The organism is Aequorivita aurantiaca (assembly GCF_030410135.1).
Taxonomy (GTDB): domain Bacteria; phylum Bacteroidota; class Bacteroidia; order Flavobacteriales; family Flavobacteriaceae; genus Aequorivita; species Aequorivita aurantiaca.
Map to the genome: position 1 here is coordinate 57,672 of NZ_JAUGQQ010000003.1, position 115,343 is coordinate 173,014.

Annotated in this window: 104 protein-coding genes (1 of these 104 only partly in view); 35 read left to right on the top strand and 69 right to left on the bottom strand. The window is 39.2% G+C overall.

The window, feature by feature from the left end; genetic code table 11:
* From QRD02_RS06020 to QRD02_RS06080, 13 genes are all read right to left on the bottom strand, one after another.
* Positions 1-666, bottom strand: the 5' portion of a protein-coding gene (locus QRD02_RS06020) for an ATP cone domain-containing protein (RefSeq protein WP_290254026.1). 174 nt of this gene lie to the left of the window's left edge; 666 of the gene's 840 nt are visible here — the first part of the coding sequence; it begins with the start codon at positions 664-666; the stop codon falls past the left edge of the window.
* Between the two features lies 1 nt (position 667).
* On the bottom strand, positions 668-1,501 hold the full coding sequence (locus QRD02_RS06025) for a universal stress protein (protein WP_290254027.1): 834 nt from the start codon (positions 1,499-1,501) through the stop codon (positions 668-670).
* A gap of 222 nt (positions 1,502-1,723) precedes the next feature.
* The gene (locus QRD02_RS06030; protein WP_290254028.1) at positions 1,724-4,450 is read right to left on the bottom strand and encodes a heavy metal translocating P-type ATPase; all 2,727 of its coding nucleotides are present in this window, start codon (positions 4,448-4,450) and stop codon (positions 1,724-1,726) included.
* Positions 4,451-4,526: 76 nt separating this feature from the next.
* On the bottom strand, positions 4,527-5,084 hold the full coding sequence (locus QRD02_RS06035) for a helix-turn-helix domain-containing protein (RefSeq protein WP_290254029.1): 558 nt from the start codon (positions 5,082-5,084) through the stop codon (positions 4,527-4,529).
* Between the two features lie 5 nt (positions 5,085-5,089).
* Positions 5,090-6,316, bottom strand: a complete 1,227-nt coding sequence (locus QRD02_RS06040) for a permease (protein WP_290254031.1) — start codon at positions 6,314-6,316, stop codon at positions 5,090-5,092.
* A gap of 51 nt (positions 6,317-6,367) precedes the next feature.
* A complete protein-coding gene (locus QRD02_RS06045; RefSeq protein ID WP_290254032.1) occupies positions 6,368-6,823 on the bottom strand; it encodes a heme-binding domain-containing protein in 456 nt (151 codons plus the stop codon).
* 3 nt (positions 6,824-6,826) lie between these two features.
* On the bottom strand, positions 6,827-7,456 hold the full coding sequence (locus tag QRD02_RS06050; protein WP_290254033.1) for a DUF3347 domain-containing protein: 630 nt from the start codon (positions 7,454-7,456) through the stop codon (positions 6,827-6,829).
* Positions 7,457-7,509: 53 nt separating this feature from the next.
* Entirely contained in the window at positions 7,510-9,879 is a 2,370-nt protein-coding gene (locus tag QRD02_RS06055) for a multicopper oxidase domain-containing protein (protein ID WP_290254034.1), read from the bottom strand.
* A 163-nt stretch (positions 9,880-10,042) separates the two neighbouring features.
* A complete protein-coding gene (locus QRD02_RS06060; RefSeq protein ID WP_290254035.1) occupies positions 10,043-10,363 on the bottom strand; it encodes a four-helix bundle copper-binding protein in 321 nt (106 codons plus the stop codon).
* Between the two features lie 80 nt (positions 10,364-10,443).
* Positions 10,444-11,010: a helix-turn-helix domain-containing protein gene (locus QRD02_RS06065; RefSeq protein WP_290254036.1), complete on the bottom strand. Its 567-nt coding sequence runs from the start codon at positions 11,008-11,010 to the stop codon at positions 10,444-10,446.
* An 18-nt stretch (positions 11,011-11,028) separates the two neighbouring features.
* The gene (locus QRD02_RS06070) at positions 11,029-12,240 is read right to left on the bottom strand and encodes a TolC family protein (RefSeq protein WP_290254037.1); all 1,212 of its coding nucleotides are present in this window, start codon (positions 12,238-12,240) and stop codon (positions 11,029-11,031) included.
* On the bottom strand, positions 12,237-15,983 hold the full coding sequence (locus tag QRD02_RS06075; RefSeq protein WP_290254038.1) for an efflux RND transporter permease subunit: 3,747 nt from the start codon (positions 15,981-15,983) through the stop codon (positions 12,237-12,239). The genes QRD02_RS06070 and QRD02_RS06075 overlap by 4 nt, the downstream gene beginning before the upstream one ends.
* 134 nt (positions 15,984-16,117) lie before the next feature.
* Positions 16,118-16,537, bottom strand: a complete 420-nt coding sequence (locus QRD02_RS06080) for an HYC_CC_PP family protein (protein WP_290254039.1) — start codon at positions 16,535-16,537, stop codon at positions 16,118-16,120.
* Positions 16,538-16,831: 294 nt separating this feature from the next.
* Here QRD02_RS06080 and QRD02_RS06085 point away from each other — a divergent pair, with 294 nt between their 5' ends.
* Both QRD02_RS06085 and QRD02_RS06090 read left to right on the top strand, forming a co-directional pair.
* Positions 16,832-17,338: a hypothetical protein gene (locus QRD02_RS06085; RefSeq protein WP_290254040.1), complete on the top strand. Its 507-nt coding sequence runs from the start codon at positions 16,832-16,834 to the stop codon at positions 17,336-17,338.
* Positions 17,339-17,535: 197 nt separating this feature from the next.
* Positions 17,536-17,964, top strand: a complete 429-nt coding sequence (locus tag QRD02_RS06090; protein ID WP_290254041.1) for an FKBP-type peptidyl-prolyl cis-trans isomerase — start codon at positions 17,536-17,538, stop codon at positions 17,962-17,964.
* A gap of 153 nt (positions 17,965-18,117) precedes the next feature.
* On the opposite strand, the gene QRD02_RS06095 is transcribed toward QRD02_RS06090, so the two are convergent.
* Positions 18,118-18,576, bottom strand: coding sequence for a COG2426 family protein (locus tag QRD02_RS06095; RefSeq protein WP_290254042.1), 459 nt, complete (start codon positions 18,574-18,576; stop codon positions 18,118-18,120).
* A 134-nt stretch (positions 18,577-18,710) separates the two neighbouring features.
* Positions 18,711-20,276, bottom strand: a complete 1,566-nt coding sequence (locus tag QRD02_RS06100) for an NAD(P)/FAD-dependent oxidoreductase (RefSeq protein ID WP_290254043.1) — start codon at positions 20,274-20,276, stop codon at positions 18,711-18,713.
* Between the two features lie 164 nt (positions 20,277-20,440).
* Here QRD02_RS06100 and lplA point away from each other — a divergent pair, with 164 nt between their 5' ends.
* Positions 20,441-21,445, top strand: a complete 1,005-nt coding sequence (gene lplA / locus QRD02_RS06105) for a lipoate--protein ligase (RefSeq protein WP_290254044.1) — start codon at positions 20,441-20,443, stop codon at positions 21,443-21,445.
* 255 nt (positions 21,446-21,700) lie between these two features.
* Here the strand turns inward: lplA and azu are convergent, their stop codons facing one another.
* The 19 genes from azu to QRD02_RS06200 form a co-directional block, all read right to left on the bottom strand.
* The gene (gene azu / locus QRD02_RS06110; RefSeq protein WP_290254045.1) at positions 21,701-22,210 is read right to left on the bottom strand and encodes an azurin; all 510 of its coding nucleotides are present in this window, start codon (positions 22,208-22,210) and stop codon (positions 21,701-21,703) included.
* Positions 22,211-22,341: 131 nt separating this feature from the next.
* A complete protein-coding gene (locus QRD02_RS06115) occupies positions 22,342-23,784 on the bottom strand; it encodes a capsule assembly Wzi family protein (protein WP_290254046.1) in 1,443 nt (480 codons plus the stop codon).
* Positions 23,690-26,071 carry a GumC family protein gene (locus QRD02_RS06120; RefSeq protein ID WP_290254047.1) on the bottom strand — a complete coding sequence of 794 codons (2,382 nt, stop codon included), beginning with the start codon at positions 26,069-26,071 and terminating at the stop codon, positions 23,690-23,692. The genes QRD02_RS06115 and QRD02_RS06120 overlap by 95 nt, the downstream gene beginning before the upstream one ends.
* A gap of 83 nt (positions 26,072-26,154) precedes the next feature.
* A complete protein-coding gene (locus tag QRD02_RS06125; protein WP_290254048.1) occupies positions 26,155-26,940 on the bottom strand; it encodes a polysaccharide biosynthesis/export family protein in 786 nt (261 codons plus the stop codon).
* A 187-nt stretch (positions 26,941-27,127) separates the two neighbouring features.
* Positions 27,128-29,053, bottom strand: a complete 1,926-nt coding sequence (locus QRD02_RS06130; RefSeq protein WP_290254049.1) for a polysaccharide biosynthesis protein — start codon at positions 29,051-29,053, stop codon at positions 27,128-27,130.
* A gap of 67 nt (positions 29,054-29,120) precedes the next feature.
* Positions 29,121-30,260: a DegT/DnrJ/EryC1/StrS family aminotransferase gene (locus QRD02_RS06135; protein ID WP_290254050.1), complete on the bottom strand. Its 1,140-nt coding sequence runs from the start codon at positions 30,258-30,260 to the stop codon at positions 29,121-29,123.
* A 314-nt stretch (positions 30,261-30,574) separates the two neighbouring features.
* On the bottom strand, positions 30,575-34,912 hold the full coding sequence (locus QRD02_RS06140) for a carboxypeptidase regulatory-like domain-containing protein (protein ID WP_290254051.1): 4,338 nt from the start codon (positions 34,910-34,912) through the stop codon (positions 30,575-30,577).
* Positions 34,913-35,077: 165 nt separating this feature from the next.
* Entirely contained in the window at positions 35,078-36,259 is a 1,182-nt protein-coding gene (locus QRD02_RS06145) for a helix-turn-helix domain-containing protein (RefSeq protein ID WP_290254052.1), read from the bottom strand.
* A 237-nt stretch (positions 36,260-36,496) separates the two neighbouring features.
* Positions 36,497-37,045, bottom strand: a complete 549-nt coding sequence (locus QRD02_RS06150) for a sugar transferase (RefSeq protein WP_290254332.1) — start codon at positions 37,043-37,045, stop codon at positions 36,497-36,499.
* A gap of 6 nt (positions 37,046-37,051) precedes the next feature.
* Entirely contained in the window at positions 37,052-37,651 is a 600-nt protein-coding gene (locus tag QRD02_RS06155; RefSeq protein ID WP_290254053.1) for an acetyltransferase, read from the bottom strand.
* 59 nt (positions 37,652-37,710) lie between these two features.
* Positions 37,711-38,310: a sugar transferase gene (locus QRD02_RS06160; RefSeq protein WP_290254054.1), complete on the bottom strand. Its 600-nt coding sequence runs from the start codon at positions 38,308-38,310 to the stop codon at positions 37,711-37,713.
* A 50-nt stretch (positions 38,311-38,360) separates the two neighbouring features.
* The gene (locus QRD02_RS06165) at positions 38,361-39,527 is read right to left on the bottom strand and encodes a glycosyltransferase family 4 protein (RefSeq protein WP_290254055.1); all 1,167 of its coding nucleotides are present in this window, start codon (positions 39,525-39,527) and stop codon (positions 38,361-38,363) included.
* Positions 39,514-40,605 (bottom strand): glycosyltransferase, encoded by a 1,092-nt coding sequence (locus QRD02_RS06170; protein WP_290254056.1) that lies wholly within the window; start codon positions 40,603-40,605, stop codon positions 39,514-39,516. The genes QRD02_RS06165 and QRD02_RS06170 overlap by 14 nt, the downstream gene beginning before the upstream one ends.
* A complete protein-coding gene (locus QRD02_RS06175; protein ID WP_290254057.1) occupies positions 40,605-41,486 on the bottom strand; it encodes a glycosyltransferase family 2 protein in 882 nt (293 codons plus the stop codon). The genes QRD02_RS06170 and QRD02_RS06175 overlap by 1 nt, the downstream gene beginning before the upstream one ends.
* A complete protein-coding gene (locus tag QRD02_RS06180; RefSeq protein ID WP_290254058.1) occupies positions 41,486-42,577 on the bottom strand; it encodes an EpsG family protein in 1,092 nt (363 codons plus the stop codon). The genes QRD02_RS06175 and QRD02_RS06180 overlap by 1 nt, the downstream gene beginning before the upstream one ends.
* Before the next feature lie 6 nt (positions 42,578-42,583).
* The gene (locus QRD02_RS06185; RefSeq protein ID WP_290254059.1) at positions 42,584-43,678 is read right to left on the bottom strand and encodes a glycosyltransferase family 4 protein; all 1,095 of its coding nucleotides are present in this window, start codon (positions 43,676-43,678) and stop codon (positions 42,584-42,586) included.
* A gap of 12 nt (positions 43,679-43,690) precedes the next feature.
* Positions 43,691-44,902, bottom strand: coding sequence for a glycosyltransferase (locus QRD02_RS06190; RefSeq protein WP_290254060.1), 1,212 nt, complete (start codon positions 44,900-44,902; stop codon positions 43,691-43,693).
* A 20-nt stretch (positions 44,903-44,922) separates the two neighbouring features.
* Positions 44,923-45,915 carry a glycosyltransferase family 2 protein gene (locus QRD02_RS06195; RefSeq protein WP_290254061.1) on the bottom strand — a complete coding sequence of 331 codons (993 nt, stop codon included), beginning with the start codon at positions 45,913-45,915 and terminating at the stop codon, positions 44,923-44,925.
* On the bottom strand, positions 45,912-47,405 hold the full coding sequence (locus QRD02_RS06200) for a lipopolysaccharide biosynthesis protein (RefSeq protein WP_290254063.1): 1,494 nt from the start codon (positions 47,403-47,405) through the stop codon (positions 45,912-45,914). Before QRD02_RS06200 ends, QRD02_RS06195 begins: the two co-directional genes overlap by 4 nt.
* Positions 47,406-48,179: 774 nt before the next feature.
* On the opposite strand from QRD02_RS06200, the gene QRD02_RS06205 reads away from it, so the two are divergent.
* The gene (locus tag QRD02_RS06205) at positions 48,180-49,433 is read left to right on the top strand and encodes a T9SS type A sorting domain-containing protein (RefSeq protein ID WP_290254064.1); all 1,254 of its coding nucleotides are present in this window, start codon (positions 48,180-48,182) and stop codon (positions 49,431-49,433) included.
* A gap of 202 nt (positions 49,434-49,635) precedes the next feature.
* Here QRD02_RS06205 and QRD02_RS06210 read toward each other — a convergent pair whose 3' ends face one another.
* From QRD02_RS06210 to cysQ, 6 genes are all read right to left on the bottom strand, one after another.
* Positions 49,636-50,892 carry a sulfate adenylyltransferase subunit 1 gene (locus tag QRD02_RS06210; protein ID WP_290254065.1) on the bottom strand — a complete coding sequence of 419 codons (1,257 nt, stop codon included), beginning with the start codon at positions 50,890-50,892 and terminating at the stop codon, positions 49,636-49,638.
* A gap of 23 nt (positions 50,893-50,915) precedes the next feature.
* On the bottom strand, positions 50,916-51,308 hold the full coding sequence (locus tag QRD02_RS06215; RefSeq protein WP_290254066.1) for a GxxExxY protein: 393 nt from the start codon (positions 51,306-51,308) through the stop codon (positions 50,916-50,918).
* A 55-nt stretch (positions 51,309-51,363) separates the two neighbouring features.
* A complete protein-coding gene (gene cysD, locus QRD02_RS06220; RefSeq protein WP_290254067.1) occupies positions 51,364-52,269 on the bottom strand; it encodes a sulfate adenylyltransferase subunit CysD in 906 nt (301 codons plus the stop codon).
* Between the two features lie 195 nt (positions 52,270-52,464).
* Positions 52,465-53,052, bottom strand: a complete 588-nt coding sequence (gene cysC, locus QRD02_RS06225) for an adenylyl-sulfate kinase (RefSeq protein WP_290254068.1) — start codon at positions 53,050-53,052, stop codon at positions 52,465-52,467.
* A gap of 5 nt (positions 53,053-53,057) precedes the next feature.
* Positions 53,058-53,480, bottom strand: a complete 423-nt coding sequence (locus QRD02_RS06230) for a DUF2061 domain-containing protein (RefSeq protein WP_290254069.1) — start codon at positions 53,478-53,480, stop codon at positions 53,058-53,060.
* Entirely contained in the window at positions 53,477-54,268 is a 792-nt protein-coding gene (cysQ, locus tag QRD02_RS06235) for a 3'(2'),5'-bisphosphate nucleotidase CysQ (RefSeq protein WP_290254070.1), read from the bottom strand. The genes QRD02_RS06230 and cysQ overlap by 4 nt, the downstream gene beginning before the upstream one ends.
* Before the next feature lie 167 nt (positions 54,269-54,435).
* Between cysQ and QRD02_RS06240 the strand changes: the two genes are divergently transcribed.
* Positions 54,436-54,927, top strand: coding sequence for a Dps family protein (locus QRD02_RS06240; RefSeq protein WP_290254071.1), 492 nt, complete (start codon positions 54,436-54,438; stop codon positions 54,925-54,927).
* Positions 54,928-55,135: 208 nt separating this feature from the next.
* A complete protein-coding gene (locus tag QRD02_RS06245) occupies positions 55,136-56,251 on the top strand; it encodes a TlpA disulfide reductase family protein (protein ID WP_290254072.1) in 1,116 nt (371 codons plus the stop codon).
* Between the two features lie 352 nt (positions 56,252-56,603).
* Here QRD02_RS06245 and nqrF read toward each other — a convergent pair whose 3' ends face one another.
* From nqrF to QRD02_RS06285, 9 genes are all read right to left on the bottom strand, one after another.
* A complete protein-coding gene (gene nqrF, locus QRD02_RS06250; protein ID WP_290254073.1) occupies positions 56,604-57,914 on the bottom strand; it encodes an NADH:ubiquinone reductase (Na(+)-transporting) subunit F in 1,311 nt (436 codons plus the stop codon).
* 1 nt (position 57,915) lies between these two features.
* Positions 57,916-58,656, bottom strand: coding sequence for an NADH:ubiquinone reductase (Na(+)-transporting) subunit E (gene nqrE, locus QRD02_RS06255; RefSeq protein WP_290254074.1), 741 nt, complete (start codon positions 58,654-58,656; stop codon positions 57,916-57,918).
* Positions 58,644-58,871, bottom strand: a complete 228-nt coding sequence (locus tag QRD02_RS14400) for a hypothetical protein (protein ID WP_353959570.1) — start codon at positions 58,869-58,871, stop codon at positions 58,644-58,646. Before QRD02_RS14400 ends, nqrE begins: the two co-directional genes overlap by 13 nt.
* Before the next feature lie 65 nt (positions 58,872-58,936).
* Entirely contained in the window at positions 58,937-59,017 is an 81-nt protein-coding gene (locus QRD02_RS14405) for a four helix bundle protein (protein ID WP_353959571.1), read from the bottom strand.
* Between the two features lie 109 nt (positions 59,018-59,126).
* Positions 59,127-59,771 (bottom strand): NADH:ubiquinone reductase (Na(+)-transporting) subunit D, encoded by a 645-nt coding sequence (locus QRD02_RS06265; protein WP_290254075.1) that lies wholly within the window; start codon positions 59,769-59,771, stop codon positions 59,127-59,129.
* Positions 59,772-59,774: 3 nt separating this feature from the next.
* The gene (locus QRD02_RS06270; RefSeq protein WP_290254076.1) at positions 59,775-60,524 is read right to left on the bottom strand and encodes a Na(+)-translocating NADH-quinone reductase subunit C; all 750 of its coding nucleotides are present in this window, start codon (positions 60,522-60,524) and stop codon (positions 59,775-59,777) included.
* Between the two features lie 2 nt (positions 60,525-60,526).
* Positions 60,527-61,726 (bottom strand): NADH:ubiquinone reductase (Na(+)-transporting) subunit B, encoded by a 1,200-nt coding sequence (locus QRD02_RS06275; protein WP_290254077.1) that lies wholly within the window; start codon positions 61,724-61,726, stop codon positions 60,527-60,529.
* Positions 61,727-61,761: 35 nt separating this feature from the next.
* Entirely contained in the window at positions 61,762-63,114 is a 1,353-nt protein-coding gene (locus QRD02_RS06280) for a Na(+)-translocating NADH-quinone reductase subunit A (protein WP_290254078.1), read from the bottom strand.
* Positions 63,115-63,495: 381 nt separating this feature from the next.
* On the bottom strand, positions 63,496-63,846 hold the full coding sequence (locus QRD02_RS06285; protein WP_290254079.1) for a 4Fe-4S dicluster domain-containing protein: 351 nt from the start codon (positions 63,844-63,846) through the stop codon (positions 63,496-63,498).
* A 63-nt stretch (positions 63,847-63,909) separates the two neighbouring features.
* Here QRD02_RS06285 and QRD02_RS06290 point away from each other — a divergent pair, with 63 nt between their 5' ends.
* The 7 genes from QRD02_RS06290 (at position 63,910) to QRD02_RS06320 (ending at position 70,580) form a co-directional block, all read left to right on the top strand.
* Positions 63,910-64,941, top strand: coding sequence for an acyl-CoA reductase (locus QRD02_RS06290; RefSeq protein ID WP_290254333.1), 1,032 nt, complete (start codon positions 63,910-63,912; stop codon positions 64,939-64,941).
* Between the two features lie 130 nt (positions 64,942-65,071).
* Positions 65,072-66,139: a 3-phosphoserine/phosphohydroxythreonine transaminase gene (gene serC, locus QRD02_RS06295; RefSeq protein WP_290254080.1), complete on the top strand. Its 1,068-nt coding sequence runs from the start codon at positions 65,072-65,074 to the stop codon at positions 66,137-66,139.
* 66 nt (positions 66,140-66,205) lie between these two features.
* A complete protein-coding gene (locus QRD02_RS06300) occupies positions 66,206-67,159 on the top strand; it encodes a D-2-hydroxyacid dehydrogenase (protein WP_290254081.1) in 954 nt (317 codons plus the stop codon).
* A gap of 112 nt (positions 67,160-67,271) precedes the next feature.
* Positions 67,272-67,691: a DUF6146 family protein gene (locus tag QRD02_RS06305; protein ID WP_290254082.1), complete on the top strand. Its 420-nt coding sequence runs from the start codon at positions 67,272-67,274 to the stop codon at positions 67,689-67,691.
* On the top strand, positions 67,688-67,990 hold the full coding sequence (locus tag QRD02_RS06310; RefSeq protein ID WP_290254083.1) for a DUF6787 family protein: 303 nt from the start codon (positions 67,688-67,690) through the stop codon (positions 67,988-67,990). The genes QRD02_RS06305 and QRD02_RS06310 overlap by 4 nt, the downstream gene beginning before the upstream one ends.
* Positions 67,987-68,316: a hypothetical protein gene (locus QRD02_RS06315; protein WP_290254084.1), complete on the top strand. Its 330-nt coding sequence runs from the start codon at positions 67,987-67,989 to the stop codon at positions 68,314-68,316. The genes QRD02_RS06310 and QRD02_RS06315 overlap by 4 nt, the downstream gene beginning before the upstream one ends.
* A gap of 50 nt (positions 68,317-68,366) precedes the next feature.
* Complete coding sequence (locus QRD02_RS06320; protein ID WP_290254085.1) at positions 68,367-70,580, top strand: TonB-dependent receptor; 2,214 nt, start codon at positions 68,367-68,369, stop codon at positions 70,578-70,580.
* Positions 70,581-70,609: 29 nt separating this feature from the next.
* On the opposite strand, the gene QRD02_RS06325 is transcribed toward QRD02_RS06320, so the two are convergent.
* On the bottom strand, positions 70,610-70,912 hold the full coding sequence (locus QRD02_RS06325; protein WP_290254086.1) for a hypothetical protein: 303 nt from the start codon (positions 70,910-70,912) through the stop codon (positions 70,610-70,612).
* A gap of 52 nt (positions 70,913-70,964) precedes the next feature.
* Positions 70,965-71,564, bottom strand: coding sequence for a GTP cyclohydrolase I FolE (gene folE / locus QRD02_RS06330; RefSeq protein ID WP_290254087.1), 600 nt, complete (start codon positions 71,562-71,564; stop codon positions 70,965-70,967).
* A 121-nt stretch (positions 71,565-71,685) separates the two neighbouring features.
* Between folE and QRD02_RS06335 the strand changes: the two genes are divergently transcribed.
* From QRD02_RS06335 to QRD02_RS06375, 9 genes are all read left to right on the top strand, one after another.
* Positions 71,686-72,345 carry an ABC transporter ATP-binding protein gene (locus tag QRD02_RS06335; RefSeq protein WP_290254088.1) on the top strand — a complete coding sequence of 220 codons (660 nt, stop codon included), beginning with the start codon at positions 71,686-71,688 and terminating at the stop codon, positions 72,343-72,345.
* A 65-nt stretch (positions 72,346-72,410) separates the two neighbouring features.
* Entirely contained in the window at positions 72,411-73,175 is a 765-nt protein-coding gene (locus QRD02_RS06340; RefSeq protein WP_290254089.1) for a TIGR02757 family protein, read from the top strand.
* Positions 73,176-73,299: 124 nt separating this feature from the next.
* Entirely contained in the window at positions 73,300-74,502 is a 1,203-nt protein-coding gene (locus QRD02_RS06345; RefSeq protein ID WP_290254090.1) for a sensor histidine kinase, read from the top strand.
* Positions 74,503-74,586: 84 nt separating this feature from the next.
* A complete protein-coding gene (locus QRD02_RS06350) occupies positions 74,587-75,783 on the top strand; it encodes a sensor histidine kinase (RefSeq protein WP_290254091.1) in 1,197 nt (398 codons plus the stop codon).
* 46 nt (positions 75,784-75,829) lie between these two features.
* A complete protein-coding gene (locus tag QRD02_RS06355) occupies positions 75,830-77,752 on the top strand; it encodes a BatA domain-containing protein (RefSeq protein WP_290254092.1) in 1,923 nt (640 codons plus the stop codon).
* Positions 77,753-77,835: 83 nt separating this feature from the next.
* Positions 77,836-79,092 (top strand): dihydroorotase, encoded by a 1,257-nt coding sequence (locus tag QRD02_RS06360; RefSeq protein WP_290254093.1) that lies wholly within the window; start codon positions 77,836-77,838, stop codon positions 79,090-79,092.
* Complete coding sequence (locus tag QRD02_RS06365; protein ID WP_290254094.1) at positions 79,092-79,415, top strand: hypothetical protein; 324 nt, start codon at positions 79,092-79,094, stop codon at positions 79,413-79,415. Before QRD02_RS06360 ends, QRD02_RS06365 begins: the two co-directional genes overlap by 1 nt.
* Before the next feature lie 51 nt (positions 79,416-79,466).
* Positions 79,467-79,790, top strand: coding sequence for a DUF4870 domain-containing protein (locus tag QRD02_RS06370; RefSeq protein ID WP_290254095.1), 324 nt, complete (start codon positions 79,467-79,469; stop codon positions 79,788-79,790).
* Between the two features lie 77 nt (positions 79,791-79,867).
* Positions 79,868-80,524 carry an alpha/beta hydrolase gene (locus tag QRD02_RS06375; RefSeq protein ID WP_290254096.1) on the top strand — a complete coding sequence of 219 codons (657 nt, stop codon included), beginning with the start codon at positions 79,868-79,870 and terminating at the stop codon, positions 80,522-80,524.
* Between the two features lie 79 nt (positions 80,525-80,603).
* Here the strand turns inward: QRD02_RS06375 and QRD02_RS06380 are convergent, their stop codons facing one another.
* Together QRD02_RS06380 and QRD02_RS06385 are read right to left on the bottom strand one after the other, a co-directional pair.
* Positions 80,604-81,098, bottom strand: a complete 495-nt coding sequence (locus QRD02_RS06380) for a hydrolase (RefSeq protein ID WP_290254097.1) — start codon at positions 81,096-81,098, stop codon at positions 80,604-80,606.
* Between the two features lie 2 nt (positions 81,099-81,100).
* Positions 81,101-81,877: an MBL fold metallo-hydrolase gene (locus tag QRD02_RS06385; RefSeq protein ID WP_290254098.1), complete on the bottom strand. Its 777-nt coding sequence runs from the start codon at positions 81,875-81,877 to the stop codon at positions 81,101-81,103.
* A gap of 78 nt (positions 81,878-81,955) precedes the next feature.
* On the opposite strand from QRD02_RS06385, the gene QRD02_RS06390 reads away from it, so the two are divergent.
* Positions 81,956-83,410 carry a TonB-dependent receptor gene (locus QRD02_RS06390; protein ID WP_290254099.1) on the top strand — a complete coding sequence of 485 codons (1,455 nt, stop codon included), beginning with the start codon at positions 81,956-81,958 and terminating at the stop codon, positions 83,408-83,410.
* Here QRD02_RS06390 and bcp read toward each other — a convergent pair.
* On the bottom strand, positions 83,407-83,859 hold the full coding sequence (gene bcp / locus QRD02_RS06395; RefSeq protein WP_290254100.1) for a thioredoxin-dependent thiol peroxidase: 453 nt from the start codon (positions 83,857-83,859) through the stop codon (positions 83,407-83,409). The genes QRD02_RS06390 and bcp overlap by 4 nt on opposite strands.
* A 30-nt stretch (positions 83,860-83,889) precedes the next feature.
* Between bcp and QRD02_RS06400 the strand changes: the two genes are divergently transcribed.
* Positions 83,890-84,528 carry an endonuclease III domain-containing protein gene (locus QRD02_RS06400; protein WP_290254101.1) on the top strand — a complete coding sequence of 213 codons (639 nt, stop codon included), beginning with the start codon at positions 83,890-83,892 and terminating at the stop codon, positions 84,526-84,528.
* A gap of 90 nt (positions 84,529-84,618) precedes the next feature.
* Here QRD02_RS06400 and QRD02_RS06405 read toward each other — a convergent pair whose 3' ends face one another.
* On the bottom strand, positions 84,619-84,771 hold the full coding sequence (locus QRD02_RS06405) for a hypothetical protein (RefSeq protein ID WP_290254102.1): 153 nt from the start codon (positions 84,769-84,771) through the stop codon (positions 84,619-84,621).
* A 57-nt stretch (positions 84,772-84,828) separates the two neighbouring features.
* Positions 84,829-85,413, bottom strand: coding sequence for an RNA polymerase sigma factor (locus QRD02_RS06410; RefSeq protein ID WP_290254103.1), 585 nt, complete (start codon positions 85,411-85,413; stop codon positions 84,829-84,831).
* A gap of 257 nt (positions 85,414-85,670) precedes the next feature.
* On the opposite strand from QRD02_RS06410, the gene uvrA reads away from it, so the two are divergent.
* Together uvrA and QRD02_RS06420 are read left to right on the top strand one after the other, a co-directional pair.
* A complete protein-coding gene (uvrA, locus tag QRD02_RS06415) occupies positions 85,671-88,448 on the top strand; it encodes an excinuclease ABC subunit UvrA (RefSeq protein ID WP_290254104.1) in 2,778 nt (925 codons plus the stop codon).
* A gap of 254 nt (positions 88,449-88,702) precedes the next feature.
* Positions 88,703-89,983, top strand: coding sequence for a hypothetical protein (locus QRD02_RS06420; RefSeq protein ID WP_290254105.1), 1,281 nt, complete (start codon positions 88,703-88,705; stop codon positions 89,981-89,983).
* 72 nt (positions 89,984-90,055) lie between these two features.
* On the opposite strand, the gene QRD02_RS06425 is transcribed toward QRD02_RS06420, so the two are convergent.
* The 3 genes from QRD02_RS06425 to QRD02_RS06435 all read right to left on the bottom strand — a co-directional run bounded on the left by QRD02_RS06425 (position 90,056) and on the right by QRD02_RS06435 (position 94,231).
* Positions 90,056-91,336 (bottom strand): glycosyltransferase family 4 protein, encoded by a 1,281-nt coding sequence (locus tag QRD02_RS06425; RefSeq protein WP_290254106.1) that lies wholly within the window; start codon positions 91,334-91,336, stop codon positions 90,056-90,058.
* 87 nt (positions 91,337-91,423) lie between these two features.
* On the bottom strand, positions 91,424-93,865 hold the full coding sequence (locus tag QRD02_RS06430) for a YfhO family protein (RefSeq protein ID WP_290254107.1): 2,442 nt from the start codon (positions 93,863-93,865) through the stop codon (positions 91,424-91,426).
* A gap of 102 nt (positions 93,866-93,967) precedes the next feature.
* The gene (locus QRD02_RS06435) at positions 93,968-94,231 is read right to left on the bottom strand and encodes a DUF4834 family protein (RefSeq protein ID WP_290254108.1); all 264 of its coding nucleotides are present in this window, start codon (positions 94,229-94,231) and stop codon (positions 93,968-93,970) included.
* A gap of 106 nt (positions 94,232-94,337) precedes the next feature.
* Here QRD02_RS06435 and QRD02_RS06440 point away from each other — a divergent pair, with 106 nt between their 5' ends.
* Both QRD02_RS06440 and QRD02_RS06445 read left to right on the top strand, forming a co-directional pair.
* On the top strand, positions 94,338-95,315 hold the full coding sequence (locus tag QRD02_RS06440) for a transporter (protein ID WP_290254109.1): 978 nt from the start codon (positions 94,338-94,340) through the stop codon (positions 95,313-95,315).
* A gap of 9 nt (positions 95,316-95,324) precedes the next feature.
* Entirely contained in the window at positions 95,325-96,443 is a 1,119-nt protein-coding gene (locus QRD02_RS06445; protein WP_290254110.1) for a GNAT family N-acetyltransferase, read from the top strand.
* 52 nt (positions 96,444-96,495) lie between these two features.
* Here the strand turns inward: QRD02_RS06445 and capB are convergent, their stop codons facing one another.
* From capB to QRD02_RS06460, 3 genes are all read right to left on the bottom strand, one after another.
* Positions 96,496-97,761: a cysteate-C-fatty acyltransferase gene (capB, locus tag QRD02_RS06450; RefSeq protein WP_290254111.1), complete on the bottom strand. Its 1,266-nt coding sequence runs from the start codon at positions 97,759-97,761 to the stop codon at positions 96,496-96,498.
* Positions 97,762-97,934: 173 nt separating this feature from the next.
* Complete coding sequence (capA, locus tag QRD02_RS06455) at positions 97,935-98,972, bottom strand: cysteate synthase (RefSeq protein WP_290254112.1); 1,038 nt, start codon at positions 98,970-98,972, stop codon at positions 97,935-97,937.
* Positions 98,973-99,050: 78 nt separating this feature from the next.
* Positions 99,051-101,186 carry a S9 family peptidase gene (locus QRD02_RS06460; RefSeq protein WP_435373024.1) on the bottom strand — a complete coding sequence of 712 codons (2,136 nt, stop codon included), beginning with the start codon at positions 101,184-101,186 and terminating at the stop codon, positions 99,051-99,053.
* A gap of 64 nt (positions 101,187-101,250) precedes the next feature.
* Between QRD02_RS06460 and QRD02_RS06465 the strand changes: the two genes are divergently transcribed.
* From QRD02_RS06465 to QRD02_RS06490, 6 genes are all read left to right on the top strand, one after another.
* The gene (locus QRD02_RS06465) at positions 101,251-101,574 is read left to right on the top strand and encodes a YbaB/EbfC family nucleoid-associated protein (RefSeq protein ID WP_290254114.1); all 324 of its coding nucleotides are present in this window, start codon (positions 101,251-101,253) and stop codon (positions 101,572-101,574) included.
* Positions 101,575-101,724: 150 nt separating this feature from the next.
* Positions 101,725-104,139, top strand: coding sequence for an alpha-ketoacid dehydrogenase subunit alpha/beta (locus QRD02_RS06470; RefSeq protein WP_290254115.1), 2,415 nt, complete (start codon positions 101,725-101,727; stop codon positions 104,137-104,139).
* 66 nt (positions 104,140-104,205) lie between these two features.
* Entirely contained in the window at positions 104,206-104,727 is a 522-nt protein-coding gene (locus QRD02_RS06475) for a hypothetical protein (RefSeq protein ID WP_290254116.1), read from the top strand.
* 390 nt (positions 104,728-105,117) lie between these two features.
* Complete coding sequence (gene asnB / locus QRD02_RS06480; protein WP_290254117.1) at positions 105,118-106,785, top strand: asparagine synthase B; 1,668 nt, start codon at positions 105,118-105,120, stop codon at positions 106,783-106,785.
* A 286-nt stretch (positions 106,786-107,071) separates the two neighbouring features.
* Complete coding sequence (locus QRD02_RS06485) at positions 107,072-107,212, top strand: hypothetical protein (RefSeq protein ID WP_290254118.1); 141 nt, start codon at positions 107,072-107,074, stop codon at positions 107,210-107,212.
* A 37-nt stretch (positions 107,213-107,249) separates the two neighbouring features.
* The gene (locus tag QRD02_RS06490) at positions 107,250-107,456 is read left to right on the top strand and encodes a hypothetical protein (RefSeq protein ID WP_290254119.1); all 207 of its coding nucleotides are present in this window, start codon (positions 107,250-107,252) and stop codon (positions 107,454-107,456) included.
* Positions 107,457-107,514: 58 nt separating this feature from the next.
* Here QRD02_RS06490 and QRD02_RS06495 read toward each other — a convergent pair whose 3' ends face one another.
* Positions 107,515-110,007, bottom strand: a complete 2,493-nt coding sequence (locus QRD02_RS06495; RefSeq protein ID WP_290254334.1) for an ABC transporter permease — start codon at positions 110,005-110,007, stop codon at positions 107,515-107,517.
* A gap of 47 nt (positions 110,008-110,054) precedes the next feature.
* Positions 110,055-110,744 carry an ABC transporter ATP-binding protein gene (locus QRD02_RS06500; protein WP_290254120.1) on the bottom strand — a complete coding sequence of 230 codons (690 nt, stop codon included), beginning with the start codon at positions 110,742-110,744 and terminating at the stop codon, positions 110,055-110,057.
* 26 nt (positions 110,745-110,770) lie between these two features.
* Here QRD02_RS06500 and QRD02_RS06505 point away from each other — a divergent pair, with 26 nt between their 5' ends.
* Positions 110,771-111,526, top strand: a complete 756-nt coding sequence (locus QRD02_RS06505) for an arylesterase (protein WP_290254121.1) — start codon at positions 110,771-110,773, stop codon at positions 111,524-111,526.
* Positions 111,527-111,561: 35 nt separating this feature from the next.
* Here QRD02_RS06505 and QRD02_RS06510 read toward each other — a convergent pair whose 3' ends face one another.
* The 5 genes from QRD02_RS06510 to QRD02_RS06530 form a co-directional block, all read right to left on the bottom strand.
* Positions 111,562-111,903: a DUF4870 domain-containing protein gene (locus QRD02_RS06510; RefSeq protein ID WP_290254122.1), complete on the bottom strand. Its 342-nt coding sequence runs from the start codon at positions 111,901-111,903 to the stop codon at positions 111,562-111,564.
* 48 nt (positions 111,904-111,951) lie between these two features.
* Positions 111,952-112,701: a hypothetical protein gene (locus QRD02_RS06515; RefSeq protein WP_290254123.1), complete on the bottom strand. Its 750-nt coding sequence runs from the start codon at positions 112,699-112,701 to the stop codon at positions 111,952-111,954.
* A gap of 58 nt (positions 112,702-112,759) precedes the next feature.
* Positions 112,760-113,389: a hypothetical protein gene (locus tag QRD02_RS06520; protein ID WP_290254124.1), complete on the bottom strand. Its 630-nt coding sequence runs from the start codon at positions 113,387-113,389 to the stop codon at positions 112,760-112,762.
* 11 nt (positions 113,390-113,400) lie between these two features.
* Positions 113,401-114,012 (bottom strand): hypothetical protein, encoded by a 612-nt coding sequence (locus tag QRD02_RS06525; RefSeq protein WP_290254125.1) that lies wholly within the window; start codon positions 114,010-114,012, stop codon positions 113,401-113,403.
* A gap of 361 nt (positions 114,013-114,373) precedes the next feature.
* A complete protein-coding gene (locus QRD02_RS06530) occupies positions 114,374-115,336 on the bottom strand; it encodes a DUF4412 domain-containing protein (RefSeq protein ID WP_290254126.1) in 963 nt (320 codons plus the stop codon).
* Positions 115,337-115,343: the final 7 nt, after the last annotated feature.

Sequence of the window (115,343 nt, forward strand, 5' to 3'; positions counted from 1 at the left end):
GTACAATCTTAGCAGGTTTATTTTGCTTTTAAGACTGTTTTGTTCCGGATAATCCCAACTTACCATTCCGAGCCCTGCACATTCGCCAAATTGTATGGCATCGGCTGAAAACCTGGTGTTGGTATATAACCAACCTTTGTGAAATTTTAGAGAATGGTGTTGGTTTTTTAACCATTGGGTTTCCAAATCCCTAAACCTTGATTGTACATAAAGTGGGGTTTTTACATTACAATTTCTGCCTTGGTGATTATGGAATTTACATTCTACTAAATAATGTTCTTCCGCTTTCAGGGCGGTAACATCTACTTCGTGGGTAACACAATGCCCTTGCATTACAACACCCACATTTGTTTTGAAACCTTCATATTCAAGAATTTTTCCCACAAACCTTTCAAAAGGATAGCCGGTTGGACCCAATTCCATTATGGCTTTTTTAAGTTTGTATCGAGCAGAACCTGATTTTGATTTGCGTTTCAGCATCCCATACGCCATTTCATAAATCCGTTTGGTAGTTATCCCTTCGGTTAACTGCGCCTGGATTTCTTCAGCAATTTCCGTTACAAGTTGCTCACTGGCTTTGGAATGCCTTAAAGAGCGTTTTAGCTTTTCTATATTGAATGCTTCAACCTCGCCAGAATACTTTATGATATTGATTGTTTTTTCCATTTTAAAGGTGGACTGTCATTACAGGCTTTTTTGAATGATTTGTCACGTTTTCAGCAATGCTTCTTGAAAATATGCTCGACAGCCCCTTTCTACTGTTGGTGTACATTGCTATTAAGTTCACCTCATTTGAGTCTTCAAACTTTTTGATACCGCCTAATACGGTAGATTCGTTATAAACGTGCATTGCATAATTCTCCAAATTTGGAAAATGCTTTAAAAATGCTCTAATTGGTTGCAGTCCATTTTCAACGCTATTAAAATCAGATGTAGTATTGATATTTAACAAATGGATTTTTGCATTGCACTTTTTTGCAATCTTCTCAACTTCCTTAAAGGCATTGGATATGTCTTCTTTAAAATCAGAGACAAACACGATATTTTTAAAGGGAAATGTTATTGCATCGTCCTTTACCACTAAAATGGGCACACGTGCTTTCCTTATAATCTTTTGGGCATTGCTTCCCAACAGTTTCTTTAAGAACCCACTTTGGATGCCTTGGCTTCCCGTAACAATAAAATCGTGGTTAAAATGGTGGGAATGTTTCACAATTGCATCTTCCTCTGAAACAAATTCCAAAAATGTCCTTGACTTTAAACCTTTACTTTCAGCTTCTTTGTCCAAAGCATTCAACTTCTCTTTTGCTGTGCCAATTTCCGCTAACGTTTCAGGATAATTTTTTTCTTGGTTTTTGGGAAGTTTAATCCAATTTACCACAGTACTTATTTGGTGCAAAAAATGGATTTCGGCATTAAAAAGTACTGCCATTTCTATGGCCAATTTTGTTGCTTTGTTGCAGTTGTCCGAAAAATCCGTGGGTACTAAAATATTTTTCATTTTTTGTTTATTTATTAATGTTAAATTATATGCTTATGCTATACAAACACCTATGAACCAAAATTTTAACCTTTCCCAGATCAGCTGTAAAATATTATCATCATAAACCCAAATAAGGCAATGCTCCAATAAGGCCTGTCAAAAATCCTAATTTTTTGATGTTAATTGTTTGCATAGTTTTTATTGTTTATCGTTGTTTTCTATTGTTGCGCGTTAACCTACTTAATTAATTGATTTTGTACGCAATCTTAGGGCATTGGCAATTACCGAAACCGAACTAAAGCTCATTGCCAAAGCTGCAATCATCGGAGACAGCAGTATCCCAAAAACCGGGTAAAGCAATCCCGCAGCAACCGGAATGCCCAGAGTGTTGTAAACAAGGGCAAAAAATAAGTTCTCCTTGATATTCCGCATCACTACATCACTTAAGTTTCGTGCCTTCACAATGCCGTGAAGGTCGCCTTTGACCAAGGTAATTGCAGCACTTTCAATAGCGACATCGGTTCCTGTGCCCATTGCAATTCCTACTTCACTCTTTGCCAATGCAGGCGCATCATTAATGCCATCGCCCGCCATAGCAACCACTTTTCCTTGCTTCTGTAATTTCTCTACTTCATCTAATTTGTTTTCAGGTAACATACTGGCTTGAAAATCTGCAAGATTAAGTTCACTTGCTACGGCCTGTGCCGTATTGTGATTGTCTCCCGTGAGCATTATGACCGCAATTCCCTTCTCCTGTAATTCCCTGATGGCCTTTGCACTCGTTTTCTTGATTTTATCGCCAATCACCACATATCCCACAACCTTCCCATCAATGGATAAATAAGAAACTGTCTTTCCCTGTTTTTGAAAAGATTGGGCCTCATTCACCATATTTTCAAGAACTATGGCATTGGCGTGCTCCATTAATTTGGCATTTCCCAAAGCCACTTTTTTTCCATTTACATTTCCTTCAACACCTTTTCCTGTAACCGCATTGAATCCCTCAGCCCTCAAAGTATTGATTTGACGCTCTTTGCCGTATTTCACAGTAGCCTCCGCCAAGGGATGCTCGCTTTGACTGTTTAAGGAAACAATGTATTGAAGCACTTCGCTGTCGGTTAAAATATTATCAAAAGAACCCACTTTTTCTACCGTCGGTTTTCCTTCGGTAATCGTTCCGGTTTTATCGACAATAAGGGTATCCACTTTGTGCATCTTTTCCAATGCCTCGGCATTTTTAATAAGTACACCGTTTTGCGCGCCTTTGCCCACTCCTACCATTACGGACATTGGCGTGGCAAGTCCTAAAGCACAGGGGCACGCAATAATCAATACTGCGATGGCATTGACCAGGGCATACACATAGGCAGGTTCCGGGCCCCAAATAGCCCAAACACCAAAAGTGAGTGCGGCAATGATCACCACAATTGGAACAAAATACCCGGAAACTGTATCTGCCAATTTTTGAATGGGCGCACGACTTCGGCTGGCATCATTTACCATTTGGATGATTTGGGAAAGCAAGGTATCCGAACCTACTTTTTCGGCTTTCATCAAAAATGATTGATTGCCATTAATTGTTCCGCTGCTTACTTTATCATCAACGGCTTTGCTCACGGGAATGGGTTCGCCCGTGATCATCGATTCATCTAAGGAACTTGAACCTTCGGTAATTACCCCATCCACCGGAATTTTATCGCCAGGTTTTACACGCAGAATATCTCCCAATTGGATATCGTCGATAGCCACTTCCTGCTCTTCGCCATTTACGACTTTTACTGCCTTATTGGGTGCTAATTTTAAAAGTTCCTTCACTGCCGAATTGGTTTTGCTGTGCGCACGCGCCTCGAGCACCTGCCCAAGCAGTACCAAAGTGAGAATCACTGTGGCTGCTTCAAAATAAACGTGAACGGTACCGGCTTCGGTCTTGAACTGATCAGGGAAAAAATCGGGAACAAGTAAACCGAACACGCTGAACAACCAGGCAACTCCTGCACCGATACCGATAAGAGTAAACATATTTAGATTCCAGGTTTTGATACTGCGGTAGGCACGTTCAAAAAACATCCAGGTGGCATAGAATACCACAGGAAGAGATAGCAAAAACTGAATCCAGTTCCAATATCTTAAGTCTAAAATGTCGTATAATTGACTGTTGGTCAGCATTTCGGACATTGCTATAATGAAGATGGGCAATGTAAAAGCAACCGCAATCCAAAACTTCTTCAGCAGTTTTTTATATGTTTTTTCCTCTGCGGAAAGATCTGGTTCCATAGGCACCAAATCCATTCCGCAGATGGGACAGCTTCCCGGTCCGTCTTTCACGATTTCGGGATGCATAGGGCAGGTGTATTGTGTTGCCAACCCGGAAGAAAGACTTTGTTCCTCTACCAAATCCATTCCGCATACCGGACAATCACCAGGTTTGTTGTAGGTTTTGTCGCCCTCGCAGTGCATTGGGCAATAGAAAGTTCCTGTACCTTTTCCTTTAGGCTTCTCAATCTTTTCCGTGGTACGTTCGGGACGCTGACCTGCCTTAAATATAGCATAACCGCCACCATCTTTCTTTAGGACATCCTGAAATTTCTCTATTGATATTTCAGATTTCATATCAATAACCGCTTCGGCCTTATCCAAATTGACAGTAACATTTGAAACACCATCTATTTGGGCAAGCGTTTTTTCTACGTGCGACCGACAACCGTTGCAAGTCATTCCATTAATCGGATAGGTGCGTGTTTTTATACCATCGGCTTTAACTGGGTGTATATGATATTTGCTTTTCTTTCTCTGTACAGCTTCTTCAAACTTGTCTATTGAGATATGGTTTTGCATTTCAATGGTCGCAGTTGATGCTTCTAAGTCTATATCAACGTCAATAACACCTGGAACATCGAACAAAGCTGATTTAACATTTCTCATACAACCCTTACAGGTCATTCCTTCAATTTGATATGTATGTTTCATCTTAAAAACTATTAATGTTAGGCTGCACAAGTTATGCAGCTTTCAAGGTGGAAGCTTTGATAATTCAGGTTAATTCTTATACAATTCCATCCAACGTCCTGCGATTCCATTTTTGTAATTTCCTGTATTGGGTCATAGACATACCCGTCATATTTTTAAATTGTTTTGCGAGATGGCTTCCACTATTGTAATCCAGGGAATATGCTATTTCAGAAAAAGTTTTATTACCCATTTGTAATAGCTCTTTTGTTTTTTCTACTTTCAGTTTTATTAGATATTTTTCAACTGTAATTCCTGTTGAAGCACTGAAAGTCTTGCTAATGACAGCGTAATCGACATTGAGTTCATTAGAAAGAAAAGTGGACATCTTCTCGTTTAAGCCTGTGAGGCTTTCAACTTTCTTTATCAAAGTCGTTTTAATGTTCTCTACTAAAACAGAAGTTTTACTATCAATAACTTCAAATCCATTGCGTTCAGCGATTTCTTTTAATACACTTCGACTAACTGACGCTTCATCCATAACAATCAATTCGCCCAATTCAAGGGATAAAATATCTATTCCTGCCTGTTTTAATTCTTGTTTTAGGACAATTTTGCAACGGTCGCAAACCATATTTTTCAGTTTAACCTTCATATTTATTAGATTAAAAATTTCACAATCAGTCCGCCGGCAAGCCACAAATAGCAGATAAAAGCGGCATATTTAAGAATGTTTTCCAGCAGTTCGCTTTTTGGGGCCATTTCACTCATTGAATGCTCTACGACCTTTTTCTTGAAAAATCCGAGATAGACTAAATAACCTGAAATGGCCAAGAATGCTATATTCAAAAAGAGGGTGTAGTCAACCTTAAAATATTCACTATCCTGAATCTTGACCTGTGAGGGATCGGGCAAAATGCTTAGCAAATCGAATGCATAATGCAGCGCCAAGGAGGTTCCAATCAATGCCGTAAATAACAGGAGCAAAATGAACAGCGACATTTTCCAACCATAGTACTTGGCATTGATACGCAGCACGGGAAAAACCACCAGATCACTAAATATAAAGGCCATCACGCCGGCAAAACTAACTCCTTTCCCAAATAGCAAGGCCGCAAGTGGAATATTGCCCATCGAACCTATGAAAGTCAGGAAAGCGGCCACGGGACCTACTACGATATGTTCCAGTATCTCGAAAAAGGTAAAGTCGGTATTTCCCTGCCCACTATTGACAAACAGCGTTTGAAAAAACGAATCGGGAACAAAGGCCGCCACAATACCCGCAATGGTGAACCCGACGGTTACGTCTTTCCAGACCATTTGCCATTCCATTTTGTATTTTTTGGCCACTTTTGCCCAGCTGGCTTCCTGTTTTATCTGCTTTTTCCAATCTTTGGAGTCATCTATTTCACTATCGTCATCTTCTTCTTTAAGGTTTTTACGAGCCTTTTCGATTAGTTTTTTTGGATTTATCAGGCGTATCAATATCCAGCAGATAGCGATGAGCAAGATTCCACCTACATATTCGCCCACCACAAATTGCCAACCGAGAAAAATTGAAATGATGATTCCCAGCTCAATGACAAGGTTTGTCGATGCCAACAAAAAAGCGATCGATGATACAAAGCTGGCACCTTTTTTAAAAATGGACTTGGTAGAAGCAAGTGCGGCAAAACTGCAAGAGCTGCTTATGAATCCGAAGAATGTTCCCAGAAGGACGCTCTTTTTTTCATTCTCGCCCATTGTTTTCTGCATCCTTTTTTCGGTCACGAAAACCTGGATCATACTACTGAAGATATAGCCCAATACAAATGCCCAAAGCGCCATCCAGAAAAATCCGGTGGTGGTATATGCGGCTTCACCCCATTGTTTTAGAAAATCGTCCATATAAATAATTTGTTATTGTGCAACAAAAGAAAAACCTTTTCTAATCAAGTTTTATTCTAAACTATCCCGCAACGCCGTTAAATAATGGATTATACTTATTTTTTCCGCTTCTGAAATCTTTGCTTCCCTATGTAATAAAGTATAGGAATACAATGGCATTTCATCATCTTCAATCTGACTGATAATCGACCTTAATTTACTGTTCTTCCTGCGATTGGAATACGCTTCCCATTCACTGAAATTTAATTCATCTTTTCCTTGTTTAATGTGATCCTCCAAGAACCAAGCGGCCGGTTGTATTTTATTGTACCAGGGATAATCGGTATTGTTGCTATGGCAATCGTAACAGGACACCTGTAATTTGTTTCGTATGGTGGCAGGCACTTTATTAACTTCCATAAAATCAGTTTTTGGTACAACTGTACTTTGATTTAGTTTTGTGGGCACAAACTGTAAGCCCACAAAACACACCAATAAAACCAACATTATGATTTTGACAATTCGCACCAATTAATTGATTTCTTTCTGCACTTTTCCACATTTCATCATTTTACTGCCGAAATAGGGATTTCTAATTTCCTTTTCCATACTTAACCATTGCCCTCCTTTGTTGTCATTGTACATTGGGCAAAATTGCTGATATAGCGTGTGGTTGGTTCCCGTGATAGTCACCATATCTGTAATATCCTTGGTCAACATTTCAAAATGCTCCCGTTGGTGAGCCATTTCGCTCCGGCTTATATGCTCTGCGTGCTCGATTGCAGATTCCTTTATATCAGTTAGTTCCTGTTTTTCTTTTGAAGTGTAACTGTCCACTTTAAAATTCTTTAATGAACTTTCCAGTTTTTTTCCCGCACTTGCAGCTGCTTTTTCATTTGTTTCCACTAAGGCGTTTTTAAGTGTCATATAATCTGCCAATATCTTTTCTGCTTCTGAATTTTGCGCATCGGAATCCATTTCGGTATTGGAGGAGGTCATAGTACCATCACCCATCTCAGTTCCATTGTTGTGCTCTGATGCAGACATTTCTGTATGCATAGTATCGTGCGCACCTTCTTTCTTGGTATCATTACAAGAAACGGCGGTAAAACCTAAAATTGCCATTGCCATAATTGCTGTTGTTGCTTTTACATTTTTCATTTTGATTCTAATTTTAATTTATATTAATATTTGTTTTAATTACTTACATTTTTTTAAAATCTTGCGGAAAGACCACCACCCGCACCGAAGCGGTTGTCGTAACTTGCCATCAAGGAAAAGTTTCGTGATAAATAATATTCTACTCCTGCATTCCAGATCACTTCTTTAGCGAAATTATCGCCTGCCGGAAGGTCGTCAACCCATCCAAAATTGGCTTGATATTCATACTCTCCAAATATTGCAGTTTTTGGAAATATGAGGATTTCCCGGCTTAAACTTATTTGGGGTCTTAATTTATTGTCAATACGCACATCTAAATTAAAGAGATAAGGTGTCAAATACCGAATCCCGGCAATTGCGGTGGTTGAAATTTCGTCTAAATTATCTTCCATTTCGTTTTCGACGTTCACCCCGCCAAAGACCCGCAAATAGTCGTGCAAATAACGTTCATAAGTGACTTCGGCTTCCAGATTCTTGTTCCACCCATATTCTGCGGAAATATTAAACTGATTGCGAATGTTGGAAGTGACAAAATTAAACTCCGTCATATGGGACGCCACATCGAGCAATGACCAGGTGTAGAATCGATCTGTTTCGTTGATTAATTTGTAAACTGGATATTCTTTCATCCTTGGGTCCCGTGGGGTGTCATAACTGAATATCCTGTCCATCCCGGCATTCATATGGTAGAGAATATGACAATGTAAAAACCAATCACCAAACTCATCTCCTTGATTCCCACTGAACTCTACGGTCACTTCCTGCATAGGCGCAACATTCACGGTATGCTTTAAGGGTGAATATTCCCCGTTTTTATTTATAACTCTAAAAAAATGACCGTGTAAGTGCATTGGGTGGTGCATCATCGTGAGGTTGTTGAATGTTATCCTGGTAATTTCCTTTCCACTTATTTTTATTTTATCTGTCTCACTCAGCGGAACACCATTCAAACTCCAGATATACCTGTTCATATTTCCCGTAAGGTTCAGAAGAACTTCCTTTACTGGTAAGTCTTTATCAAAGTCGGTTTTTTGGGGAGACTTTAGAAAGTCATAATTGTATTCCGAAAACATTTGCATTTTAGCCATATCGTCCTTTTGCATATTGGGAATTGCTTTTTCTCCCATAGCCATTTCGGAATTGCCCATATTTGAATGATCCATCTTTTCGTGCTTCATTGAATCTTTTGGCATATTCATCTTGTCACCGTCCATCCCTGCCCGACCCTGCGCGACAGAGTCATTCAGACGAGGGGCAGGCGGGTTCATTTTCGAATGGTCCATATCCATTTGCATTCCATATTCTTTCATTTCATACCGCTCGTCCTTTTTAGGTCGGAATTTTAGGGCGTGCGCCCACATTTTCATATCCATTTTTGCCATTTGCTGCATCATCTTGATTTTATCGGGTTTCGGGACAACTTCCGCTGGAAGTATTTTACCCTGGCCTATATAAGCCGTGGTGGTCCCCGACCCGTCCTGTGCCATTACACGTAACTCAATTTTTCCATTTTGTGGAACGGCAACAATAAAATCATAAGTTTCAGCAGTCGCTATAAAAGTCTTATTATGGGCAATGGGAACTACATTTTGCCCATCAGCTGAGACCAACATTGGCGTTTCGCCACCGAAGGTCATCCAAAACTGGGAGGAGGCGGAACCATTTATGATACGTAACCGAACCTTTTCTCCCGGTTTAAATTGTGGGTATTCAACCGATTCTTCGCCATTGATCAAAAATGCAGGATAATACACATCGGCGATATCTGCTCCTTCCATCCGTTGTCGCCAAAAATCGAGTTGTGCGCCAAATGCTCCCCGTCCAATAACTTGATTTAAAGGGGTGGAAGTACCTTTCTTCATTTGGTACCATTCATTACCGCGTTTAAGGTTACGCATCACACTTTTCGGTTTTTCATTGGTCCAATCAGATAGCATCAATATCAAATCTTTGTCATAATCCAGCGTTTTTTCTTTGGGATTGATTAAGAGAGATCCAAAAACGCCACTTTGTTCCTGAAACATCGTGTGCGAATGATACCAATATGTTCCTGATTGTCTAATAGGGAATTCATATTTAAAAGTGGTGCCGGGCTTTATGGGTGGGGTTGTTAAATAGGGTACACCATCCATAAAATTGGGCAATAGCATTCCGTGCCAATGGATGGAGGTTTCAACGCTCATTTCGTTTTTTACATAAATAACCGCGTATTCGCCTACGGTAAATTCTAATGTTGGCCCAGGTATACTGCCATTGATGGTCATACCTTCTACCTTTTTTCCCGCTTTATTGACCATTTCTTCCTTGATCACCAAGTTATACTCACGAATAGGAAGATTATCGGGGTTACCTGCCACTTCCTGCCCAGATACAGGGTAATTTCCTATAAAAAGGAGAATTATAACAAATTTTAGATGATTCATTTTAAGCTGTTTTCGTAATTCTCAGGCGATATTTCCAATTTTGCCATTAAGGAGTTTTGAGTAGTTAATATGTACCTTAAATAATTTGATGGGCATCCGCATTAAATCTTCAAAAAAAATATTAGAAGGATTGCCGGTTCAAAAAACCGACAATCCTAATTTCTTAGCCTAAATAAGCTTCACAGGCTTCTGCACATTTTCTGCAGGCCTCCGCGCATTCTTTACAATGGTCGTGGTCGTGTTTCTCACATTCCTCGGCACACTGGGTACAGATTTGCTGGCAGTATTCCACCATTGCCCGCACATTTTCAAAATTTGCTGCAAGTAAATTTGCTGTGGTATTGCAAACTTCTGCACAGGCTCTGTCAATCCTGATGCAGTCAACCATCATTTGAATGTTATCCTCATCCAGACAGGCATCCGCACAATAATTACAATGTGCTGCGCAGTTATTAAGCGCTTCAATCAGTTTTTCATTTTTCATAATATTCTAATTTTAAGATTAATAAAGAGTTAAAAGTAAGCAGGTATTTTATTTTTTTGTGGCACAATATTGGTTCTTATCTATACAATTTTATCCAACGGATTCCTGGAATTATGCTGCTGCTGTTTGTAAAGCGATAGACTCATACCGGTTTCATTCTTGAACTGGCGGCTCAAGTGATTTATATGGCTATAATTGAGCAAATAGGCCATTTCGGTAAAGTTTTGTTCTCCAATTTGGATGAGTTCCTTTACTTTTTCTATTTTCAGTTTGATAAAATATTTTTCGATGGTAAGTCCTTCCGTATAGGAAAAAACCTTACTTATTTTTGAGTACTCCGTGTTCAGGTTTTTTTCCAGATAGAGCGATAGCTTTTGTGGCACAACCAAGGGCAGATTTTTCAGAAGTAATATCAATTCTTTTTTTACTTGCTCTACTAACTGTCTTTCGACACTTTGTATCAATACAAAACCATTTTCAGAAATGATATCATTTAAAGTTTTTTCGTCTAAGGGATTTTTTATTTCCACTTTCAGTTTTCCCAATTCAATAGCAAGCACCTTGATTTCTTTTCCTTCAAGTTCGTTTTGCAATACTTTGATGCACCTGTCACAGACCATATTCTTTATGTGAAATTGTTTTTTCATAGCTTCTCGAATTTGCTTTTAATTCGTTAAATAATTGATAACAGCCGCTTGCACATAATACAGTTTTATGCTTTCGATTTGCGCCGTTTGGAATTTCAATTGCAATTCCTGAATATCCAGTACATCTTTAAAATCAATGGTTCCCGTTTCGTAATTTTTGATTAAAATTTCTTCGGCATCTTCAGCTTGTTTCAGGTTCTGCTTTTGAGTAGCGAATTGTATGCGCGCCTGATTCTGTTGCGATATTGCCTTGGACAATTCGGCTTTTAAAACATTTAAGCGTTCTTCTTTCTGAAATTGAATTTCCTGTTTCCGCAATTCGTTTTGCCGGGTTTGGGACCTATATCTATTGTTGAAGATGGGAATGGACAGGGAAACCATCGGCATCACCATATCTTTAAAAGGACTGGTTATCATCGGGCTGTTTTCCTGATTGATATATTCCACTCCAAACCCAAGCATTGGTGCACTTTCTTTCTGATTCAATACCTCTGCCTGTTCCACAGATTGATACAGTTTATCGTATTTGAGCAGCTCGGGATTTACATCCAAGCTTTTATAATTATAAAGGTTCTCCTCTTCAGAAATTTCCAAAGACGCAACCACAACCACCTCTTTATCATATGGGCGGTTCATCAAACTATTGACAGCAGCCTGAATGCCCTTGTTTACCTGAATCAATACTTTCTTTTGCTGTCTTAACTCATTCTGTCTAATCTGCAACCGCAAAACATCTACTGCCGATGCCTTGCCTACTTCCAAAGAATTCAGTGCCAAACGTTCATAAGTTTGCAAAAGGGCAATATTTTCATCAAGTACGTCCTGTTTGGCCCTGATTTCGTAAAGCTGATAATAGAGCTGGGAAATGGTAAGTGCGAGTTTTCGCTTTGCGATGACCACTTCCACATATTGGGCTTCGGCCATTGATTCGGCATAATTTTCCCTTGCGGATATAGTTCCAAACCAGGGCAACATCTGCATTACAGACGCCCTAAACCGTTCCATCGGCATTTCCATTTCGGGAGCTACTGCCATATACCCAAAATTGAAATCGGTATTCGGCAAAGAATTGGCTTCATTTACTTTTTCGGAAGCAATTTTATATTGCACATCAAACTTTTGAATTTCTGGACTATTGGTAAATGCTTCCTGAATAAGGTCTTGTAAATCCTGGGCATTCGCAAATGCGGAAATGAATAGGAAACCTATTAATAGGATTGTATTTTTCATTTTCGAGCTCTTTTAAGTTGAAATTCCTTTTTCATACTGAACAATACCGGCACTACGAACAGGGTAATGAGGGCAATGAGCATTCCGCCGAAGCTGGGTATGGCCATCGGTATCATAATATCGCTTCCCCTTCCGGTGGAAGTCAGTATCGGCAACAAGGCCAATATGGTTGTGGCCGTTGTCATTAAGCAGGGGCGAATACGTTTTTCACCAGCTTCCACAATGGAATCCCGAATTTCGTTCTTATTGTTGGGACTGTTCCGGTCAAAAGTCTGGGTTAGGTAGGTCGCCATTACCACCCCGTCATCGGTAGCAATACCGAACAAGGCGATAAAGCCCACCCATACGGCTACACTTAAATTTATGGGATGCATCTGGAACAAATCCCTTAGGTTTTCGCCAAAGACATTGAAGTTGAGAAACCAATCCTGGCCATAGAACCAAATCATTAGGAATCCGCCAGCAAAGGCTACGGCAATACCCGTAAATACCATTAAGGAGGTGGAGACCGAACGGAATTGGAAATAAAGAATGAGGAAGATGATGAGAAGGGCCAAAGGTACCACCACAGCCAATGTTTTTTCTGCGCGAAGCTGATTTTCATAGGTTCCCGTAAACGCATAACTGATACCTTTTGGCACCGTCAGCTCGCCGGCGTTAATTTTGTCCTGGATGAGTGCCTGCGCGTTTTCCACCACATCCACTTCGGCAAATCCGTCCAGCTTATCAAAGAGTACATAGCCCACCAAAAAGGTGTCTTCACTTTTAATGACCTGCGGTCCCTGCTCATACCTAATCTCCACGAGTTCGCCAAGGGGGACTGGTCTTCCTTTTTCCACAGGGACATAAATATTTTTAAGGTCGGCGGGGCTTTCGCGAAGTTCCCGGGGATATCGCACCCTTACCGAATAGCGTTCCCTGCCTTCTACGGTCTGGGTCAAAGGCATTCCGCCAACGGCCACCTGCAATATTTCCTGTACGTCCATAATGGACACCCCATAGCGGGCAAGCTGCTCCCTCTTTATGTCTATGAGCAGATAGGGTTTTCCCACAATTCGGTCCGCGAACACTGCCGATTCCTTTACACCTTCAGCCTTTTTTAAAATGGTTTCCAGTTCGAGTCCAAAAGCTTCAATTTGCCGTAAATCCTGCCCCTTTACTTTAATACCCATTGGCGCACGCATTCCCGTTTGGAGCATCACCAATCGGGTTTCAATGGGCTGCAGTTTGGGTGCCGAAGTAATGCCGGGCAATTTGGTGACCCGAACGATTTCATTCCAAATATCATCGGGATTATTGATTTCCGGTCGCCAATTTCGATAGTACTCGCCCTCTTCATCAGGAACGAGTTCCTCTCTTGTGGCGATGGTTTGCAATTGGGATGCCTCATAATTCACGTCATTCTTGACCTCATTGTTTGGATTTACCACAAAACGTCCATTCTTCAGTACGAAAAGCCCATCGGGATTGATTTTATAACGTTGTCGATTTCCATTAGCGTTGAGCATATATTCCGATTTGTACTGAATGATATTTTCATACATTGAAAGTGGGGCAGGGTCAAGGGCAGATTCTGTTCTGCCTGCTTTACCCACCACGGTTTCAATCTCCGGAATGGTGGCTACGGCCATATCCAATTGCTGCAATACCCGTTTATTTTCTTCTACCCCTGCGTGTGGCAATGAAGTGGGCATCAGGAGAAAAGACCCTTCATTGAGCGAGGGCATAAATTCCTTTCCTGTGTTTTGCATTATCAGCACTCCTAAAATTACAATAACGGTGGGCACGGACAAAAACAGGAACTTGTTGCGCAAGGCCCATCTCAGGATGCGGGTATAGTAATGGCGAAATACCCAGAAAGTTCCCAATAGGCCAAAGCAGATGATGCTCACAAAAATCAGGTTCATTATGATGCTTCTATCAAAACCAAGGGGGCGCCAATATTCGGCCAAGAGCAAGATGATGGCCACGGAGGAAATGATGATATTGATAAGATTGGCCCTCTTTTCGGAAAGTTTGCCCTGCAGGCTGGCAATACCGGATGTACCAAAGGCAATCAGTATCAAACCAAGCCAATAGCCGTAAATCAAAGCAAATATTCCCGCTATAATCAAAGAAATATTAAGTACATATCGCAATGAGCTTTTCAAGTTTTTCTTTCGGAAGAGAAATGCTGCGAACGGGGGAATAAGAAAGAGTGCTACTATAATGGATGCGGTGAGCGCCATTGTTTTTGTAAACGCCAATGGACGGAACAGCTTTCCTTCTGCGCCCACCATCGTAAACACCGGAAGGAAACTAATGATGGTCGTAAGAACGGCGGTAAGGATGGCACCAGATACTTCTGCGGTAGCGTTATAGACTACGGTATTGATGGGCAGTTTATTTCCGTCGGCATCGGAATTCTCCATATCTAGGTGCCTGATGATATTTTCTGAAAGAATAACCCCAACATCCACCATTGTTCCAATGGCAATCGCGATACCCGACAGGGCGACGATATTGGCATCTACATTGAATAGCTTCATCGAAATAAAGACCATCAAAACCGCGACGGGTAAAAGTCCCGAAATCAATAGGGACGCCCGAAGGTTGAACACCATAATGATAATGACCAGAATAGTTATTAAAATTTCCAGGGTCAGGGCTTCATTGAGCGTACCCAAGGTTTCCTGAATCAGCTCGGTACGGTCGTAAAACGGAACGATGGTAAGCTGTGACGTACGACCATCTGCCAATTCCTTTGATGGCAGGCCTGCCGAGAGTTCAGCAATCTGTTCTTTGACATTGTTGATAACTTCCAAAGGATTGGCACCGTAACGCGCAACCACCACACCGCCGACGACTTCGGCACCCTCCTTGTCCAAAATGCCCCTGCGGGGCGCCGGCCCTAAATGAACTTTCCCCACATCCTTAATCCGGATAGAAGTGAAATCTTCTGAAGTTACCACCGCATTCTCAATGTCCTCAATGGATTTTACGTAGCCCAGTCCGCGCACAAGATATTCCGCTTGATTCATTTCCAGGGTCTGGGCACCGATATCCTGATTGCTCTCTTTTACTGCTTTTACAATATCCGTCAGACCAATGTTGTATTGGCGCATCAATTCGGGATTTACATCCACCTGATATTCCTGTACATAACCGCCAATGGATGCCACTTCCGAAACACCGCTTGCTGAGGCCAGGGCATATTTTACATAGTAATCCTGTATGCTCCGCAGTTCGTGCAAATCCCATCCGCCCGTCACGTTACCGTCCTTGTCACGGCCTTCCAAAGTGTACCAGAAAATCTGCCCCAATCCTGTGGCATCGGGTCCCAAGGTTGGGTTTACACCCTCGGGCAGTAGACCTGCCGGTAAGGAATTTAGCTTTTCCAGGATTCTGCTGCGACTCCAGTAGAATTCAACATCCTCTTCAAAAATGACATAAATGCTCGAAAACCCGAACATCGACGAACTTCTAATGGTTTTGACCCCGGGTATCCCCAGTAGCGACGTGGTGAGTGGATAAGTAATCTGGTCCTCGATATTCTGTGGCGAACGCCCTTGCCAATTGGTAAAGACGATTTGTTGGTTTTCACCAATATCCGGAATGGCATCCACAGCCACGGGATCGTTGGGAAGAAAGGGGAAATCCCAATTGAACGGTGCGTTTACGATGCCCCATCCTACGAAAAGCGCAAGCAGTAAAACAGCAACTAACTTATTTTCTATTAAAAATTTTATGCTTTTATTCAGCATTGGTATTGATTGTTAAACAGTTATACATTGAATAAAATCCTGATAGTCAGAATATTAAATACAACAAGATGAGCCCAAAATGGCCGTAACCATTGGGCAAATCTTTCCGATTCATTGATCGGAACTGTTTAATATCAAATTAAATAAGTCTCGTGAAGTTTTTGGATATCCCGCTCAATAAACGGTGGCGAGTAGTGCTTGAAAGGAACTATGTTTTCATCAAGTCCCTCAAAAAGGTTTATATAGGTGTAGAAAAATGTGGCAACAAAAGTCTGTTGCTCTAAATTAAGTTGATGGAATGCGGTTTTAAGGTCGTCTGAGCCTTCTTTTACAATTTGTTGGTCGCTACAGCACGATTTATCCGTCATAGAAGGATTCTCACAACTTTCAACCGGTTGGTCTTTTTCCATTCCGCAACTTTCCGCTTTTGCGAACAAGCTGAAATCAACCATAGATTCCCCGCAATAATGCATATCCACGGTAAAGGACATCGTAGTGAACATCACCACAAACGCCATCAATACGGATACTATTTTATGGAATCCTTTTTTCATTAAATGCAAATGTAATCAAAAAATTTAATACTTCCTTTTTTCCTTAATCGGATATTTGTGAATCTTACGGCAGTTAATAACTCTCCCATCTTTCTTATCTTTAGCCCTTAATTAGCTATAAATCAACTTTTTTTGTTGCTAATTAGTTTCTACTCATCGGTAATTGCCTGAATATCAAGATTACTTCACATATTGCATCGGGAAATAATTCATTTTCTAAATTTATTCCTAAATTTTTGATGATTGTTGAAATACTTTTGTAATTTAATTTCCTAAAACCAAAAAAACAATAAAATGAAAAAACTATTTTTGATTCTTACCCTTTCAGCCCTCGCCTTTTCTAGTTGTGAGGACCGTAAAAAGGACCTTTCCCAACAGTATGATAAACTGATGGAGGAAAATGACAGTATTATGGCCATGCACAGTGAAGCACAAGCCATGCACGACCAAATGATGAGCCAAAACAAACAAATGTCAGAGCAATTAATGGCGGCCGAAATGAAAGATTCCTCACAACTCGAAATTCTCGCGGCCAACGAAGTGATTCTTCAAAAACATGAGGCAATGTTGAACAGCCACGAGGAACTGTTAACTAGTCATCAAACAATTAAGGATGGTTTTGATACTAAAACCGAAGCCGAAATTGAAGCTCAGATTAAAGAAATGAGAGATAATCTGGACAAAATTGAAACTGAAAACAATACAATTCAAGACGAGCACGATAAAATGATGCGTCAACAGGAAGATATGATGCAGCGCCGTACGGATACTGTGAACGATTCTGCAAAGACGAATACGTAATACGTAAAATCAATAATTAAATCTGCCTTTGGATCAATTCCAAAGGCATTTTTTTTTGGTATAACTTTCATAATTCGATCGTCACTACCAATACGTTAAGATTTCCTTAAATTCTCCGGATAGCTTTGAATATCTGTGGAATTGGAAAACCAAACCTATAGTTTTGCCCACTTATTCATAAATAAAAAACAAACATTATGAGTCAAGTAACAGGAAATGAAACCGTAAAAATTCATTACACGGGAAAATTGAACAACGGACAGGTATTCGACAGTTCAGTAAAACGCGAACCGTTGGAGGTGAAATTGGGCGAGGGACGTTTAATTCCAGGTTTTGAAAAAGGTTTGGTTAATATGCAGGTGAACGAAAAGAAAACCATCACCATTCCTAAAGAGGAAGCTTACGGCGAGGTTCAAAAAGCGTTATTTCAAAAAATACCCAGTGAAAACCTTCCCCCAGAAATAAAGCCCGAAATTGGAATGGGCCTTGTGTCAAAAAATCCGGATGGAAGCGAGCGCCAATTGCGCGTAGCCGACGTTAAAGAGGATTTTATTATTGTGGATGCCAACCATCCTTTAGCGGGTCAGGATTTGACTTTTGAATTGGAATTGCTGGATATAAAATAAAATTGCCCTAATAATTTTAAAATTTAAGACTGCCCAATGGGCGGTCTTTTTTTATTTAGCTATAAAAAAAACTTTTCGATTGGAGCTGAATAAAGTGGCAAGTTTATAAACCTACCTTCTTGCGAAACACATATCCTTTAAAAACCCAAATTCTTAATTAAATCCTTCCATAGTCAAAAGAGTGGCTACCCAGACTATTAAGCAAGAAAAGAAAATACCAACGGTATTCGCCAAAAAGGCCTGTTTTTTCTCAAAGCGAAACAGATAGGCAGCTATTGTTCCTGCATAAACGCCGGTTCCGGGCAATGGAAGTAGCACAAAAAACATCAATCCCCAGAATCCATATTTCTTAACATTGCCCCCTGCTCCCGTTTTGGCCCTTCTAGCAATAAAAATGGCGGCCTTTTTATAATAAAACCATCGAAAGAAAAACCTGTTAATTACATCCAGAAAAAAGGACATTATCGGAAATGCCAGCACATTGGCAATAAAACAGAAAATAAAGGCAAGATAAATATTAACACCATTCAGCAGGGCATAAGGAATACCCACTTTTGCTTCCCCAAAAGGAGAGATGCTCCAAAGCATGGCAATAATTATATCGAGGATCAAAATAAGGTGCTATTATAGCGGCAAAAATAATCTATTTAGCCAGCCAACAACGGTTTGTGATATTAAAGTTTACCTAAAAATTAGATGTAAAACAGGGAATTTTTGAAGGAATCGAGTTTCAATTCCAATAAATGTTACTTGCTTGAATTTGAAATTTTATTAAAAATGGCGTCCACACAATTAATGCCATCAATGGCCGCGGAAATTATACCGCCGGCGTAACCCGCACCTTCCCCGCAAGGGTATAGTCCCGTCACCTCAATATGTTCTAATGTTTCCGGATTTCTGGGAATGCTGATAGGTGAAGAAGTACGGCTTTCCGGCGCGTGCAGCACCGCTTGATTGGTATAATATCCCTTCATTTTTTTTCCGAATACCACAAATGCTTTTTTCAATCTATCGGAAATTAAGGAAGGCAGCACTTCGTTCAAATCTGCGGAAACAATTCCTGGTTGATAGGAAGTTTTCGGGAAATCTACCGAAACCTTTCCATCCACGAAATCTATCATCCGCTGTGCAGGTACCTTTTGTGTCTTCCCTCCCGCTTCCCAGCAACGTTGCTCCACATATTTTTGAAAATCCAAACACACAAAGGGATCATCCTTTTTATAATTTGGCAAATCTTCGGGCGCAACACTAACCACAATTCCGCTGTTGGCATATGGATTATTGCGTTTGCTAGGGCTCCAACCATTTGTTACCACTTCGTTTTGTTCGGTGGCGCAGGGTGCAATAATCCCACCGGGACACATACAAAAGGAATAAACCCCCAAACCGTCCACTTGTTCCACTAAAGAATAACTTGCCGGGGGAAGATAGGGATTGTCGGTTTGGCCGTGGTATTGGATGTTGTCAATCAATTCCTGTTGGTGCTCTACGCGAACTCCAATCGCAAATGGTTTTGCTTCAATTTTAATATTCTTTTTGTGAAGCAGATAAAAAATATCGCGTGCGGAATGGCCCGTGGCAAGAATTACATTCGAAAACCGGAACCAATCTTGATTATTGATCTGAATTTTCTCAACGGCATTTTCCTTTAATTGAATATCCGTTAACTTTGAATTGAAATGAACTTCTCCCCCATTTTCAATAATCGCCTCCCGAATTGTGGTAATTATTTTGGGTAGTTTGTTCGTGCCAATATGAGGGTGCGCATCGACTAAGATTGATTCATTTGCGCCAAAATGCACAAACCATTCCAACGCTTTCAAAACATTGCCCCGCTTTTTGCTTCGGGTATAAAGTTTACCGTCTGAATACGTTCCTGCACCACCTTCACCAAAACAGTAGTTGCTTTCGGGATTTACCGTTTGGTCCTTATTGATTGCCGCCAAATCCCGCCGTCTTTCCCGAACATCTTTGCCTCGCTCAAAAACAATCGGCTTCAATCCAGCCTCAATGGCTCTTAAAGCAGCATAAAGGCCCGCCGGACCCGCCCCAATTATGGCTATCGGTTCTGCTTCGGAAACATTTTGGGGAACAAATGGCGGAATGCTTTCCTTTTTTTCGCCCTTTTGCCATAATTCAATTTGTAGGTTTATTTTTATCGGACTTCGGCGTGCATCAATGGAGCGCTTTCGAATACGCCAATCAGTAATTGCCTCCCGTCGGAGTTTTTCTTTTTCCAAAGTGAGTTCTAAAATATAGTCAGAATCCTCCTGTTGGTGGGGTAAAACGGCTATTTGTACCAATCTGCTCATACGGTCGTAAAGATAAGTGTTAATTTAAAATTGAAGATTTATATTTCATATCCAGCTTGCAGATAATCCAAAAAATCAAATTAATTTTTTTGAAATTGATTGGGAACTTCCATCCCGATTATTATACAAACTCAATTATTATCTTTGTGAAAAATTGGGAAAAGATGATTTTTATTGAAAACGAAGGAAATACCAATCCCCGGTTAAACTTGGCTTTGGAAGAATATGCGCTGCGAAATTTCAGTGCGGCGAACGATTATTTGTTGTTCTATATCAATGAGCCATCCATAATTATTGGTCGAAACCAAAATACTTTGGAGGAAATAAACCACGATTATGTTTCGGAGAAAAACATTCACGTGGTACGCCGTATTTCTGGCGGTGGTGCGGTTTATCACGATTTCGGCAACCTTAATTTCAGTTTCATAACCAATCACGATATTAAAAGTTTGAACAACTTTGCCAAGTTTACTGCCCCGGTAATAAAGGTTTTGAACAATCTCGGTTTGAGTGCAGCCCTGAAAGGCCGAAATGACATTCAAGTGGATGAGAAAAAGATTTCGGGAACGGCGCAATTTTCTACGGGCAAAAGGATGGTGAGCCACGGCACGCTCTTGCTGGATACGGATCTAGGAGAAGTGGTAAATGCCCTAAATGTAAAAATGAGCAAAATTGAATCGAAAGGCCATAAATCCGTGCGAAGCCGTGTTGCGAACATTTCAGAATTTCTTCATAAACCTTTAAGCATTCAGGAATTTCGAAATCTCTTGTTGGAAGGCCTATATGAGGAAAGCGAGCCATTTGAAAGTTACCGGTTAACGCCGGAGGAATGGAAAGCCGTCCACGAACTAAAAGAAGAAAAATACGATACTTGGGACTGGAACTACGGCCGTTCGCCCAAATTTAATATTCAACGCAACAAACGTTTTTCCATTGGCGAAATTGATTTGCGCATTTATGTTGAAAAGGGACATATAAAGGAATTTAAAATATTTGGGGATTTCTTTGGAAAGGAGCCGGTGGAAAATCTGGAAAAATTATTGGAAGGCGCTCGATATGAAAAAGAAGATATTTCGGATCTTTTAAAGGATATTGAAGTGAAGGAATATTTTGGAGACATCCCAAAAATTGATTTTATCGAACTTGTTTACGGCGCCGATGAAGTTTAAGGGCTAGTGGTTTTATTATTATTCCTTATTATTAATTACACATTGCTAATTACAAAATTGTTGCCGAAATAATATGAAGAAAAATACATCCATTTATTTGATGATCGGCGCGGCAATTATTACAATTATAGGGCTGGTAACCGGGAAATATCTATTTCTATTTCTAGCACTCCCGCTAGGTTTTCTATTCACTAAAAAGAAGAAATAAAAAATGCCGCTCTAAAGCGGCATCTTCATTTATATGTTTTTCGGAATTTATTCTACAATAAACTTTCCGTTCATCAGTGCATAATGGCCGGGGAAGGTACACATGAAAGTATAAGTTCCGGGTTCCGGAGCATCAAATTCAATGGTATCCGTTTCGCCGCCGCCCAACATTTTGGTGTAGGCTATAAACTTATCTTGCATGTCCGTAGGAATATAATCAGTTTCAGACGCAACCGCCGAAGCCTGTCCAACAGCCGCCATATCAGCATCCTTGGTTAGCAACGCCCAATTATGGCCCATTACCGTTTTGTCCATTTTGCCGACATGCTTAAGGGTTAGCCTCACTTTTTGGCCAGCCTTTACACGAATTTCGCTTTTGTCGAATTTCATTTGGTCATTTCCTGTAATGGTAATTTCGGCAACTTGGCTGTCAGAACTTTGGGCCGGAGCCGCTTCTTCCACTTGAGTGCCAATTTGCATTGCAGGTTTTTCCTCCTTTTTGTTATCGCCACAACTAATAGCAACTGCTGCTGCGAATACTAGAATCAATTTATTCATGATTGTGATATTTAGGATTAATTATAGTACAAAATTAACCTCTTAATTTAGGATAAACAAATCTTTTACTTTTCATTTTGAAAAATTAAAGAAAGTCCTAACGTTTAAAATCTAGAAAGCCTTGTATGAAATTAAAAAGAATAGGAATATTCAACTCCACCACCAACGAGAGTCTTTGCCTTATTTGAAAAATCTGCCCCTCCCATTATAGTGAACGTACCAAGCTTTTCATTTTTGTAGGACAGGGAACCGTAATTATACCAATATTTCCACTCGGGATATAAGGGAGTACGATAGGTTCCGGTATATTTGGCTAAGCTGCTTTTCAATTTCCATTGGAACGCATCAAAATGACCCATTAATCCAAAATGGTGCACTTTAACCCGATTACTGATAATGGGTGAAACACCTTCAGATATCTGTGCGGATTTGTCGTATAAAATAAATGGCACGCCCATTATATTTTTTTCGTAACTCCACCCGCTTCTATAAATTGAATTGCTGAAATAATTATCCTTTCCACTCCCCACGGAAATTCCGCTTTGGTCCATAGTATCTATATATTCGTAAAGAATTGCGGTAAAAAATCGATTGTTCGCGGGTTCAAAATATATTCCCCAAAGACCGTCCGGAAAATTTGCCAAACGTGTGCCGGAGCCATCCTCAATATAATGGTCGTGGTAAATTGAGAACGAGCCAAGTTTATTCGCGTGATTATAATCCAATAAAACACTCCCCAAATGGTTGCCCAATTTGTTTAAGGTTTCCCCTTCTATTCCATATTCCTCAGTAGTGTGGGCAAAAAAAACATTTACAAAATCCTTGAATCCACTTTTCAATTTGCCCCATTCCGGTGATGTACCTCCCCATTGCACATAATGTTGGACCTTTGCGGTAAGGGTGTTATTCTCATTGAATGAAGTTATTAGCGACAATCTTTTGTAATGGACGTGGGTACCATCCACATATCGATCATCGTTCAGTTCATAATGCGCCATTCCCCAATCAACAGCAAATGTTTTCGAAATCTTAAAAGGATTGTTTGCCTCCAATAGAATTCCAGGAAGTGGACGCGCATTTCCGGACCATAAAAAATCTTGGTTGGTGGCCGAGAGGCCGTTGAAAACCTCGAACTGTTTCTTTGCGCCAACAGTGGCAAAGAGCCAAGAATTTTCAAATTGAAGATATAAATCACGGCGTTGTACCGCATCCTTCACGCCATCCCTGCCAAAGACGGCAGCCCCGCCATTTATTAAAAAAGAAGGAAATAATAAACTTGCCCTTAATTCCCCCGTGGCAGAAAAGTTTGTAAGCTCGCCCACCGCGAAATTGGTATTGGTATGGAACCAAAACGGATTCTCATTCTCTGTAGCAAGAATTGCCTTTGCTTCCGCACTACCGGCAATTTTAAATTCCTGTGAGAAAATAAAGAAAGGGCATAAAAGGAAGAAGAACTTCAGCAACTTCATATAACTATTTCTATCTATTGAAAATTCGCTGTAGCAGTGACCTTTCTTCGCGGGAATAGGCATAACCGTATTTATTTCCGTAACCAAAATTTTGGATATCCACATTATTGAGAATAACCGCAACATTTGCCAAACGCCCATCATTGATGGCATCCTGTGGAAACTCCAGCAGTCGCTTGTCAGTATATCCGGCACGTACCACATATAGGGTGATGTCTGCGAGTTTATTGATAATAATGGTGTCTGTAACCAACATTGCCGGAGCGGTGTCCATAATTACGTAATCAAATTCCTTTTGTAGCGCCTCAATGAAATGTGCCGTTCGCTTCTGCATTAACAATTCCGCGGGATTGGGCGGGATGGCACCGGAAAGAACGATGCTCAAATTTTCATTGTATTCACTTTTTGTAATTACTTCGCTTACTTCCAAATTTTCGTAAACGATAAATTCCGTTAGGCCTTTATTCGCCTTTAAATGCTCCGGCAAATACCGTTGCAATTGGGGATTTCGAATGTCGGCTCCCACCAAGACAACCTTTTTGCCCGTAATGGCCAAAGTGAGCGCCAAGTTGAACGCAACAAATGTCTTTCCTTCCCCTTTAATGGTGGAAGTGACAATAATGGTTTTGCCCTTTTCACTTTCCTCTAGCTTGTTTATAAAGAGATATTGCAGATTGGTTCTCAAGATCCTATATGCCTCGGCCATGATGCTACGGTCGTTATGCTGAATAAGATCCGAATCTCCTTTTTGGACCTTTGGAATTTCCCCAATAATCGGGATGGATTTTAATTGTTTCTCAACATCTTTTCTACTTTTCACTTTTGTACTGAGCAAATAGAAACTATAAATTCCGCCAAAAGGAATTAGCAAGCCAGCAAGCAAGGCACCCAAATAAATAAGTGGTTTTTTTGGCGAAACGGGTTGGTCGGAACCATAGGCGCTATCCACAATTTTAGCTCTATCGGAGGTGGCAGCCAAGGCAATGGATGCTTCCTCACGCTGTTGCAACAAAAAAAGATACAGTTGCTCCTTTATGGTCTGTTGGCGTTCAATACCCCTAAAAATCTTTTCCTTTGCGGGTACCTGTGATATTTTTGAGCTTATAATATTTTCTTGAACGTTTAAATCCTTCATTGCTATTTTGAGCGCATTTTTTGAATTTTCCAAACTGCCCAAAATATTGTTGCGCATTTGTGAAATTTGTTCGTTCACACTTTGGACCACCGGGTTTTTTGGGGTGGAAGTCTGCAATAATTTATTTCGATATAAAATAAGCTCATTATAATTGTTCACCGCAGTGCCCACGTTCTCATTGGAAATACCAATGTTGGCCGGCAGCAATTCGTTGGCAGAGCTAGTTTTCATATAATCGATCATCGTGTTGCTTAGCTCCAGTTGGGTGGCCACATCCAACTGCCGTTTGTTGAATTCGCTTGCATTCTCCAGCGTTATCTGTGCCTCGGCCTGAATATCGGTCAAGCGGTTGGTGCTTTTAAAATCTTCCTTATTTGTTTCTACGGAATCCAGTTCGCGGGTAATGATCTGCAACCGTGATTCAATAAATTCGGAAGTTTTTCGTGCAATTTCATTTCGGTCCTGCACGGCATCCTTATTATATTGCTGAATTAGTTCATTTAAGAAATCCTGTCCTTTTGCCTTGTTTTGGGTTTGGATGGATAACTCCACAACATTGCTCTTTGCATCTGTGTTAAGAATATTCACACGGGATTGGAAATCCAACGCCACCCTTTCCACGGAGCTATAGCTTACTAAAATAGTTCGGTTTAAATATGCCTCAAACTTTTCTCGAGCATCCAAGTTTGGCAGCACGGTTATTTCGCCGAAGAAAAGCGGAATACGCTCCCCAAATTTGTGCGTGGTTTTATTGCTGCGGGTTTCATCTTCCAAAACAAATTGGGAATCGGAGATCATTTCAATATATAAAGTGGGGATGGGTTCCCGTGAATCGCTTTCCACAAATGATTGATACTGTACCTCAAACGGCTTATAGCCATACATTTCGGAGGTTTTAATATTTCCCATAACTTCATACTTTATATTAAGCTGAAGATTCTTGACGGCTTCCGAAATTATTCTTTTTGAATTAAATATTGCCAATTCATTTTCAATCTGATTGTTCTTAAACCGGGAGAGAAAACTTCCAAATTGGGAAAATGCCGCCATTTCCAAAGGGCTCTGGCTCTTTTCATCCTTTATTATTATGGTTGCCTGACTTTGGTAAAGTTGGGGTGTATAGCGCAAATAAAGAAAAGCTACAAAAAGTGCAACAGCTGCTCCTATTACGAAGAAATACCAGTACCGCGAATATTGTTCAATCACTTCCCTCAGGGAAAGTTCCTCGGCAACTTGGTTGTTAGAATTTTCGATCATTGTTTAATATTGAAAATTGAATGATTTTGCTTTGGGAGGTAGTCTATTTCAGCGATACCCATAATGATAGCTTAATATTTCTTTTATCTAAAAATAATCGCCATTGCCGAAAGTAGCAAAGATGCTATGCTAACGTAAATTGCCGTGTTTCGGTTGAAACTACTGCCCTGCACTTGTGCCCTATTGGGTTCTACATAAACCACATCGTTTTGCTGAAGGTAATAATATTCACTGTTCAGCACATTGGCGCTCCTCATATCAAGATATTTGTAGTTTTTGGTTTTACCATCGTCCCGAATTACCAACACATTATCCCTTCTCCCATAAATAGTCATATCACCCGCCAAACCTAGAGCTGCGGGCAAGGTTAGCCGTTCGCCTTCAAAATTATAGGTGCCTGGTCTATTCACCTCGCCGAGCAAACTCACTTTGAAATTGAGAATGCGAATGGTAACGATGGGTTCCTTTACATATTCCGAAATACGTTTCGCCAGCAATTCACTGAGTTCCACCCGCGTTAACCCCACAACTTGTATCCTTCCCAATATGGGAAAATCTATACTACCATCTTGGGCCGTTAAATATGCTTGCTGTTGGTTGTTATTATTGGCGGCAACGCCCATAATTTCCGTGGAGGGTCGCGTTTCGCTGATAAGATTGAACGGACGTACGGCGTTCAAATCATAGGCAGAAACCACAATACTGAGAAGATCCCCCGATTGTATTTTGGAACTCTTTTGGATAGTATCCAAAAGCAACTGACCTTGCGACAAATCCTGGAAATAAACAATTTTTTCTGAAGAAACGCAGGATACTCCTAAGCTTCCGACGAAAAACAACATTAATACTTTAGCGAAAAACCGTGTCATTTATTTTTTTTTGCAAATATAAACTTTTCTAACCAGCATATTTTCAGCGATGCCTTTATATGATAGTGAATGTCACCTCATTACCTGTTAAAAGATTAAATAGCCAATGGCCAAAAGGATGTCTCATTGCCTATTTCAGCTGAAAGACTCCTTGTGGATTGACTATTGACTATAATACAATCTCGTTTTAATTATGGTGGGCTTTATCCAAACTTTGGAACTCCGAATTTTGACTTAAATATTCAGGCACCAATTCCTTTAGTCGTTTTACTACCGGTTTTCGTTTATTCTGAGTGGTAGCTTTTAAGATGGCTTGAATTTTTCGGCTTACTTCATTAAAATCTTCAACGGGCACTTTTGATACCATAATTTTCGGATGATATGTGGGAAGGGTCATTGCGGTATCGCTGAGCAATTCCTCATAAAGTTTTTCACCCGGACGCAGCCCAACAATTTGAATATCGATATCCTTATAAGGTTTTAGACCGGACAGACGAATCATATTTTCCGCCATATCCATAATCTTAATCGGTTTGCCCATATCAAAAACGTATATTTCGCCACCATTGCCCATTGTGCCCGCTTGCAGCACAAGTTGGCAAGCTTCTGAAATAGTCATAAAATAGCGAATAATATCCTTATGGGTCACCGTCACAGGCCCCCCGTTGGCAATTTGTTTTCTAAAATATGGTATTACCGAACCATTTGACCCCAAAACATTACCAAACCTCGTTGTGATAAACTTGGTGTGTGTGCCAATGCGTTCCTGTAGCGACTGTACATACATTTCCGCTCCTCTTTTGGAGGCACCCATAACATTGGTAGGGTTTACAGCCTTATCGGTAGATATCATCACAAATTTATCTACCCCGTGCTGTACCGCGAGATTCGCTAAATTAATGGTGCCCATAATATTGACCGCAACGGCCTCGTGTGGGTTTTTTTCCATTAAGGGAACATGCTTGTAGGCCGCAGCGTGATAAACAAAATTGAATTTATATTTCGAAAATATCATCTCGAGCCGGTCAATGTTTCTGACATCGGCAAGGGCCACTACAAAATTCAGCGATGGATATTCCGTACGGAGGTAAAGCTCAATGGCGTGCAGGGCAGATTCGGCGTTGTCTAGAATAACTATCTTTTTGGGGCGGAACGCTGCCAATTGCTTCACAATCTCGCTGCCAATGGAGCCTGCGGCGCCCGTAACAAGAATTGTTTTAGCTTCCAAATCGTGCTTTAAAATATCCGCGTCAATTTTTATAGGATGTCTTTCCAGTAAATCCTCAATTTGAATGGGCCTAATTTGCGTTTGAATATCTTCTTTTTTGTTCCAATTTTCCACCAATGGCACGTTGAAAACCTCAACGTTATTTGCCAAACAGGCTTCCACTATTTGTTTTGTTTCAGCTATGGAATGGGAATCGCGAACTATTAATACCCCATCCAAATCAGTTTTGGCTATCAATTCTGTAAAAGGAAGAGAGTCTTTGTTTATGGCTAATGAAAAAACTGGTTTTCCAAGAATGCTCAAGCTTTTGGAGGAAGGATTTTCGGAAAGGAAACCTACCAATTTAAAGGGCAAATCAGACTCCGTGGTAAGAGCTCTACCAAGACTAATGGTTTGGTTATCCATGCCCACAATCAGTACTTTTTTCTTAAAATTACCAGCGTTCATTCGCTGTAAATATTGATAAACTTCCTTAACGGCTATTCTGAAAAACAGCATTAGTGTAAAGGAAAAAAACATATATAGCAAAACTCCTGTTGTAAGAAATATTTTCTGCCCCAATAACATATAGAAAATATAGTTAAGGGCTATAGCGCTGAACGCTGTGAGAAAGGAAGCGGATGCCACTTTGAAAACATCGGTAAATGTAGAATGCCTCACAATCCCGGCATAAGTGCGAAACACCAAAAAGAAAAGAATATTAATGCCAATAACCACGATTGCCTTAATTGGCATGGGCAATACCTTATTAAATTTCAATGGGGTGCCGTCCAAAATGAGAAACATTAGGGCGAAGGAGCATATACAAATCCCAATATCTAACGCAAAAACAGCCCATCGGGGCAGATAGCGCTGGTTCAATAATACTATCTTTTTAGAACGCATTCTTATTATTTCTACAAATGATATTTTAGGTAGCACTTTAATGAAGATTTGGGGCTACAAATATACTTTAAATATCGATGAAACGCATTAAAACATCGTTAATCTTCAACTTATCCTGTTTATTTAAATTAGAACCCGAAGGCAAACAGAGACCAATTTCAAAAAGTTTTTCAGAAATGTTTGAGCCATAATAGGGAACATTTTGAAAAATAGGTTGTAGGTGCATTGGTTTCCATAACGGTCGCGATTCAATATTATTTTCCGCCAAGGCAAATCGAACATTTTCGGCAGAAAAACCACAGTGAGTCTCATCTATAAGAATACAAGATAACCAGTGGTTGGAAAAATAGGCCGAGGATGGTTCAGAAAATACAGTCACACCCTTGGTATCCCTAAAAATTTCCTGGTAAAATTGGTTCATTTGCCTTCTTAATTCCACGTGAGCGTCCAGCACTTCCATTTGCCCGCGTCCAATTCCGGCCGATATGTTGCTGAGCCGGTAATTGTACCCAATCTGGGAATGCTGATAATGCGGGGCATTATCCCTTGCCTGCGTTGCGAGAAATACCGCTTTTTCCTTCAATTGTAAATTTTTAGCCACTAAGGCACCACCGCCTGAGGTAGTAATTATTTTGTTACCATTAAAGGATAGAATGGAAATATCTCCAAAGGTGCCACATTTTTGGTTTTTATAACTGCTTCCCAATGCTTCGGCGCTGTCCTCTACAATCGGGATTTCATACTTATCGGAAATGTTTCTAATTTCCTCTACCTTATAGGGCATGCCGTAAAGATGCACAGCTATAATGGCTTTAGGTTTTTTACCTTTTGAAATTCTATCCTTGATTGCCTCCTCCAAATGACTGGGACAAATGTTCCAAGTATCCGGCTCACTGTCCACGAAAATTGGGGTTGCTCCTTGATATACAATCGGGTTCGCTGAAGCCGAAAAAGTCATGCTCTGGCAAATTACCTCATCTCCTCTCCCAACGCCCAATAAAATTAAGGCCAAATGTAAGGCAGCGGTTCCCGAACTTAGGGCGGCAACATAATTTCCGTTGCCAAGATACTGCTCCAAATCCGTTTCAAACCCAGTTACGTTTGGACCCAGGGGTGCTATCCAATTTGTTTTGAATGCTTCGTTAACAAAAGATTGTTCCGTGCCCCCCATATGTGGGGATGAGAGGTAGATTTTTTCTGATGCCATTGTATTTATTTTTGTAGAGAAAAAAATGCTTTTAAAGAGCCAATTCATTTTCGGTGTAAAGATAGGCCATTACAAATAGTATTTTCACATCTTCGGTGGATCAAGGGAATAATTAAAATTTGTAGTGTAAAACAATCTATTCTCGCTTTTTAACGAAAATTCCGTGGCTGGGAATTAGAATTTGTGTTTTCAACTTGGCTCAGAATGAAAGTATGTTGAAACCGGAGGAGATTATTTTCAATTTTAAAATTAAGCGCAAAAAATAACCGCCCCGTTAAATTCGGGGCGGTTAAGTTTTACATTTAAATGTTCAATTAATAAAAAATCAACTTTTTGGTAGCTGATCCATTTTCCGTTTGAACCTGAATAATATACGTTCCAGCGGCAAAGTCGTGCTCCATTATAGAAGTTCCGGCTTGTTTAACGCCTGTGTATAAAATTCTTCCATTCAAATCATATATGGTCACGGTCGCTTGACTTTCCATTTCGAGTGAAAATCTTCCCGAGGTTGGATTCGGATAAACTAAAAATTCCTTCATTTTATGTTCTTCTGTTCCCAACATAGAAATGATTACCTCGGTCTTTTCCGATGCTCCGGTTTCATATATAGCTTCCACTTCAGCAATGTGACTTCCTGCACTTAGGTCCTCTAGTAAAAATGTTAACTCTGTCACTTCTTCCATTACCAATTCCCCGTCAAGATAAATATTATAGTAAAGGGCATGGTCGTAAGCTCTTTCATAAGTTAAATCATCAATTTTCAATATATAGCTGTCATTGCTCAAATAGTTTATAGCCACATATTTTGTACCCTCAGGCGCATCAAAGGAATATGGAGTCCATGCTTCTGGCACGCTGATTACACCTCCAAAGGCTGTAAAATCTGAAACATCAGTTCCAGTTGTGGAATACAATACCTGCATTTGTTCAGGCATAGCTCCTACCAGAGAGGCCGCGTTAAAGGAAAACTCACCACTTCCGGCCGGAATTATTAACCAATCATTGTTAGCACCATCAGGACCTGCAATTCCAGCCAAAAATCTTCTACCGGAAAACGCATCCATGTCTACTGCAGGGGTGGTTGCATAGGGATTGAAAACCATAAAAGACATCGGATCTCCTGCATTCGGCCATGTGAAATTGTTATAGGTATAGGTCTGAAGCCCATCCAAATCCCTTAAAATATAGTCGCCAATATTTTGACGCTCAAAATCCTCATATTTTTCTACACGATCCAAGTAGCTATTGTGAAGCGTCCAGTCCAGTCTCGCTGAAGATGATCCCACAATAGTCGCGGTCAAGTTGGAAGGCTGTACCTTCAGCAGATTCATCGGTACGGTTAGGCTGCCGTCCTCTTCCACTACAACATCAGAAAGTTCTACCGGCTCATAGTTATCCAATTCTACCCGTAGGTTATAAGTTCCGTTCAATAAATCGGCAATAGTCACAGACCCGGTACTATCCATATTAGCTTCCGCAAAAGCGTCATCATTCCAAATAGAAATATAGGCGCCCTCCGAACTTCCAAAATCCGTATCCAACTCTAATGTAAAATCAAAGAACATATTATGTTCTACCTCATTCGAAATACCCAATTCAGAAATTAAATTATTTTCATAATGTGCCGCAATTCCGTACTCATACATATTCGGTGCCGCATCATTCAACGTAGGGTCGCTATATGTGGTTTCGGTAATGATTGTAGATGTAAGTTCAGTCCAATCATTTGCCGAGGCGGGACTTCTGTAAACCTTATATCCCACAGGGTTAGCGTCCATAGTATTATTGGCAATACCATAAATATTCCAGTTTTTATTGGTGAGGCTCATTGGGGTCCATACGCCATTCTCATACTTCATACTTCCTTTTCTTGAAGGGGCGTTAGGGCCATCATCGAGACCAATAGGATAGGCCCCATATTGACCTGCCAAAAATTCTATTCCTATCCAAAGTTCCTTGTTTACATCAATCAGCAGGGATTCCGTCAGTTCAAAAACGTACCAGTCCTCACCAGGAATGGAAGCAGTCTGTGAATGGATAAGCTCCGCCCCATTTTCCCCTTCAAATATTTTGATGACAACCTCTGCAGTGTTGGCAAAATAAACACGAACATGGGTAAGTTCGGCATCTGCTGTTAGTTGGCTTTGCAAATCTGAGGTTTCAAATCGAATACCTGCAATAAATGGATCACCGCCATTGCCCCAAGAATCTCCGGCCGTGGCAAAAGTGCCCCACCCCAACATGGTTTCATTGTAATGCCCTACAGGTTTTCTCCAGTTTACTTCCCCTACGCCATTGTTATTTACGGCTACCACGTTTCCTGGTTTTGGCGTTGCAAGCTCAAGAATAATCGGATCGAGAGTGTAGTCACCCGCCTCGCTGGTAAATGATATGGTTTGAGTTTCGTAAAGCGGATGCACAACCTCAAGCTCATACTGCTTGTCGGCAAACGCATTCAAGGCAAAGCTTCCCGAAGCATCACTTTGGGTTGTAAATTGGGAGAATCCTGTTAGTATGAGGTTAATTCCTTCAACACCATTTCCGGCGTTATCCACAACTGTTCCTGAAATAACGATAGGAAGGGAATTGTCCAGGGCTGCATCAAGCGTAAGTTGTTCCGAAGGTGCAATGCTGAAGTTTATTTCCAAGGTATTGAAAGTGTCCTTACTAAAAGTGGCCACATAATCCCCGGCCATAAGCGCAGGAATTGTATATGCCCCTGTTTGGTCTGTTGTGGTCGTTTCAGTTTGATATGCTCCGGCGCCATCAGGTGTTATGGTAACTGTTACATCCTCAAGTGGGGAACCATCGGCCGCCAAGGTAACTGTTCCGCTTAGGCTACCATAGTCGGCAACCTTATCTACCACTATGCTAGGAATTGTGGGCACCTCAGTTGTAGACCAAGCGGCGGGCTGCGTTGTAATTAAGCTAAGATCCACAGAGTACCCATTCGCAAAATAGGTTCGCATTCCTTCCACTGGGGTATTAAAAAACTCCCTGGGGTTAACTGAGGGGGGATTATTTATCAGGGGTTTTACAATTGTTATAATTACATTTTCATTGGCGCTGGCATCATAATAAAAAGGTTGATCCAGTTCAATGGAAACTGCATTTCGCCCTGCGGGAAATTCAATATTCCCATCAAACAAAAGCTTTTGGTCCCCAAAATATTCCCAAACGGCATTGTTAAGGGTTGTGCCGAAGATATCTCGGTTTGTAACACTCATATAAATTTTATAGCGGGCGGAGGTAGTAGTTCCAAAATTTCCAAAATAGGAGATGGAAGTAATTAATCCGGTGCTACCAATTTCCTCCGGAGTATAAATACTTTGCGAAATAATGGATGATCTACTAAGCTCAAAAGGCTGATCAGATACAGCATTCCCGCTAGTCACTGAAACTTGGTTCTCTTGTAAGCCAGAATAAGCTGATACCACTGCTGGAATACCTAAATCAACAGCGCTGGTTTGCGCAATTATGGTATAGGTATAAAGGTTTAGAGCCGGGATGTCGGCTTCCGTAAAGGTCGTGTTTGGGTGCATTTCAACCAAGGTTTCCGTTACGCCACCCAGACTGCGCTTTATGGTATAGCCCACAACAGGATCTTGGAGTACGCCGCCATTTGCGCCGTAGTCCACTGCATCCCAAGAAATCACGGTATTTAAACTTGCGTTCTGGGTGAAAGTGATATTTCTTGGTGCTCCTGGAATGGTTTCATATCCAAAATAGGCCACGGGGGTATTATAGGCTATTCCATTCCCAGACGCATTGTAGGGAACCAATCTATGTGTAAAAGATCCTTCTTCTGGGAGAATATCCGTATAGTTCATGGTTTGTCCGGGCGTTCCGGGCAAATCTGCAATTTCAACCAGATTCATTGGATTTGTGCCTCTATAAATCTTTACGCCGGTCATATTGCCGAGTGCGTTTCCATCACGGTCTACCGTTGGATTTATCCAATTCATCACAGCCTTAAACTCAGTATCTATTTCGGCCTCACGTGAAAAGGCTGTTACAGCACCCGGCGCTTGTGGCTCAATATTCGGAACAAATTGGATATCGTCAATCAGCATCATAAATGCCTGCGATACGCAATTAATGGCCAAATGTTTTGCACCTGCGGGGATTATGTATTCAAATTTGGCCCAATTCAACGAAGGCGAAGTAGTGGCCCCTCCATTAAAGAATATAAAATCCTGTGGATCTTGGCCAGTAGTGGAATAGGCTACCTTAAATTTATCGTCTCCGGCAAAATCGGCCGTCATTTTCGCATAAAATGAAAGCACACCTCCTGGGTGATCGGCCAGTTCATCAGAGATAAGCCAGTCGTTTACGGGACCATCATAAGAGGAGATGCTTGCAAAGTATTTTTCGCCGGAATGGGGAACGTAACCTTCCAACACATTTGGCGGATTTGTTTGGGAAGGATTGTAAACAAAAAACCCCAACGGCCCTCCTTTCCCCGGAAAGCTTTGAAAGGGACCATTGGTATTAAAGCCATCAAGATCGAGGGAGGTCCATCCCACAATATTGTTTTGCTCAAAATCAGTATGCGATTCTACATCATCGTTAAAAGGTTGTAGTTGTCCCTGTGCCCAACCCGTAATCGCAAACAGCAGGGCAAACAGGAAAATAGAGTGTTTTTTTTTCATTCTGAAGAAATTTTTAAAAGTGTTTAGTCGCAATCAAGAAGAATGATTGCAGAATTATTTATTCCGCAGCAAACTAATCAGTTTATATCATTTTATACAAATAATATTGCTCCTTTTAGTCCCAAACATATACACGTATTAGTGAAAGCATTAACAATGAATGCTTTATAAATTAAGATGGTTTTTGCGGTAAACTGCCGGAGTCACTTTTTCAATGTCCTTAAAAAAGCGATAAAAGACGGACATGGTCTTAAACCCCGATTCTGCCGCAATGCCTTCAATGGTGAAGTGAAGTAAGGATTCGTCAGCCAGCAGTCGCTTGCTCTCCTCAATGCGCAATTCATTAATATAATTGTAAAAAGTTTTTTCCAAACTTTTATTGAGCACTGTGGAAATGGCATTTCGGCTTTCTGAAATAGCCGCGGCAAGATCGTTCAAACTAAAATTAGGATTTTTATAGGGCTTCTCTTCCCTCATAAAGTTTTCAATTTTGGCAATAATATCCGTGTCCTTTGCCAGATGTTGGCCTTCCGAGGAAGTAATTGTGGGCACAACGGATTGCACGGAAGGCATTTCGGTTTCAACGCTCTCTATAATATTCAATTCGGAAACCGGTTCAGGATTTTTAAAAATTACAGGCGATTTAAAAATCATTAGTGTAATATAGAATATACTTATTGCAATCACGGCGTGATATGCCATGTAGAGTATATAGGGATCCAAATAGGTAATGCGAATGATGGCGGATATTCCACCTATTATAAAAACCAGAGCAAAACTATAGTTGATTACATGCAGCCACTCCAACTTACGGCTTTCTATTTCTGAATATTGCTCCTTGAGCCTTTGGTGGCGTAATTTTAGAATGCGATTGGTCATAATAAAGTAAAACGGCCCCTGCACCATAGCAATATAAGAACAGACTAGCGTACGCGCATGGTACCATTCATGATGCCTCATTTCTGCTATCGAAAAGCCACTGTCCACATAGAGAAATAAGGTAAATATTATAAAGAGATATACTGGCAAAAAATGTAAATGGTCATTTTTTGGAAAACCTTTATGCTCGTAAAACAGAAACTTTACGTATAAATAAATGGGTGGGAATAATAGCAGCGCCAACATGGGGCCGATAAAGGTTGTGACCGTAACGCTAAAAAATGGCCCTTTGTGAATAAAGGCGAAAAACCAATAGCAGGAAAACCCCCAAACCAAAAGTAATAATGCGAGCATGTTATTGGCAAAAGGTTTGTGGTTTGTGTTTAGCAAAAGATATATTCCCGTTACGGCCTGCGAGGCACCAAACAACATTAGGACTGAAAAATAGGATTCAATTACGGATGGCATAGCAAATGGGAGCAATACGCATATGCGTATTTAGATTGCGAATTTAGCTATTACACCTTCGGTTTTCCAAATGATTGTGTTAAATCGTTTATTCGGTTAATCGTTAATTCTGGATTACTGATAGAAGAATGTGTCAATATCTGAATTTGTCAATTTGGAATTCGTAATTCGGGGTTTTGGAACTATTCGCTCTTCGCTAACTCAGTATTAGAATAACAATTTTGAATTTTGAATTTTTCACAACTCACGTTTAAAACAAGCCCATAAAATCCGCAAATCCTCCCAAAAAGAACGCTTGTAATAATATTCGAGATTCATCCGCACCTTATCAGGGAAAATGATGGTGTCGTTATATTCTAATGGATTGCTTTGTGCTGCCAGCAGTGCTTCCTCGTTAAAATATTTAAGGGCAGCCCTGCTGCATAGGCCGGGTTTCAGTTCCAATAATTTTCTTTCTTCCCCTTGCAATTGGTCATAATATCCTGGTAGGTCGGGTCGCGGGCCCACGAAGCTCATCTGCCCCCAGAGAATGTTCAGCAGCTGTGGTAGCTCGTCCAGCTTGGTATTCCTCACAAATCTGCCATACCAAGAAATACTACCGTTGCGTATGTGCATGGTTCTTATCTTATAAATATCAAAAGGTTTTCCAAATTGGCCGATTCTTTTTTGAAGAAAAATACCTTTACTGGTATCTATGTAGGCAAAAAGAATTAAAAGAAGAATTATCCAACCAAATAATAAAAGTGCGATACTTGAGAAAACAATATCGAATAACCTTTTAAAAATCTTCACTTAATCATTTTTATTAATAATTTTTCCGGGATTTCCCACAACCACCGCCCCATCTGGCACATCATTTATTATTACCGCTCCCGCTCCGATAATGGCCCATTTACCAATCTTTATTTCAGGTAAAACAGACGCCCCAATGCCAATATGTGAACCTTCCCCAACAGTGACGCCGCCGGCAAGACTAACATTGGGGGAAATATGGGCGTAATTCTCTATAATACAATCATGCTCTACAACTGCCCCCGAATTTATTATACAATGTTTCCCTATGGTTGCGCATGTATTTACAACTACCTTGGCCATTATCACGGTTCCATCGCCTAATGAGGACCACGAGGAAATACTAGCTGTTTTATGAATCAGCATTCCAAAATTCTTGTTCAGCCTTTCCGAAACTTCCTTTCGATTTTTATTATTACCTATTGAAATTAGCCAAGTTCCCTTCAATCCAAGAACAATAGTAGAATATTCCTGCACCGGGATATGACATACAGCTTCCACTTTGGGATTATCGTCATAAATAATCTCGATACTTACACCTATGGATTCGGCAATGTCGATTACAGATTTACAATGCCCACTGGCGCCAAATAGTATCATTTTCAATGGATTTTATAATTTTTTGAAGTTACGAATATACAAGAAAAATGCTGCGTGCCCTATTTCTTGAAAGGTTCAACCGTAGCTTGCCCCATTTGGGAAATACCTTCTTTTTTAAACACTTTTTCAATTGTTTTCAATAGAATTTTCATATCCAATATGAAAGAAATATTATTAACATACCAAACATCATATTCAAACTTTTGATCCCAACTTATTGCATTACGACCATTTACCTGCGCCCATCCGGTAATTCCTGGCTTTACTTTATGGCGTTGTTTTTGAAAATGGTTGTATAGCGGAAGATATTGGGGCAATAAAGGTCTTGGCCCCACGAAGCTCATATCGCCCTTCAACACATTCAGCAATTGCGGCAACTCATCGAGGGAAGTGGAACGTATAAACTTTCCTAATGCGGTGAGCCGTTGGGAGTCGGGCAATAAATTGCCATTACTATCCTTCTTATCATTCATAGTCTTGAATTTTACTATGGTGAAAATGCGTTCATTTTTGCCGGGCCGTTTTTGAAAGAAAAAAGGGGCTCCTGAATTTTGGATGGCGAGTACAATTGCAACTAAAATTAAAATAGGGCTGGATATCAATAATAAAAGAAGAGCACCGCTAAAATCAAAAAAAGGTTTCAAGAAGCACTGATACATTTATTGGAAATAATTTAGGAACCAAAATTACATAAAAGCATTTATAGCTACTAACTTTTCAAACGATTGTATTCCTCCAAAAGCGCCTGCCAAAATTCTTCCCTTTTATATTTTTCAACAATTGTTTTTCGAGTATTAATTTTTAAGCTCGCATATAGTTGTGGTTCTGTGGCCAAATTTTTCATGGATTCAAACAACTTTTCTCTATTTTTCGGCGGCACTATCAGGCCATTGACTCCATGCGAGATTATTTCATTGCAGCCATTAATGTCAGTTACTATTGATGGCAATCCCATAGCGCCGGCCTGCATTACCACATTGGGGAAACCTTCACGGTAACTTGGAAAAACCAAGGCATCTGCAGTGGCAAAATATGGCCGAACATCCTGCTGATATCCCACAGAGATAATATTGTGGTTGTTTTCTATGGCTTGAAGGGTTTCAGTTTTTAGAGGATCCAATTCCGTTTCCAAAGATCCTACTAGTAAAAGTCTTTGTTTTTTATTCTCTGCTTTTTTCTCTTTATTCTCTATTCTAAAAAAAGCCTCAACCAGCTCATTTATCCCCTTATCACCTACCAGACGGCCTATGAATATAAATACAAAAGCATCTTCTGGAATATTGAGTTCTTGGCGTAGGGTGGTTCTGGTAGTTAGAAAAAGTGAAGGATTGAAATATTGAGTGTCTATGCCATTGCTACTGCCCTGCCCTATTATTTTAAGTTTGGATAGTTTTGTAAAGTTTTCTGAAACTATAAAATCATATAGCCCTTGGGAGTTGGGGTACACTTTGGTGGCAAAGCTATAAGTTTGTTTTTCTACAAAATCCAACAGCTTTCTTTTCTTCCCCGTTGCTTCCATTAACGGAAGGCCTGCTACGGTGTGTAATCTATGGGGAACTCCTGCCAACCAAGCGGCCATCATGCCAACAATACCCGCTTTGGGGGTGTGGGTGTGGACAATGGCAGGTTTTTCTTTCTTTAAATATCGATAAAGCGATATCAGGGCGGTTATATCTGCCAAAGGAGTGATTTTACGAGTCATTTCAACGTGGAAAGTACAATATCCATTTTTCCGACCCAAGATCGCCAAATTTTCTTTTTCTGCAGATATCGCTGTGACCTTGAAATGAGCTTGCATAAACTCTAGTTGTCCTTCCAAAAGTTTTTCGAGGGAGATGGGGACGGTGGTGATGCGGATTAGTTTAGGTTGGGGCATTTAAAACTGTTTTATAAAGTTTTATATATTCTTCTACCATTGTATTAATATCAAAATTTTTTGCTCTATCAAAACAAGCAGAGGCAGTTTTTTGATAAAAATTTGAATCATTCATTAAATTTCTTACTAACCTAGCTAAATCTTTTTCATCACCTTGTTTAAAAAGCAAACCATAACCGTTAACAATCTCTCTAAGACCCGGTACATCTGAGCCAATAAATGGTTTATCTACCGACATCCCCTCTATATTGGATAATGACAATCCTTCATATTTTGATGATAAGACTACTACATCCGCTGTTATTAAAAGTTGAGGAACATCATTTCTATTACCTAAAAAGTTTACACGTTCTTCTAATTCCAAATTTTTCACCAACTCAACACAATCATTTTTTAAATTCCCATCTCCAACTAATAGTAATTTTACATTCAGAGGTAGGAATTTTAAAGATTTTATTAATGTTGCTTGATCCTTTTGCCATCGGAAGCTTGAAACCTGGATCAAAATAAAATCATTTAACGAAAAAAAAACATCCTTAGAATAAGCCACAGCAGTCGCAAAACGATCTATATCTACACCATTATGAATCATTTTAAATTTTGAAGAAGGAAAATTCAAATGTTTCTTTAAATTAAGATCCACTTCCTTAGCAATAGTTACAATTATTGCAAGCTTGCTGTATATAAACTTATCTATAGTCTTCCAAAAAAAAGAACTTCTCCTTCTGTTGTTAGTACTATGTTCGGTATAAATTAACTTTACATTTGAGAAGGAAAGTACCTTTGCCAAAACAACCAAGTACAACGTAGGAAATAAATGTAAGTGTACTATGTCATATTTTTTTAAATACGGAATAATTCTGAAAATTAAAAATGGATTATATATAGAATGTAGCGTAAGTCCCTTTATGCATGCTGTAGAGATCAACTTCAACTCCTCCCAAAAAGAGGTCTTCTTATTACTTAGAAGAAGAACATCGGTCTTCAGCCCTTTTTTTTGATAGATAGGTACACTTTCCATGATTAACTTTTCTGCTCCACCAGTTGAAAGACTATTTATTACTTGTAGGATTCTCATTACCAGGTCATCAGTCGTATATATAAATTTAAGAATACCCCAAAAGGAAATAAAATAATATTCAACCATGCTTTTTTTCCCTTAAAAATAGCACCCATATCATTTGCAAAAATACTGGACGAAACAATATGAATCGAATTTTTTAGGTCTTCCCAAAATGAAGAAGAGTATTTCTTTTGAATATTTCTTGCGTATAAAAAGCCCTTAGGGGATGTTTTATATTGCTTTAATATCGTGCCAGAGGAGCCGTCAACTTGATAATCAACAATGCATAAAATTTCATTCATATATATAAAGTCATAATCATGTCCAATCATTAAATAAAGCACCCCCAAAGGTACAAGCCGTTCATTTGGAAACTCGGGATACTGAGGATATTGTTTGACGATTTCTGTTTTTAATACAATCTTTTTATCACCTGTAACTTTATGCTTCGTATAGAGCTTCTTTAATGCCCCTCTTTTTAAAGTATCTGGTATTTTTGTTCCAATAATATTTCCGTGCACATCAGCATCTAAACCAATAAGCCCTGCAATTTTAGAAGTATCTTCAATAGCATTCCAACGATGGAGTATTTTCTCTAGCCCATCTTTTGGCATATAATCATCTGAATCGATACAAACATTCAATTCAGTTTTGATATTTGCATAGGCCAAATTATGTCCCGTATGCATCCCTCCATTCTCTTTAAATTGATAATGGATTTCTATCTTGGCTTCGCTTATCCATTTTTCAACTAGGTTTCTTGTATTGTCTATTGACCCATCATCTATGAGCATCCATATAAAATCTTTATTTGACTGTTTCAAAAGACTTTTATATAATCTAGGCAATAAATGTGCTCTATTAAATGTAGGAGTAAATACAGTAATTGTTTTCATTAGTTTATCAACAGATTCATTATAAAAGTGAATGAAAAATAAGCGATTAAAACCAATCCTATACGATGATGCTGTCTAGGAATAATCTCCTTTATCAATAATGGATAAATAAGGACCACACCAATCATAAACCATGATAGATAAGCAAAACGATTAGAAAAGTTAGCCCTAATCACCAAAATCCAGAAGGCATTAGAGAATAAATAGGTGTTGTAAAGCCAAAAATAGATTTTATCTTTAAATTTTAGCTTAACAATATAGTACCATCCGGCAAATACTGCCGTAGCACTATACATCAAAAAATCCCAACGAAACCCGGTGAACCTAAAATCATCATTATTTATCTTGCCTTCGGTGAAATAATGGATTCGTTGATCATCAAATCCAATAGACCCGAAGAAATTTTCGAAAAACCCTCCCCCTATTAGTGAAACGGGAATACATAACGCCCAAAAAACAATCATTCTTTTCGGTTGATTATAGAAATTAGCTAGTAAAAATCCAACTGCCGGCAATAACATAGTTTTATGAAAGTTAATAGCCAGAACGATCCATAAAATCTGCCATACTCTTTTTTCTCTTGAAATACCTAATAAAAAAAATGAACCTGCTATACCATTCCGAATTCCATTAGTACCATAGGCCCAGAAAGAAAAGGCTCCAATTAGAAATAAAAAGCCATAGAACCAGTAATCATTAAACCATTTTTTACAGATGAAATATAATGGGATTACATATAACCCTGCGCACAATAGAAAATATACATGAATTGTCATTAATTGTGAGGAGAATTTAGTAAAATTATGAAATAGAATATCTCTTGTGGATGTAATAGGAGCGCCAGTTGAATATATTTTAAAATAATGACTATAGGTACTCATATCACCAAAATAGCGCCCACTAATTGGCCTTAATCCCATATAGAGAATAACAAAAATTAACAACACAGGACCTATTACTTTTATGTACTTTAAAATTTTTACTGAGTTAAGAGGAAGAATTAGAGTATGCAGAAAAGTGACTAGGACTATAAATAATAAACTATAGAAGTAAAAGGGAGTATATAGCTCTATGGGAATAAAGGAATTCATCTATTGTCAAATTAGCTTGTGGAACAGTTCGTCCCATTCCTTTACTATGTTTTCTGGCAGATATCTCTGTACATTTTCCCTTCCCCTAGCACCCATTTCCTTTCGCAAAGTTTGATTTTCTATAAGCGTTATCAGTTTCTCGGCTAGTGATTCTATATTTCCGTTTTTTACGAGATAACCGTCTATTCCATCGTGAATAATATCTGCGGGACCATGTGGACAATTAAAGCTTACACAAGGAATGCCGCAGGCCATAGCTTCAATAATAACCATTCCAAATCCTTCAGACCGAGATGGCAAAACCATTATAGAAGAATTCAAATATTTACTTTTAATATTTTTCACGGGATCATAAAAGTTAACACTCCCAATCAAACCCATCTTCTCTGCTTTTTTTTTAAAAGTATTATTTATATCTGGCATTCCATATATATTCAATGTCCAATCTTTATATACTTCTGCAACCTTTTTCCATGTCAAAAACAATAAATCATATCCTTTATTATAGCTATGACTTCCTACAACAATAATTTTTTTGGTATCCAAAGCTGCAGATTCTTTAGGATAGAAAGAAAGTGCGTTGGGAATGACTGATAAATTATCTCCTTTCCATTCCTTTAGATTACTTTTGGTAAGAACAATAAATTTTTCGAAATTAGTGGCTAAATTTTTCATTAAATTATATTGAAGTTTAGCTTGAAGAAAAAAAAAGATGCCTTTATTTTCTTTATTAAAGTTCAAATTTATGGAAGCATGACGTTCATAAATGATTGGAATCTTTTCTCTTATAATTAACGGAACAAAAAAACCTTTTAAACCATCATCACAGACTGAAATGACATCAGGCTGAACATCCCTCACTATGCTCTTTATTCCTCTTTTATATTCGAATATATTTTCGAAAATACTTCCTCCTACCGGAATACTATACATCTGTATTTTTTTGGAAAAAATATAAAATGGATTTAAGTGATTATTATTTAAACATAATATGCTTACTTCATACCCATAGTGCTCAGCAAGATAGGACGCTTTAATTGAAAGCACTCGCTCTAAACCTCCTGAACCATTTATTCCATTTGTAATATATAGTAGTTTCATGTTATAAATAAACTAATTTTCGTTGATCAAAGCGTATAATTTCTCTACCACTCGCTGGTTGCTATAATCCGTATTTTTCATATTTCCAAGGAGATCCTTTTGTTTTGCTATATCAAAAATAAATTCTGAAATTTCATTTGCGGCTTTTTCATTATCCATTGAAACAATAATACCATCAAAATTTTCGCGCAATTGGGAAGCAGAGGTGGAAAAGCGTGTAATTATCACCAACTTTTGCAAAATTTGAGCTTCTCTCACAGTAACGGCCTTACCTTCATATTTAGAAGGTTGTATGTAAAAATCGCAGGCTTGCATATAGGGATAAGGATTGACTTTTTCACCTAAAAGAAAAAAATGAGAGTGCATTTCTGCCTTTATTATATTATTGTGTATTGTAGTTTTTTCTGGTCCATCCCCAATAACGTACCATTTAATATTCAATCCCATTTCAACCAAGTATTTACAAATGTAGACAGCCTGATCAAAATTTTTTTGTGCAGACAACCTCCCAACAGAACAAAAAATAATCTCAGATACTTCCTTTCTTAATTCTTTTTCAACATTGGCTTCTTGTGCTTGTTTCCTAACCATCTCTGGGGATAATATATTTTCAATTTCAATTATTTTTTGTTCTAATTCTGGCATTACCGATACAAAAGTTTTAGTTACACTTTCAGAAATCGATACAACATAATCGAATTTTCTCCAAATTGGCAGTTCTATTTTTTTATTTAAGTCAATTTTAGAGTAATCGGTATGAATCCACGCTAATTTCTTTTTTGCATCAACTTTATTTAGAACAATATTATGTGGCATTAAAAAACTTATAGCTAAATCATATACTCCATAGGCTTTGAGTGATGGCAAAAATGGTTCAGTATATTTTAAGCTATAAGTCAAGGAGGAAGAATCATCTGTTGATTGATTTTTCTTTTGAAAGATTTTTGTTCTTAGAGCAGCGATGGTTCGCGCAATGCCAATACACCAAAAACCTTCTTTTATCAAATGCTTAACAGGGCGACCGTAAGTGGCATAGTTGTTATTCTCTGGCAATAGATTTACTGATGAAGGGATAAGATTCATAAACGCACCAGAATGTCTGTGCAGAAACAAATCTACTTCGTAACTTTGGTAATCAATACTATTCAATAAGCCTATTAAACTTCGTTCAACCCCACCTATTTCCATGTAATAGGTGCTAATAAATATTCGTTTTTTTACCATTGAAAATCCTCTATTGAAGGTTAGAATTTATTTTTGAAATTTCTAATAAAATCTATCAGGCCCAATACTGTAAGTGGATAATGATTCAAACCCCATTTGATAAGTTTCATCTTTCCCTTACAATCAACCTGTAACGGATAAAGACGATTCTTTTGCAATAAATCAATAATTTTTATAGCCCAAGTTTTTTCATATCTGAAATATACCAAGTGATTAAATATAACATCATGTAGACTTTCAATTTTTTTTTTCAGACCTACCCTTATTTGCTCATCGTTTCCTACATCATTATCCAAAAAATGTTGTAACGATTTTTTTACTTTTATAATAGAAGCAAAATATATATAGCGATTCTTTCCATTTTTTGAATTTGTAAAAGAATTAGGGTGTTGAACATAGTTATAACACCTTACATTCAGAAAAGATATACGTTTTGAATGAAACATTAATTTAGGCAATATTTCCGAGTCTTGCATGTTAATTCTTTCCTTAAAAAAAATTCGATTTTTGTAAAATAAAATTCTCTCAAAAACAAAACTCCATGTATAACTTTTTGAATAATTATTTTTATAAAATTCAGAGCCTGAAATCACTTCTGTTACGTCCGGATTGTTTGCATTATTATTGATTACAGTACCCTGTTCATCCACAATTTTGTAATTCAACATTAAAATATCAAGATTTAAATTCTTCAATGAAAATATAATCTTTGACAAGACCATTGGTTCAATAAAATCATCACCATCAATAAACCAAACGAAACTTCCAGATGCGTGATGTAATGCTTTATTTCTTGCCGAGCCCAAACCACTATTTGCTTGTTCTATTAATATTATATTTCGATAACTTAATTGTATTTCTTTAATTATTGTTGCTGTTTGATCTGTAGATCCATCATTAACACAAATTATTTCAAATTTTTCAGAAGGTAAATCTTGTAATACACAAGACAGGAGACATTTTTTTATATGTTTTTCTACATTATATGCAGCTATCAATAAACTTATTATCATCTTCTCAAACTTATAATCAAAGCCTTCTCATATTTATTAAACACGACTACATAATAGACAATGAAATAAATTATAACATAGGATAAACTTTTTATGACGAAATCCGCCAAATTGTTACTATATGCTATAGAAGAATATATATAATCTAAAATGATAATGATGAAAAATAATGGTAGTATGGCTTTTAAAAAATTGAAATAAAATTTTACCATACCTAATCCCAATACTGCATGGAATATATAATTTAAAGTGATAATGCCTATAAACCAGAGTACACAAATGGATGCAATGACTCCGTTTAGTTGAAAATTTGGATAACTAACATATCCCAATATAGTCCCTAAGGGTATAACAACTAAGTAAATTAGTGTTTTATAATAAATTTTGTTTTTTACTTCTAACAGAGAGGTTGCAAAGGTTTGGGTTAACGGAATAGTATAAGCTAACATTATAATCAAACTTATGTAATAAGCAGGAATATAGGTTTCCCCAAGCCATAAAAGAATAAAATTTTTACCTAAAAGATAAAATCCACCTAAAATAAGAAAAAGAACTATAAATGATATTCTTCCAATCTTTATAAACATATTTGTCAATTCATCGGAATTTTCAGAATTTACTACCATCTTGGTGGCCGTGGGCAGGAATAAAGAAGAAATAGATGAGGAAAAAGCGCCATAATATGTTCCCAACATTATTCCAATAGCATATATTGCAACTTGCTCTGTACCACCTCGAATTCCTACTACAATTTGTCCTCCCTGCCATTGAAATTGACTGATAAGTCCTAATAAAAACATCCACACAGAAAAACTTAATATATTCTTTACTTGAAAGATCTTAAGTTTTGTGAAAACAAAATCTATTTTCAAATACTGCTTCACAAATATAAAGTTGGATATAAAAAATAAAATATTTACTGAAGTATCGATTATTACTAAAGTTACTGCATCTCCATAACTACTCAAAATCACAAAAACTATTATAGCTCTAAGCAGATATTTTACAACTAACACACCCCGAGCATATATAAATCTTTCATATGCATTAGCTACACCTAAGAAAATATTTCCTGGCAATGAAATTGTCAGATTGACTAATAACAAAACAAACATAATTTTTGCTTTGTTAATTTCGATATGATTCATTGATTTATTAAATAATACTTCAATGTTAAAGTACATGAGTATACCTAAAATAACCAGAATCAAGGTTATAAAACTATATAGTTTAACTATCGTTCCTAAAAATTTGGACTGTTCTTCAAATTGATTTTTTGCCCTGTATCTTGCAACAAATCTAATTACTGTATCTCCCAACCCAAAATCTACCAATGTAAAATAAGCAACCAATGAGCCTAATAAACTGTATAGACCATATTCTGCATCTCCTATTGAGGCTATAATAAAGGGTGTTAATAACATACCAATTATGGTTGTTATTATAACATTCAGATATGAAAGTAAAGCTCCTTTTTTTAATTGACTCATTATCTTTATTAAAATCCGAAATTTTTAATGAGAGTAATTAAAATTTCTCTATACCAATCATAAAATAAATTAAATTTTAAAAATTTCTGAAGCTGGAGATAGATTTTAATATTTTAAGCACTATTCTCTGTATCTCTTGTTGATCAAATAGTTTAAAATCATCAATTTTCAAAGCACTAAAATATTCGTCCATGAAGAATTTGAAGATGCAAAGATAAACAACCACGATTAACTACCAATTAATATCGATAAAATGCCAAGAGGAAAGTAAAGTTTTAATTGAGACATCTAGGCGTAACATAGAATTGAAATTTAATTACTGCGTTCTCTTTAAGTGACCATTAAATTATTGAAACATTGTCCGTTGGAATTCGAAAAAACATTAAATAATATATCTGTTTATGTATGTAAACTAATAACGTATTTGTTTAAGGTATCTAAAACACTGATTATCTCCTAACCCATTCCGGGATTACAACTTCCCCAGTTCCAATGTATGAACGTAACAATTTAATTATTCCAACACACAGAATACGGTATCAATGCCTAGTTCAACTCGCCCCGAGGCATAGTATATAGTGCATCTGAGTATAGTTCATGTTGTCCCAATGGGTAGTTCAAGGGGGTCGAATGTATGCCGAATGTATGGTTTAAGCTACATTAATGGTACCCAAAGGCTAGGTTCATGCTAGGTTTAAGTGACGAATAATCACAATTTTTTATGAATTCTAATTGAATTTTATATAAATTGTTACGGAATATAAAACTATACATATGAAAAATATCTTTACTTTTCTAACATTCGTGTTATCAGTTCCCGTTATATGGGCGCAATCGGGGTCGCAGGAATTTACCGCGTCCGGCGATTTTACTGTTCCAGCAGGCATAACTTCCATTACCATTGAGGTAATCGGTGGCGGCGGTGGTGGGGGGAATAATGGTTCCGGCGGCGGCGGCGGCGGCGGATATGCCATGGGTACCTTCACGGTTGCCCCGTCAGATGTCATTTCCGTTACTATTGGAGCCGGTGGTGAAAGCAATACAGCGGGAGAAACAACCAGTGTGGGAGCATTCATTGAGGCCACTGGCGGAGGCCCAGGAACCTGGGTTCCTCATCCCGATCTTGGCGGTGGAGGTGCTGGAGGAGTTGGCTCCGGAGGTACCATCAACTATTCTGGCGGAGCCGGTGGTGGTGGTTATTGGACGTATTTCGGTGGCGGCGGTGGCGGGGCCGCTGGATCTGATGGCGACGGCGCCAATGGCGGAGATACCATTCCATGGACAGGAAATTGTATCACCCCAGGCGGAAGCGGCGGTGAAAGTGGTGGTATACCGGGTGGTTATGGAGGAAAAGGTGCGGGAATTACAAATGCCAATTGCACAATAACCGATCCTGCTGCCAGCGGCCTGCCCTATGGTGGCGGAGGTGGCGGTGGTAATGGCATCGGTAGCGATCCTGGTGCTGGCCATAGCGGCTATGCCTTAATCTCTTGGGGACCTCAACCTTGTGCATCACCATCAGACCTTGGTGTAATGGACATACAATTGAACTCTGTTATATTGGATTGGACGGAAAACGGATCAGCAACTACGTGGCTTATTGAATGGGGTATTTCAGGATTTACCTTAGGAACAGGAACTTCAATAGTTACACAAGAGAAACCTTATTTATTGGAAGGTTTAATGGCAAATACTTTTTATGACTATTACGTTCAATCCAATTGTGGGGGAACTGGCAGCAGCACTTGGTCTGGGCCTTTTACATTCCAAACGGAAACATTGGGAACAGCGGAAAATACCATTGAGGGTTTTGCATTCTATCCAAACCCCATGAAGGATTTGTTGCAACTCAGCGCCAATAGCACTATTGAAAATGTTATAATTTATAATGTGCTGGGCCAAAAAGTACTTGATCAAAACATTAGGGAAAATAGCGCACAACTAAACATTTCAAATCTCTCCGCTGGCAATTATTTTATGAAGGTAATTTCAGGAGGGCAGACTGGAGTCTATAGGTTAATTAAATGATAGTTGCTAATTTGTAGTATTTAGGTTCCAAATTTCAAGTTCCACAGTGAATCCAAAGCCTGGGAATTTGGAATTTGGAATTATAAATACTCTAAAGATATCGACTGCCATTGGGCTAATACAGCAAAAGCTGCTCCACCGGACTTTGTTCGAATAACAAATCCCTAAATAAAAAAATTCATAAATTCAGCGATACACAAACTCAAACAATCATCCCAGCAGCCACAGTTTCATGCGAAGCATCATCAATAAGAACAAAACTTCCCGTTACGCGGTTATCGCGATACTCATCAACCATTAATGGTCGGGTGGTCCTGATACTGATTCGGGCGATGTCGTTCATTTTTAGTTGCTTGTCCTCTTCATTTCTTGCATAGGTGTTGATGTCAATTTTATATACCACTTCCTTAATCATTGCCTTCTGTTCGTTCGAAGTGTGAACAATGGTATATTTAGCCCGATCGCGGGCTGGGGAATTGTTGAACCAACACAGCATGGCGTCAAATTCCTGCAAGGCTTTTGGTTGGTTGTTTTCCTTTACAATCATATCGCCCCGGCTGATGTCAATGTCATCTTCTAAGGTAATCGCAACAGACATTGGGGCAAAAACCTCTTCCATACTCCCATCCATAGTGTCAATGCTTCTAATTTTTGAAGTGAAGCCCGAGGGCAGAATAACTACTTCATCCCCCTTTCTGAAAATTCCGCTTGCAACGCGGCCGGCATAACCTCGGTAATCCCTAAACTCTTCATTTTGCGGCCGTAAAACGGTCTGCACCGGAAAACGGGCATCAATTTTATTGATGTCGCTACTAATGTGCATGGTTTCCAAAGCGTGTAACAAGGGGGCGCCCTGGTACCAATCCATATTTGTGGAACGGTTTACCACATTGTCGCCATCAAGTGCGCTAATGGGAAGAAACTGTATATCCTTTACATATAATTTTGAAGAAAATTCCTCAAATTGATGGATTATATTTTGGTAAACTTCTTCTGAATAATCCACTAAATCCATTTTATTGATGCAGACAATTATATGCGGAATCTGTAATAGTGAAGCGATAAAGGCGTGCCGCTTGGTTTGTTCAATAACACCATGGCGGGCATCAATCAATATAAGGGCGGCGTTCGCAGTGGAAGCCCCGGTAACCATATTGCGAGTATATTGAATATGGCCCGGGGTATCGGCGATTATGAATTTCCGCTTTGGCGTGGTGAAATATCTATATGCAACATCTATAGTAATCCCCTGCTCCCGCTCATCGCGCAAGCCGTCTGTAAACAAGGCCAAATCCACCCCTTTGTGTCCCTTTTTTTTGCTTGTATTTTCTACAGCTTCCAGTTGATCCTCGAAAATAGCCTTGCTATCATAGAGCAATCTGCCAATAAGGGTGCTTTTCCCATCATCAACGCTGCCGGCGGTTGTGAATCTTAGTAGTTGGTTTTTGTCTATCTCCATTTTACACGGATTTTCGGATTAATTTATTTAAACTTCTTATTAGTATTGACAAAACGCTTCCAAGTTAAACTGGTTTGTCCAAAATTGAGCAATAAACCCACTGGAGCATTTATTGATTTTAAATAGTTTATGGTTTGGGCTTCAGCAATCTTATGAAGAAAAGACGCCGATTTGATTTCAATAACAATATTTTCATAACAAATAAAATCTGCAACAAAATACTTTTTCAAAGGTTTACCCAGATAATAAACCATCAACTTTTTTTTAGTTTCGAAAGGTATCAATTGATTTTTAAACTCAACTTCCAAAGCTTCATGGTAAACCGATTCCAAAAATCCTGCTCCCAGTCCTGTATGTACAGCCATAGCAGCGCCAATAATCTTGAATGTTTCCTGTTCATAAACCAATTTTCCCATATTAAATCTAAGTAATCCGCGAAATCCGCGAAATTCGTTTAATCCGTGTTATTTTTTAAAAATACCCCTGCCGCTTCCTATCCTCCATCGCGGTTTCGCTTCGCTTATCGTCGCTGCGGTTGCCGCGTTCGGTTTGTTTCATGGCTGCTACTTCGGCCACGATTTTCTCCAGGGTGTCGGCTTCACTTTCAATCCCTCCAGTTATCGTAATATCCCCAAGGGTTCTAAAGCGAATTTTTTTAGATTCAACCTTTTCATTGTCATCCAGTTTCAAATATTCCGAAACGGGAATCCACGAATCATTTCGCCAGACAACTTCGCGTTGATGCGCAAGGTATAGCGAAGGAATTTTTATGTCTTCGCGTTTAATATAGTTCCAAACATCCATTTCGGTCCAATTGCTAATGGGAAAGGCGCGGAAATGCTCTCCTTCAAAATGTTTTCCATTAAGCAAGTTCCACAATTCCGGGCGTTGGTTTTTTGGGTCCCACTGCCCAAAATCGTCCCGATGTGAAAAAAAGCGTTCCTTTGCACGAGCTTTTTCCTCATCGCGCCTTCCGCCGCCAATGGCGCAGTCAATTTTGTTTTTTTCAATAGCATCCAAAAGGGTGGTTATCTGAAGGGCATTTCGGGTGGCACTTTTACCTTTTTCCTCTGCTACCCTACCAGTGTCAATAGATTCCTGTACGGAACCGACAATTAATTGTACGGCCAACTCCTTTATCATATCATCACGAAACTGTATGGTTTCGGGGAAGTTATGTCCCGTATCCACATGCAAAAGTGGGAACGGAATTTTTGAAGGAAAGAAAGCTTTTCTTGCCAAATGCGTAACAAGAATGGAATCCTTTCCGCCGGAAAAAAGTATCACCGGGTTTTGGAACTGCGCCCACACTTCGCGAAGAATATAGATGGCTTCCGATTCCAATTCGTCTAGATAGCTTAGATAGTATTTGCTCATTTTTCGTTTGTTAGTTTTTAAATCGGGAATTGGGATTGGGAATTTGGGATTTGGGAAAATTCTTTAATAGTATTTACTTTTCGTTATTCTTATTCTGGATATAAATTTCCAACCATTTTTGTATTTTAAAACTAAAACGTTATCTCAATTTTGAAATGCTAATTTCAAATTATCGAATTTCAAATCCCATATCACTTACATTCTTTTATCAATAAATTTCATAATCAAACCAACCGCCTCCGCAACTGAAATTAACGTAGTATCAATCTCCAGATCCGGCGCCATGGGTGGCTCGTAGGGTGCGTTTACGCCTGTAAAATTCTCAATTTCCCCTGCCCTTGCCTTCGCATATAGTCCTTTTACGTCCCGACGTTCGCATTCCTCAATTGGCGTATTTACAAATATTTCTACAAAATTGGTGTAGCCCACAATCCGCTTCGCGTTTTCACGGTCCTCTCTAAATGGAGAAATGAAGGAGGCTATCACTATCAAGCCAGCATCAAGCATTAAATGGGCAACTTCGGCAATACGGCGAATGTTTTCGGCTCTGTCCTCCTCTGAAAAGGAAAGATTGTTGTTTAGACCTTTTCGAACGTTATCGCCATCCAGCAAATAAGTGTGGATTTCCCTTTGGAACAATGCGTTTTCAAGAGCGTCGGCTATTGTTGATTTTCCCGAACCGGACAGTCCCGTGAACCAAATCAATAAAGATTTGTGCTTTTTCAATTCGCTTCGTTGTTGCTGCCCAATACTGAAATTGTTGGGGATAATATTTTGTTCCATAAATTTTATTTTCTGTTGGGAAGGCCAAAATTAGTGCGGTACCAAACCCGTTCGTGAAGATAATATAAAATCATTTTTGTCAAAAGTTCCGATAGGCCAATCTTAAGGCCCGTAAACGGATTTCCTGTTATAATCCACGCAAGAAACATGGTGTCCAAGGTCCCAATTCCGCGCCACGTGAAGGTTTTGGCAAGATGTCGTTTTCGACTTTCGCGAATCACTCCTTTTTTTGATAGGTTAATTTTAAACCATACCCGTTCGTGAAGATAATATAACAACATTTTGGTGAGTATTTCGGCCAGGCCTATTTTAACCCCGGTAAAGGCATTACCTGTAATAAACCATGACAGAATTATGGTATCCAAGGTGCCAACCATACGCCAGGTGATGGTTTTGGCAACGTGCCTTTTACGGGATTGATCCTTCATGGTACCTTTACCAAAAAGTAGTTATTCAGTAAATTTGGCTTGTTGTACACCATCGGTTTCTGGGTTGTTTGGTCAATCACCGAAACTCCCGCGGCGCTGCAAATAGCGTGGCCAGCGGCGGTGTCCCACTCCATTGTAGGGGCAAACCGCGGATAAATATGCGCCAAGCCTTCCGCAACCAAACAAAATTTAAGGGAACTTCCTTTGGAAAAAATGGTTACGTTATCGCCTCTTTCTAATTTAGAAATGAAATTTTTGGTGTCTTCATTTAAATGCGAACGGCTACCGACCACCCTTACTTCGGAAATAATTTTTGATGGCTTTAAAATTTCGGCATTACCCAGAATTTCCTCAACCAACATTTCTTCCGAAGTAACAATTATCTTTTTAGAGCTCCCGCCATCTTCGGATGTAAAATAAAGCTCCTTTGAAACCGGAACATAAATGACCCCGAGTTTTGGCTTGCCATTTTCCACCAGGGCAATGTTTACCGTGAATTCGCCATTTCTTTTTATGAATTCTTTCGTGCCATCCAACGGATCGACTATCCAGCAACGTTGCCAATCTTTTCTTTCCGAAAAATCCAGTTGCCGATTTTCTTCGCTAATAATGGGTATTTCCGTTAGTTTCAAAAATTGGTTTATCACTTCATTGGCGTTTTTATCGGCCAGCGTCAAAGGGGAATTGTCATCCTTGGTTTCAACGTTGAAATTGGTTTCATAAATTTTAAGGATTTCCGCTCCGGCTGCCAAAGCAGCTTTTATAGCGGTTGCCAAAAGTAATTGCATAGGGAGAATATGTTTTGGGCAACAAGGTACAATAAATGAAAGAAAATTAAATTTGGATGGCTTATTGATTTGGCCGCGCCACCGTTAAATAAAGGCTAAACAGCAGTGCAATATTGTTGATAAAGCGGGTAATAATTATCTTTGGGGGAACCATAAAACAAAAAAATATGAACTATCTAAACCTTGATAAAAAGAAAACCGCCAGTACTGCGAAGGAATTGAACGTGCTTCTGGCAGATTATCATCTTTACTATCAAAAACTCAGGAATTTCCATTGGAATATCGTTGGAAACCATTTCTTCAATCTTCATATTAAATTCGAGGAAATGTATGACGACGCAAGGTTGAAAGTGGATGAAATCGCGGAGCGAATTCTAACCCTTCGTTACCAGCCCACCAGCAATTTCACCGATTATCTAAAAATGAGCAATATTGAGGAATCTTCGGAAAATACGAAGGATGTGCAAATGGTAAAAATCCTGCTCGAGGATCACGGAAAGCTATTAAAGCAGATGCGCACCGTGGTTGACAAAGCCGATGAAGCGGGCGATGAGGGAACAATCGATATGATTGGAGGCTTTATTGGCCATATAGAAAAAATAAGTTGGATGTTGGACGCATTTCTAATGAAGGCGGGGGACAATCATCCAGAAGCATAAATGCCCCAACGAATCGTTGGAAGCTAAAGAATTAAAACAATAAACTGGATTGGTTTGTGATAATACAAGCCTCTCCGGTTTTTTTCATATTTTTTCCTTCATCGTATATTTTTAAAAAATAATATGTTAATAAAAAATAAAAAAAGGTGCAAAAACTGGTATCAATGAATAATCAGCTACTTTTGCCCAAATTTTAAAAACCAATTTTATGAGAATTATATTCGCTTTACTACTGAGTATTACCTTAATTTCCTGTAACAAGGACTCAAACACTTACACCCTTGAAGGAGAGGCTTTGGGGTTTGCCGATGGTACGGAAATTTATGTATACACTTTTGAAAACAATCAGCCCAAACCTATTGACACCTTGACAATAACGCAAGGGAAATTTTCGGCAACCTATCCTAAAAACGATACTACCCCTTTGAATTTCTTGAGGATCAATGAAATTAATGCATCAATCTTGTTTTTTCCTGAAAATGAAAATATGCAGGCAACAATTTATAAGGATAGCATAAAGGCATCACGCATAACTGGTGGAAATCAAAATGCCGCCTACAACAGTTTTGTTGATAAAATGGATTCCTTCAACGCCAGAAAACAAGAGCGCATGGAACAATTCCGCACCGCAAATGAGGCGAACGATACAGTGGAAATTGCAAGAATACAAAGTGACAATCTAAACTTGGTGGCCGAGGAAACTGAATATAAAAAACAGTTTTTGAACGATCATAGCAATACACTATTTGCGGTTATGCTTATTTCGGATATGGCCGGTAGAAAAGAAATAACTCCCGCCGAAGCCTCAGCCTATGTTGAAAAATTGGATCCTAAAATTGCCAATACGCAATTGGCCAAAGATTTAAAGACGAATTTGGATTCCCTTAAAAAGGCCGATGTTGGCAGTGCCGCGCCAGACTTTAGCGCTCCCACTCCAACCGGGGAAACTATGGCATTAAAAGACGCCTTGGGCAAATATACCATTATTGATTTTTGGGCCTCTTGGTGCAAGCCATGCCGCATTGAAAATCCGAATGTTGTGAAAGTTTACAATAAATACCACGATAAAGGATTGAACATAATCAGCGTTTCCTTAGATAAAGCAGATCAAAAGGACAAGTGGATACAGGCCATAAAGGACGACAAAATGGATTGGTATCATGTTTCCAACCTTCAGTTTTGGCAGGATCCGATTGCAAAACAATATAACGTGCGCTCTATTCCGGCCACTTTTCTTTTGGATGAAAACGGGATGATAATAGACAAGGACCTTCGAGGTGCCGCATTGGAGGCAAAAATCGCAACCCTTTTGGGCGGCGAATAAATAGAAGTGATAGTTTAGATTTTATTAGAAAGTTCTCTATTGCATATTTGCATTTCATTAGTTTGAAATGCGAAGAACAAACCAAAATAACCACCATAAATAAAAACCGCTTCCATTAATACAGGGGCGGTTTTTATTTTATGGATAAAGGCCTTACGCCTTAAGTTTTTATAATTATAGTTGAGGCTATTCAAGGGTTTTGTTTATATGAAGTACAGCTTCGAAACAGCCCAACTAAGAATGCTGTTTAATCATAGCAGCTCATCTTTTAGGCTATGTACAACTTCTTCAAAAAAAAACCGTCTCAGTATATTGAAACGGCTTTTTAATTGCTTTTTGGAAACGGCTTTGATTATCCTCCAAAGTCGTCAAAACGAATATTTTCATCGGGGATCCCAAAATCCTCTCCCATTTTTTGAACTGCTTGGTTCATCAACGGTGGACCGCAGAAATATAATTCAATGTCCTCGGGAGCATCGTGATGGTTTAAATAGTTATCAATTACCACTTGGTGAATAAAGCCTACAAAGCCATCGCCACTCTCATCATGAATATCCTTTTTTACTTTCCAATTATCCTCTTCCATTGGCTCGGAAAGCGCTAGGTAGAACTTGAAATTTGGAAACTCATCTTCCAATTGCTTAAAATGGTCTAGATAGAAAAGCTCTCTTTTTGAACGTCCACCGTACCAATAAGTTACTTTTCGTCCGGTTTTAAGTGTTTTGAAAAGATGATATAAGTGCGAACGCATTGGCGCCATTCCGGCACCACCGCCAACGTATAGCATTTCTGCTTCGGATGGATTGATGAAGAATTCGCCATAAGGCCCAGAAATAATAACTTTATCACCTTCCTTACAATTAAAAATATAGGAAGAAGCGATTCCCGGATTCACACTCATCCAGCCTCCTTTTGCACGGTCAAAGGGTGGGGTGGCAATACGAACGTTCAACATAATTTCGCGACCTTCGGCAGGATAGGAAGCCATGGAATAGGCTCTCTCAACAATCTCCGTATTTTTCATTACCAATGGCCAAAGCTTAAATTTATCCCACTCTTCCTGAAATTTATCCGGTCTTTCGTGTTCTTGAGGATGGGCGGTAATATCCATATCCTCAAATTTAATTTCGCAGGGTGGAATTTCAATTTGAATGTAGCCACCTGCTTTATAATTCATATCCTCAGGAATTTCAACTACGAATTCCTTGATAAAGGAAGCAACGTTAAAGTTACGAACCACTGTGGCCTCCCATTTCTTGATTCCGAAAACTTCTTCGGGAATATGAATGTTCATATCCTGCTTCACTTTCACTTGGCAAGAAAGCCGCGCGCCTTCCTTCAATTCCTTTCTGGTGAAATGTGGCGTCTCTGTTGGGAGAGCCTCCCCACCACCGGAAAGTACGTGGCACTCACATTGAATACAGGTTCCACCACCGCCACAGGCAGAAGGTAGAAATATTTTTTCCGCGCCCAAGGTTGAAAGCAATGAACCACCGGATGGCACCTCGATTACTTTTTCATCATTAATGGTAATTTTCACGGGACCCGATGGCGCCAATTTTTGTTTGGTAAAAAGTAATAAGGCTACCAAGAGCAGGGTGAGCACCAAAAAAGCGATCACCGTTACTATAATTACTCCGAGTGTACTAACTGCTAAAAACATATTATTGCTTGGTTATTGTTGAAACTTCAACCGTTTCGGATGTTTCTATTTTTTCGTTTGGAATATTCTCTGTGTGTATTCCTAAATTTTCAGGATTTGAATCCAATGATGGGTTGTCCTCATCGCCGCCTGTCAACATTCCCCCAAAGCTCATAAAACCAATTGCCATAAGGCCGGTAATGATAAAGGTAATGCCCAGACCCCTGAGAGGTGCCGGCACATTGGAGTAACGTATTTTCTCACGGATGGCAGCAATTGCCAAAATAGCCAAGAACCAACCTATTCCAGAGCTAATTCCATAGTTTAGGGCAAGGCCCAAAGTAGGGATATCTCTGGACTGCATAAAAAGCGAACCTCCCAAAATAGCACAGTTTACAGCGATAAGTGGAAGAAAGATACCCAGGGAATTGTAAAGTGCGGGTGAAAACTTTTCAACAACAATCTCTACCAACTGGACCATGGTTGCAATGGTCGCAATAAAAAGAATAAATGAAAGGAAGCCTAGATTATAGGAAGCATATTCCTCTCCCAACCATACCAATGCCCCATCCCTTAAAATATAATGGTCCAGCAACCAGTTGATGGGTACCGTAACGGCAAGTACGAAAATTACCGCTGCGCCAAGCCCGACGGCTGTGGAAACTTTTTTGGAAACAGCAAGATAGGAGCACATTCCAAGGAAGGTGGCAAATACCATGTTGTCTATGAAAATCGATTTAAAAAATAACTCTACGTGTTCCATTTTTTCTTGTAGTCTGTACGCAGTATGCAGTAGTCAGTTATGTGGTCTTCACTCCAAACTATTCGGGAGTGGTTCATCATATAATTTAACCAGTTGCCTACTTCAATACTTCCGTTTATTAATTTATCAAATTCTATTTTTACAATATATCTACTTTCTTTTGCAAAATCCAGCCAACTTTGTGTTTCTAAATTCTCAGAATCACTATCCTTCAGCTTACTTACAAAATGCTTTGGATATTTTCTTTTTCCCTAAGATTGTCCATTAGCCGTCGAAACCGCTATTGAGACCTTCCAATCTGAGTTGTCAGAGAATATTTCTCCTCTTTGGGAAAACTTCTTGAAATTTCAAATATCTCCATAGCTAATGAAATTGATTTTTTAAAGCTATGAAATCCTGAAATTTCAATATTACATAATTTCAAATTAATTCTTCGTCACTGCGTACTTATTACTTCGCATTGACAATGATCATTCTTCTATTAATGCCTTATTTCTTGCGCGTTGTACCCAAATAATCAATCCCACGATTATCAATGCCATGGGCGAAAGCAACATAAAGCCATTGTTTTCATAACCTATTGCGTAAACACCAGTTTTTTCGATCGGGTCGCCCAAAACCTGAAAGCCCAACAGGGTTCCGGAGCCAAGCAATTCCCTGAAAAAACCAACAATAACGAGAATCAATCCATATCCGGCGGCGTTTCCTATCCCATCCAAAAACGATCTCCACGGACCGTTGGCAAGGGCAAAGGCTTCAAAACGTCCCATAATAATACAGTTGGTAATAATAAGTCCAATAAATACCGATAGCTCTTTGCTCAATTCGTAAGCGAAGGCCTTCAGCACTTGGTCTACAATAATTACCAATGCGGCAACCACAACCAATTGAACAATAATCCTAATTTTTGAAGGAATTACATTTCGCATTAGCGATATTACCACGTTTCCGACGCCCAAAACGGCTATAACGGAAATAGCCATAACTATGGAAGCCTTAAGCTGTGCGGTAATAGCAAGTGCCGAGCAAATTCCCAATACCTGGATGGTAATTGGGTTGTTATCAGCCAATGGGTCTAAAATTAATCTACTGTCTTTTTTTGATAGTAATCCCATAGTTTATTTATTTAATGTTCTTAAGTAAGGCAAATACATTCTTACATCCTTTTTGATCATTGCCGTTACCCCGTCACCGGTAATAGTAGCACCAGCAAGGGCATCAACCGCATTGTCGGTTTTCTTGGTGTTTATGGGGTCGTTGTTTCCTTTAGCAACTGATATGCCCTTAAACACGTCGTTGTCCAAAATGGCTTCCCCTTCAAAATCGTCCATAAAGTAACGTTGCTTAATTTCCGCACCAAGTCCGGGAGTTTCTCCTTTGTGATCAAAGAATACACCTTGTACCACGAGTGACTCATCCAAGGCAAGAAAGCCCCAAATGGCATCCCACAGTCCTTTTCCTCTCATAGGAATTATGTACATGGTTTTGCCATCTTTTTCACCTATAAACAGTGGAAGTCTTCTTTGGTATCCCTCCTCCTTTGCTTTAGTTTCTTCTTTTTTGATATCAATTAAATATGCCTCTGGGTCTTCAGAAACGTTCTCACCTTGTATTACCAACTGTTTTTTGATATACATAGCAAAAATTTCTTCCACCTTGTCCGTCGGGACGAAATTTATGTCGCCATCGCCTTCATTGCCGTTAACACCCATTGCATATAGAATGTTTTGCATCTTTTCATATCGCTCATTCAGATCAATTTTGCTTCTCAAACCTTGTGCTACGCCGGCCAAAAGTGAGCCGACAACAAGCACCATGATAATTGAGAAGATGATAGTATATGAGTTTTTATCAGTAAACTTTGCCATGATTATGCTGTTTTAGCTTTTAATCGTTTCAATCTCCTCTTAATATTTCCTTGCAATACATAATGGTCAATGGTTGGCGCAAATACGTTCATCAACAAAATTGCGAGCATTACCCCTTCCGGATATGCGGGGTTGAATACGCGAATTAAAATTGAAATAAACCCTATAAAGAATCCATAGATCCATTTTCCTTTATTGGTCTGCGAAGCCGTTACCGGATCCGTGGCCATGTAGACTATTCCAAAGGCCAATCCGCCAAGGATTAGGTGGTGCCAAAAGGGTTCGCTCATTAAGCCGTAGAAATTGCTGCTTTCCTTTATCCAACCTGCATCGGCGGCGAAGTTGAATATTAATCCCATTACAATTGCTCCAATAACGGAGGACAACATTATTCGCCAGCTTCCCACTTTGGTAAAAATAAGGAAGAGGCCCCCCAATAAGATAAGGAAGGTTGAGGTTTCCCCCACCGAACCTGGAATAAAGCCCCAAAACATATCCCAAATACTATAAGCGTAATCGTGGTTTTGCGCTAGGCTTCCTAAAATGGTTTCCCCAGAAATAGCGTCGGGTTGACTGGCCATTTCTTTGGCCCCATGTACCCACACTTTGTCACCGCTCATCCAAGTGGGATAAGCAAAGAACAGAAATGCACGGATGGTTAAGGCGGGGTTGAGAATGTTCATTCCGGTTCCCCCAAAAACTTCCTTTCCTATTACCACCCCAAAGATTACGGCCACAGATAGCATCCACAGCGGAATGTCAACAGGAACAATTAGCGGCACGAGCATTCCCGTAACCAAATATCCCTCCTCTACTTCGTGACCCTTAATTACTGCGAAAATAAATTCAACCAAAAGCCCTACTCCATACGATACAAGTACTAAAGGAATCACCGTCCACGCACCTAGAATAAAGTTATCCCAAGTAAAGAAATTAGCCAAAGGATCCAATCGTAAAGAGGCATCTATAGCCGCATAATGTTGATAACCGGCATTGAATATCCCAAAGATTAAACAAGGTACCAGCGCCATAATAACAGTGTTCATGGTACGCTTTAGATCATCCACTACCCTAACGTGCGAACCGGAATGGGTTGTTTCATTCGGGGTGTACAAAAAGGTATGCAGTGCATTGAACGCAGGAGCCATTTTGGTGCCCTTGTACTTTTCCTTTAAGTTATGTAAATTCTGTTTCAATCCCATATACTACGTATTTTTCATTTTTTCAAAATGAATAATTATCCAATTTCTTTATACATTAAATCAAGACCGTTCCTGATAATTTGCTGGTGGGGCTGTTTGCTCACGCATACAAATTCCGTAAGCGAGAAGTCCTCTGGCGCCACTTCATACATACCCAAAACTTCCATAGCGTCCAAGTCTTTCACCATACACGCCTTAAGCATTTGAAGTGGATACATGTCCAGCGGAAAAACTTCTTCATATCCTCCCGTAACCACAAAAGCACGGTGCTCTCCATTCGTGTTGGTGTCGAGATCGTATTTTTTATTTGGCGTTAACCAAGAGAATGTGAGGGCTCTGGAGGTGGAAATCTTATCGAAAACTGGTTTGTTCCAACCAAAAAGTTCATAATCATCTCCTTCAGGAATTACGGTAACAGTATTGCTGTAATAACCTAAATGTCCTTTTGGGGAAATCTTCTTTCCAGTTAGCACATCGCCACTGATAACTCGAACGTTTTCGTCCTTTATACCGGAATCATATAAAAATGTTGCGGCCTCAGAACCAATTCTTGTTCTGTAATATTTGGGTGTTTTAACCTCTGAACCAGCAAGTGCAATAATACGTTCGGGGTTAAACTTTCCGGTAAGCAAGAGCTCACCAATAATCACTAAATCCTGTGGGGCTATTGTCCAAACAATTTCACCTTTATTCACAGGGGCAATTTTATTTATTTGCGTGCCCACGTTCCCTGCCGGATGCGGACCAGAAATATTGTGCAGCGAAATATCCTTTAAACCTTTGAAGGGGGAAGTTCCATCTTTACCGACACCCACATGCACCTGTCCTTTTGTAAGTTTACTGAGTGCCGTTACGGCTGCCTGCAGTTCCTTTTCCTTTCCGTTTAAAGAAAAATCAAGATCGTTGGCTAACGGTGCGGTGTTGTGCGCAGACACAAAAATGTCTCTCGGCTCCTGTTCCGTGTCGGCAATAACCGCATAGGGCCTTTGCATGATGAACGGCCAGCAACCGGACTCCAGCAAACGGGCCTTAATTGCTTCGGCGCTGGAGGAGTTTGGGCTCAGAATGTCGAAATCCCTAAAAGTATCCTGGGCGTCCGCCTCAATGGTTATTTCCTTAATAACGCGTTTGGCGCCACGGTCAATCTTGGTTAGGGTACCACTAACGGGGGAAACGAACTTAAGGAGTTCATTACTTTTCGAATAGAAAATAGTATCGCCGGAATGAACTTTTCCACCTTCACGAACTACCATTTTAGGGATAACAAGGTGAAAATCGGAAGGTCTTATTGCGAAAGTTCTTGATCGCGGGGCGCTGGATAGCGTTTTCTGTGCTTCGCCCTTTAATTTGATGGTAAGACCTTTTTTAATCTTAATGTCTTTGGACATAAATATGGATATTAATAATGTCTTTTTAATACCCTATTTCCCCTCAGATTAAATACGCGGGGAATAAGGGCGTGCAAATTTATAAATTAAATATACCATTGCACAATAAAAGGGTATAATTTTCTGTGTTAAAAAGGCTTTAGCGTCTATTTTAAAACGTTTATAAATTAGCCATCCAAATTAATGGATAACCCTTTATTCATTTTCTATAGAATTGTATATTAAACGAATTATTGAAGTTCACATAAAACTATTTTTAAGGGAAAAATTGACAACCGTAAAGAATTTTTAAAGCCTTCATCGACTGCCAGCAAAGGAATTATAATGATATCAAAAAAAAAGCAACCAAAATAGGTTGCTTTCTTCGGTATAAATTTTGTGTTAGTCCTTATGCATAAAGGCCTGTTTGGCCAAAAGTTCTTCTTCGGTTTCCACGTGATCATCGTCCGGCACGCAGCAATCTACTGGACATACTGCAGCACATTGGGGCTCATCGTGAAAGCCCTTGCATTCGGTGCATTTATCGGGAACAATAAAATATATTTCGTCGCTGATTGGCTCCCGTGCTTCGTTGGCATCCACTTCTTTTCCATCGGGCAAAACCACCCTTCCATCAAGGTCGGTTCCATCAGCATAGCGCCAATCATCCGCCCCTTCATAAATTGCGGTGTTTGGGCACTCAGGTTCACAGGCACCACAGTTTATACATTCATCTGTTATAATAATTGCCATAGCTTTAAGTTTTTCTAACTTTGCGCAAATTTAATGCCTATAATGGGCAACACCAAAAGAAGTATGCAATTAAATCAAAGAATTAACGCTTTTGTTGAATTGGGTAAATTACTCAAAGATTTGGCCGAAAATGAAACAATAGCGCAAACAATTCTCGCAAAGGCCGAAGCGGAAAATGGCTGGTTTACACGGGAAAACATTTTGTTCTCCCTAAATAATTGGGCCGAGGCCCTCACCCAGGCAAATTTGTTGCAATGGATGTCAAAATATAATGTTGAATTGCTACCCCAAGAATCCAATGAAGTAAAAAAGGTGGCCATCATTATGGCTGGAAATATCCCGTTGGTTGGGTTCCATGATTTTCTTTCGGTATTGATGACTGGAAATAAGGTTATAACAAAACTTTCCTCAAATGATAAAACCTTGTTGCCATTCATTGCTGCGCAATTGATTGAAATTGAGCCGAGATTCAAGGATTACGTTGCATTTACAGAAGGAAAACTCGAGCATTTCGATATGGTTATTGCCACGGGAAGCAATAACACAGCGCGCTATTTTGAATATTATTTTGGAAAATACCCGAATATAATTCGTAAGAACAGGAATTCCGTTGCAATCCTGAACGGAACGGAAACCGAAGCTGAGTTGAAATTGTTGGCCGATGATATCTTTGTTTATTTCGGTCTTGGCTGTCGCAATGTTTCAAAACTTTACGTACCCGAGGGTTACAATTTTGAAGCATTTTTTAAGGCAATGTACCATTGGAAGGAAATCATACATAACCATAAATACATAAACAATTACGATTATAACAAAGCGGTATATTTAATGGATAGCTTCCCACTGCTGGACAATGAGTTTATGCTTTTGAAAGAAGACAAAGGTTTCTCCTCACCCATTTCAGTTGTTTTCTTCGAGAAATATGATTCCGAGGAATCGCTAAAAAAGGAAGTATCAAAACACTCTGAAAATATTCAATGTATCGTTTCCAAAATAGGAATTGATAATGAAATTCGCTTTGGCGAAACCCAATTTCCAAAATTATGGGATTACGCCGATGGTGTGGACACGGTTGCTTTTCTTTTGGATAGCTGATGCACTCCAAATTTTTCATTTTAATCAATCGAAATTCAGAAATCAGTTGTAAAATTAATTTATAAAAAATTGGTTATCCCTCCATTTTTAGTGGCATAATCTGCATCTTTGTATAATAAATTTTCATTCCATGCAAAAACATAATTTTAGCGCAGGCCCTTGCATTTTGCCGCAATCGGTCCTACAAAAATCTGCTGAAGCGGTTTTAAATTTCAACAATTCAAATTTATCATTGATCGAAATATCCCATAGAAGCAAGGATTTTGTGGAGGTGATGGAAAATGCCCGCAATCTTGCCCTAGAACATTTGGGTCTTCTGAACAAAGGATATCAGGCGCTCTATCTTCAAGGTGGGGCAAGCCTTCAGTTTTTGATGGTTGCCTATAATCTACTTGAAAAAAAAGCCGCCTATTTAAACACCGGAACTTGGAGCAATAATGCAATAAAAGAGGCCAAATTGATTGGTGAAGTGGTTGAAGTTGCCACCTCCAAAAATGAAAATTTCAATTTTATTCCCAAAAATTACACCGTGCCATCGGATGCGGATTATTTTCATTGCACCAGCAACAATACTATTTTTGGCACTCAAATGCAGGTTTTTCCGGACACGGAAATTCCCATGGTTTGCGATATGAGTAGCGATATTTTTTCGCGACAGCTCGATTTTTCTAAATTCGATTTAATTTATGCAGGCGCCCAAAAAAATATGGGACCATCCGGAACAACTTTGGTAGTTGTAAAAGAAAATATTTTGGAGAAGGTATCGCGGAACATACCCTCCATGCTTAATTATAAGGTACACATTAACAAGGAAAGCATGTTTAACACCCCTTCCGTTTTTGCCGTTTATGTTTCCATGTTGACATTGCAATGGTTGAAGGATTTGGGAGGCATTCCAAAAATTGAAAAAGCGAACACAACAAAAGCTCAACTTCTTTATAATGAAATAGACAGAAACTCACTGTTTGAAGGTTTTGTTCCAAACAAGGAAGACCGCTCAAAAATGAATGCAACCTTTAATTTAAAAAACGAAACTCTTAAGGCAACTTTTGATGAACAACTGAAACAAGCGGGCATAAATGGACTGAACGGCCACCGAAGCGTGGGCGGCTATCGCGCGTCCATGTACAATGCCCTTCCATTGGAAAGCGTACAAATTCTGGTAGATGTAATGCAACATTTGGAAAAACAGGCGTAAAAAAAAGAACAATCTAAATCATTGGTTTACTGATGAACTGACTTATTAATTATTCACCCTATTTAAATGAAAATATTAGCAAACGACGGAATTTCAAAAAGTGGAATTAACGCCCTCAAAGCCGCGGGATTCGAGATTTTGACCGTACAAGTGGCGCAGGCCCAACTTCAAAACTACATAAATGAGCACCAAATAGAAATCCTTTTAGTGCGGAGTGCCACGAAGGTCCGAAAAGATATAATAGACAACTGCCCTTCCTTAAAAATGATTGGTCGAGGCGGTGTGGGCATGGATAACATTGACGTGGAATATGCCGTTAAAAACGGAATTGAGGTTATCAATACTCCAGCGGCATCATCAGAATCGGTCGCAGAATTGGTATTTGCGCACCTTTTTGGAGGGGTAAGGTTCCTTCACGATTCCAATAGAAATATGCCTTTGGATGGTGACACAAAATTTAACGAACTTAAAAAAAGTTATGGCGCAGGCCGGGAGCTACGCGGCAAAATTTTAGGAATTATCGGTTTCGGACGAATTGGTCGGCAGGTGGCCAAAATTGCTTTGGGCTGCGGCATGGAAGTAATAGCCAGCGACCACGAAGTGGGCGAAGCGGACATCACCCTATCATTTTATGACGGGCAGCAAATAACCTTAAAAATCAAAACGGCGCCAGTGGATAATTTGATTAAGCAAAGTGATTTTATAAGCCTTCACGTGCCTTCCCAGTCGGGATACTTGATAGGCAAGGAAGAAATTTCGAAAATGAAGGATGGTGTGGGTATTGTAAATACTGCCCGTGGCGGAGTTTTGGATGAAAATGCTCTTTTGGAAGGAATCGAAGATGGAAAAATTTCCTTTGCGGCCTTGGACGTTTTTGAAAACGAACCCAGCCCTTCAATTAAAGTTTTGATGCACGATCAAATTTCGCTGACGCCGCACATTGGTGCAGCCACCGAGGAAGCTCAAGACAGAATTGGCACTGAACTTGCGAGCCAGATTATCTCAATTTTCAGAAAATAATTTTGTGCTTCTTCATTATAAATTATGTCCGCGACGGAAATTCACGGTAGAATTTGAACGATAAATACCTTCTATTTTGCACTACAATGTTTAACTTTGTAAAAATGTAGTTATGAAAAATTTATTATTAATTGCGGCCTTTTGTATTGCCTGCTACAGTTGCGGTTCGGGAAATAAAACGTTGAATAGTAACAATACAGAAATATCAAAAAATGATACCATTCGTATTGCCAATGATAGTCTGGAATACGAAATAATAATTATAGAGCCAGGGTTTGAGTCGTGGCTTGTATCCCAACCGCCAAGAGGTTTTTACGGCCAATCCTTGTTAGAAAACAAAAACTATCAGTGGGTTACGGAATATAACACTCGCGTGCTTCAGCCAGCTAAATATTCCCCGAGTTTATATACTGAACAAATTAATTACGATCCCGCTATTGATTATGGATACGAGGTAAATTATTTACTCTATAATTATTTTGTCTATTTTCAGGACAAGTACAATCAAAAATTTATTGGAGGAAGAAATTGAAAAAGCTTAAACAACGCTGGAACATCGATTCCAATTTCCAACTTTTTATAATACTTCTTGTGTTTGCCATCACAGGAAGTTCGGCAGCAAAACTGGCGGCGCCACTCACGGATTTTTTCGGAGTAGAAAGGGAAATGGGTTGGTATATTTATTGGCCTTTCAGAATTTTGATTATTCTCCCAATTTATAAAGTGCTATTGGTTTTTTTCGGATGGGTTTTTGGTGAGTCAGCATTTTTCTGGAACTTTGTCAAGAAAATGCTGCGCAATATGGGGCTCGGGTTCTTAATTAGCAAATGATTTATTTTAAAAAGGAAATATTACGGATTATTTCAGTGGCGATTTTTTCAGCCGCGCTGTTACTTCCTACGGCAGTAAAATTAGCCCATTCCTTTGAAGGTCACCAACACGAAACCTGCACGGACATTTCGGTCCACATACATGAAAAGCAATTGGAATGTTCCATTTGTGATTTTCATTTTTCAATCTTCAACTTCACTCCGGCGCAACAGCCGGATTTTAAAGTCTTCCACAGCTTTCAAAACAGTAGTACCGATTATGTTTTTGCGTATTACCATTCCAATCCAAACATATATTTCCTTCGGGGTCCCCCACTGTTTTCTTGATTTTTAGCATTTTATTTTAAACCAAGATTTAATTTATAACTCAAGAAAGCATGAAAAACATTCTATGCTTGCTTGCGGTATTTTCTTTATATACAGCGGCGAGCTCCCAAAATTCCCTATTGGGAAAAATTACTTCAACAAATAATAACCAACCTGTTTCGGCCACAGTGTACCTTCCGCAATTGGAAAAGGGAACAGTTTCAGACCTAAACGGAAATTATGAAATGAAAAACATTCCAGACGGTAATTACAATGTCATTTTCTCATCGATGGGATTCGCAACCCTTTCCATAAAAATCAGTTTTTCCAACAATCAAATCATTGATAAAAATGTGCAATTGGAAGAAAGCGCAGTTGAAATGGAACAAGTGATCGTTTCCACCCCATTCCACAAATTGCAAAGTGACAATGTGATGAAAGTAGAAAGAGTTTCCACGGAAGAATTGAATTTTTCAGGAGCCGTAACTCTTGCAGATGGAATAAAGAACATTGCCGGGGTGGACTTGATTACAACTGGAACGGGCATTGGAAAACCCGTAATCCGAGGGCTCAGTTCCAACCGAGTTTTGACCTACGCGCAGGGCGTGCGGTTGGAAAACCAGCAGTTTGGCGACGAGCACGGCTTAGGAATTAATGAAGCAGGCATTGAAAGTGTTGAGGTTATCAAAGGGCCAGCTTCTCTGCTTTACGGAAGTGATGCCCTAGGCGGCGTACTTTATCTAAATCCTGAGCGGTTCGCAATTTCCGGAGAAACACATTCCGATTTGAACAGCACCTATTTTTCAAACACGTTGGGAACCGTAACAAATCTTGGCGTTAAAACCTCGGGCGACAAAGTAAAATTTCTTGCGCGCGGCACCTATGCCACCTTCAGTGATTATAAAACGGGCGCTGCTTATCGGGTTACAAATACTAGGTTTAATGAATCCGATTTAAAAACCGGAATACAATATTTGGGAACAACTTTTAAATCCACCGTGCGCTATAATTACAACCGATCAAATATTGGCATTGCTGAAGAAATTGGCGCGCAATCGCAATCAAAGGATTTGGAACTGCCATTTCAGGAAATTGACAATCATATCCTAAGTCTGGACAACACGTTCTTTTTCAACAAATCCAGTGTAGATTTAAAGATTGGCTATCTATTTAACGACCGCCGCGAGTTTGAAGATGAATCCTCCGTGGCGGCACTTCGGCTAAAATTGAATACCTTAAATTATGATTTGAAATATAACTTGCCGCAATGGGGGCAATTGGAAGCGATTGTTGGCTTACAGGGTATGTTTCAAAACAATAAAAACGAAGGCGAAGAAATTCTAATACCCGATGCGAATACCACAGATATTGGATTATTGGGAACCGCACATTATCATTTGAATAAGGTGGATTTGCAGGCCGGGTTGCGTTTTGATTCTAGAAAAATAGAAAGCCAAGCAGCGCGAAACCCTGCGGATGAAGATTTTATTCCTGCACTGGATAAAACCTTCACCAACTTTACCGGAGCCGTGGGCGCTAAAATTGATCTATATCAAAATTTCTCAACACGAATAAATCTTGCGAGCGGTTTTCGCGCGCCTAATTTAGCGGAATTAACTTCCAATGGCGAGCACGAAGGCACCAATAGATATGAAAAAGGGAACCCAAATTTAAAAAATGAGCAAAACTTTCAAACAGATATTTCTTTTGAATATAGAAACAAGCATGTTGAATTTTTCGCAAATGGTTTTTATAATGCGGTGAACGATTATATTTTTATTTCACCCACGGATGAAATGGTTGACGAGTCGCAGGTTTTTGAATATTTACAGCAGGATGCAAGCCTGTTTGGAGGAGAATTTGGGTTTCATTTGCATCCCCATCCATTGGATTGGCTACATCTGGAAAGCAGTTTCGAAACGGTTACCGGCAAGTTGGAAAATGAAAAATATTTACCATTAATTCCTGCAAATTCCCTGCGGAATACATTTCGGGTGGAATTGCATGATGGGGTTATTCGAAAATCCAGCGCCGCTTTCATAACCCTCGAAAATACTTTTGACCAAAATAACATAAGTGATTTTGAAACAAAAACCGCAGGTTACTCTTTGTTAAGCGCGGGAATTGAAAGTAGCTTTCAACTACCGCAAGTGAAATTGAAAGTGGGACTGACGGCAACCAATTTAACGGATAAGGATTATATATCGCATCTTTCCCGTTTTAAGTCGGACGGTATTTTGAATATAGGGCGAAGTATAAACGCCACGCTAAAAGTAGAACTGTAAAATAAGAAAGCCCCAATTTGGGGCTTTTTTTATTTGTTCACACGCACTTTAATGGGCTGTAGTCTTGGCTGTTTTTTCCAAACATACGTATATAGCCACATTAAGGTAAATGTGGGCACTACATCAGTAAATGGCAATATTTCTTCAATAAAAACCAAGACTGACGCAATTTTTCCTTCGGTTCCTTTGTACATTTTGCTCATTTTCTTGGCTGCTATGGGCGCCCAAATTAAGTCTAAAAACGGCCCTATAACTGGAATTGCCATTGTTACCATTCCAATTAAATCATATATTATTCCCTTTCGGAGCAATTTATATTTTTCGTTTTTCATTTTTCGATGATTTATATTTTTCCTATTTAACTCAAAAAACATTCCAAAAACATCATCCCAAATCGCTGCTAATCAATTTTAAAAATTCATTACGGGTTTCAATGGCCTCAAACTGTCCGCGAAAACCGGAGGTGGTAGTAACGCTATTTTGTTTTTGCACCCCGCGCATCATCATGCACATATGGGAAGCTTCAATAACAACGGCCACTCCCCTTGGTTTCAGAGTGTCATTTATGCACTCCAAAATATCGTGCGTAAGTCGTTCCTGCACTTGCAGGCGTCGAGCAAAAACGTCAACCACGCGAGGTATTTTGCTGAGCCCTACAATATATCCATCGGGAATATAGGCTATATGCGCTTTGCCGAAAAAAGGCAATATGTGGTGCTCACAAAGCGAATAAAGCTCAATGTTCTTTATGATTACCATATCGTGGTAAGCTTCCGCGAACATCGCGCTTTTCAGAATATCAGCAGGATTTTGACAATTTCCCGACGTTAAAAATTGTATGGCCTTTGCTGCGCGCTCTGGCGTTTTCACGATTCCTTCCCGCGAAACGTCCTCTCCGATAGTACCTAAAATTTTGGTGTAATTTTCAACCAAAGTATCTGTTACGGGTTGGTCGTATTCTTCAAAATATTTATAAGAAGCCATTTTAAATTGGTTTAAAAATTCAAAATCAAAAATAGAAGTATAAGTTGGAATAAAAACTATATAACCTTTAGGATTGCATTATCGCACGATAAATAGTAATTTCACCCCCTAAAATTCCATAATGATTGAAGCGCAAAATATTCACAAATACTACGACAGTCTGCACGTTTTAAAAGGTGTAGATCTGCACATTAAAAAAAGTGAAATTGTTTCAATAGTGGGTGCTTCGGGTGCCGGAAAAACTACCTTGCTTCAAATTCTGGGTACGCTCGATGCCTTTCAGGACAAGCACAGCGAATTGCTGATAAATGGGATAAATATTGGTTCGCTTTCGGGGAAAAAGTTGGCAAAATTCCGCAATGAAAACCTTGGTTTCATCTTTCAGTTCCATCAATTGTTGCCCGAGTTTACGGCTTTGGAAAATGTGTGTATTCCAGCATTCATAAAAAAAACGCCCCGTACGGAGGCCACAAAACGGGCAAAGGAATTGCTTTCATTTTTAGGGCTTTCCCACCGTGAAAACCACAAGCCAAACGAACTCTCGGGTGGCGAGCAGCAAAGGGTTGCAGTGGCTCGGGCATTGATAAACAACCCAGCGATAATTCTGGCAGACGAACCCAGTGGAAATCTTGACACTGAAAGCGCGGAAAATCTTCACAATCTCTTTTTCCAATTACGCGACGAATTTGGACAAACCTTTGTAATTGTAACCCACAACGAAGAATTGGCAAATATGGCCGACAGAAAATTGGTTATGCAGGATGGGGTTATTGTAAATTAACTTCCAAAATTTGAAGCATCAAATTCCGAATAAAATTTCAGTAAAAATTTCAAAATTCACTCCTTATGAATAAAAGTGAATTAAAAGAATTTCTTGACGAAAAGGTGGTCCTTTACAACAATCCAAATTTTATTGAAACCGATCCCATTCAAATTCCCCATAAATTTTCATTAAAGGAAGATATAGAAATTGCTGGGTTTCTTGTGGCCACAATTGCTTGGGGAAACCGAAAAAGCATCATAAACAACGGCAACAAATTGATGGGGTTAATGGGCAATTCACCTTATGATTTCGTGATGGATTTTTCGGAAAAGAATTCCGGAATACTTTCAAATTTTGTTCATCGCACGTTTAATGCTGCAGATCTAATTTACTTCATTAAGGCGCTTCAAAATATTTATCAAAATCATGGGGGGTTGGAAAAGGTATTTGCAAATCATACCAACGAGGATTCCCTTCAAACAGCAATTCACCATTTCAAGAAAATATTTTTTGAACTGCCGCACCTTTCCCGCTCTGAAAAACACATTAGTGATCCCCTGAAAAATTCGGCGGCAAAAAGAATAAACATGTTTCTGCGTTGGATGGTAAGGAATGATGCGAAAGGGGTTGATTTTGGACTTTGGCAAAGCATTTCACCTTCGCAGCTTTCGTGCCCGTTGGATGTACACAGCGGAAATGTTGCCCGAAAATTAAAGCTGTTGATTAGAAAGCAAAATGATGCCAAGGCCCTAGCGGAACTTGACCTATCACTTCGGAAATTTGATGCCCGAGACCCCGTGAAATATGATTTCGCGCTTTTTGGATTGGGCGCTTTTGAACGATTTTGATTTACGGGTTAACCCATTTCGCATTACTTTTTTTCGTTTTTAAGAATTTTTGGAAAATGTTGTACATTTACGCTTAATCCTTAAACACCAACCTCCAGGGGTTTGAGATAACGCTACCAATACATTGATAACACCCAATTTCCCTGTTGATGAAGAGCAACGTCTTGCCGCGGTTCGTTCATACAGTCTTTTAGATACTTTACCGGAAAAAGATTTTGACAATATTACGGCCCTCACTGCTAATATTTGTGATGTTCCCATATCATTGGTGACATTGTTGGATGCGGACCGCAATTTTTTAAAATCGCACTATGGGTTAAATTTCAATGAATCCCCTCGCGATCTTTCCTTCTGCGGCCATGCAATTTTGGACGAATCAAATATTTTTATCGTTGAGGATGCTCGTAACGATCCAAGATTTCAAGACAATCCTCTTGTTACAGAAATGAATGCCATATTTTATGCGGGGGTTCGGCTCGTTAATTCGGAGGGCTATCCATTGGGGACGCTATGTGTTTTCGACACAAAACCCCGGATGCTTTCCAAATCACAAAAAAAGGCTCTTATTTCCATGGCCTACCAAGTAGTGAACCTGTTTGAGGCTCGCAAACGGAACAGAACTTTATTGGCCGTTCAGCAAGAGCTAAAGGAGAAAAATGAGGAACTGAAAAACTTCGCCGGTATCGTTTCCCACGACATGAAAATGCCCTTGGCAAATATGATTATAACCTCGGACATATTGCGCTCCAAATACGGTCAGCATCTTGACAAACAAGGCCAAGACTACTTGGAATATATAAAACAATCCTCTTTTACGCTAAGCGAATATATCACGGGATTGCTTGAACATTATGAAAGTGACAAAACCGCATCACTGAACAATGAGGTTTTTGACAGCAATGATCTTTTCGAAGAAATAATTGAATTATTGAATATCAATATTGACTGTGAAATAAACCTTCCGGAAACCAATTTGGAAATGCAGGCAAATCGTGCGGCATTGGAACAAATTGTACTGAATTTGGTGGGGAACAGTTTAAAATATAATGATAAACCAAGAATAAGGATTGATATTGAGTGCTTTGAAAAAGACGGAAGCTATCATTTTCTAATTTCAGATAATGGAATGGGAATTGCCAAAAATAAACTATCTCAAATTTTTGATCTTTTTACTACCACCGGCAACCTTGACCGAAATGGAAAAAAAGGCAACGGCATTGGCCTATCTACCGTTAAAAAACTCGTTACCAAACTTGGTGGTGAAATTGAGGTTTCTTCAAAAATTGGGAAAGGAACCACTTTCCAGTTCAGTATTAAAAAGAAGTGATACGCCATTATTATAAGCTTACTGTTTTCAGTAATTATTATACCCGTATATTTAGGGGCATAAAAAATAAGCCTTGAAATTTTCATGATTCCGCCAAAATTCCCCGACAATGAAAAAGAACGCATTGCCGAATTAAAGAATTACAACTTACTCGACACTCTTTCCGAAAACGATTTTGACAATATTACCGCGCTCGTTGCCAACATCTGCGAGGTGCCCATTTCATTGATTACCCTATTGGATAGCGATCGGAATTTCTTTAAATCGCATTTCGGATTGGATTTTAACCAAGCGCCCCGAAATACCTCTTTCTGCGGCCACGCTATTTTGCAGGAGGAAGAAATGTTTATTGTTGAGGATGCAAGAAAGGACATACGGTTTCAAGATAATCCATTAATTTCCGAAGTAAACGCCATTTTCTATGCCGGCGTGCCGCTTGTAAACAGTAACGGCTTCAAGCTTGGCACCCTTTGCGTTTTTGACCATAAACCCCGAATTCTTTCCGAGATACAGCTAAATTCATTGAAATCATTGGGAAAGCAGGTAGTGATTCTTTTTGAACTGCGCAAAAAAAATAAGTTGTTGACCGAGTTCCAAAAGGAATTGCAGCAACGCAATGAGCGGCTGGTGAATTTTGCGAACGTTGTTTCCCACGACCTAAAATCGCCTTTGGCAAATATTACCTCCCTCACCAGAATGCTGCGCGAGGATAATGTTGAAAAGCTATCCGAAGATTCCGATATGTATCTCAATTATATAGAAGACTCAACTTTTTCCCTGAAAAACTACATTAATGGAATTCTAAAATTTTATAAAACAGATGAGTTGTTAGGGTCGCAAAAGCAGGATGTTGAAATGAAATTGCTTTTCGAGGAAATAAAGGAAATCTTGATAACGGAAGATATTGTTTTTGAATTTCCCAATGAAGGAATTCTTCATAACGTGAACAAGGCTGCGCTGACACAGATTTTTCTCAACTTGATTGACAATAGCCTGAAGTACAACTTAAATGATCACAGAATGGTGAAAATATCTTACATGGATGAAGGCGATTTTCATAGCTTCGCAATTAAGGACAACGGCATGGGTATTGATCTTGGGGTGCAGCAAGAAATTTTTACCTTATTCAAAACCACCGGAATCAAGGATCGCGACGGCAAGGATGGCACAGGCATTGGCTTGGCTACCGTTAAAAGCTTGGTTTCAAAGATGGGTGGCAGTATAAATTTGGAGTCGGAACCGGGAAAAGGAAGTATCTTTAGCTTTACTATCCAGAAATAGCTTTATTTACGTTCCATTTTTTATCTTTGGACAATTATTTATAGGAATGCAGTTTAAAAACCCCGAAATTCTTTACGCCCTTTTCCTGCTTCTCATTCCAATATTCATTCACCTTTTTCAACTCCGGCGTTTCCAAAAAGTAGATTTCACCAATGTTGCTTTTCTTAAAAAAGTGACCATCCAAACCCGCAAAAGTTCCCAATTAAAAAAATGGCTAACATTACTAATGCGCTTATTGGCCATGGCGTGCATAATAATAGCATTCGCCCAACCTTTCACCGCCACAAAAACAGCTCTAAGCACTAAAAAGGAAACGGTAATCTATTTGGACAATTCCTTCAGTATGCAGACAAAGGGATCCAAGGGTCCGCTGCTGGAACGCAGCCTTCAGGAATTGTTTGAAAATAACAGTGGTGCAGAAAAAGTGAGCTGGTTCACCAATAATTCTGAAAAAAGAAACGCAAGCGCCGCTGATTTTAAAAGTGAAATCCTATCAATTGGATATTCCCAAAACCAATTGACGCCCTCACAAGTTCTGCTAAAGGTGGGTCAACTCTTTTCCGATGAAAAAGACGTTTTGCGCCGACTGGTCTATATTTCAGATTTTCAGCAAACAGAAACCTTTCCTAAAATTCCCGACAATCTAATTGTGGACGCCGTGCAATTGAAACCGGTGAAAGCTTTTAATGTTTCCCTTGATAGCGTCTTTATCGCCTCAAAAAATGCTTCGGTAACGCAATTGAAAGTAAAGATTTCGAATATTTTAAACGAATTTTCAGAAGTACCTGTTTCGCTTTTTAAAAATGAAAAACTAATTGCCAAAACAGCGGTGGATTTTTCAGAAAATGCTGTGGGCACGGTTAATTTCGACATTGATAATTCCGAAGGTTTTGTCGGCAAGATTCAGTTAACCGAACCGAACGTTACTTTTGACAATACTCTATTTTTCAGCATCAACAAACCCGAAAAAATAAAGGTTTTGGCAATTAATGAGGCTGATGGCAAATTTCTGCAACGGCTATTTGAAAAGGAAGAATTTCAATTTCTTCAACAAACGTCCAAAGCCCTCAACTATAATGAAATTCCAAATCAAAACTTTATTGTCTTAAATGAATTGAAGGAAATTCCCGCCTCGTTGGCAACGGCTATACAAGCCTTTAGCGCTGCGGGCGGTAGCGTGCTCATAATTCCCGCGCCAGAAGTGAATTTGGGCAGCTACAACAATTTACTTGCAACCATGACGCTGGGAATACTGTCTTCCGAAACAATACAGGAAAAAAGAATTACCAAAATCGTTTTTTCGCATCCCCTATTTAAAGACGTTTTTGAAAAGGAAGTGGCTAATTTTCAGTATCCGAATGTCAATTCGTTCTATCCTATTTCCACAAACGCAATTACGGCCTTATCGTTTGAGGACAGTAAACCCTTTTTGGTTCAAAAGAACAACACTTTCCTGTTTACCGCACCCATAAACAGAACAAGTTCAAATTTTCAAAGCTCGCCTTTAGTAGTGCCAACATTATATAATATGGCATTGGGAAGCCTGCCGTTACCTCGATTGTATTATACTATAGGGGAACAAAATGCTATTGCGGTTCCAGTAAAATTGGGCGCGGACGAGATTTTGAAAATTAGGGACAGTGTGGGCAGTTTCATTCCGCTTCAACAAACGAAATCCAATTTCGTTTTATTGGAAACCACGGACGAGCCTAATATAGCCGGCAATTATCAAATTGTAAGGGAAAATGAATTTCTGGAAAACATCAGTTTCAATTATTCAAGAAATGAAAGCAAGTTGCAATATCTGAATGTCGAAAATTGGAGCGGTGCCAAAATCCATAAAAATTTAGATGCACTTTTTGATAGCATTAATGAAGCTACTTCCATAAACGGTTTCTGGAAATGGTTTGCTATTTTTGCGTTGCTATTTTTGATTTTTGAAATGCTTATTTTAAAATTCTACAATTAAAAATCGACAGGAAAAAAGACAATGTTCAAAGAAACCTAAACCTGTAAAATTGGAGGCCGAACTTTGAAACTTAAATTTTGATTATGAAATTACTTCTAAAATCTGCAACCATTGTTGATGCATCCAGCAAGCTCCATTTAAAGAAACGGGATGTTTTGATAGAAAATGGAAAAATTTCAAAAATCGCCGCTAATATTCCTTCTTCCAACAAGGTTCGGGAAATATCGTTAAAAAATCTACACATTTCGCAGGGCTGGTTTGATAGCAGCGTTTCTTTTGGAGAACCAGGTTTTGAAGAAAGGGAAAATATTGAAAACGGTTTAAAAACAGCGGCATTAAGCGGTTTTACAAGTGTTGCCGTAAATGCGAACAGCTTTCCGGTAACTGACAGCAAAGCACAAATTAAATATTTGAAAAGCAAAGCCGAAGGACAATCGGTAAACCTCTACCCTATTGGTGCACTTACGGTGGGCAGCAAGGGCGTGGACCTTGCAGAACTTTTTGATATGCAAAACCAAGGCGCGATTGCTTTTTATGATTACAAAACTCCGATTGCGAATGCAAACCTCTTAAAAATAGCCTTACAGTACAGCCAGAATTTTGATGGTTTGGTGCAATCATTTCCATTTGATAATTCGGTGGCTAAAAATGGAATGGTAAACGAGGAAGTGAACAGCACCCGGCTAGGCTTAAAGGGTATTCCGGCACTTTCGGAAGAACTTCAAATAATCCGGGATTTGTATATTTTGGAATACACCGGAGGGAAACTTCACATACCTACTATATCCACCAAAAAATCGGTGGAATTGATTAAGGACGCGAAGAAAAAGGGTTTGGATGTTAGTTGCAGCGTGGCCATATTCAATTTAGTTTTAACGGATGATGCGCTGGAGGAATTTGACACCAATTTCAAACTGTTGCCACCGCTCCGCACAAAACAGGATACCCAAGCGCTTTTAAAAGGATTGAAAGATGGCACTATTGATGCGGTTACCAGTGACCACAATCCAATTGACGTGGAACATAAAAAAATAGAATTCGAGCACGCATATTTCGGAAGTATAGGTTTGGAAGCTTGCTTTGGCGCCTTAAATGGAATCATTGGCTTTGAAGATGCGGTGACCGTTCTTACCGGTCTAAAAAATAGGTTCAAAATCTCCACCAATCCAATAGCCGAAGCCAATGCAGCAGAACTTACCCTATTCGACCCCACGGAAAATTGGGTGTTTTCTGAAGATGATATTTTTTCCACCTCAAAGAATGCTGCTTTGCTGGGTGCCAAATTAAAGGGTAAAGTGTACGGAATTGTTTCAAATAATAAATTAGAGCTTAATAAATAATGAATACTACTCCTTCCGCCGGCAGAACCACAGCCTTAATTGCCTATGCCCCATTTGTGGGGTTTATGATTGCATTTTTTATTAATAAAGATGAAAACCAGCCATTTGCAACCTGGCATATCAAAAATATGTTCGGACTGTTTATAATGTTCGTAGTTTCAATGATTGTACAAGCACAAATAAATGTGGCCACAGGTGATATTTTATGGCTCCTATGCGTTTTTCTTTGGCTTTATTGTTGGGCCATGGCCTATCTGTATAAGGAAAAAGGTATTCCTTTTCTAAGTGAAAAATTTCAACAATGGTTCACTTTTTTGAATTAAAGTATTGGCTATCTTTAACTTAAATTAAAACAACTTAAATATTCTAACCAAATGGAAACAACAACAGATAATGGCAAAACGGTTGCTATAATTGCATACATTACACTTATTGGGTGGATCATTGCCCTTTTAATGAACAACGGAAATAGAACAACGCTCGGCTCCTTCCACGTGCGCCAATCCTTGGGAATTATGTGTGTGGGCGTGGTACTCAGTATCATAATAGGATTTATTGGAATTTCCCTGCTCAGCTGGATAGTTCAATTGGCAATCCTAGTTTTTTGGATTTTAGGTTTGATTAGTGCCGTACAGGGTGAAATGACACCTGTGCCGGTATTTGGCGAACAGTTCCAGGAATGGTTTAAGGGAATTTAATTTTTAAAGAAAATTTAACGGGACCTTTGAAGCTGAAAATCGTTCAGTTTAAAAGGTCTTGTTTATTTTTACACGATATGAAAAAACAGACACTACTTTTAGAACACAATTATAGACCCGCAAAAAATTCGTCCGAAAACCCGCCTGCAATAATAATGCTCCACGGTTTTGGCAGCGATGAGCACGACTTATTTGCATTCGCCGAGGAATTGCCCGAAAAATATGCCATTTTCTCCCTAAAAGCGCCCATACGTTTGGAGCCTTATGGCTATGCATGGTATAATATTTATTTTGACAATGCCCAGGGAAAATTCAGCGATGATACACAAGCGATAGCCTCGCGTGAATTGGTGTCGAAATGTATTGACGAAATAATAGAAAAGTACAATATTGATGGCGAAAAAATTACATTAGTTGGGTTTAGTCAAGGTACAATTTTAAGTTTTGCCCTAGCCTTGAGCTATCCGGAAAAAGTAAAAAACGTAATAGGTTTGAGCGGCTATGTAAATGAAGATATTTTAAAGGAAGGCTACGAACAAAACGACTTTAGCAGTCTTCATATTTACACCTCGCACGGAAATGTGGATCAAGTTATTCCTGTGCAATGGGCACGCAAAACCGAACCATTTTTGAAAAATTTGAACATTGACGTAACTTATTCCGAATTTCCCGTGGGCCATGGGGTGGCGCCACAAAATTTTCACGAACTTAAAGATTGGTTGGGAAAACACTAATTCTCTTTCCGTAGTTGTTTCTTTCTCCCGAAAATCGGCATCAAAATTTAAAAAAATTCAATAATTGAAAATGAAAATTTTACTGCGGATAAAGTAAGGAACCTAAGGTAGTTAATTCAAGCTCATTTTTTTCATTGAAATAATATTCCAGGATCATTTCACCCCAATATTTGCCATCACTGAAGTCTGCCAAAATCCATTTATGGTTCAAAAATTTCAGTTTGTTTATTTTCATTTCGCCGTTCATTCCCTCAAATGGGACAAGCGGATTGTTGCCCTTGGTTAAATTGAAATCATAGATTCGGTCGGAAACCATGGCTTCAACGTCTGCTGCTTCGTAACCCATTTTTTCGAGATAGGTCATGGCGTTGTCATTTCCCAAAAGCGAAAAATAATTTAAATCGCGTACCTGAGTCTGCAATTGGGCAATGGAATCATTGTTGGTTTCAATTGTTGCTTCCAACGTTTCAATTCTGGATTCCTGTGATTCAAAGATTTTCTTTTCATTCATATATTGAAAGAAAATGAAAAGCAATGCGAAAAAAAACAAGTATATAAAAATTTTGTTTCTCATAATCAAACTGTTATAGTCAAGGTATCAAATGCTAAATGTACTTTTTCGGGAAGTTTTTTTTCAACTTCTTCGTGAAAGCCCATTAGATGGCTGATGTGTGTAAAATAAGTTTTTTCCGGTTTCACTTTTTCAACAAAATTGAGTGCTTCGGCTATATTGAAATGGGAATAATGTGGATTTTCGCGCAAGGCATTTATTACGAGAACTTTTGTGCCTTTCACTTTTTCGGTTTCCACATCTGAAATGGTTTTAACATCTGTCAAATATGTGAAGTCTTCAATTCTAAATCCCAAAACCGGCAGCACATCGTGCATTGCTTCAATGGGAACCACTTTTTTTTCTCCAATTTCAAAAGGAGTATTTTTATCAATCTCAATTTCGTGAATGCTCGGGGCGCCGGGATACTTGTTGACCGTGGCAAAAATATAAGCAAAGCGTTCCCGCAATGATTTAAAAACGCGCTTGTGTGCGTAAACCGGCATATTGCCCTGCAAAAAGTTGAACGGTCGAATATCGTCCAATCCCGCGGTGTGGTCGCTATGTTCGTGAGTCAGTAAAATACCATCTACTCTTTTCACATTTTCACGCAACATTTGCTGTCTAAAATCGGGGCCGCAATCAATTACATATGAAAAATTTTCCCAGCGCAATAAAACCGATACTCGCAAACGTTTATCCTTTGGATTGGAGCTTAAACAAACGGGATGATCACTACCAATCACTGGGATTCCCTGTGAAGTTCCAGTGCCGAGAAATGTTACGGTGAATCTTGAATTCATTCCCGCAAAAATAATGGTATTTTTTTTGTTTACCTATTGTAATCGCTACCTTTGTTAATTCCAAAATAGAACGTTGCTATGCCAGAATCCATAATAGGAGACAAGGAATTTGAAAATATTCCTTCCATAAAAAGTAAGGCTTTACGTATAAATCTGAACGAGAACATTTATGGCACTTTTGCCGAAATTGGTGCCGGGCAAGAAACCGTTCGTAATTTTTTTAGGGCCGGCGGCGCATCTGGTACCATTGCAAAAACAATGTCTGCGTATGATAAGGATTTTAGTGACGCTATTTACGGCATTGAGGAAGACGGTCGGTATGTTACGGAATCGAGGCTCCAAAAAATGCTTTCCCATGAATTTAATTTAATTGAAGAGCGCATCAATCGCGAAAAGCACCCAAACAGGCTTTTCTTTTCCTATGCCAATACAGTTGCCACCATTGATTTTGCTAAAAAATACAAAGGCCATGGTTGGGTGGGCATTCGGTATCAAATTGATCCGAAAGAGCCGTATAATGAAATAACCCTGCACATTCGTTTTCACGAGAATGATGCGCAGTTGCAGCAAATTACCTTGGGAACTTTGGGCGTAAATCTTATTTATGGGGCTTATTATAAATACGACCAGCCCAATAAACTGCTGCGTTATCTTTACGATCATATCGATAAGGATAAAATTGAAATTGATACTATAAATTTTTCCGGACCCCGTTTTGCTGAAGTTGACAACCGGCTTATGAGCCTTCAATTAATTAAAAACGGCATGACCGATGCGGTTATGTTTGATCCTGACGGGCACAACATTTTACCTGCTCGCATCCTTTATAAGAAAAATATATTGGCCCTTCGTGGAAGTTTCAGACCGGTAACCAAGGTGAACATTGATATGTTCAGACGTTCTTATGAAATGTTTCTAAATGAAAATAGAGTAGAAAAAGAGAGAACCGAAGTGATTTTTGAAATTACACTTTCAAATTTGCGCGCTGAAGGCGAGATAGATGAGGAGGATTTTATGGACCGTGCCCGATTGCTCTGCTCCTTGGGATACACGGTTATGATTTCTAACTTTCAGGAATACTATAAACTCGTGGAATATTTTTCGCGATACACTAAAATGCGAATGGGCCTGGCAATGGGGGTGAACAATTTGGTTGATATTTTTGATGAAAAGTATTATCGACATTTGAGTGGTGGAATTTTGGAAGCTTTCGGAAAATTGTTTTTTAAAGATTTAAAAGTATATCTATATCCGATGAAAGATCCCGAAACCGGGGAGTACATCAATAGTGAAAATCTAAAGGTGCACCCACGCATGAAGGAATTGTATAAATTTTTTAAATACAACGGTAAAGTGGTGGACATTGCAGATTATAATCCGGAGAATATGGATATTTTTTCCCGAGAGGTATTATCAAAAATAGATTCGGGAGAGGATGGTTGGGAAGAAATGCTACCACCGGGTGTTGCGGATATTATAAAAGAGAAAGGTCTTTTCAATTATAAGGCACTTTCGGCGAAAATGAATAATTAATCCAGAATTTGGGCCGCGTGATCTTTGGTTTTGACGCTATCTATTACGCGGGTAATCGTTCCGGTTTCGTCAATTAAGAATGATTTTCTATGTATGCCTTCATATTCCCTGCCCATAAACTTTTTTAGGTCCCAAACCCCAAAGGCATTAATAACTTCTTTATTTTCATCAGCCAGCAATGGAAATGGAAATTTGTATTTGTCCTTAAAATTTTTCTGACGCTTTTCAGTGTCTGCACTTACTCCCAAAATTTCAAAACCTTCATTCTGAAGACGCTTATAATTATCGCGCAAATTGCAAGCTTGAGCCGTACAGCCAGGAGTATTAGCTTTAGGATAAAAAAACAGTATCCATTTTTTGCCATTATAATCAGATGCTGAAATGATATTCCCATCTTGGTCCTTTACCTCAAAATTGGGCACCTTGTCCCCTACTTTTAACGTTTTCATTATGCTTATTTTTGCGTAAAAATAAATAAAATGACAAAACAAGAAAAGGTAACTTTCGTTATTGAAACATTAAATGAACTTTATCCACAAGTTCCCATTCCATTAGACCATAAGGACCCCTATACCTTATTGATAGCTGTTCTTCTTTCCGCACAAAGTACCGATGTTCGGGTGAATCAAATTACACCTCTTTTGTTTGAGATTGCCGACAACCCTTATGATATGGTGAAACTTTCTGTGGAGGAAATCCGGGAAATAATTAAACCTGTAGGTCTTTCACCTATGAAGTCCAAAGGAATATATGGACTTTCAAAAATATTGATTGAAAAATATCAGGGCCAAGTTCCCGCTGATTTTGATGCATTGGAATCACTTCCGGCAGTTGGTCATAAAACAGCTAGCGTGGTTATGAGTCAAGCTTTTAATATTCCTGCTTTTCCAGTGGATACTCACATCCATAGGCTAATGTACCGATGGGGTTTTTCAAATGGAAAAAATGTTGTGCAGACAGAAAAAGATGCAAAAAGATTGTTTCCGATGGATTTGTGGAACACGCTTCATCTCCAAATCATTTGGTACGGAAGGCACTACAGCCCAGCAAGAGGATGGGATTTGGAAAAGGATATAATTACGAAAACCATTGGCAGAAAAAAGTTAATAAATGAATAAATGGAGAAGCGCGGATGAGCGAGGCAATCTGAATATTCAAGAGAAGCAAAAAAAAACCCCGAAAAGCTAATTCCAGGGTTTCTCCAAAGTTTAGTTTAGAAGTGCTTCAAACTTCATTTTATGGTAATCTATAACACTTAAAGCCATCGAATAATCCAGAAGAAATTTTATGGTTTCTTCTTTTGGAACAAGATTTTTATTCACGTCGTCCACACGTGATGTTTCCGGGTAAAATTTTTGCATAGAATGTTATTTTGAGGTTTTATTTCCAAATAACGCAGCAAAAATTAGTTTATTGTATCAATTGGTCAATATAATATTATGTTTGTCAATTACTTTACGCAAATTGATGAGCGCATAGCGCATACGACCCAAGGCAGTATTGATGCTCACGCCGGTTTGAATGCTTATTTCCTTAAAGCTCATGTCTTTATAAATACGCATAATCAATACTTCTTTTTGATCATCCGGAAGTTCTTCTATCAATCTTCTGACGTCATTTTCCACTTGACCTTTTATAATTTGTCGCTCAATATTTAAGGAATTATCACTCAATACCGAGAATATATTGAAATCATCATTATTCTCAAATTTGGGCATTCGGTTATTTTTGCGGAAATGGTCGATTACCAAATTATGGGCAATGCGCATTACCCATGGCAAAAATTTGCCTTCCTCGTTATAGGCTCCCCTTTTCAATGTTCTTATAACCTTAATGAAAGTGTCCTGAAAAATATCTTCAGCAACATCCCTGTCGAAAACCTTTGAATATATAAAACTGTAGATTCTTTGCTTGTGACGAGTTATTAACTCGCTGAGTGCAGATTCATTACCGCTCATATAAGCGTTTACCAAAAACGCATCAGAATTTGTGCTTTGCTTCATATCAATACTTCTTTAAAAAATAAACAACTATGGATTTTGGTTGCTTAGTTACAATGTTTATTTGTTTAAAAGTAATGATCAGCTATAGGCAATATTTTTTTTATATGGCGTTAAGAGCCGTAAATATAATAACAAAGAATTCACAAATGCAAAAAAAAGGTTAAATATTTCTATTAAAAATAATACGATACACGAGGATGCATTCCTAATGCTGATATACTATCTTTGCTAAAAGCTAAAAATTAAGAAGATTTAAATTGATTGCAGAAACATTTGATACTAAAAAAAATATCCTGATTCAGGGGGCAAAACTCCACAACCTTAAGGACATAACAGTCGCAATTCCTCGAAATAAATTAGTGGTTATTACCGGGCTTTCTGGAAGTGGAAAATCTAGCCTCGCTTTTGACACTTTATATGCTGAAGGCCAGCGGCGATATGTAGAAAGCCTTTCCAGCTATGCTCGCCAATTTTTAGGAAGGCTGGACAAACCAAAGGTTGATTCCATTAAAGGAATAGCGCCAGCAATTGCCATTGAACAAAAAGTAAATTCCACCAACCCGCGGTCGACAGTGGGTACCTCCACGGAAGTATATGATTATTTAAAGTTATTATATACCCGTATTGGAAAAACCATTTCGCCAATTTCGGGAAAAGAAGTTAAAAAGGACACAACAACGGATGTCATTAATTTCATAAAAAAATTTCCGGAAGGTGAAAAACTACTGCTTCTTGCGCCAGTTCATTTGGAAAAAAACAGATCGATCGACAACAAAATTCAAGCTCTTGCCCAACAGGGGTATTCTAGGATTAAGAGCAAAGGGGAAATTTTCAGAATTGACGAATTGCATGATAAAATCTTGCCGGGGAATATTGATTTGGTTATTGACCGAATAATCACCAAGGAGGAAGACGATTTCTACAACCGTCTTGCGGACGCAGTTGAAATTGCCTTTTTTGAAGGAAAGGGAGAACTTTTTATTGAGGAGCTCTCAACCAAAAAAATTACGTCGTTCAACAATCGTTTTGAAGCTGATGGCATGGTTTTTATGGAGCCCAATGTTCATCTTTTCAGTTTTAACAATCCTTATGGCGCATGCCCCACTTGCGAAGGTTATGGGGATGTGATTGGTATTGATGAGGATTTGGTAATTCCAAACACAGCGCTTTCCGTTTATGAAAATGCCATATTTCCTTGGCGCGGCGAAAGTATGAGTTGGTATCGAGATCAATTGGTGAACAATGCCTACAAATTTGATTTTCCAATCCACAAACCTTGGTTCCAGCTATCCGACACCCAAAAACAACTGGTCTGGGAAGGAAATAAATATTTTGAGGGCCTAAATTCCTTCTTCTCTTTTTTGGAATCCAAAAGCTATAAAATACAAAACAGAGTAATGCTCTCGCGTTATCGCGGAAAAACGAAATGCACAACCTGTAAGGGAAAGCGTCTGCGTCCCGAAGCTGGCTATGTAAAAATAAACGGTACTGCAATTCAAGAATTGGTGGAATTACCGCTGGATAGAGCTGCGGATTTTTTCAAAAAAATTAAACTTACGAAATTTGAAGAAAAGGTGGCCAAACGCTTGTTGCTCGAAATCAATAACCGCCTGAAGGTTTTGGAAGATGTTGGCCTAGGATATCTTACCCTAAACCGAAAATCGAACACTCTATCCGGAGGCGAATCGCAACGAATAAATCTTGCAACCTCTCTTGGAAGTAGCCTTGTTGGCTCCATGTATATATTGGACGAACCCAGCATCGGGCTCCATCCAAAGGATACCGAAAGATTGATCACTGTTCTACAATCTCTCCGTGACTTAGGAAATACAGTTATTGTAGTTGAACACGACGAAGACATTATGAAAGCGGCCGATCAAATCATAGACATTGGCCCCGAAGCGGGAACATTTGGCGGCGAGGTTGTTGCCCAGGGAAGTTATGCCGAAATACTAAAATCCAGTTCTCTTACGGCCAAATATTTGAACGGCGAAATGGAAATTGAAGTACCGAAAAAGCGACGAACCTCAAAAAACAAAATTTCCATTAGAGGCGCCAGGCAAAACAATCTTAAAAACATTGACGTAACCTTTCCGTTAAATATTTTCACGGCGGTTACAGGAGTTTCCGGTAGCGGAAAAAGCACTTTGGTGAAGAAAATTCTTTATCCCGCTTTAATGAGGGAAATTGGTGGATACGGCGAAAAACCCGGCCAATTTTCAGAAATAAAAGGGGATTTTGGAACAATAAAAAGTATTGAATTTATTGACCAGAACCCGATTGGCCGTTCCAGCCGAAGCAATCCAGTAACCTATATTAAAGCCTACGATGACATCCGGAATCTTTATGCATCCCAAAAACTTTCAGATATACGGGGTTATAAAGCCAAACATTTCAGTTTCAATGTTGATGGCGGGCGTTGCGAAACCTGTAATGGAGAAGGCGAAGTTACAATAGAGATGCAATTCATGGCGGATGTGCATTTGATTTGTGACACCTGTAATGGAAAACGTTTCAAAAAAGAAGTTTTGGAAGTAACTTTCCAAAACAAGAATATTGATGACGTTCTTACCATGACTGTAGATGATGCGGTGAAATTTTTTAATGAGCACAAACAAGATAAAATTGCGGCAAAGTTACAACCCTTGCAGGATGTGGGGCTGGGCTATGTTCAGTTAGGCCAAAGCTCTTCCACGCTTTCTGGAGGCGAGGCACAACGTATCAAATTAGCATCTTTTTTGGTGAAGGGAACATCCAAGGAAAAAACCGTGTTTATATTTGATGAACCCACAACGGGGCTTCACTTCCATGATATTAAAAAATTATTGGCTTCCTTTTATGCTCTATTGGAAAAAGGGCATACCGTAATAGTAGTTGAGCACAATTTGGATTTGATAAAATGTGCTGATTTTATAATAGACTTGGGCCCGGAGGGCGGCGAAAATGGAGGAAATATTGTGGCACAAGGAACTCCCGAAAAAATCGTTCAAATAAAGGATTCTTTTACTGCCTATTATTTAAAAGATAAACTATAAGATATTATACTTTTATGGCACACTAATTGAAACCAAAAATAGAAAATATATAGTTTTTAGTTTTTGGTTGGTTAGTTTTTAAAATCCGTCAAATGTGATAAAACACTTTGGCGGATTTTTTATTTTATGAATATTCCTGCTTCAATTTTCAAAAAAACACTTTTAAAACTTGGCACGGTCGTTGGTAAAATACCAACGTGCTCAGCTGACCAAAAAAATAAAGCAAGTACGAACCTATTAAATTTTCAACATTTATGAAAAATCTCGCCCTAATTTTCAGCATCCTGTTCGTTGGATTTTCAACCAATCAAACATCCGCAAAAAATAATGACAATCACAGAAAAGGTTATAACGGTAACGCCTATATATTTGTGGAAGGCGATGTGGAATTCTCAGTTTTTCCCGATGGTCAGTTTGACTTTGTTTATATTGGCCCACAAACTTCATCCCAAGTAGTCATTAATACTCCCAACGTTAACATCAGCTTCAATTCAGGCTATGATTATGAAACCTACGTACAGTATGATGATTACGGCGCAGTAATTCAAGTGGAAAATGTACCCATATATTATGACGAATATGGTAGAATTACACAAGCCGGAAGCGTTGATATTCGCTACAATAATAGAAGGATTGTACGAGTTGGCGGATTGAATGTAATCTATAATAATTATGGATATTTCTCCCATTGCTCCGGAGTTATTAATATGCATAACCCCTATTATGTTTATCGTCCGTGGCACGTGTATTATGCCCCGCCCATTTACACCCACTGCGTGGTGTATGATATGCCCTATAGAAGATATTACAGTCCCGTAAGGTATAGCTACCACGATCATTTGGTTTATTATAAAAATAGAAGTCGCACAGCATATCACAATGGCCGAAGAGATTTTTACCGTCCCGGAAGCCGTATTTATGACAAAAATGGGAGGGCCACTGTAAATAGAAATTACAACCCAAACCGTGCTAACACTATGGTTGCTTCAAACAATACACGTACAAATAGCACTTTAAGAAGCAACCAAACCCAACGTAATAGCGCAGTTAGAAATAACGATAGCCGAAACAGCCGTGTAGATCAAACCAACGTTTCAAGAAGCGGCTCCGCAATTAGAAATAGTAGCATTAACAGTAAAGGCGCAACATCGGTTGATAGAAGCACACGTAGTTCACAAAGAAATTCCAGTACTGCTTCCACAAGAAATAGGGAGAATGCGGGTGAAAATAATTCTATTCGCAAAAGCAATACTTCTACTAAAGATGTAAAAGCCATTCGAGGTGAAAATTCGGTACGGTCGCAACAAACGCAACGTACAAATAATGGAAGAAATGTAGAAAATCAGCAGACGCAACGCGTTTCTTCAAAAAGTACTCGTAGCACTACCTCAAGTGCGAAGGTAGCTTCACCAAATCGGCAATCCGCAGGCAGGAAAACAGTGTCAAAATCAAACACCGCCTCACGTAGCAGTGATGGGAGAAACTCCTCAAGAGGAAATACCACGAAAGAAGTGGGCTCAAGAGGAAGAGGATAAGAAAGTTTTTTGGTTGGTTGGTTAAACCCCTGTGAATCACTAACAGTGAAGATCGGGGGTTTACTTTTTTATTTAAGAATTTACAATTAGTGAAGCCATACGCTTTGTGATTTCGCGTCTGCTGTACTTTTCGATTCCTTGAGAAATAATTACCAACTTTCCACTTTTATATTTTTCGTACAATTGAAGTATTTCCCCTTTCAATTCTTCGTTATCCCAGTAACCGAAAAATTTGCCCGATTGCGTTTCGTCAATAATTCCCTCAATATCGCTTTCCTTTGGCCCCAACGCTATTATTGGGCGCTTCGCCGCCAAATATTCAAAAAGTTTTCCGGGAATAATTGCTCGCGTTTCGGCACTGTTTATTTCCACCAAAAGCAACAGTTGGCTTTCCCGCTGAAGCCTTAGCGCCTCGGAATGTGAAATGTAACCCAAAAAACTGCAATTCTCTAAAAGATTCAAACTTTCAAGACTCTTCTTCACTTCATCGCTTACGGCGCCAGCAAATTTCAGCATCAAATCATTTTTAAAAGTTTTACTTTCCTTACAAATTTCCGAAAGAACTTTCCATAAAACCTCCGGATTGCGTTCACTTAAAAGTGACCCAATGTGCGAAATTGAAAAGAGGCAATCCAGTTCAAAATCAATTTCTTTGGAATTATCAAAGCCATTGGTAATTATCTCTATCGGCGTGCTGGTAATCGTTTCAAATTCCTTTTTCGTCGTGGGGCTCGTTACCGTTATTATATCCGCTGATTTCAAAACCGAAGCTTCCAATTCCTTATGTCTTCTTTCGGAAGTTTTGTTCAATCGAAGGGATTTGTGATAGTGAATTGTTGTCCACGGGTCACGAAAGTCCGCAATCCATTTCACGTCTAATTCCTTTTGAAGTTGCTTTCCAATAAGATGAAGACTGTGCGGTGGACCTGTTGTAATCACCACATCCACAGGATTTTCAGAAATATATTTTGAAAGAAATTTTACCGATGGTTTCACCCAAGCCACACGCGCATCGGGAATGAAAAAATTTCCGCGGATGTAGAGCATGAATTTTTCAAGCGATGAAATTTTCTTATTGGAAATAATCCCGCTACTTATCTGTTTGGTTTTCTTTTTTGAGAAAATCTTTGCAAAACGATATGGCTCGTTAATCCGGGCCTTTAATATTTCAATGTCGGAAGGAATTTCTGTTGAAAAGTTTTCATCGACAAAAGGATAGTTGGGATTTTCCGGCGCATACACAATCGGTTCCACGCCAAACTCCCTGAAATATTTTACGAATTTTAACCATCTCTGAACGCCCGGCCCACCCGCGGGTGGCCAATAATATGTGATGATTAGGGCGCGTTTCATTATGGGTTATTATGTGATTAATTATTATTGGTTTGATTCTGAATAAAGCGAATAGCTTAAATATTTTTTCAACCTAATACAAAATAATTAAGCTGATTCTCCTTTATCTTTCTTCTTAAAAGCAAAATAAATACCGCTCAACAGAATCAAGAGAAAAATAATACTGCTTATCAATGAAATGGTGCTTCCAGTTTGGATTACTTCGGGTTCAAATTTAAATTCGATTTTGTTGTTTCCCGAAGGAATGGCCATTGCACGTAGCAAATAATTGGCGCGGAAATATTCCGCAGGTTTCCCGTTGATGTACGCATTCCACCCATGTGGATAATAAACTTCGGAAAATATAACCAATTGTTCAGTGGCAGAGGACGCTTCATAAACCAAATGGTTGGGTTTATAGCTGAACAATTCAATAGTGGCGGTGCTATCCCTTCCAATGTTCCGATTTGGGACTTGCGGAAGAAATTCCTTGTTAATTACTGCGACTCTTTTAGTATCCAAACTATCCAATAATTGTATTTCCTCATTGGCATTATCGGCCGGAAGAACATTATCAACAAACCACGCGTTACCGTTGGCATATGGGTTGCGCTGCGCCACTGCCCCACCGTTTTTGTTTTGCACTATAATATAGCGCACGTTCATCATATTCAGAATTCCAATATTTCCTTGGCTGATATAATATTCGTATAAATCCTGCATACGGCCTGGTTTCGCGGCGTGATATCCGCCCAAGGTTTTGTGAAAATAGCTAGCGCGCCCACTGTTGAAAGCATTAGTTGTAGCATCATAAACTCGATAATGGCCCTCATCATTCAAAATTTGATCGTCAGCGGCATTTTTCTGAAAAGGCTCATCCACCAATTTTGCCTGTACAAATGCCTCTTCGTTTACATATCGTCTGTCAACGCCCACCAAATCTATTATCACCAAAACAGAAAGTGCTGCAATGGCAAAGCCCTTTTTCAATTTTCCTTTTATAAAAAACCAAAGCACGGCAGCTGTCAATATCACAAAGATCAGCGAACGGATAGCATCGGAGGTGAACAATGACATTCTATCCTCGCGGATTGCCTCCACAAAAGGCAAGCCCATTTCGTCCCTAAAGTAACTGTCATAAGGACCGGCAAAATCGAAAAGGGTATTTTTAAAAAGAATAAAAATTAAAGTAAGTCCGCCCACAATTCCGGTGGAATAAATTAATGCCTTTCTTTTTTCCGCATCCCTTTCAAAATGGTTGAAAAACTGGTGCAACCCAACAATAGCTAGTATTGGAAGGATTAATTCAATAATAACTTGGATTGAAGAAACCGCGCGAAATTTATCGTATAACGGAACATTTGCAATAAAGAATTCCGTAAGGCCGCTGAAATTCTTTCCCCACGACAGCAGCAATGTTAATGCAAACGCTGAAATCACCCACCACTTTAATCGTCCGCGAACCAAAAACAGAGCCAATACCGCCAGAAAAATAATAATTGCACCTACATAAGCCGGCGCTCCCACAAAACTCTGATCGCCCCAATACATCGGAATTTGGCTTAAAACTTGGTTCGCCTCTTGCGATGAAGCACCCATCCGCATCAAACTTTCCACGGTTTTTGAATCCTTCGGAAATGCTTCGGAGGAACTGCCGCCCATAAACCGCGGGATAAACAGGTTAAAACTCTCAAGTTTTCCGTAGCTGTACTCGGTAATGTAATCGTAATCTAAACCTGTTTTGTTATCTTTTGGAGTGCCGTCCACATTATTAGTTAATTCGGTTTTTCCACGGGTTGAAGTTTCGGCATATTCCTGGGTTGCCAAAATATTCGTCGCATTTAAACCAATGGCAAGAATTACAGCAACAGCCATTATGCCCACTGCCTTAAAATAATGTGGCAATAATTTCTTTTTAACAGCATCAATCAAATATACGATGCCAATTATTATGACCAAAAGCATTAAATAATATGTCATTTGGAAGTGGTTCGCCACCAATTCAAGAGCCATTGAAACAGTCAGCAATAAAAATCCCCAAATATATTTTCCGCGGAAGGTGAGAAAAATTCCACTCAAAACGAGCGGCATATAAGCAATGGCATGGGCCTTTGCGTTGTGCCCGACGCCTAAAATTATTATCAAATAAGTGGAAAAACCAAATGCCAAAGCGCCGAGAAATGCCAATTTATAATCCACTTTTAGCACCAAGAAAAGGATGTACATTCCAATAAAATATAGAAAAAGATAATCCGCAGGGCGCGGTAGAAAACGAATGGCCAGATCTAGCTGTTTTATATAATTGTTTGGGTATTTGGCGCCCAATTGATAGGTTGGCATCCCGCCAAAAGCCGCATCGGTCCAATAAGTTTCTTCGCCGGTTTCATTTCTGAAATCGTTTTGCTGCTTTGCCATGCCCGTGTACTGCACAATATCGCTTTGAAATATTTTCTTGCCCTGCAAAACAGGGTTGAAATATGCCAGCGAGGCCACGATAAACAAAACGAAAACAACGAGATGCGGAAGAAATTTTTTATAGTCGGGTTGCATAATTTGGTTTTGGAATATGAAGTGGGGAAATTATGAAAAAATGTTGAATGACGGATGCTGTGTGACGGGTGTATATCTTATACGATCATCCAACACCCAGCTTCACTCCACCTCTTCATATTCAACATATTCCCCAACTTTTTTGCTGGAGCGGGAATTGCGGGATGGATTTTTATCAATGGTTATATTTCCCTCTTTTTCACGCTGGTTGCCCATATTTGAATTGTTTCCGAAGAATTGCTCAAACTGCTGCCCGGCCTTTTTTGAAATGTAACGCATTAAATATGGGGTGGCGAGCCTGATCAAAAATTTAAGCCCAAAATATACCAGAAGAACGATTAAAATCGTTTTTAGGAATGTTATCATAATTGTAAAATTGATTCCAAAAATAAGTATTGATGCAGAAAAAGACGAATGTTCTCTATTAAATAAATGGTAAAATCTTATATCTTTGAACTAAACCCAACTTTCCATGAACATTAAATTTCCCTATTCATTTTTCCTTTGCTTTTTTACCTTTCCAACCGTGTTTGCGCAGTACACCGAAATGATTAATACCAATCGTCCGGGGGGTTCACAAGGCGCTTTTGCCGTTGGTACCAACGTGCTTCAGTTTGAAACAGGATTTAGCTATGGAAAGGAAAAGCACGATCTATTGGAAACTGAAACAAATGCTTGGGCAATAGATTATTCTGTTCGTTATGGTTTCTGGAAAGAGCTCCTTGAGGTGAGCTTAATGTGTGAATTCCAATCAAACAATGTAACGGACAACCGATCAACAACAGCAAGGGAATACAGCCTTTCAAATTTTAAAAGCAATACCTTGGGTGCGAAATATTTAATCTACGACCCATATCGAAAACGCGAATTGAAAGGGCCAAACCTTTATAGTTGGAAGGCAAACAATCGAACACAGTGGGCGGATTTAATTCCGGCAATTTCCATATATGCCGGAGCCAATTTTGATTTCGCCGACAATCCATTTACACCCGAACCAGAAGGAAAAATTAGTCCGAAATTCGTTCTTTCAACACAAAATAATTTTATTGGTGGTTGGGTTTTTGTGACGAATATTATAGTAGATCGAGTAACTACGGATTTTCCAACCTATGGATACATTGTCACGCTAACTCACGCCACCAACCGCTGGTTCTCAGTATTTTTGGAGAACCAAGGTCTTAAAAGTGATTTCTATTCAGACCAATTACTTCGCGGTGGCGCGGCAACGTTGATCAACGAAAATTTTCAGGTGGACCTTTCCCTAACCTATAGCTTTAAAGATACCCCGTCAAAGTTTTATGGCCGTGCAGGTGTTGCCTATCGGTTTGATATGCACGACAAAGATGAATATCTGGAAGATGATGCCAATAAAGAGCTGAAAGAAAAGGAAAAGAAGGATAAAAAGGACGCAAGAGAGGAAGAATTGGTTCCAGAAGATAATGGCGAATAATTTTATTATATGATTACTGTAAAACAACTAACCTCCAACAGCGAACTGAAAAAGTTTGTGACTTTTCCCTTTAAGCTTTATAAAGATAGTAAATATTGGGTTCCATCATTGATTAAGGACGAAATGGAAACTTTAGATACCGAAAAAAATCCGGTTTTTCAGAATGCCGAAGCTTGGTATTATTTTGCCTATAAAAATGATGAAGTGGTTGGAAGAATTGCTGTTATTCTGAACCATTTGGAAGTGAACGAAATTGGAAAGAAAAAAATCCGTTTCGGATGGCTGGATATGGTGGACGATATTGAAGTGACCAAAGCACTTTTGGAAAAAGCTTTTGAAAAGGGCCGAGAGCACAACCTCGAATACGCTGAAGGTCCCGTTGGGTTCAGCAATATGGAAAAAGCTGGGATTTTGACACTGGGTTACGAGGAAATGAACACCATGATTACTTGGTATCATTATCCCTATTATGCCGAGCACATGAAAAAACTTGGTTTTGAAAAACAGGCAACTTGGGTGGAATATACCCTTAAAATCCCCGAAACTATTTTCGAAAAAGTTGCAAAATTTTCGAAGATTGTTCGGGAGCGGTACAAACTTTCCGTTATTCGCTTTAAGGACAAAAAGGAGATTTTGCCTTACGTAGATGAAATGTTCGGTCTTTTAAATAAAACCTACAACACTTTACAAACCTTTGTTCCCATCCAGCAATACCAAATTGACTATTACAAAAAGAAATATTTCAGCTTTATTCACCCCGATTATATTTGTTGCATCAAGGATGAAGCAGGAAAGTTAATTGCCTTTTCTATTGTAATGCCTTCCTTTTCCAAAGCCTTGAAAAAAGCGAATGGAAAACTTTTCCCTTTTGGTTGGAATTATATTTTGCAGGCGCAAAAAAAGAACGATACCGCTGCGTTTTATTTAATTGGAATAGACCCAGAATACCAAGGAAAAGGAGTTACGGCGATTATTTTTGAGGAAATGCAACATCTCTTTAATTCAAAAGGAATTCATACCGTTGAAACAAATCCAGAATTGAAGGAGAATACTGCCGTGCAATTGCTTTGGAAGGATTACAATCCTGTGCAACATAAGGAACGGAGTACTTTTAGGAAGGATATATAAATTAAAAAATCCACCTAAATAAGGTGGATTTTCCCCTATACAATAATTTGTTTTAGATTTTTTCGCCCATCGCTTCAGCAACGGCTGCGGAAAGACGTTTGTAAGTTCCATTCTCCAATCGCTCGCGTATGGCAGAAAAAGCCGTAAGTGTTTCTTCTATATCTTGCATTGTATGGGTGGCTGTTGGAATCATTCGCAACAAAATCAACCCTTTCGGGATTACTGGATACACTACAATTGAGCAGAAAATACCGTGGTTTTCACGAAGATCTTTTACCAAAGCCATCGCCTCAGGAATGCTTCCTTTTAAATAAACGGGCGTTACACAGCTTTGCGTGGTGCCCAAATCAAAACCTTTTTTCCTGAGTCCGTTTTGTAATGCGTTTACATTTTCCCATAGTTTGTTTTTAAGCTCGGGCATTGTGCGCAGCATATCCAAACGTTTTAGCGCACCTTCCACCAACTGCATCTGCAACGATTTTGCAAACATCTGGGAACGTAAGTTGTATTTCAGATAATTCATTATTTCCTCATCGCCTGCAATAAAAGCGCCCGTGCTGGCCATTGATTTTGCAAAAGTTGCAAAATAAACATCAATACCATCCTGTACGCCTTGTTCCTCGCCCGCTCCGGCACCTGTTTTTCCGAGTGTTCCGAATCCGTGCGCGTCATCCACAAAAAAGCGGAAGTTGTATTTTTTCTTAAGCTCGATAATTTCTTTCAACTTACCCTGTTCGCCGCGCATTCCAAAAACCCCTTCGGAAATAAGCAAAATTCCACCGCCGGTTTTTTCAGCAACCTTTTCGGCGCGTTGCAGGTTTTTTTCGATACTTTCCATATCGTTGTGCTTGTACGTAAAACGTTGCCCCAAGTGAAGACGGACGCCGTCTATAATACAGGCGTGGGCGTCAACATCATAAACAATCACGTCATCTTTTGAAACAAGTGCATCAATGGTAGAAACCATTCCTTGATAGCCAAAATTCAATAAATAAGCGGCTTCCTTGTGTACAAATGCGGCAAGTTCGCGTTGCAGTTGCTCGTGAAGATCGGTGTGGCCACTCATCATTCGAGCACCCATTGGGTATGCCGAGCCCCATTTTGCGCCAGCTTCAGCATCTGTTTTTCTCACTTCGGGGTGGTTGGCGAGGCCCAAATAATCATTGATGCTCCAGGTTATAACCTCTTTGCCCTTAAATTTCATTCGGTTGGAAATGGGACCTTCCAGTTTTGGGAAAACAAAATAGCCTTCCGCCTGCTCGGCCCATTTTCCTAATGGCCCTTTATCCTTGTAGATTTTATCAAATAAATCTTTCATCAATAATAGTGATTAAATTGGTTGGCAAAATTAAATAAATAAATCAGCATAGCAAGATTTACGATATATGATTTTGGTGTGCCCTATCCGCAAAAATTATATTAAATTAAAAAACCGATTGAAAATTTTCAATCGGTTTTAAATAACGTGTATCCACAAGTGTAAGTCTAAAATTATTTGATGTATTCTATTTGATGGATTTCGGCAGTTTCTGAATCGAAGAAACCTTGTTTTTGCATCCATTCATCATTATAAATTTTGCTCATATAACGAGACCCGTGATCTGGAAAAATAACAACAACGTTGCTTGCTTCGTCAAATTCCCCTTCTTCTTCCAATTGTTTTATGCCTTGCATTGCGGCACCGCTGGTATATCCAACAAATAGTCCTTCTGTTTTTGCCAATTCACGAGCTGTATGGGCACTTGCCTCATCCGTTACTTTTTCGAATTTGTCAATGATAGTGAAATCGGTAGCAGTTGGAATCAAATTTTTACCCAAACCTTCTATTCGGTATGGATAGATTTCATTGGCATCAAATACCATTGTTTGGTGGTATTTCTGAAGAACTGATCCGTATGCATCAATTCCTATAACTTTTATATCAGGATTTTGTTCCTTTAAAAAACGCGCCGCTCCTGAAATAGTGCCGCCCGTGCCACTGCAAGCTACCAAATGCGTAATTTTTCCCGCGGTCTGTTCCCAAATTTCTGGGCCAGTGGTTTGGTAATGGGCATCAATATTCAATTCATTAAAATATTGATTTATGTAAACCGAACCTTTAATTTCATTGTGCAATTTTTTGGCCACTTCGTAATAGGAACGTGGATCGTCTGCACTCACGTGAGCCGGGCAAACATACACTTTGGCCCCCATGGTTTTAAGCATATCAATCTTATCAGCCGAAGATTTTGAACTTACAGCCAATATACATTCATAACCTTTTATTATACTAACCATTGCGATGCTAAAGCCGGTGTTTCCGCTTGTAGTTTCAATAATGGTATCGCCTGGTTTAAGGATTCCCTTTCTCTCGGCTTCTTCAATAATATAGAGTGCAATACGGTCTTTGGTAGAGTGTCCTGGATTGAACGCTTCAACTTTTGCGAAATAATTACCTTTTAGATTCTGGGTAATTTTGTTAAGCTTTATCAACGGTGTGTTACCTATAAGTTCCAACACGTTATTGTGGGCTTTTATTTCTTCTTTCATAAAGAGGGTATTGGTTTTAAAATGACTTCAGCCTGAAACTGAAAATTTTAACCGCACAAAGGTAAGTAAATATTTTTATTACTCTGTAATTCCTTCCAAATCCAACAGAAATGCATAGTCCATTGCTACCTCCTTGAGTGCTTCAAAACGCCCGGAAGCGCCACCATGGCCCGCATCCATATTTGTTTGCAAAAGAAGTTGGTTGGAATCAGTTTTTTTGTCGCGAATCCTGGCCACCCATTTGGCGGGTTCCCAATATTGCACTTGGCTATCGTGCAATCCTGTGGTAACAAGAATGTTCGGATAGTTTCTGGCTTGCACATTATCATAGGGTGAATAACTTTTCATGTAGTTATAATATTCCGGATCATTAGGATTTCCCCATTCGTCATATTCACCGGTAGTCAATGGAATTGAGTCATCAAGCATGGTGGTAACCACATCAACAAAAGGGACCGAAGCTATGATGCCGTTGTATAATTCCGGCGCAATATTTACTATTGCGCCCATAAGAAGCCCCCCTGCGGAACCTCCCGAAGCGTAAAGATGTTCTGGGGAAGTGTAGCCTTGTTCAATTAAATATTTGGAGGCATCAATAAAATCGGTAAACGTATTTTTCTTTTTAAGCAATTTTCCATCCTCATACCATTGTCGGCCCATATATTCTCCGCCGCGGATGTGGGCTATAACATATATAAAACCACGATCCAGCAGGCTTAAGCGCACGGATGAGAAATATGGGTCCACTGTGGCGCCATAGGATCCGTACCCATAAATGAGCAATGGGTTTTTGCCATCTTTTTTAATTCCCTTTCTGTAAATAACCGACATGGGAATTTTTGTGCCGTCCGTTGCATTGGCCCACAGCCTCTCGGTTTCATAGTTATTTTTATCAAATTTGCCACCCAAAACCTCTGTTTCCTTTAGTACAGTTTTCTCTTTGGTTTCCATATTGAAATCAATTACCGAGGCGGGCGTATTCAAGGAATTATAACCGTAGCGTAATATTTTTGTGTCGAATTCTGGATTTTGCGTAGTATGTGCCGTATAGGTTTCATTGTCGAAGGGCAGGTAATAATCCGCGTTCCCATCCCATTTTTTGATTCGTATTTGGGTTAGCCCATTGTTGCGTTCGCTGACCACCAAAAAATCCTTGAAAATATCAATATCCTCTAACAGAACATTATTCCTATGCGGAATCATATCTACCCAATTTTCTTGGGTAGTTGCGCCTTCCGCAGTTTTCATCAATTTAAAATTAAGAGCGTTGTCCTTATTTGTCAATACATACCAATTATCGCCAAAGTGGGAAATACTATATTCCAGTCCTCGTTCCCGCGGTTGGAAAATCCTGAAATCACCCGTGGGATTATTGGCCTCCAAAACTCGGTATTCCGATGTTAATGTACTGTATGATCCAATAACAATGAATTTTTTCGACTTTGTTTTATACACATAGGTGCCGAAGGTTTCATCTTCTTCTGTAAATATCAGTTCGTCCGTAATGGGGTCGGTTCCCAGAGTATGGCGATAAATTCTATCGGCGCGAAGGGTTTTTTCGTCCTTTCGAGTATAAAATAAAACCGAATTATTGCTATCCCAAGTAGCGCTTCCCGTAGTTAGCGGAATACGCTCGGGATAAATTTCCCCTGTTTCAAGGTTTTTTATATATATGTCATATTTTCTTCGGCTTAACGTATCCACCCCGAAGGAAATAAGTTTATTGTCCTCGGAAACATTTAAGCCGGTAAGGTTGTAGTAGGAATGTCCTTTTGCCATTTCATTTACATCAAAAAGAATTTCCTCTTTAGCGTGAAGCGAGCCCTTTTTACGGGTATAAATTGGATAATCCTTTCCGGTTTCGAATCTGGTGATGTAAAAATAACCGTTCAATTTATAGGGAACTGACTGATCATTTTCCTTTATGCGCGCCTTCATTTCCTCGAACAGATCCTCTTTGAATTTTTTAGTGTGGGCGGTCATCGATTCATAATAAAGGTTTTCCTCCTTTAAATAATCAATAACCTTTTCATCTTCGGGATTGTTTAGCCAATAAAATTCATCGATGCGAACATCACCGTGGGCAGTTAACTGCTTTTGGATTTTTTGGGCTTTCGGGGGAGTAATTTTCATATTAGGTTTTGAAATTTCCTGCGCATTTATTGAAGCGGCAAAAATAAGGGATGCAATTGAAAGGAAGGCATATTTTTTCATCATTATATAATTGTTGAATTGTACCACAAAGTAGTAAATTTGGACCAAATTAAAATATAAAAATATGTTTGGAGATTTAATGGGAATGATGGGCAAACTGAAAGAAACCCAAGAAAAAGTAGAAGCCACAAAAAAACGCTTAGACACAGTGCTTATTGGTGAAGCAAGCCACGATGGCCTGTTGAAAATAACACTTACTGCCAACCGGAAAATAAAATCCATTGCAATTGATGACAGCCTCTTGGAGGACAAGGAGCAACTGGAAGACTATTTAATACTAACCTTAAACAAAGCAATCGAAAAAGCCACAAATGTGCACGAAACTGAAGTTGCAGCCGTAGCAAAAGAAGGAATGCCCAACATTCCTGGTTTGGATATGTTTAAATAACTAATTTCCAGTGCAAATGCCGTTGCCGAAGAGGTATTAGTTATAAAATTGATATACATTTTTATAATTCGCAATTGACTTGTGAATAATTAAGCATTGCGAACCACGGCCGATTTCGCTATTTTTGCAATAATCAAAAAAATTTATAGAATGCAGACTGACCCAAAAACTAACGGCGAAATTTCTTTCGAAGATTTTAAGGAAACCGTTCTAAACGATTATAAAATAGCAGTAACCAGCCGTGAGTGTAGTTTGTTGGGCCGTCGCGAAGTGCTTACCGGCAAAGCAAAGTTTGGGATTTTTGGTGATGGAAAGGAGATTCCCCAATTAGCGTGGGCAAAAGCGTTCAAGAATGGCGATTGGCGCAGTGGCTATTATCGCGATCAAACTTTTATGATGGCCATTGGCCAGCTTACGGTTGAACAGTTTTTTGCGGGTCTATACGCGCATACCGATATAAAAGCCGACCCAATGAGCGCCGGAAGACAAATGGGTGGTCATTTTGCAACCCACAGTTTAAATGAGGACGGCAGTTGGAAAAACCTTACACAACAAAAAAACAGTAGCGCAGATATTTCCCCCACAGCTGGGCAAATGCCCCGTTTGCTAGGATTGGCGCAGGCATCAAAAATTTTTAGAAACGTAAAGGGGATTGAAAACAAAACCAATTTCTCCATAAATGGGAATGAAGTAGCCTGGGGAACCATTGGAAACGCAAGTACCAGCGAAGGACTGTTTTGGGAAACCATAAACGCTGCGGGTGTGCTTCAAGTGCCGATGGTAATGAGTATTTGGGACGATGAATACGGAATTTCCGTTCACGCAAAATACCAGACAACCAAAGAGAACATTTCTGAAATATTAAAAGGTTTTCAGCGAACCGAAGATGAAAATGGGTATGAAATAATCCGTGTTAAGGGCTGGGATTATCCGGAACTTATAGAGGTTTACAACCGTGCTTCCACAATTGCGCGCGAAGAGCACGTTCCCGTTTTAATCCACGTGCAACAATTAACGCAGCCACAGGGCCACAGTACAAGCGGCTCGCATGAACGCTACAAAAGTAAAGAACGTTTGCAGTGGGAGGCTGAATACGACTGTAATGTAAAAATGCGCGAATGGATAATTGCCAGCGATATTGCTACAGATGAAGCTCTAACAAAAATTGAAAACGAAATAAAAAAACAAGTTCGCGATGGAAAAAAGGCGGCTTGGGAAGCCTTCCTCGCGCCCCAGAAAAAGGAAAAGGATGAAGCCGTTTTATTGCTAGGGAATCTCGCCGAAAACAGCGCCAATAAAAATTTCGTTGAAACAATAAAGAACGAATTGACTTCGGAAACGGAGCCATTACGAAGAAATATTCTTGCCGCTGCCCGTAGAGCGTTGCGATACACCGTTAGCGAGCAGTCTTCCGAAAAGAAACAACTGCAGGATTGGATCAATAATTATTTCGAAATAATCCAACCCAAATACAGCGCGCATCTCTATTCCGAAGCAAAGGAAAATGCCACTACAATAAAAGAGGTCCTTCCCTCCTACGCCAGCGATGCCGAGGAAGTGGACGGCCGAGTGATCCTTCGTGATAATTTTGATGCTATTTTCAGCAAGCATCCCGAAGTATTGATTTTTGGTGAAGACAGCGGTACAATTGGGGACGTGAACCAAGGTCTGGAAGGAATGCAGGAAAAATACGGCGAACTGAGAGTTGCCGATTCGGGAATTAGGGAAGCCACCATTCTCGGACAGGGAATCGGGATGGCGATGCGCGGCCTGCGCCCCATTGCAGAAATTCAATATCTCGATTACGTTTTGTACTCCCTGCAAATAATGAGCGACGATTTAGTAACAGTTCGATACCGAACCAATGGCACCCAAAAAGCACCGTTGATTGTCCGCACCCGTGGGCACAGGCTTGAAGGCATTTGGCACAGCGGTTCGCAAATGGGCGGCTTAGTTCATTTGCTTCGAGGGATGTACATTCTCGTGCCTAGCAATATGACCAAAGCCGCCGGCTTTTATAACACCCTGCTTGAAACCGATGAACCCGCTTTGGTGATAGAATGCTTGAACGGCTACCGTTTAAAAGAAAAAATGCCAAATAATCTAGGCGAACTTAAAACCCCAATAGGGGTCGTGGAAACCGTAAAAGAAGGTACTGACATCACGTTGGTTTCTTACGGAAGCACACTGCGCATTGTGGAAGAAGCCGCGAAGGAACTGCAACAAGCGGGAATAAATGCCGAGGTTATTGATGTGCAATCCCTGCTTCCCTTAGATTTAAATCAAGATATGGTGAAAAGCGTGGCCAAAACCAATAGGCTTTTGGTAATTGATGAAGACGTTCCGGGCGGGGCTGCGGCGTATATTTTAAACCACATTGTTGAAACGCAAGGTGCATACAAACATTTGGACAGCAAACCTCAAACACTCACCGCGAAAGCGCATCGCCCACCCTATGGAACCGACGGCGACTATTTTACAAAACCTTCCGTGGAAGATGTATATGAAAGGGTTTATGAAATTATGCATGAGGCTAATCCGGCGGAATTTCCCAAGTTAAGATAACGCTAAAGTATTGTTATTAGTGGGCTAACCTGCGTATCTTATAGCGTATTTTTAAATATTAACGCTATGAGAAAGATTTACACACTTTTATTATTCCTGCTTTTTTCAGCAGTCCTTCCGGCGCAAAACGTCAAGAATAACACCCAATTTATACCTCAATCTGAAGTACCACTTCCTGTATTGGAACGACAAAAAAGTGTTTTCCCAACCAATTTTGTGTCTGAGTGGCAGGTTCAAAAAATAAATGAAATGCAAGATGCCCCTAACTTACGTTATATTGCAAAATTTGAGGAAGACGGTAGACCTGGTTTTTCAGCCTCGTATTTCCCCGATGGATTGTTACTTTACCATTCTGAATTTATTCCGGGGGAAATAATTCCAGCGCCTGTTCGCTTAAAGATTGAAGAAAATTATAAAGATTTCACCATCCATAATTCTGAATTTATATCTCTATATTATCCGCAACGGGAAATTTATTTGGTGAAATTAATGGATGATATGCAGATGCAATATGTTTTTTACGACACAAACGGAAACGAAATTGATAAAAACAATCTTCCGGTGGAATTGCTATTTCTTTTGAGATAGTTATAAGATTACTAATAGGATGGGTTTGAAGCATTAAAGCATTTCATCGGAATTTTCATTTCATTGAACAATTAAATGAATTTTCTTCGGAAAATTTTTGGAAAGCTTAAATTTATTACATTAAATTAGCCAAACAGTTAAAGCAAAAGAAGTTTATGATACGTTTCAGATTAAATAATAATAATAATAATAATAATAATAACGAGCTGCCGTAACAAAAACTTGTCGCGATATAGGGCCTGTCAAGTTTTTTCTTGACAGGCTTTTTTTTTACATCCCCCTTGCCCCCTTTCAAAGGGGGAATTTTGAAGTAAAAGCTCCTTCCCCCTTTAAAGGGAGGGCTGGGATGCGATTTTTTTAATAAGTAACTAACCAATAAAAATTGAAATCATGTGTGGAATTGTATGTGCATTCAAACTTAAAGAACCAGCGGAATCGCTTAGGCTTCAAGTATTATCAATGTCGAAATGTATCCGTCACCGCGGGCCGGACTGGAGCGGAATTTTCAGCAACGACAAAACAATTATGGCACACGAGCGGCTCGCGATTGTGGATCCAACTTCTGGGAAACAACCGCTTTTCAGCAGTGATGGCAACTTGGTACTCGCCGCAAATGGTGAAGTCTATAATCATATGGAACTTCGGAAGCAATTCAAAAATTATGACTTCCAAACCAAGAGCGACTGCGAGGTAATCCTTCCTTTATACAAGGAAAAAGGTTCAAGCTTTTTAGATGAAATGAACGGCATCTTCGGCTTTGCACTTTACGATATAGAAAATGACAACTACTTTGTGGCGCGTGACCATATGGGAATCATTCCGCTATATATGGGATGGGACCAGCATGGCACATTTTATGTAGCTTCGGAACTGAAAGCCTTGGAAGGCGTTTGTACCAAAATTGAACTCTTTCCTCCCGGCCATTATTTGGACAGTCGCGAAGGCGAACTGAAACGTTGGTACTCTCGCGATTGGATGGATTATGAAAACGTAAAGGACAACGAAACCAACATTGCGGAACTCCGCAAGGCAATGCAAGCCGCCGTACACCGCCAATTGATGAGTGATGTGCCTTACGGCGTTTTACTTTCCGGGGGGCTGGACAGCAGCATTACTTCCGCCATTGCAAAAAAATATGCCGAAAAGCGTATTGAAAGCGAAGATACGGAAGGCGCTTGGTGGCCACAGCTGCACAGTTTTGCCATCGGTTTGGAAGGCAGCCCAGATCTAGCCGCAGCACAAAAAGTGGCAGACCATTTAAAGACTGTACATCACGAAATAAAATTCACAATCCAAGAGGGTATTGACGCCATTCGCGATGTAATTTACCACCTCGAAACCTATGACATCACCACCATCCGTGCCAGCACGCCTATGTATTTAATGGCCCGCGCCATTAAGGCGATGGGCATAAAAATGGTGCTGAGCGGTGAAGGGGCCGATGAAATTTTTGGCGGCTACCTTTATTTTCACAAAGCGCCAAACGCAGAGGAATTTCATAAAGAAAATGTGCGCAAGTTGGACAAACTGCATATGTACGATTGCCTTCGCGCCAACAAGTCACTGGCCAGTTGGGGCATTGAGGGGCGCGTACCTTTCCTCGATAAGGAATTTATGGACGTGGCAATGCGCATCAACCCGCAGGACAAAATGATAAATGGTGAGCGAATGGAAAAGTGGGTGTTGCGAAAGGCTTTTGAGGATATGTTGCCCGAAAGCGTGGCCTGGCGCCAAAAGGAACAATTTAGCGACGGCGTGGGCTACAGCTGGATTGATACCTTAAAGGAAATGGTAGCAAACAAAGTAACCGACGAGCAATTGGCAAACGCCAAATACAAGTTTCCCATCCAAACGCCCACCAGCAAAGAGGAGTTTTATTACCGAAGCATTTTTGCCGAACATTTTCCCAGCGACACCGCCGCACTGAGTGTACCCTCCGTTCCATCTGTGGCGTGCAGCAGTCCCGTTGCTTTGGAGTGGGATGCCAGTTTTAAAAATATGAACGATCCAAGCGGAAGGGCGGTTAAGAATGTGCATGCAGATGCCTATGCTAAGTAGGGATTAGGATTCGTGGTAGGTATTCAGTTGTTAGTATTCAGTGTTCAGTGGTAGAAATTTAATCTCGAAAAAAAAACGACCAAAATAGAACGTAGAAATATGAAATCAAGATTTGAACGAATGCTTTTCCCAAAACAGGATTCTAGATTTATTTACTTCCCTCCTTTAACTTTTAAAATGATTTCGTTGTTAAATAATGTTAGGATTTATGGTAAAGCGCTGAGAATTTAATAGCTTGTATTCAGAATTATTAAAATCAAATTTTATCAATCTAAAATTTTAAATTATGAAAACACCAAATTTTGAAGACAAACAAGGAAAGCACCCCATTCCCCACGCCAAAGGAATTGCCAAGGACGATAACCTCAATCCAAAATCGCAAACGGATGGAAAAGGTGCAAAAAAAGAAAAGAAGGAAGAAGAGTAAATTGAACAAGTTATAACCGAATTCAAAAAATATCAAGATGGAAAAGAAAACACCAATGCTAGATCCCAAAAATAAAAACGAACAAAATATAGAAAAGCAAGATGGGCCGGAAGAACCAAATTCCAAACCTGAAGCCGTAAAGGAACCTAAAAAGGAAAATTCCAAAGAGGTGCCAGAATCCAATGACCCTGCGGGTTATAGCGAATCTGGAAATATTAAGAAATCTCCTATTAAGAAAAAATAGGAGATTTTTATTTTAAAATTCCAATTTCAAATGCGAAATTCCAAATTCTAAAATTCAACTATCCATTCTTCCGAAGTACCTCCAATGGAGAGCTCATTAAAACTCCGCGAATGTTGCTTAATCCTATTACCAAAACCAATAGGGAGATTCCGGGTAAGAAAACTAAAAATGGCAATATTGATGGTGTAAAGGGTTCCTCAAATACAAATAGTGCCAATAACAAACTGCTAACTAGTGCCAAAAGTATTCCCAAGAGACTGCCCAAAATTCCCAAAAATAAATATTCCAGGGCCGTGATGCTCAATATCTGCTTGTTTTTTGCGCCGAGGGTCCGCAGCAATACACTCTCTTTTATACGCTGATATTTACTGGTACGTACGGAGCCAATTAATACAATTATTCCCGTAAGGATACTGAAGAATGCCATAAAATTTATAATCCATGAAACCTTATTCAGAATATCCTCTACTACGGCAAACATTTGTCTTAAATCAATTACGGAAACATTTGGGAATTTGGTTACCAGCTCCCGCTGCAGGTTTGCCGAACGCTCCTCAGTGGGAGCATAGGTTGCCAAAACATGGAATTGTGGCGCGCTTTCCAAAACGCCTGCTGGAAAAACGACTGAAAAATTAGGCTGAAGGGTTGTCCAATCCACTTTTCGAATGCTTGCAACCTCAGTTTGCATTAGCACCCCTTGCACATTAAAAACCATAGCATCGCCAACCGTTACATTGGCATCTTCCGCCAGATTTTCGGAAATGGAGATTTGGATGGTTTCGTCTGCACTTTGCTCTGTCACCCACTGTCCTGCCAAAATTTCTTCGGAATCGGTAAGCTTATTGCGATAGGTGGTCCTAAACTCATGATTTAAAAGCCAGCTTTTGATCATGGATGTACTATCCGTTCGCAATTCATTTACCGATTCATTTTTTATGCTATGCAGCCGCATAGTAACCAGCGGAATATTATCCAAGACCGGTAGATTATTTGCTTTAAAAGTGCTTACAACCTCCCCGACTTGATCCGGTTGTACGTCTATGGTAATAAGATTTGCACTTTCGGCAGTTTGCCCCAAGGCGGCTTTATCCATTAAAATATATTTTGTAAAGTGTAGTGTGCTAATTAAAAATGTTCCCAAACCTATAGCGACCAGCAGCACAATAGTTTGATTGTTGGGACGAAATAAATTCAGCAAACTTTGCCTTGTAGTAAATCCGGCGCCCTTCGGAAAATATTTCTTAACCAAGTGCATTGTAAATGTGGCAATACTCGTCAAAATTCCGAAGGTTATAAATACTCCTCCTATGAACGCAAGCGCAAATAAAAAATCCCGAAGCAACCAATAGGAAATGGCATATAAAAACAAAACAATAACGGCGATGGCAACGAAGCGAGCCTTATGAGCTTGTTTTGAAGTCTCGCCGCTAAATCGCAACACTTCCAAGGGCGAAACGTACCAAGTGCGCAGAAGTGGTAGTAACGCAAATAAAATTGACATCACCAAGCCCAGAAGTACTCCCATAATTATAGGTTGCGCAGTAATAGTTATGGTTAAATCAAACGGTAGAAATTCCTTTAATACGATCGGAAAAAGCTGCTGAAGCCCTACCCCAATTAGAGTTCCGATTAGGCCCCCCAAGATGCCAATTCCCGCAATTTGTATCAAGAAAATCAAAAAGCTTTGTTTTCGGGATGCGCCCAAACATTTTAGAATCGCTATGGCCTTTATTTTTTCCTTTATATAAATATTAACCGAACTGGCAATTCCTACACAGCCCAACAGCAGTGCGATGAAGGCGGTTAGGTTTAAGAAAGAACCAACATTTTCATACCGGCGGCCTAATCTACTGCTCGTACTGGTGTGGGTATCCAAATCTGCATTTTCCGCTTCCAGTATTGGTTGGAGCTTTTCTTCCAACGCGATTAAATCTGCATTGGGTTGTTTGTAATAAAACTGATATTCCTTTCGGCTTCCGAACTGCAACAGCTCTGTACCCGCTACAAACCGGGAGGGAATAATCACCATTGGGGCAACCGAACTTGCTACAGCAGAATTTCCGGGAATCGCGTTTAATGCACCAGCGATGGGCAAGGTTATTTCGCCAATTTTAATAGAATCGCCAGCGTTCAAATTATATTGCAACATTAAAGTGGCGTCCACCAAAGCCCCGCCGGAAGTTTGATAGTTAAAGGCGGCTTGTACGGGCTGTGTTTCCAAATCTCCATAAAAAGGAAAATCGCCCTGTAATCCGCGGACGCGTACCAATTTCGTTCCATTTTTTTTAGGAAAGGCAACCATTGAAACAAAATTCACTTCCGAAGCATCGGGTTTCAGGGAATCTATAATTGCTTGCGCCCGCTCGTTCGGAACCTGATCTGTATCAATAAGAAAATCGGCACCCATCAAGGATTTTGATTGCCGCTGAATATTGTCAGTAAGGTTTTGGCTGAAGAGTTGAATGGAAACTACGGCTGCAATGCCTAAAATAATGGAAGCCATAAAAAGTAACAGTCGCGCCCGGCTTGCCTTTGCATCACGCCAAGCCATCTTAAAAAGCCAAGAGAGATTCACTGTAGATTTTAACTGGGAATTTTTCAAATGTTTACTGTTGCTTCATTCGTTAAAATCTTTCCACCTTTCAATCTTAGGATCTGTTGGGTTTTTGCCGCTAAATCCAAATCGTGCGTGATCATCACTAAAGTAGTGCCTGCCTCCTCATTGAGGTCAAAAAGTAGCTGTATCACCTTGCTGCCGGTTTCTTCGTCTAAATTTCCGGTGGGCTCGTCAGCAAATAAAATAGCGGGATTATTGGAAAAAGCCCGTGCTACGGCAACACGCTGTTGCTCCCCGCCCGATAATTGTGAGGGGTAATGATGGATGCGATTTGCCAAACCAACTTTCTGCAAAAGTTCCTTCGCTCTGGCAACGGCGTTTTTTGCACCTTGCAGCTCTAAAGGCACACTTACATTTTCTAGGGCAGTTAATGTGGGTAATAATTGAAAATCCTGAAAAATAAATCCTACATTTTTATTGCGAAGTTGGGCCCGCTCATCCTCATTGAGGGTATTTAGATCATATCCACACAATTCCACAGTGCCGGCACTGGGAGTATCGAGTCCAGCGGCTAATCCTAATAAGGTTGTTTTTCCACTTCCCGAGGGACCGACTATGGAAAAAGTTTGTCCTCTTTGAACGTCAAAGGAAATATTTTGTAACACGGTTAATTGCTTGGAACCGCTACTATAAGTTTTCCCCAGCCCATTAATCTTTAATATCTTTGTCATTTAAATTTTTAAAAATAGTCGCCATTATGCCGAAGTCCAAAACTACACAAAGCCTTTTAAATAGTACAGATTCCAAGTTTCGAAACCTCATAAAGTTTTGTTATTTATTGATGGCTTTTGTGTTGATATCCTGTGGGAATGAGACGAAATCAAAGGCTCAGGTAGACTCCAATGAAAATGAAACTACTGAATCTGAAACCACAGAAAAAACTTCCGGCAGGACTATATTGTTTTTTGGTGACAGCATTACTGCTGGGTACGGTCTGGATGATACCAATGATGCTTTTCCTGGAATAATTCAGGGGAAGATTGATTCCTTAGGTTTAAATTACGAAGTCGTAAATTCCGGTGTGAGCGGCGAAACTTCCGCTGGCGGCAGAAGCAGAATTGAGTGGATTTTAAATCAGAACATTGATATATTCGTGCTTGAATTGGGCGCAAACGATGGGTTGCGCGGTGTAGCAATCACTGAAACAAAAGCCAATTTACAGGCAATTATTGACACTGTGAAATCGAAAAGCCCAAATACCAAAATTGTGCTTGCGGGAATGCAAATGCCTCCAAATATGGGGCAAGAATATACTACACAATTCAAGGATATTTTCACCGAATTAGCTTCGGAAAATAATATTGCCTTTATTCCATTTATTTTGGAGGATGTGGGGGGCGTGAAGGAATTGAACCAACAGGATGGAATTCATCCCACAGCGGAAGGCCATAAAATTGTGGCTGAAAATGTTTGGAAGGTTCTTGAAAGATTGATTGATGAAAAGAAAGGTTGATCCAATCAAGAACTTCCCGCGCATATAAAAGTATTTTAAATATTTTTAAACCACTCTTCAAACTTCTTTCCTAAAAAGGGAACTGGAGTTTCTACTTTATTAATTGCATTCATTAAGCCTTTTATCCATAAAAAAAGCAGGACAAACATTCCAAAAAAGGAAATAATCCATCCCAAAATAGGAATTATATTCAGAAGGCCCAATGCAAAACCACAGCATGCAAGTCCGAGAGATTGCCTTATATGATAATTGACCAAAGGTTTCTTTTCCTTATTCAACATAAAAGCAATGATCAAACCTATTATGGTTATGTATGCTATTACGGCCAAATTTGTATTGTTTTCCTGAGTGCTGTGATTTTCAATTTGTGTTTCCATGGTTGTTTTGTAATTAATATGAGATTAAGTTTATATTTTATTAAAGAATTAATCCGTCACTAACGGAAGCGGTTTTTTAATCCAAGTGCCCTTCTCATCTTGGATGTAATAATTATAATCTCCAACGGTTGCCCAATATGGATTAGGGCCAAAATTCTCCAATTCTAGCATAAAATTGTCGCGATTTATATGCGTTACCACTTGATTTTTGCTAAATATATTTGTAAAATTCAATTCGGCTACCGGTAACTTTACATCACCATCCATCGTATTAAAACCGTAGATAATATTTGAATTAAGGGAAATGTCTTCCGTAATAAAAACATTTTGTTGTCCCATCATTTTTTTGTAGTGCATCGTAAAACCTTTACTATGAATGTTGGGCTGGACGATATTGCTTTGATCAATAACCTTTTTCTCGGGAAGTTCTATAAATTCAATAAAATCATCAGATTCTGGAAGTTCCCTTTCTGCGTCCCCCCTCCCATCTTCGATAAATATGGATTGTTGTAATGACACCACTTTTTCATCGTGGCCATTGTTGCCAAAAACGTAATAATTACCCAAGCTATCCGCAATCACAAAATCTATCATTTCATCGTTTGGAATGTAGAGGAAGTTTCCCGTTTCGCTGTTGTGATAAATCCAAAACTCTCCTTGCCTATCGGGTGACTTATATGAATAGATAAGCGCTTCATCAAAATAGACAGTTGGAGGCGTTTCGCTAATAGCATCATCAGAGTTTTGCGCCGCATACATACTCATAGCAAAGAGAAAGAGGAGTTTTAAAATCTTCATATTTTGGATTTACTGGTTTTTATTTTACGAAATTTAATAAAGAATGAGCTTTTAAAAATTAAAAATATATCGTTTCCTTTTCAACACCCACAGCAACTATATTTGGATTTTTGCACATTATAGTCACTGTTATTGGCTGCCATTTTTCTTTTTTGTGCATGTCCACAAGCAAGCCTCCGTTTCCAACAATTTCTAAGATAACTTCATCTTCCGTTAATTTTAAAACTGTAAGTTCACCTTCATAAACCTTTGGTGCTTCGCGAAATTTATTCTTCTGTCCCTCTTCTGGAATGCCCGTAAGCATAGTTGCAAAATATTCATTATTGCTGGAACTTAAAGTGAATTTTCCCTTTAGTGGACGTTGCTCATAATTGTCGGGCACCTTCACACTGACTCCAATTACATATCCGTTGTGGCTTAGATCTACTAATAGAGCATTTTTTGATATAGTAATATTGGCCTGAAAATCGTCTTTATTTACAATCGTTTCTCCGTTATAAACAATTTTTCCTGTTGCCTTGTTGGGTTTTGACTTGGAGGGACGCTTTAGATCTATGTCCACATCGGCATTTTTTTCAATTTGCTTTTCTATATCACTGAGAATTGAATCAGTCAATTTTTCCTCTGATTGTTTACAGCCAAAAAACACAATGCCGCTAAGAAGGAAGATAAATACTAGTTTTTTCATAATAAATAAGTTTAATAATATAGATTGGTTATGTTCGTTTGATTCTCTATTTCAGGATTTTTGGCAACAATTTTCGCGTAAAAAGGTTTCCAATTTTCTGGATTATTCATTTCGCTGTAAAATCCTCCCCTTGCGTTAATTTCAATTTGAATTTCTTGCTTATTGAATGCTTCCAAAGTTGCGGTGCCATCGAAAAGTATCGGGACTTTAATTTTTTCATTGCCGTTTTCCGTTGTCGATTCTTCCAAATAGAGATTTAAAAGCGCCGTGGTTTCATTTTCTTTGGGAGCGGTTGTGAATATTCCAGCAAAGGGTTTTTGGGAATATAAATTTGTGCCACCCAAACTGAAATTGATTTCCTGTTTGTCCTTTAGCAATTGTAATACTAAGTTGCCATCATATAAAAATACTTTGGTTTCAAAATTTGAAATTTCAGAAAGAATTTTCCCATCGTAGGTAAATAGGGCTGAGGCATTTTTCGTTTCCTGGGTGGCAGTAGCCGCACTCTCATGTCCAGCAACTGCCTTTTCTTTTCCAGTACTTGCTAAATCAATTTTTTTATTTTGCTCATTACAGCTCAGCGCTGAAAAAACAGTTAGCACACATATAATTACTTTATACATATTATAGATTTTGAAAAAAATGTCAATATTATAGTTAATAGACAAAGTATAGTTTGGAAATCAAATCTCCTTTGCTGGCTTAAACAATATAGGTTTCAGTAATATCTTACTATTTTATTTTGAATACCTGTCGTGCATTTCCAAATTCGCTGTGCCCTAAAATTTTGTCGTGTTTGAAATCAGTAAAAACTTCCAACTCAAAAGATTTTGCGGGATCATTCCATTCCTTATTTGGAATAAAAATATTGAAATCCCTATTGAAGTTGATGAGTTCTGTGCCGCTCCAAGTACGTTTTTAGGGTGAATAGATAATGTGAAGTTTTCATATTTGCTATTTTGGATATTATTTAAATTCAGGATATTAAAATCCGGATCGTTGATATTCTGAGGTATTAATGGAGTATTCTTTTTTAAGAAGCTCTATCACAGTCATTTTTGTTGTGGTATTGCTGGAAACATCCGTGGTTGTCATTTCCATCATAAAGCCGTTTTGGGGCCAAGAAACATTTGGCACCCCTTCATTGCTTTTCTTGGTCAAAGTGAGAATGGATTTGGAAAAATTGCCCATATCAAAATCCACTTCCTTGCTGAACCAGAATTCACCTTTTATATCTTCGGACTTCATTTCATATTTGTCACAGTTGTAGCCTATAATTTTCTTTTTACCGGATACTTTATTAAATGTTGTGGACGTATCTTCCTCTTCGTCAGTATTCAAATTCTTATAGATATCGCCGAACATACTCATCGGGATTACCTGCATCGTTTTATCTTTCTTGGAAAGCATGAGCATTGTTTCCTTTTCCAAATCATAGACGATAAATGCATTTACATCAGCGCCCATTTCCACACCGAAAATACCATCATCCGTACCGAACCAATAGGTTATCTGCTCCTTTTTGTTTGCTCCTGTATCTATTTCATAAACAACTTTATTATTGAAGTTATATGAGCCGGAAATTTCAACATTTTGGGCATTATTCATTGAATTCAGAATATTTCCGAAATCCATTGCGCTTTCATTGTCATCATCGGCATCAGAGCCAATTATATTATTGTTTTTTTCCGATTTCTTCTCCTTTTTCTTCTTTTTATTGTTTTCCGTTTCTTCTTCAATAGCTTTTTCAGGAGCATCAATTACGGTATCTACCCCTTCATCTATTTTACTATCCAATTTTGATTCTTGCTCATTCGCCTTGTTGTCCAGCTTTCTTTCTATACTCCTTTCCACTTTTTCTCCCAACTTTTTAAAAATCTGGGCGTTGACGTGGCTGGCATAACAGCAAAAAATAAGAACAAGTGTTATTTTTAAAATGTTTTTCATAATTAGT

Excerpts from the sequence above, each read along its gene's own strand:
- QRD02_RS06100 (WP_290254043.1), bottom strand. The coding sequence starts at position 20,276 with ATGAGCAGATTGGTACAAATAGCCGTTTTACCCCACCAACAGGAGGAT.
- QRD02_RS06200 (WP_290254063.1), bottom strand. The coding sequence starts at position 47,405 with ATGAGTCAATTAAAAAAAGGAGCTTTACTTTCATATCTGAATGTTATA.
- QRD02_RS06470 (WP_290254115.1), top strand. The coding sequence starts at position 101,725 with ATGCAGACTGACCCAAAAACTAACGGCGAAATTTCTTTCGAAGATTTT.
- QRD02_RS06275 (WP_290254077.1), bottom strand. The coding sequence starts at position 61,726 with ATGGGATTGAAACAGAATTTACATAACTTAAAGGAAAAGTACAAGGGC.
- nqrF (WP_290254073.1), bottom strand. The coding sequence starts at position 57,914 with ATGTTTTTAGCAGTTAGTACACTCGGAGTAATTATAGTAACGGTGATC.
- cysC (WP_290254068.1), bottom strand. The coding sequence starts at position 53,052 with ATGGAACAAAATATTATCCCCAACAATTTCAGTATTGGGCAGCAACAA.
- cysD (WP_290254067.1), bottom strand. The coding sequence starts at position 52,269 with ATGAGCAAATACTATCTAAGCTATCTAGACGAATTGGAATCGGAAGCC.
- QRD02_RS06175 (WP_290254057.1), bottom strand. The coding sequence starts at position 41,486 with ATGAAAACAATTACTGTATTTACTCCTACATTTAATAGAGCACATTTA.
- QRD02_RS06160 (WP_290254054.1), bottom strand. The coding sequence starts at position 38,310 with ATGTATCAGTGCTTCTTGAAACCTTTTTTTGATTTTAGCGGTGCTCTT.
- QRD02_RS06460 (WP_435373024.1), bottom strand. The coding sequence starts at position 101,186 with ATGAAAAAATATGCCTTCCTTTCAATTGCATCCCTTATTTTTGCCGCT.
- azu (WP_290254045.1), bottom strand. The coding sequence starts at position 22,210 with ATGAATAAATTGATTCTAGTATTCGCAGCAGCAGTTGCTATTAGTTGT.
- QRD02_RS06120 (WP_290254047.1), bottom strand. The coding sequence starts at position 26,071 with ATGATCGAAAATTCTAACAACCAAGTTGCCGAGGAACTTTCCCTGAGG.
- QRD02_RS06090 (WP_290254041.1), top strand. The coding sequence starts at position 17,536 with ATGAGTCAAGTAACAGGAAATGAAACCGTAAAAATTCATTACACGGGA.
- QRD02_RS06030 (WP_290254028.1), bottom strand. The coding sequence starts at position 4,450 with ATGAAACATACATATCAAATTGAAGGAATGACCTGTAAGGGTTGTATG.
- QRD02_RS06475 (WP_290254116.1), top strand. The coding sequence starts at position 104,206 with ATGAGAAAGATTTACACACTTTTATTATTCCTGCTTTTTTCAGCAGTC.
- QRD02_RS06085 (WP_290254040.1), top strand. The coding sequence starts at position 16,832 with ATGAAAAAACTATTTTTGATTCTTACCCTTTCAGCCCTCGCCTTTTCT.
- QRD02_RS06505 (WP_290254121.1), top strand. The coding sequence starts at position 110,771 with ATGCCGAAGTCCAAAACTACACAAAGCCTTTTAAATAGTACAGATTCC.
- QRD02_RS06210 (WP_290254065.1), bottom strand. The coding sequence starts at position 50,892 with ATGGAGATAGACAAAAACCAACTACTAAGATTCACAACCGCCGGCAGC.
- QRD02_RS06365 (WP_290254094.1), top strand. The coding sequence starts at position 79,092 with ATGAATACTACTCCTTCCGCCGGCAGAACCACAGCCTTAATTGCCTAT.
- QRD02_RS06080 (WP_290254039.1), bottom strand. The coding sequence starts at position 16,537 with ATGAAAAAAGGATTCCATAAAATAGTATCCGTATTGATGGCGTTTGTG.
- bcp (WP_290254100.1), bottom strand. The coding sequence starts at position 83,859 with ATGAAAACGTTAAAAGTAGGGGACAAGGTGCCCAATTTTGAGGTAAAG.
- QRD02_RS06430 (WP_290254107.1), bottom strand. The coding sequence starts at position 93,865 with ATGCAACCCGACTATAAAAAATTTCTTCCGCATCTCGTTGTTTTCGTT.
- QRD02_RS06185 (WP_290254059.1), bottom strand. The coding sequence starts at position 43,678 with ATGAAACTACTATATATTACAAATGGAATAAATGGTTCAGGAGGTTTA.
- QRD02_RS06155 (WP_290254053.1), bottom strand. The coding sequence starts at position 37,651 with ATGATACTATTTGGCGCCAGTGGGCATTGTAAATCTGTAATCGACATT.
- QRD02_RS06195 (WP_290254061.1), bottom strand. The coding sequence starts at position 45,915 with ATGATAATAAGTTTATTGATAGCTGCATATAATGTAGAAAAACATATA.
- asnB (WP_290254117.1), top strand. The coding sequence starts at position 105,118 with ATGTGTGGAATTGTATGTGCATTCAAACTTAAAGAACCAGCGGAATCG.
- QRD02_RS06055 (WP_290254034.1), bottom strand. The coding sequence starts at position 9,879 with ATGAATCATCTAAAATTTGTTATAATTCTCCTTTTTATAGGAAATTAC.
- QRD02_RS06495 (WP_290254334.1), bottom strand. The coding sequence starts at position 110,007 with ATGGCTTGGCGTGATGCAAAGGCAAGCCGGGCGCGACTGTTACTTTTT.
- cysQ (WP_290254070.1), bottom strand. The coding sequence starts at position 54,268 with ATGCAATTACTTTTGGCAACCGCTATAAAAGCTGCTTTGGCAGCCGGA.
- lplA (WP_290254044.1), top strand. The coding sequence starts at position 20,441 with ATGATTTTTATTGAAAACGAAGGAAATACCAATCCCCGGTTAAACTTG.
- serC (WP_290254080.1), top strand. The coding sequence starts at position 65,072 with ATGCAAAAACATAATTTTAGCGCAGGCCCTTGCATTTTGCCGCAATCG.
- QRD02_RS06405 (WP_290254102.1), bottom strand. The coding sequence starts at position 84,771 with ATGCAAAAATTTTACCCGGAAACATCACGTGTGGACGACGTGAATAAA.
- QRD02_RS06435 (WP_290254108.1), bottom strand. The coding sequence starts at position 94,231 with ATGATAACATTCCTAAAAACGATTTTAATCGTTCTTCTGGTATATTTT.
- QRD02_RS06140 (WP_290254051.1), bottom strand. The coding sequence starts at position 34,912 with ATGAAAAAAAAACACTCTATTTTCCTGTTTGCCCTGCTGTTTGCGATT.
- QRD02_RS14405 (WP_353959571.1), bottom strand. The coding sequence starts at position 59,017 with ATGGAGATATTTGAAATTTCAAGAAGTTTTCCCAAAGAGGAGAAATAT.
- QRD02_RS06325 (WP_290254086.1), bottom strand. The coding sequence starts at position 70,912 with ATGAAAAACGAAAAATATAAATTGCTCCGAAAGGGAATAATATATGAT.
- nqrE (WP_290254074.1), bottom strand. The coding sequence starts at position 58,656 with ATGGAACACGTAGAGTTATTTTTTAAATCGATTTTCATAGACAACATG.
- QRD02_RS06025 (WP_290254027.1), bottom strand. The coding sequence starts at position 1,501 with ATGAAAAATATTTTAGTACCCACGGATTTTTCGGACAACTGCAACAAA.
- QRD02_RS06400 (WP_290254101.1), top strand. The coding sequence starts at position 83,890 with ATGACAAAACAAGAAAAGGTAACTTTCGTTATTGAAACATTAAATGAA.
- QRD02_RS06515 (WP_290254123.1), bottom strand. The coding sequence starts at position 112,701 with ATGAAGATTTTAAAACTCCTCTTTCTCTTTGCTATGAGTATGTATGCG.
- QRD02_RS06290 (WP_290254333.1), top strand. The coding sequence starts at position 63,910 with ATGCAATTAAATCAAAGAATTAACGCTTTTGTTGAATTGGGTAAATTA.
- QRD02_RS06180 (WP_290254058.1), bottom strand. The coding sequence starts at position 42,577 with ATGAATTCCTTTATTCCCATAGAGCTATATACTCCCTTTTACTTCTAT.
- QRD02_RS06520 (WP_290254124.1), bottom strand. The coding sequence starts at position 113,389 with ATGAAAAAACTAGTATTTATCTTCCTTCTTAGCGGCATTGTGTTTTTT.
- QRD02_RS06500 (WP_290254120.1), bottom strand. The coding sequence starts at position 110,744 with ATGACAAAGATATTAAAGATTAATGGGCTGGGGAAAACTTATAGTAGC.
- QRD02_RS06425 (WP_290254106.1), bottom strand. The coding sequence starts at position 91,336 with ATGAAACGCGCCCTAATCATCACATATTATTGGCCACCCGCGGGTGGG.
- QRD02_RS06335 (WP_290254088.1), top strand. The coding sequence starts at position 71,686 with ATGATTGAAGCGCAAAATATTCACAAATACTACGACAGTCTGCACGTT.
- QRD02_RS06385 (WP_290254098.1), bottom strand. The coding sequence starts at position 81,877 with ATGAATTCAAGATTCACCGTAACATTTCTCGGCACTGGAACTTCACAG.
- QRD02_RS06135 (WP_290254050.1), bottom strand. The coding sequence starts at position 30,260 with ATGGCATCAGAAAAAATCTACCTCTCATCCCCACATATGGGGGGCACG.
- capB (WP_290254111.1), bottom strand. The coding sequence starts at position 97,761 with ATGAAAGATTTATTTGATAAAATCTACAAGGATAAAGGGCCATTAGGA.
- QRD02_RS06375 (WP_290254096.1), top strand. The coding sequence starts at position 79,868 with ATGAAAAAACAGACACTACTTTTAGAACACAATTATAGACCCGCAAAA.
- QRD02_RS06300 (WP_290254081.1), top strand. The coding sequence starts at position 66,206 with ATGAAAATATTAGCAAACGACGGAATTTCAAAAAGTGGAATTAACGCC.
- QRD02_RS06440 (WP_290254109.1), top strand. The coding sequence starts at position 94,338 with ATGAACATTAAATTTCCCTATTCATTTTTCCTTTGCTTTTTTACCTTT.
- QRD02_RS06420 (WP_290254105.1), top strand. The coding sequence starts at position 88,703 with ATGAAAAATCTCGCCCTAATTTTCAGCATCCTGTTCGTTGGATTTTCA.
- QRD02_RS06245 (WP_290254072.1), top strand. The coding sequence starts at position 55,136 with ATGAGAATTATATTCGCTTTACTACTGAGTATTACCTTAATTTCCTGT.
- QRD02_RS06490 (WP_290254119.1), top strand. The coding sequence starts at position 107,250 with ATGGAAAAGAAAACACCAATGCTAGATCCCAAAAATAAAAACGAACAA.
- QRD02_RS06285 (WP_290254079.1), bottom strand. The coding sequence starts at position 63,846 with ATGGCAATTATTATAACAGATGAATGTATAAACTGTGGTGCCTGTGAA.
- QRD02_RS06165 (WP_290254055.1), bottom strand. The coding sequence starts at position 39,527 with ATGCCCCAACCTAAACTAATCCGCATCACCACCGTCCCCATCTCCCTC.
- QRD02_RS06370 (WP_290254095.1), top strand. The coding sequence starts at position 79,467 with ATGGAAACAACAACAGATAATGGCAAAACGGTTGCTATAATTGCATAC.
- QRD02_RS06115 (WP_290254046.1), bottom strand. The coding sequence starts at position 23,784 with ATGTGGATATCCAAAATTTTGGTTACGGAAATAAATACGGTTATGCCT.
- QRD02_RS06125 (WP_290254048.1), bottom strand. The coding sequence starts at position 26,940 with ATGACACGGTTTTTCGCTAAAGTATTAATGTTGTTTTTCGTCGGAAGC.
- QRD02_RS06215 (WP_290254066.1), bottom strand. The coding sequence starts at position 51,308 with ATGGGAAAATTGGTTTATGAACAGGAAACATTCAAGATTATTGGCGCT.
- QRD02_RS06355 (WP_290254092.1), top strand. The coding sequence starts at position 75,830 with ATGCAGTTTAAAAACCCCGAAATTCTTTACGCCCTTTTCCTGCTTCTC.
- QRD02_RS06070 (WP_290254037.1), bottom strand. The coding sequence starts at position 12,240 with ATGAAAAATACAATCCTATTAATAGGTTTCCTATTCATTTCCGCATTT.
- capA (WP_290254112.1), bottom strand. The coding sequence starts at position 98,972 with ATGAAAGAAGAAATAAAAGCCCACAATAACGTGTTGGAACTTATAGGT.
- QRD02_RS06485 (WP_290254118.1), top strand. The coding sequence starts at position 107,072 with ATGAAAACACCAAATTTTGAAGACAAACAAGGAAAGCACCCCATTCCC.
- QRD02_RS06510 (WP_290254122.1), bottom strand. The coding sequence starts at position 111,903 with ATGGAAACACAAATTGAAAATCACAGCACTCAGGAAAACAATACAAAT.
- QRD02_RS06270 (WP_290254076.1), bottom strand. The coding sequence starts at position 60,524 with ATGGCAAAGTTTACTGATAAAAACTCATATACTATCATCTTCTCAATT.
- QRD02_RS06065 (WP_290254036.1), bottom strand. The coding sequence starts at position 11,010 with ATGAAAAAACAATTTCACATAAAGAATATGGTCTGTGACAGGTGCATC.
- QRD02_RS06380 (WP_290254097.1), bottom strand. The coding sequence starts at position 81,098 with ATGAGAAACAAAATTTTTATATACTTGTTTTTTTTCGCATTGCTTTTC.
- QRD02_RS06130 (WP_290254049.1), bottom strand. The coding sequence starts at position 29,053 with ATGCGTTCTAAAAAGATAGTATTATTGAACCAGCGCTATCTGCCCCGA.
- QRD02_RS06360 (WP_290254093.1), top strand. The coding sequence starts at position 77,836 with ATGAAATTACTTCTAAAATCTGCAACCATTGTTGATGCATCCAGCAAG.
- QRD02_RS06410 (WP_290254103.1), bottom strand. The coding sequence starts at position 85,413 with ATGAAGCAAAGCACAAATTCTGATGCGTTTTTGGTAAACGCTTATATG.
- QRD02_RS06145 (WP_290254052.1), bottom strand. The coding sequence starts at position 36,259 with ATGCCATCCGTAATTGAATCCTATTTTTCAGTCCTAATGTTGTTTGGT.
- QRD02_RS06170 (WP_290254056.1), bottom strand. The coding sequence starts at position 40,605 with ATGAGAATCCTACAAGTAATAAATAGTCTTTCAACTGGTGGAGCAGAA.
- QRD02_RS06265 (WP_290254075.1), bottom strand. The coding sequence starts at position 59,771 with ATGGGATTACTATCAAAAAAAGACAGTAGATTAATTTTAGACCCATTG.
- QRD02_RS06305 (WP_290254082.1), top strand. The coding sequence starts at position 67,272 with ATGAAAAATTTATTATTAATTGCGGCCTTTTGTATTGCCTGCTACAGT.
- QRD02_RS06465 (WP_290254114.1), top strand. The coding sequence starts at position 101,251 with ATGTTTGGAGATTTAATGGGAATGATGGGCAAACTGAAAGAAACCCAA.
- QRD02_RS06050 (WP_290254033.1), bottom strand. The coding sequence starts at position 7,456 with ATGAAAAATGTAAAAGCAACAACAGCAATTATGGCAATGGCAATTTTA.
- QRD02_RS06240 (WP_290254071.1), top strand. The coding sequence starts at position 54,436 with ATGAACTATCTAAACCTTGATAAAAAGAAAACCGCCAGTACTGCGAAG.
- QRD02_RS06040 (WP_290254031.1), bottom strand. The coding sequence starts at position 6,316 with ATGGACGATTTTCTAAAACAATGGGGTGAAGCCGCATATACCACCACC.
- QRD02_RS06315 (WP_290254084.1), top strand. The coding sequence starts at position 67,987 with ATGATTTATTTTAAAAAGGAAATATTACGGATTATTTCAGTGGCGATT.
- QRD02_RS06280 (WP_290254078.1), bottom strand. The coding sequence starts at position 63,114 with ATGTCCAAAGACATTAAGATTAAAAAAGGTCTTACCATCAAATTAAAG.
- QRD02_RS06350 (WP_290254091.1), top strand. The coding sequence starts at position 74,587 with ATGATTCCGCCAAAATTCCCCGACAATGAAAAAGAACGCATTGCCGAA.
- folE (WP_290254087.1), bottom strand. The coding sequence starts at position 71,564 with ATGGCTTCTTATAAATATTTTGAAGAATACGACCAACCCGTAACAGAT.
- QRD02_RS06320 (WP_290254085.1), top strand. The coding sequence starts at position 68,367 with ATGAAAAACATTCTATGCTTGCTTGCGGTATTTTCTTTATATACAGCG.
- QRD02_RS06530 (WP_290254126.1), bottom strand. The coding sequence starts at position 115,336 with ATGAAAAACATTTTAAAAATAACACTTGTTCTTATTTTTTGCTGTTAT.
- QRD02_RS06205 (WP_290254064.1), top strand. The coding sequence starts at position 48,180 with ATGAAAAATATCTTTACTTTTCTAACATTCGTGTTATCAGTTCCCGTT.
- QRD02_RS06525 (WP_290254125.1), bottom strand. The coding sequence starts at position 114,012 with ATGTATAAAGTAATTATATGTGTGCTAACTGTTTTTTCAGCGCTGAGC.
- QRD02_RS06035 (WP_290254029.1), bottom strand. The coding sequence starts at position 5,084 with ATGAAGGTTAAACTGAAAAATATGGTTTGCGACCGTTGCAAAATTGTC.
- QRD02_RS06230 (WP_290254069.1), bottom strand. The coding sequence starts at position 53,480 with ATGAAGGATCAATCCCGTAAAAGGCACGTTGCCAAAACCATCACCTGG.
- QRD02_RS06060 (WP_290254035.1), bottom strand. The coding sequence starts at position 10,363 with ATGAAAAATGAAAAACTGATTGAAGCGCTTAATAACTGCGCAGCACAT.
- QRD02_RS06445 (WP_290254110.1), top strand. The coding sequence starts at position 95,325 with ATGATTACTGTAAAACAACTAACCTCCAACAGCGAACTGAAAAAGTTT.
- QRD02_RS06390 (WP_290254099.1), top strand. The coding sequence starts at position 81,956 with ATGCCAGAATCCATAATAGGAGACAAGGAATTTGAAAATATTCCTTCC.
- QRD02_RS06190 (WP_290254060.1), bottom strand. The coding sequence starts at position 44,902 with ATGGTAAAAAAACGAATATTTATTAGCACCTATTACATGGAAATAGGT.
- QRD02_RS06075 (WP_290254038.1), bottom strand. The coding sequence starts at position 15,983 with ATGCTGAATAAAAGCATAAAATTTTTAATAGAAAATAAGTTAGTTGCT.
- QRD02_RS06340 (WP_290254089.1), top strand. The coding sequence starts at position 72,411 with ATGAATAAAAGTGAATTAAAAGAATTTCTTGACGAAAAGGTGGTCCTT.